This window comes from Micromonospora sp. NBC_00362 (assembly GCF_026342155.1).
In the GTDB taxonomy this organism is placed as follows: Bacteria; Actinomycetota; Actinomycetes; order Mycobacteriales; family Micromonosporaceae; genus Micromonospora; species Micromonospora hortensis.
Genome location: NZ_JAPENH010000001.1, coordinates 1,431,524 through 1,542,985, shown reverse-complemented (window position 1 = coordinate 1,542,985; position 111,462 = coordinate 1,431,524). Strand labels below are relative to the sequence as shown.

116 protein-coding genes (2 of these 116 only partly in view) are annotated in these 111,462 nt (G+C 70.2%); 64 read left to right on the top strand and 52 right to left on the bottom strand.

The window, feature by feature from the left end; genetic code table 11:
* The 4 genes from OG992_RS07075 to OG992_RS07060 form a co-directional block, all read right to left on the bottom strand.
* On the bottom strand, nt 1–755 hold the beginning of the coding sequence (locus OG992_RS07075; protein ID WP_266302732.1) for an ABC transporter permease subunit. Its footprint begins 1,012 nt before the window's first position; only the first 755 of its 1,767 coding nucleotides appear in the window; it begins with the start codon at nt 753–755; its stop codon lies off the left edge, out of view.
* Nucleotides 752–2,029 carry an extracellular solute-binding protein gene (locus tag OG992_RS07070; RefSeq protein WP_266302731.1) on the bottom strand — a complete coding sequence of 426 codons (1,278 nt, stop codon included), beginning with the start codon at nt 2,027–2,029 and terminating at the stop codon, nt 752–754. Before OG992_RS07070 ends, OG992_RS07075 begins: the two co-directional genes overlap by 4 nt.
* Nucleotides 2,026–2,658: an ATP-binding cassette domain-containing protein gene (locus tag OG992_RS07065; protein ID WP_266302730.1), complete on the bottom strand. Its 633-nt coding sequence runs from the start codon at nt 2,656–2,658 to the stop codon at nt 2,026–2,028. Before OG992_RS07065 ends, OG992_RS07070 begins: the two co-directional genes overlap by 4 nt.
* 92 nt (nt 2,659–2,750) lie before the next feature.
* Entirely contained in the window at nt 2,751–3,728 is a 978-nt protein-coding gene (locus OG992_RS07060; RefSeq protein ID WP_238682758.1) for a YafY family protein, read from the bottom strand.
* A gap of 44 nt (nt 3,729–3,772) precedes the next feature.
* Between OG992_RS07060 and OG992_RS07055 the strand changes: the two genes are divergently transcribed.
* Both OG992_RS07055 and OG992_RS07050 read left to right on the top strand, forming a co-directional pair.
* Entirely contained in the window at nt 3,773–4,252 is a 480-nt protein-coding gene (locus OG992_RS07055) for a hypothetical protein (RefSeq protein WP_238682759.1), read from the top strand.
* Nucleotides 4,252–4,707 (top strand): hypothetical protein, encoded by a 456-nt coding sequence (locus OG992_RS07050; RefSeq protein WP_266302729.1) that lies wholly within the window; start codon nt 4,252–4,254, stop codon nt 4,705–4,707. Before OG992_RS07055 ends, OG992_RS07050 begins: the two co-directional genes overlap by 1 nt.
* A 138-nt stretch (nt 4,708–4,845) precedes the next feature.
* Here OG992_RS07050 and OG992_RS07045 read toward each other — a convergent pair whose 3' ends face one another.
* Together OG992_RS07045 and OG992_RS07040 are read right to left on the bottom strand one after the other, a co-directional pair.
* Nucleotides 4,846–6,027: a low temperature requirement protein A gene (locus OG992_RS07045; RefSeq protein ID WP_238682761.1), complete on the bottom strand. Its 1,182-nt coding sequence runs from the start codon at nt 6,025–6,027 to the stop codon at nt 4,846–4,848.
* 27 nt (nt 6,028–6,054) lie between these two features.
* Nucleotides 6,055–6,474 carry a hypothetical protein gene (locus OG992_RS07040; RefSeq protein ID WP_238682762.1) on the bottom strand — a complete coding sequence of 140 codons (420 nt, stop codon included), beginning with the start codon at nt 6,472–6,474 and terminating at the stop codon, nt 6,055–6,057.
* Nucleotides 6,475–6,659: 185 nt separating this feature from the next.
* Here OG992_RS07040 and OG992_RS07035 point away from each other — a divergent pair, with 185 nt between their 5' ends.
* The 4 genes from OG992_RS07035 to OG992_RS07020 all read left to right on the top strand — a co-directional run bounded on the left by OG992_RS07035 (nt 6,660) and on the right by OG992_RS07020 (nt 10,278).
* Complete coding sequence (locus OG992_RS07035) at nt 6,660–7,748, top strand: S-(hydroxymethyl)mycothiol dehydrogenase (protein WP_238682763.1); 1,089 nt, start codon at nt 6,660–6,662, stop codon at nt 7,746–7,748.
* Entirely contained in the window at nt 7,745–8,374 is a 630-nt protein-coding gene (locus OG992_RS07030) for an MBL fold metallo-hydrolase (RefSeq protein ID WP_266302728.1), read from the top strand. Before OG992_RS07035 ends, OG992_RS07030 begins: the two co-directional genes overlap by 4 nt.
* A gap of 118 nt (nt 8,375–8,492) precedes the next feature.
* Complete coding sequence (locus tag OG992_RS07025; RefSeq protein ID WP_266302727.1) at nt 8,493–8,963, top strand: VOC family protein; 471 nt, start codon at nt 8,493–8,495, stop codon at nt 8,961–8,963.
* Nucleotides 8,964–9,564: 601 nt separating this feature from the next.
* Nucleotides 9,565–10,278, top strand: coding sequence for a hypothetical protein (locus tag OG992_RS07020; protein ID WP_238682766.1), 714 nt, complete (start codon nt 9,565–9,567; stop codon nt 10,276–10,278).
* Nucleotides 10,279–10,344: 66 nt separating this feature from the next.
* On the opposite strand, the gene OG992_RS07015 is transcribed toward OG992_RS07020, so the two are convergent.
* Nucleotides 10,345–11,715 (bottom strand): S9 family peptidase, encoded by a 1,371-nt coding sequence (locus OG992_RS07015; protein ID WP_238682767.1) that lies wholly within the window; start codon nt 11,713–11,715, stop codon nt 10,345–10,347.
* Nucleotides 11,716–11,904: 189 nt separating this feature from the next.
* Between OG992_RS07015 and OG992_RS07010 the strand changes: the two genes are divergently transcribed.
* The 5 genes from OG992_RS07010 (at nt 11,905) to OG992_RS06990 (ending at nt 16,701) form a co-directional block, all read left to right on the top strand.
* On the top strand, nt 11,905–12,219 hold the full coding sequence (locus tag OG992_RS07010; RefSeq protein WP_238682768.1) for a MazG-like family protein: 315 nt from the start codon (nt 11,905–11,907) through the stop codon (nt 12,217–12,219).
* Between the two features lie 644 nt (nt 12,220–12,863).
* Nucleotides 12,864–13,448 carry a hypothetical protein gene (locus OG992_RS07005; protein ID WP_266302726.1) on the top strand — a complete coding sequence of 195 codons (585 nt, stop codon included), beginning with the start codon at nt 12,864–12,866 and terminating at the stop codon, nt 13,446–13,448.
* Between the two features lie 444 nt (nt 13,449–13,892).
* The gene (locus tag OG992_RS07000) at nt 13,893–14,900 is read left to right on the top strand and encodes a hypothetical protein (RefSeq protein WP_266302725.1); all 1,008 of its coding nucleotides are present in this window, start codon (nt 13,893–13,895) and stop codon (nt 14,898–14,900) included.
* Nucleotides 14,901–15,005: 105 nt separating this feature from the next.
* Nucleotides 15,006–15,980: a pirin family protein gene (locus OG992_RS06995; protein ID WP_238682771.1), complete on the top strand. Its 975-nt coding sequence runs from the start codon at nt 15,006–15,008 to the stop codon at nt 15,978–15,980.
* A gap of 52 nt (nt 15,981–16,032) precedes the next feature.
* Nucleotides 16,033–16,701: a hypothetical protein gene (locus tag OG992_RS06990; protein WP_238682772.1), complete on the top strand. Its 669-nt coding sequence runs from the start codon at nt 16,033–16,035 to the stop codon at nt 16,699–16,701.
* A gap of 270 nt (nt 16,702–16,971) precedes the next feature.
* On the opposite strand, the gene OG992_RS06985 is transcribed toward OG992_RS06990, so the two are convergent.
* Both OG992_RS06985 and OG992_RS06980 read right to left on the bottom strand, forming a co-directional pair.
* The gene (locus OG992_RS06985) at nt 16,972–17,637 is read right to left on the bottom strand and encodes a DUF1345 domain-containing protein (protein WP_238682773.1); all 666 of its coding nucleotides are present in this window, start codon (nt 17,635–17,637) and stop codon (nt 16,972–16,974) included.
* Between the two features lie 42 nt (nt 17,638–17,679).
* Nucleotides 17,680–17,952: a DUF2795 domain-containing protein gene (locus OG992_RS06980; protein WP_030332551.1), complete on the bottom strand. Its 273-nt coding sequence runs from the start codon at nt 17,950–17,952 to the stop codon at nt 17,680–17,682.
* A gap of 155 nt (nt 17,953–18,107) precedes the next feature.
* On the opposite strand from OG992_RS06980, the gene OG992_RS06975 reads away from it, so the two are divergent.
* From OG992_RS06975 to OG992_RS06950, 6 genes are all read left to right on the top strand, one after another.
* On the top strand, nt 18,108–18,518 hold the full coding sequence (locus OG992_RS06975) for a DUF2267 domain-containing protein (protein WP_238682774.1): 411 nt from the start codon (nt 18,108–18,110) through the stop codon (nt 18,516–18,518).
* A gap of 217 nt (nt 18,519–18,735) precedes the next feature.
* Nucleotides 18,736–19,761, top strand: a complete 1,026-nt coding sequence (locus OG992_RS06970) for a TerC/Alx family metal homeostasis membrane protein (protein ID WP_238682775.1) — start codon at nt 18,736–18,738, stop codon at nt 19,759–19,761.
* Between the two features lie 75 nt (nt 19,762–19,836).
* Nucleotides 19,837–20,436, top strand: coding sequence for a sulfite oxidase-like oxidoreductase (locus tag OG992_RS06965; protein ID WP_091408112.1), 600 nt, complete (start codon nt 19,837–19,839; stop codon nt 20,434–20,436).
* Nucleotides 20,429–21,208 (top strand): ferredoxin reductase, encoded by a 780-nt coding sequence (locus OG992_RS06960; protein WP_266302724.1) that lies wholly within the window; start codon nt 20,429–20,431, stop codon nt 21,206–21,208. The genes OG992_RS06965 and OG992_RS06960 overlap by 8 nt, the downstream gene beginning before the upstream one ends.
* A 36-nt stretch (nt 21,209–21,244) precedes the next feature.
* Nucleotides 21,245–21,538 carry a DUF6510 family protein gene (locus OG992_RS06955; RefSeq protein WP_210785135.1) on the top strand — a complete coding sequence of 98 codons (294 nt, stop codon included), beginning with the start codon at nt 21,245–21,247 and terminating at the stop codon, nt 21,536–21,538.
* 34 nt (nt 21,539–21,572) lie between these two features.
* The gene (locus tag OG992_RS06950) at nt 21,573–22,019 is read left to right on the top strand and encodes a hypothetical protein (protein ID WP_266302723.1); all 447 of its coding nucleotides are present in this window, start codon (nt 21,573–21,575) and stop codon (nt 22,017–22,019) included.
* Here OG992_RS06950 and OG992_RS06945 read toward each other — a convergent pair.
* The 3 genes from OG992_RS06945 to OG992_RS06935 form a co-directional block, all read right to left on the bottom strand.
* Nucleotides 21,998–22,642: a hypothetical protein gene (locus tag OG992_RS06945; protein ID WP_266302722.1), complete on the bottom strand. Its 645-nt coding sequence runs from the start codon at nt 22,640–22,642 to the stop codon at nt 21,998–22,000. The genes OG992_RS06950 and OG992_RS06945 overlap by 22 nt on opposite strands.
* 23 nt (nt 22,643–22,665) lie before the next feature.
* Complete coding sequence (locus OG992_RS06940; protein WP_266302721.1) at nt 22,666–23,073, bottom strand: pyridoxamine 5'-phosphate oxidase family protein; 408 nt, start codon at nt 23,071–23,073, stop codon at nt 22,666–22,668.
* A 77-nt stretch (nt 23,074–23,150) separates the two neighbouring features.
* Nucleotides 23,151–23,495: a helix-turn-helix domain-containing protein gene (locus OG992_RS06935; RefSeq protein ID WP_266302720.1), complete on the bottom strand. Its 345-nt coding sequence runs from the start codon at nt 23,493–23,495 to the stop codon at nt 23,151–23,153.
* A 71-nt stretch (nt 23,496–23,566) separates the two neighbouring features.
* Here OG992_RS06935 and OG992_RS06930 point away from each other — a divergent pair, with 71 nt between their 5' ends.
* The 8 genes from OG992_RS06930 (at nt 23,567) to OG992_RS06895 (ending at nt 32,757) form a co-directional block, all read left to right on the top strand.
* Nucleotides 23,567–24,331, top strand: a complete 765-nt coding sequence (locus OG992_RS06930) for a group II truncated hemoglobin (RefSeq protein WP_266302719.1) — start codon at nt 23,567–23,569, stop codon at nt 24,329–24,331.
* A gap of 95 nt (nt 24,332–24,426) precedes the next feature.
* Nucleotides 24,427–25,149: a VOC family protein gene (locus OG992_RS06925; RefSeq protein WP_266302718.1), complete on the top strand. Its 723-nt coding sequence runs from the start codon at nt 24,427–24,429 to the stop codon at nt 25,147–25,149.
* A gap of 69 nt (nt 25,150–25,218) precedes the next feature.
* Nucleotides 25,219–25,746: a GNAT family N-acetyltransferase gene (locus OG992_RS06920; RefSeq protein WP_266302717.1), complete on the top strand. Its 528-nt coding sequence runs from the start codon at nt 25,219–25,221 to the stop codon at nt 25,744–25,746.
* A gap of 155 nt (nt 25,747–25,901) precedes the next feature.
* Nucleotides 25,902–26,849 (top strand): alpha/beta fold hydrolase, encoded by a 948-nt coding sequence (locus OG992_RS06915; RefSeq protein ID WP_266302716.1) that lies wholly within the window; start codon nt 25,902–25,904, stop codon nt 26,847–26,849.
* 335 nt (nt 26,850–27,184) lie between these two features.
* Nucleotides 27,185–28,459: a sensor histidine kinase gene (locus OG992_RS06910; protein ID WP_266302715.1), complete on the top strand. Its 1,275-nt coding sequence runs from the start codon at nt 27,185–27,187 to the stop codon at nt 28,457–28,459.
* Complete coding sequence (locus OG992_RS06905) at nt 28,447–29,091, top strand: response regulator transcription factor (protein WP_238682786.1); 645 nt, start codon at nt 28,447–28,449, stop codon at nt 29,089–29,091. The genes OG992_RS06910 and OG992_RS06905 overlap by 13 nt, the downstream gene beginning before the upstream one ends.
* A 156-nt stretch (nt 29,092–29,247) precedes the next feature.
* On the top strand, nt 29,248–31,401 hold the full coding sequence (locus OG992_RS06900; protein WP_266302714.1) for a glycogen debranching N-terminal domain-containing protein: 2,154 nt from the start codon (nt 29,248–29,250) through the stop codon (nt 31,399–31,401).
* A gap of 54 nt (nt 31,402–31,455) precedes the next feature.
* The gene (locus OG992_RS06895; protein WP_266302713.1) at nt 31,456–32,757 is read left to right on the top strand and encodes an NAD(P)/FAD-dependent oxidoreductase; all 1,302 of its coding nucleotides are present in this window, start codon (nt 31,456–31,458) and stop codon (nt 32,755–32,757) included.
* Between the two features lie 77 nt (nt 32,758–32,834).
* On the opposite strand, the gene OG992_RS06890 is transcribed toward OG992_RS06895, so the two are convergent.
* The 3 genes from OG992_RS06890 to OG992_RS06880 form a co-directional block, all read right to left on the bottom strand.
* Nucleotides 32,835–33,920, bottom strand: a complete 1,086-nt coding sequence (locus tag OG992_RS06890) for an AI-2E family transporter (RefSeq protein ID WP_238682788.1) — start codon at nt 33,918–33,920, stop codon at nt 32,835–32,837.
* Nucleotides 33,921–33,978: 58 nt separating this feature from the next.
* The gene (locus OG992_RS06885) at nt 33,979–34,773 is read right to left on the bottom strand and encodes a spermidine synthase (RefSeq protein ID WP_266302712.1); all 795 of its coding nucleotides are present in this window, start codon (nt 34,771–34,773) and stop codon (nt 33,979–33,981) included.
* Between the two features lie 103 nt (nt 34,774–34,876).
* Complete coding sequence (locus OG992_RS06880; RefSeq protein WP_266302711.1) at nt 34,877–35,854, bottom strand: DUF2267 domain-containing protein; 978 nt, start codon at nt 35,852–35,854, stop codon at nt 34,877–34,879.
* A gap of 200 nt (nt 35,855–36,054) precedes the next feature.
* Here OG992_RS06880 and OG992_RS06875 point away from each other — a divergent pair, with 200 nt between their 5' ends.
* Nucleotides 36,055–36,369, top strand: a complete 315-nt coding sequence (locus tag OG992_RS06875) for a hypothetical protein (RefSeq protein WP_238682791.1) — start codon at nt 36,055–36,057, stop codon at nt 36,367–36,369.
* A 78-nt stretch (nt 36,370–36,447) separates the two neighbouring features.
* Here OG992_RS06875 and OG992_RS06870 read toward each other — a convergent pair whose 3' ends face one another.
* Nucleotides 36,448–36,786 carry an STAS domain-containing protein gene (locus OG992_RS06870; RefSeq protein ID WP_266302710.1) on the bottom strand — a complete coding sequence of 113 codons (339 nt, stop codon included), beginning with the start codon at nt 36,784–36,786 and terminating at the stop codon, nt 36,448–36,450.
* Nucleotides 36,787–36,995: 209 nt separating this feature from the next.
* Here OG992_RS06870 and OG992_RS06865 point away from each other — a divergent pair, with 209 nt between their 5' ends.
* From OG992_RS06865 to OG992_RS06845, 5 genes are all read left to right on the top strand, one after another.
* Entirely contained in the window at nt 36,996–38,747 is a 1,752-nt protein-coding gene (locus OG992_RS06865) for a PP2C family protein-serine/threonine phosphatase (protein ID WP_266302709.1), read from the top strand.
* A gap of 3 nt (nt 38,748–38,750) precedes the next feature.
* Nucleotides 38,751–39,788, top strand: coding sequence for a B12-binding domain-containing protein (locus OG992_RS06860; protein WP_266302708.1), 1,038 nt, complete (start codon nt 38,751–38,753; stop codon nt 39,786–39,788).
* A gap of 117 nt (nt 39,789–39,905) precedes the next feature.
* Complete coding sequence (locus tag OG992_RS06855) at nt 39,906–40,253, top strand: STAS domain-containing protein (RefSeq protein WP_238682795.1); 348 nt, start codon at nt 39,906–39,908, stop codon at nt 40,251–40,253.
* A gap of 84 nt (nt 40,254–40,337) precedes the next feature.
* Nucleotides 40,338–40,784: a response regulator gene (locus tag OG992_RS06850; protein WP_210785148.1), complete on the top strand. Its 447-nt coding sequence runs from the start codon at nt 40,338–40,340 to the stop codon at nt 40,782–40,784.
* 114 nt (nt 40,785–40,898) lie between these two features.
* Nucleotides 40,899–41,420 carry an ATPase gene (locus OG992_RS06845; RefSeq protein WP_266302707.1) on the top strand — a complete coding sequence of 174 codons (522 nt, stop codon included), beginning with the start codon at nt 40,899–40,901 and terminating at the stop codon, nt 41,418–41,420.
* Between the two features lie 24 nt (nt 41,421–41,444).
* Here the strand turns inward: OG992_RS06845 and OG992_RS06840 are convergent, their stop codons facing one another.
* The 3 genes from OG992_RS06840 to OG992_RS06830 form a co-directional block, all read right to left on the bottom strand.
* A complete protein-coding gene (locus OG992_RS06840; RefSeq protein ID WP_266302706.1) occupies nt 41,445–42,293 on the bottom strand; it encodes a hypothetical protein in 849 nt (282 codons plus the stop codon).
* 350 nt (nt 42,294–42,643) lie between these two features.
* The gene (locus OG992_RS06835) at nt 42,644–43,069 is read right to left on the bottom strand and encodes an OsmC family protein (protein WP_196922768.1); all 426 of its coding nucleotides are present in this window, start codon (nt 43,067–43,069) and stop codon (nt 42,644–42,646) included.
* A 70-nt stretch (nt 43,070–43,139) separates the two neighbouring features.
* Entirely contained in the window at nt 43,140–44,087 is a 948-nt protein-coding gene (locus OG992_RS06830; RefSeq protein WP_266305168.1) for a serine/threonine-protein kinase, read from the bottom strand.
* A 199-nt stretch (nt 44,088–44,286) separates the two neighbouring features.
* Between OG992_RS06830 and OG992_RS06825 the strand changes: the two genes are divergently transcribed.
* The 3 genes from OG992_RS06825 to OG992_RS06815 all read left to right on the top strand — a co-directional run bounded on the left by OG992_RS06825 (nt 44,287) and on the right by OG992_RS06815 (nt 46,860).
* Nucleotides 44,287–44,517, top strand: coding sequence for a hypothetical protein (locus OG992_RS06825; protein WP_238682799.1), 231 nt, complete (start codon nt 44,287–44,289; stop codon nt 44,515–44,517).
* 113 nt (nt 44,518–44,630) lie between these two features.
* Nucleotides 44,631–45,377 carry a response regulator transcription factor gene (locus OG992_RS06820; RefSeq protein ID WP_238682800.1) on the top strand — a complete coding sequence of 249 codons (747 nt, stop codon included), beginning with the start codon at nt 44,631–44,633 and terminating at the stop codon, nt 45,375–45,377.
* Nucleotides 45,355–46,860 (top strand): cell wall metabolism sensor histidine kinase WalK, encoded by a 1,506-nt coding sequence (locus OG992_RS06815; protein ID WP_266302705.1) that lies wholly within the window; start codon nt 45,355–45,357, stop codon nt 46,858–46,860. Before OG992_RS06820 ends, OG992_RS06815 begins: the two co-directional genes overlap by 23 nt.
* A gap of 25 nt (nt 46,861–46,885) precedes the next feature.
* Here OG992_RS06815 and OG992_RS06810 read toward each other — a convergent pair whose 3' ends face one another.
* Complete coding sequence (locus OG992_RS06810; protein ID WP_266305167.1) at nt 46,886–47,734, bottom strand: arginase family protein; 849 nt, start codon at nt 47,732–47,734, stop codon at nt 46,886–46,888.
* A gap of 202 nt (nt 47,735–47,936) precedes the next feature.
* Here OG992_RS06810 and OG992_RS06805 point away from each other — a divergent pair, with 202 nt between their 5' ends.
* The 4 genes from OG992_RS06805 (at nt 47,937) to OG992_RS06790 (ending at nt 53,051) form a co-directional block, all read left to right on the top strand.
* Nucleotides 47,937–48,086: a hypothetical protein gene (locus tag OG992_RS06805; protein WP_165947858.1), complete on the top strand. Its 150-nt coding sequence runs from the start codon at nt 47,937–47,939 to the stop codon at nt 48,084–48,086.
* 17 nt (nt 48,087–48,103) lie between these two features.
* Nucleotides 48,104–49,534, top strand: coding sequence for a bifunctional 2-polyprenyl-6-hydroxyphenol methylase/3-demethylubiquinol 3-O-methyltransferase UbiG (locus tag OG992_RS06800; protein WP_266302704.1), 1,431 nt, complete (start codon nt 48,104–48,106; stop codon nt 49,532–49,534).
* Nucleotides 49,527–51,581, top strand: coding sequence for a sulfatase-like hydrolase/transferase (locus OG992_RS06795; RefSeq protein WP_266302703.1), 2,055 nt, complete (start codon nt 49,527–49,529; stop codon nt 51,579–51,581). The genes OG992_RS06800 and OG992_RS06795 overlap by 8 nt, the downstream gene beginning before the upstream one ends.
* Before the next feature lie 186 nt (nt 51,582–51,767).
* Nucleotides 51,768–53,051: a citrate synthase gene (locus OG992_RS06790; RefSeq protein ID WP_112698363.1), complete on the top strand. Its 1,284-nt coding sequence runs from the start codon at nt 51,768–51,770 to the stop codon at nt 53,049–53,051.
* 273 nt (nt 53,052–53,324) lie between these two features.
* Here the strand turns inward: OG992_RS06790 and OG992_RS06785 are convergent, their stop codons facing one another.
* Nucleotides 53,325–53,969, bottom strand: a complete 645-nt coding sequence (locus OG992_RS06785) for a maleylpyruvate isomerase N-terminal domain-containing protein (RefSeq protein WP_238682804.1) — start codon at nt 53,967–53,969, stop codon at nt 53,325–53,327.
* A 620-nt stretch (nt 53,970–54,589) separates the two neighbouring features.
* Nucleotides 54,590–55,861 (bottom strand): glycosyltransferase family 4 protein, encoded by a 1,272-nt coding sequence (locus OG992_RS06780; RefSeq protein ID WP_266305166.1) that lies wholly within the window; start codon nt 55,859–55,861, stop codon nt 54,590–54,592.
* A 481-nt stretch (nt 55,862–56,342) separates the two neighbouring features.
* Between OG992_RS06780 and glgX the strand changes: the two genes are divergently transcribed.
* The 3 genes from glgX to treZ are packed head-to-tail and all read left to right on the top strand — an operon-like array spanning nt 56,343 to nt 62,489.
* A complete protein-coding gene (gene glgX / locus OG992_RS06775; protein WP_238685955.1) occupies nt 56,343–58,460 on the top strand; it encodes a glycogen debranching protein GlgX in 2,118 nt (705 codons plus the stop codon).
* A gap of 1 nt (nt 58,461) precedes the next feature.
* The gene (treY, locus tag OG992_RS06770; protein WP_266302702.1) at nt 58,462–60,765 is read left to right on the top strand and encodes a malto-oligosyltrehalose synthase; all 2,304 of its coding nucleotides are present in this window, start codon (nt 58,462–58,464) and stop codon (nt 60,763–60,765) included.
* Nucleotides 60,765–62,489: a malto-oligosyltrehalose trehalohydrolase gene (gene treZ / locus OG992_RS06765; protein ID WP_266302701.1), complete on the top strand. Its 1,725-nt coding sequence runs from the start codon at nt 60,765–60,767 to the stop codon at nt 62,487–62,489. The genes treY and treZ overlap by 1 nt, the downstream gene beginning before the upstream one ends.
* Nucleotides 62,490–62,690: 201 nt before the next feature.
* Here the strand turns inward: treZ and OG992_RS06760 are convergent, their stop codons facing one another.
* From OG992_RS06760 to OG992_RS06750, 3 genes are all read right to left on the bottom strand, one after another.
* Nucleotides 62,691–65,732, bottom strand: coding sequence for a COR domain-containing protein (locus OG992_RS06760; RefSeq protein ID WP_266302700.1), 3,042 nt, complete (start codon nt 65,730–65,732; stop codon nt 62,691–62,693).
* A 521-nt stretch (nt 65,733–66,253) separates the two neighbouring features.
* A complete protein-coding gene (locus OG992_RS06755) occupies nt 66,254–66,763 on the bottom strand; it encodes an NUDIX hydrolase (RefSeq protein ID WP_266302699.1) in 510 nt (169 codons plus the stop codon).
* Between the two features lie 39 nt (nt 66,764–66,802).
* Entirely contained in the window at nt 66,803–68,149 is a 1,347-nt protein-coding gene (locus tag OG992_RS06750) for a hypothetical protein (protein ID WP_266302698.1), read from the bottom strand.
* A 383-nt stretch (nt 68,150–68,532) separates the two neighbouring features.
* Here OG992_RS06750 and OG992_RS06745 point away from each other — a divergent pair, with 383 nt between their 5' ends.
* Complete coding sequence (locus OG992_RS06745) at nt 68,533–69,777, top strand: helix-turn-helix domain-containing protein (RefSeq protein ID WP_266302697.1); 1,245 nt, start codon at nt 68,533–68,535, stop codon at nt 69,775–69,777.
* Nucleotides 69,778–69,792: 15 nt separating this feature from the next.
* Here the strand turns inward: OG992_RS06745 and OG992_RS06740 are convergent, their stop codons facing one another.
* From OG992_RS06740 to OG992_RS06725, 4 genes are all read right to left on the bottom strand, one after another.
* Nucleotides 69,793–70,422 carry a VOC family protein gene (locus OG992_RS06740; protein WP_266302696.1) on the bottom strand — a complete coding sequence of 210 codons (630 nt, stop codon included), beginning with the start codon at nt 70,420–70,422 and terminating at the stop codon, nt 69,793–69,795.
* 148 nt (nt 70,423–70,570) lie between these two features.
* Nucleotides 70,571–71,809, bottom strand: a complete 1,239-nt coding sequence (locus OG992_RS06735) for a DUF6357 family protein (protein WP_266302695.1) — start codon at nt 71,807–71,809, stop codon at nt 70,571–70,573.
* Between the two features lie 4 nt (nt 71,810–71,813).
* Complete coding sequence (locus OG992_RS06730; RefSeq protein WP_266302694.1) at nt 71,814–72,185, bottom strand: hypothetical protein; 372 nt, start codon at nt 72,183–72,185, stop codon at nt 71,814–71,816.
* 451 nt (nt 72,186–72,636) lie between these two features.
* The gene (locus OG992_RS06725; protein WP_266302693.1) at nt 72,637–73,143 is read right to left on the bottom strand and encodes a GNAT family N-acetyltransferase; all 507 of its coding nucleotides are present in this window, start codon (nt 73,141–73,143) and stop codon (nt 72,637–72,639) included.
* 199 nt (nt 73,144–73,342) lie between these two features.
* Here OG992_RS06725 and OG992_RS06720 point away from each other — a divergent pair, with 199 nt between their 5' ends.
* The gene (locus tag OG992_RS06720; RefSeq protein ID WP_266302692.1) at nt 73,343–73,684 is read left to right on the top strand and encodes a GlsB/YeaQ/YmgE family stress response membrane protein; all 342 of its coding nucleotides are present in this window, start codon (nt 73,343–73,345) and stop codon (nt 73,682–73,684) included.
* A 57-nt stretch (nt 73,685–73,741) separates the two neighbouring features.
* On the opposite strand, the gene OG992_RS06715 is transcribed toward OG992_RS06720, so the two are convergent.
* Nucleotides 73,742–74,248: a hypothetical protein gene (locus OG992_RS06715; protein WP_266302691.1), complete on the bottom strand. Its 507-nt coding sequence runs from the start codon at nt 74,246–74,248 to the stop codon at nt 73,742–73,744.
* 408 nt (nt 74,249–74,656) lie between these two features.
* Here OG992_RS06715 and OG992_RS06710 point away from each other — a divergent pair, with 408 nt between their 5' ends.
* A complete protein-coding gene (locus OG992_RS06710) occupies nt 74,657–75,424 on the top strand; it encodes a S1 family peptidase (protein WP_238685942.1) in 768 nt (255 codons plus the stop codon).
* A 169-nt stretch (nt 75,425–75,593) separates the two neighbouring features.
* On the opposite strand, the gene OG992_RS06705 is transcribed toward OG992_RS06710, so the two are convergent.
* The 4 genes from OG992_RS06705 to OG992_RS06690 are packed head-to-tail and all read right to left on the bottom strand — an operon-like array spanning nt 75,594 to nt 77,002.
* Complete coding sequence (locus OG992_RS06705) at nt 75,594–76,016, bottom strand: DUF2089 domain-containing protein (protein ID WP_238685941.1); 423 nt, start codon at nt 76,014–76,016, stop codon at nt 75,594–75,596.
* 12 nt (nt 76,017–76,028) lie between these two features.
* On the bottom strand, nt 76,029–76,286 hold the full coding sequence (locus tag OG992_RS06700; protein WP_266302690.1) for a hypothetical protein: 258 nt from the start codon (nt 76,284–76,286) through the stop codon (nt 76,029–76,031).
* Complete coding sequence (locus OG992_RS06695) at nt 76,286–76,663, bottom strand: DUF2089 domain-containing protein (protein ID WP_238685939.1); 378 nt, start codon at nt 76,661–76,663, stop codon at nt 76,286–76,288. Before OG992_RS06695 ends, OG992_RS06700 begins: the two co-directional genes overlap by 1 nt.
* 15 nt (nt 76,664–76,678) lie before the next feature.
* Nucleotides 76,679–77,002, bottom strand: coding sequence for a hypothetical protein (locus OG992_RS06690; protein WP_266302689.1), 324 nt, complete (start codon nt 77,000–77,002; stop codon nt 76,679–76,681).
* Nucleotides 77,003–77,092: 90 nt separating this feature from the next.
* Here OG992_RS06690 and OG992_RS06685 point away from each other — a divergent pair, with 90 nt between their 5' ends.
* The gene (locus OG992_RS06685; protein WP_266302688.1) at nt 77,093–77,425 is read left to right on the top strand and encodes a hypothetical protein; all 333 of its coding nucleotides are present in this window, start codon (nt 77,093–77,095) and stop codon (nt 77,423–77,425) included.
* A gap of 12 nt (nt 77,426–77,437) precedes the next feature.
* Here the strand turns inward: OG992_RS06685 and OG992_RS06680 are convergent, their stop codons facing one another.
* A complete protein-coding gene (locus OG992_RS06680; RefSeq protein ID WP_266302687.1) occupies nt 77,438–78,214 on the bottom strand; it encodes an alpha/beta hydrolase in 777 nt (258 codons plus the stop codon).
* A gap of 142 nt (nt 78,215–78,356) precedes the next feature.
* Here OG992_RS06680 and OG992_RS06675 point away from each other — a divergent pair, with 142 nt between their 5' ends.
* The 3 genes from OG992_RS06675 to OG992_RS06665 all read left to right on the top strand — a co-directional run bounded on the left by OG992_RS06675 (nt 78,357) and on the right by OG992_RS06665 (nt 80,659).
* Nucleotides 78,357–78,629, top strand: a complete 273-nt coding sequence (locus OG992_RS06675) for a hypothetical protein (RefSeq protein ID WP_266302686.1) — start codon at nt 78,357–78,359, stop codon at nt 78,627–78,629.
* Between the two features lie 184 nt (nt 78,630–78,813).
* A complete protein-coding gene (locus OG992_RS06670) occupies nt 78,814–79,398 on the top strand; it encodes a winged helix-turn-helix domain-containing protein (RefSeq protein WP_238685936.1) in 585 nt (194 codons plus the stop codon).
* Nucleotide 79,399: 1 nt separating this feature from the next.
* On the top strand, nt 79,400–80,659 hold the full coding sequence (locus tag OG992_RS06665; protein WP_266302685.1) for an MFS transporter: 1,260 nt from the start codon (nt 79,400–79,402) through the stop codon (nt 80,657–80,659).
* A gap of 143 nt (nt 80,660–80,802) precedes the next feature.
* On the opposite strand, the gene OG992_RS06660 is transcribed toward OG992_RS06665, so the two are convergent.
* Nucleotides 80,803–81,468: a TetR/AcrR family transcriptional regulator gene (locus OG992_RS06660; RefSeq protein ID WP_266302684.1), complete on the bottom strand. Its 666-nt coding sequence runs from the start codon at nt 81,466–81,468 to the stop codon at nt 80,803–80,805.
* 101 nt (nt 81,469–81,569) lie between these two features.
* On the opposite strand from OG992_RS06660, the gene OG992_RS06655 reads away from it, so the two are divergent.
* Nucleotides 81,570–82,484 carry an SDR family NAD(P)-dependent oxidoreductase gene (locus OG992_RS06655; RefSeq protein WP_266302683.1) on the top strand — a complete coding sequence of 305 codons (915 nt, stop codon included), beginning with the start codon at nt 81,570–81,572 and terminating at the stop codon, nt 82,482–82,484.
* A gap of 99 nt (nt 82,485–82,583) precedes the next feature.
* On the opposite strand, the gene OG992_RS06650 is transcribed toward OG992_RS06655, so the two are convergent.
* A complete protein-coding gene (locus OG992_RS06650) occupies nt 82,584–82,973 on the bottom strand; it encodes a hypothetical protein (RefSeq protein ID WP_266302682.1) in 390 nt (129 codons plus the stop codon).
* Nucleotides 82,974–83,180: 207 nt separating this feature from the next.
* Between OG992_RS06650 and OG992_RS06645 the strand changes: the two genes are divergently transcribed.
* Nucleotides 83,181–84,185, top strand: coding sequence for a hypothetical protein (locus OG992_RS06645; protein WP_266302681.1), 1,005 nt, complete (start codon nt 83,181–83,183; stop codon nt 84,183–84,185).
* 78 nt (nt 84,186–84,263) lie between these two features.
* Here OG992_RS06645 and OG992_RS06640 read toward each other — a convergent pair whose 3' ends face one another.
* From OG992_RS06640 to OG992_RS06630, 3 genes are all read right to left on the bottom strand, one after another.
* On the bottom strand, nt 84,264–84,797 hold the full coding sequence (locus OG992_RS06640; protein WP_238685930.1) for an RICIN domain-containing protein: 534 nt from the start codon (nt 84,795–84,797) through the stop codon (nt 84,264–84,266).
* 140 nt (nt 84,798–84,937) lie between these two features.
* Nucleotides 84,938–85,474 carry an RICIN domain-containing protein gene (locus OG992_RS06635; protein WP_238685929.1) on the bottom strand — a complete coding sequence of 179 codons (537 nt, stop codon included), beginning with the start codon at nt 85,472–85,474 and terminating at the stop codon, nt 84,938–84,940.
* 124 nt (nt 85,475–85,598) lie between these two features.
* Nucleotides 85,599–86,531: an NmrA family NAD(P)-binding protein gene (locus OG992_RS06630; protein ID WP_266302680.1), complete on the bottom strand. Its 933-nt coding sequence runs from the start codon at nt 86,529–86,531 to the stop codon at nt 85,599–85,601.
* Between the two features lie 103 nt (nt 86,532–86,634).
* Here OG992_RS06630 and OG992_RS06625 point away from each other — a divergent pair, with 103 nt between their 5' ends.
* A complete protein-coding gene (locus OG992_RS06625) occupies nt 86,635–87,204 on the top strand; it encodes a TetR/AcrR family transcriptional regulator (protein ID WP_266302679.1) in 570 nt (189 codons plus the stop codon).
* Between the two features lie 108 nt (nt 87,205–87,312).
* Here OG992_RS06625 and OG992_RS06620 read toward each other — a convergent pair whose 3' ends face one another.
* Nucleotides 87,313–88,032, bottom strand: coding sequence for a DsbA family protein (locus tag OG992_RS06620; protein ID WP_266302678.1), 720 nt, complete (start codon nt 88,030–88,032; stop codon nt 87,313–87,315).
* A 115-nt stretch (nt 88,033–88,147) separates the two neighbouring features.
* Between OG992_RS06620 and OG992_RS06615 the strand changes: the two genes are divergently transcribed.
* Entirely contained in the window at nt 88,148–88,579 is a 432-nt protein-coding gene (locus OG992_RS06615) for a helix-turn-helix domain-containing protein (protein WP_238685927.1), read from the top strand.
* 5 nt (nt 88,580–88,584) lie between these two features.
* Here OG992_RS06615 and bla read toward each other — a convergent pair whose 3' ends face one another.
* The 3 genes from bla to OG992_RS06600 all read right to left on the bottom strand — a co-directional run bounded on the left by bla (nt 88,585) and on the right by OG992_RS06600 (nt 93,036).
* Nucleotides 88,585–89,505: a class A beta-lactamase gene (gene bla / locus OG992_RS06610; RefSeq protein WP_266302677.1), complete on the bottom strand. Its 921-nt coding sequence runs from the start codon at nt 89,503–89,505 to the stop codon at nt 88,585–88,587.
* Between the two features lie 27 nt (nt 89,506–89,532).
* Nucleotides 89,533–92,163, bottom strand: coding sequence for a rifamycin-inactivating phosphotransferase (gene rph, locus OG992_RS06605; protein ID WP_266302676.1), 2,631 nt, complete (start codon nt 92,161–92,163; stop codon nt 89,533–89,535).
* Nucleotides 92,164–92,334: 171 nt separating this feature from the next.
* Nucleotides 92,335–93,036: a DUF4396 domain-containing protein gene (locus OG992_RS06600; RefSeq protein WP_266302675.1), complete on the bottom strand. Its 702-nt coding sequence runs from the start codon at nt 93,034–93,036 to the stop codon at nt 92,335–92,337.
* A gap of 156 nt (nt 93,037–93,192) precedes the next feature.
* On the opposite strand from OG992_RS06600, the gene OG992_RS06595 reads away from it, so the two are divergent.
* From OG992_RS06595 to OG992_RS06580, 4 genes are read left to right on the top strand one after another with little or no spacing between them, the layout of a single operon-like run.
* Nucleotides 93,193–93,663, top strand: coding sequence for a hypothetical protein (locus tag OG992_RS06595; RefSeq protein ID WP_238685923.1), 471 nt, complete (start codon nt 93,193–93,195; stop codon nt 93,661–93,663).
* Nucleotides 93,664–93,675: 12 nt separating this feature from the next.
* The gene (locus tag OG992_RS06590) at nt 93,676–94,431 is read left to right on the top strand and encodes an MBL fold metallo-hydrolase (protein ID WP_266302674.1); all 756 of its coding nucleotides are present in this window, start codon (nt 93,676–93,678) and stop codon (nt 94,429–94,431) included.
* Between the two features lie 55 nt (nt 94,432–94,486).
* Complete coding sequence (locus OG992_RS06585) at nt 94,487–95,092, top strand: TMEM175 family protein (protein ID WP_266302673.1); 606 nt, start codon at nt 94,487–94,489, stop codon at nt 95,090–95,092.
* Nucleotides 95,093–95,106: 14 nt separating this feature from the next.
* Nucleotides 95,107–95,550, top strand: coding sequence for a DUF5990 family protein (locus OG992_RS06580; protein WP_266302672.1), 444 nt, complete (start codon nt 95,107–95,109; stop codon nt 95,548–95,550).
* A 13-nt stretch (nt 95,551–95,563) separates the two neighbouring features.
* Here the strand turns inward: OG992_RS06580 and OG992_RS06575 are convergent, their stop codons facing one another.
* Both OG992_RS06575 and OG992_RS06570 read right to left on the bottom strand, forming a co-directional pair.
* Nucleotides 95,564–96,655, bottom strand: a complete 1,092-nt coding sequence (locus OG992_RS06575; RefSeq protein WP_266302671.1) for a winged helix DNA-binding domain-containing protein — start codon at nt 96,653–96,655, stop codon at nt 95,564–95,566.
* Nucleotides 96,656–96,664: 9 nt separating this feature from the next.
* The gene (locus tag OG992_RS06570) at nt 96,665–97,771 is read right to left on the bottom strand and encodes a DUF418 domain-containing protein (RefSeq protein ID WP_266302670.1); all 1,107 of its coding nucleotides are present in this window, start codon (nt 97,769–97,771) and stop codon (nt 96,665–96,667) included.
* A gap of 267 nt (nt 97,772–98,038) precedes the next feature.
* Between OG992_RS06570 and OG992_RS06565 the strand changes: the two genes are divergently transcribed.
* The 4 genes from OG992_RS06565 to OG992_RS06550 all read left to right on the top strand — a co-directional run bounded on the left by OG992_RS06565 (nt 98,039) and on the right by OG992_RS06550 (nt 100,968).
* Entirely contained in the window at nt 98,039–98,617 is a 579-nt protein-coding gene (locus tag OG992_RS06565; protein ID WP_266302669.1) for a hypothetical protein, read from the top strand.
* Nucleotides 98,618–98,714: 97 nt separating this feature from the next.
* Nucleotides 98,715–99,362 (top strand): HEAT repeat domain-containing protein, encoded by a 648-nt coding sequence (locus tag OG992_RS06560; RefSeq protein WP_266305165.1) that lies wholly within the window; start codon nt 98,715–98,717, stop codon nt 99,360–99,362.
* Nucleotides 99,363–99,368: 6 nt separating this feature from the next.
* The gene (locus tag OG992_RS06555) at nt 99,369–100,379 is read left to right on the top strand and encodes a HEAT repeat domain-containing protein (RefSeq protein ID WP_266302668.1); all 1,011 of its coding nucleotides are present in this window, start codon (nt 99,369–99,371) and stop codon (nt 100,377–100,379) included.
* Nucleotides 100,380–100,461: 82 nt separating this feature from the next.
* Entirely contained in the window at nt 100,462–100,968 is a 507-nt protein-coding gene (locus tag OG992_RS06550) for a hypothetical protein (RefSeq protein WP_266302667.1), read from the top strand.
* A gap of 87 nt (nt 100,969–101,055) precedes the next feature.
* On the opposite strand, the gene OG992_RS06545 is transcribed toward OG992_RS06550, so the two are convergent.
* On the bottom strand, nt 101,056–102,570 hold the full coding sequence (locus OG992_RS06545) for a DUF1996 domain-containing protein (RefSeq protein ID WP_266302666.1): 1,515 nt from the start codon (nt 102,568–102,570) through the stop codon (nt 101,056–101,058).
* A gap of 248 nt (nt 102,571–102,818) precedes the next feature.
* On the bottom strand, nt 102,819–103,829 hold the full coding sequence (locus OG992_RS06540; protein WP_238685913.1) for a saccharopine dehydrogenase NADP-binding domain-containing protein: 1,011 nt from the start codon (nt 103,827–103,829) through the stop codon (nt 102,819–102,821).
* A gap of 93 nt (nt 103,830–103,922) precedes the next feature.
* Here OG992_RS06540 and OG992_RS06535 point away from each other — a divergent pair, with 93 nt between their 5' ends.
* Nucleotides 103,923–104,861, top strand: a complete 939-nt coding sequence (locus tag OG992_RS06535) for a helix-turn-helix domain-containing protein (protein ID WP_238685912.1) — start codon at nt 103,923–103,925, stop codon at nt 104,859–104,861.
* A 77-nt stretch (nt 104,862–104,938) separates the two neighbouring features.
* Here the strand turns inward: OG992_RS06535 and OG992_RS06530 are convergent, their stop codons facing one another.
* Nucleotides 104,939–105,685 (bottom strand): SDR family NAD(P)-dependent oxidoreductase, encoded by a 747-nt coding sequence (locus OG992_RS06530; RefSeq protein WP_238685911.1) that lies wholly within the window; start codon nt 105,683–105,685, stop codon nt 104,939–104,941.
* Nucleotides 105,686–105,817: 132 nt separating this feature from the next.
* Between OG992_RS06530 and OG992_RS06525 the strand changes: the two genes are divergently transcribed.
* Nucleotides 105,818–106,471: a TetR/AcrR family transcriptional regulator gene (locus OG992_RS06525; RefSeq protein ID WP_238685910.1), complete on the top strand. Its 654-nt coding sequence runs from the start codon at nt 105,818–105,820 to the stop codon at nt 106,469–106,471.
* Between the two features lie 158 nt (nt 106,472–106,629).
* On the opposite strand, the gene OG992_RS06520 is transcribed toward OG992_RS06525, so the two are convergent.
* The 3 genes from OG992_RS06520 to OG992_RS06510 form a co-directional block, all read right to left on the bottom strand.
* Nucleotides 106,630–108,681, bottom strand: a complete 2,052-nt coding sequence (locus OG992_RS06520; protein WP_266302665.1) for a glycogen debranching N-terminal domain-containing protein — start codon at nt 108,679–108,681, stop codon at nt 106,630–106,632.
* Between the two features lie 3 nt (nt 108,682–108,684).
* Entirely contained in the window at nt 108,685–109,047 is a 363-nt protein-coding gene (locus tag OG992_RS06515) for an SCP2 sterol-binding domain-containing protein (RefSeq protein WP_238685908.1), read from the bottom strand.
* A 141-nt stretch (nt 109,048–109,188) separates the two neighbouring features.
* Entirely contained in the window at nt 109,189–110,199 is a 1,011-nt protein-coding gene (locus OG992_RS06510; protein ID WP_266302664.1) for a carboxypeptidase-like regulatory domain-containing protein, read from the bottom strand.
* A gap of 244 nt (nt 110,200–110,443) precedes the next feature.
* Here OG992_RS06510 and OG992_RS06505 point away from each other — a divergent pair, with 244 nt between their 5' ends.
* Both OG992_RS06505 and OG992_RS06500 read left to right on the top strand, forming a co-directional pair.
* Nucleotides 110,444–111,394: an SRPBCC family protein gene (locus OG992_RS06505; protein ID WP_266302663.1), complete on the top strand. Its 951-nt coding sequence runs from the start codon at nt 110,444–110,446 to the stop codon at nt 111,392–111,394.
* A 29-nt stretch (nt 111,395–111,423) separates the two neighbouring features.
* A protein-coding gene (locus tag OG992_RS06500) for a zinc-dependent alcohol dehydrogenase (RefSeq protein ID WP_238685904.1) crosses the window boundary here: on the top strand, nt 111,424–111,462 show its start. The gene runs 1,134 nt beyond the window's last position; only the first 39 of its 1,173 coding nucleotides appear in the window; it begins with the start codon at nt 111,424–111,426; the stop codon falls past the right edge of the window.

The window sequence follows — 111,462 nt, the reverse complement described above, 5'->3', positions numbered from 1 at the left end:
ACCAGGATGAGGTCGAACGTGCGGCTGGTGCCGACCGCCACCAACGCGAAGACCACTGCGGTCGTGCGCAGCAGCAGTGGCCGCCACTGGGCGTCCCACAGCACGTGGCGGCGCGTGCCGCCGTAGGCGCGGACCGCGTCGGCGAGGCTCGGCGGCACCGCGTCGAGCGCGGAGCGGAAGACCAGTACCGCCAACCCGACCCAGGCCCAGACGAACGCCGACATCAACGCGACGGTGACCATTCCCGGCCCGAGCAACTGCGGGGCGTCCTCCACCGAGCGGCCGGTCAGTCGGGTCGCGACCAGTGTGGCCAGTCCCCGACTCGGGTCCGGGTCGTACATCAGCCGGAAGGTGACCCCGGTGACGACCAGCGGCAACGCCACCGGCACCAGGAGGATCAACCGGACCAGGCCGCCCTCCTGGGAGCGGCGGGACGCGGCGGCGAGCAGATAGCCCAGCGCCGTCACCACCGCCGGCACCAGCAGGGCCCAGAGGACCGTCCGGCCGACCACCGCGCCGGTGCCCGGGGCGGCGAGCGCGGTCCGGAAGTGCGCGGCGCCGACCCAGCGACCGTCGGTGGTGACGCTGGCGTGCATGGTCCGCAGCACCGGCCACAGCACCAGCCCGCCGAGCAGCACCGCGGCCGGCAGCAGCAGGGCCGACGTGGCCCCCGCCGCCGGATAGGCCCGACCCCGCCGGGCTGGACCGACGTCGTCGAGGACCGCCAGCTCGCCGAGGACCCGCACCTGGCTCATCGGCCGCCCCCCGCGGTGCGGGCCGCCGCGGCGAGCAGGCCGGTGGCCCGGCGGATCGCCTCGCTGGCGCGGACCCCGTCGGTGACGTCGGCGAAGAAGCCCTGCATGATTCGCCAGATGCCGACCCCGTCCGAGCCGGTGAACGCGCCGGGCAGCTGGTCGGAGAGGTCGAAACGCAGGGTGCCGGGCGCCCGCATCTCCTCGGCGAGACCCTGGCCGACGCGGTCCCGGTAGCTGTCGATCGCGACGGTGGTGTTGGGTGAGAGGTAACCGCCGGCGCGCAGCCACGGCTGGAACGAGTCGGCCCGGGTGAGCCACTCGACCAGCTCGACCCCACCCCGGGCGTCGGCGAACGCCACCGCCGCGTCCCCGCCGACGATCAGCGGGCCGCCGCCCGGCTGGGCGCCCGGGAACCGGAACGTGACAGGTGCCTCCGGGCCGCGCTGGAACGGGTCGGCGACATCGGCGGTGAAGTCGGCGCCGACGAGCATCACCGCCCGCTTCGTGTGCACCACCTGGATCACCGACTCCTCGTACTGGGTGAGCAGGGCACGACGGCCACCGCCGACGAACGCCCCGTTGATGCTCCACAGCCCGGCGAGCCGGTCCAGCGCCTCGCGCACCGGTCTGCCCTGCCAGTCGGCGTCCGGCCGGGCCAGGGCGTTGTAACTCTCGGGTGCCATGTCGGCCAGCACGTTCTCGAACCAGTCGGTGAGCACCCAGCCGTCCGCGGCGCCGATGGCCAGGGGCGCCGGCCCGCCGTCGCGCCGGGCGAGCGCACCGAGCTCCCGGGTCCGCCGGACCAGCGCGTCCCAGTTGGCCGGCTGCGCGGGCAGCATCGAGGGCAGGTGCCAGACCAGCGACTTGTGCGCCGCCTTGACCCAGACGCCGTAGCGCTGACCCTCGGCCGTCAGTAGCTCGCCCAACCCGGCGGGTACGGCGTACTCGGTGGACGCGCGTAGCGGGCTCAGCCAGCCGCGCTGGGCGTACTCGGTGACCAGGCCGGGGCGCGGCAGGATCGCCACGTCCGGGCTGGTGCCGGCCAGGTGTCGGGCGCGCAGGAACGCGTCGATGTCGTTGCCGGCGCTGATCACCTGCACCGGGGCGGGGTAGGCGGCGACGACCTCGCGGAACCGGTCCAGCTCGCTGGTGCTCCAGACCACAGCGACCTGCACGGACCGGGTTCCGTCGGAACAGCCGGCGGTCAGCGCGGTGGCGCCCGCGGCGGTGGCGCGCAGCAGCGTACGACGACTCACGCCGGTGGACGGCCTCATCGGGCCGCCTCGCTCGGCTCGGTGACCAGCTCGTGCCGCACCGGTATCTCGGCCAGGGTGGCCGGGTCGGCGGTGCAGACCAGCACCGCCACCCCCGGGGCGTCCGGTGGTGACAGTCGGGGCATCAGGTCACCGAGGCGGCTGTCACCCGCGGAACCGGCCGGCAGGTCGACCACCAGCACCTCGGGCAGGCAGGCCGCCGCTCGGGCGAGCGCCACCCGGAACCGCTGCGCGGCGGAGATCTGGTGCGGCAGCAGGGCGAGGGAGAGCCCCAACTCGAGCCGGTCGACGACGGTGGCCGTCCAGTCGTTGGCCACCTCGTGCACCCGTTCGCGTTTGCGCTGGCCGTACTCGATGTTGCGCCGCACGGTGAGCTGCGGCAGCAGCGCGCCACCGGCGGGCACGTAGCCGATCTGCCGGCGGGGCGGCGGCAGGCCGGTGACGTCCCGGTCGCCGACGAGGACGCGACCGGTCACCGGCGGGGCCAGCCCGGCCAGCACCCGGGCGACCGCCGTGCCGAACCGGGGCGGCGCCACCAGGGCGGCGAGCGTGCCGGCGGGAACGTCGAGGGTCACCGGCCCGGTGCCGGGGACGGCGACCAGTGCGCGTAGCCGTAACGTGGCCCTCACCTCCGGTGACCATTGATGACCGTCCCAGGGTGGCACACCGTGACGACAATCGACGCCCACGACGCTTCCACTGTGGAGACGATCGGAGCTGTTCAGGCGGGGGAGTAGAGCGCCGCGAGCCCGGCCGCCGTGGCGGCAAGCCGTTCGCGCAGCGCCACCGGGGCCAGCACCTCGACGTCGGCACCGAGGCGCAGCAGCTCACCGTGGGCGTGGGTGAGCGACTCGATCGGCAGTACCGCTGTCACCCAACCCCGCGCGTCCGGTGGTCCGGCGCTGGTGTCCATCGCTGTCACCACCGGATCGCTGCCGACCTCGCGTAACCGCTCCCGCCCGGCGGGGGACAGCCGGACGTGGGCCTCGTCGCGGTGCAGCCGGGCCCGGAACTGCACCACGTGCGCCCGCCACCAGGACGGCAGGTCGAAGTCGGCCGGTCGGTCGAACTCCTGCGCCAGTGGGGTCAACGCGAGGATCTGGTTGACTCGGTAGGTCGCCGGGGCGCCCCGGCCGGGCTGGTCGGCCACCACGTACCAACGGCCGCCCTTGAGCACCAGGCCGTACGGCTCCAGGACCCGGGTCACCTCGCCGTTCCAGCCGCGGTAGCGCACCTCGACGCGGTGCTGCCGCCAGACCGCCTCGGCCGTGCGGGCCAGCTCAGGGGAGGCGTCGCCATCGGCGTACCACCCGGGAGTGTCCAGGTGGAAGCGTTGTTGCAGTCGGGTCGCCCGGTCGCGCAGCGGCGCGGGGAGCGCGGCGTGCAGCTTGAGTTGCAGCGCCGCCACCACGTCGCCGTAGCCCAACTCGTCGGCGGGGCCGGGCAGCCCGGCGAGGAACAGCCGGTCGGCCTCCTCGGCGGTCAGCCCGGTCAGCCGGGTCCGCCAGCCGTCGACCAGTTGGTAGCCGCCGGCGTGTCCGGCCTCGCCGTAGAGCGGGATGCCGGCGGCGTGCAGCGACTCGACGTCCCGGTAGATGGTGCGGGCGGAGACGGCCAACCGCTCGGCGAGCTGCGCGGCGGTCAACCGCCCGTGCGACTGGAGCAGCAGCAGGACGGAGAGAAGTCGAGAAGCCCGCACTTCACTGACACTAGTTGTCAGGGGACCCGTCCTACCGTCCCGGCATGGCATTTCGCGACAAGGAACTACGAACGCCCGGACCGGTGCTGATCGGCGGCCGGCAACTCAAGCGCTACCACATAGACCAGCCGGAGCGACCTATCGAACCCGAGGTGGAGAAGGCCGCGTACGACCTGCTGCCCGACCTGCTGGCCGACGTCGTCGACGACGGCACCCCGGCCGCCGGGTGGGTGGTGCTGCACCGGGGCGCGGACACCGGCGCCTATCTGCTGGCGTACACCTGGGTGTGGGACAACGCGGTGGAGGTCCGTGTCGCCGCGGCCGGGCAGCCGGCGCTGGACTGCCCCGACGACGACCCGGCACACTTCGTCCACCTACGCCGCCCGGCAGTGGGCTGTGTCTGGGAGTTGGCGGTTCTGGAACACGAGCGGGCCGCCTGGGTCCGGCACATGCTGCTGCCGGAGAGTCCGAATGTGACCGATTATCTGCGTGACACGCGAGCGGAAGGGCCGGTGGGCCGCTGATGGGCGACTTCGATTTCTTCATGGGCACCTGGAACGTCGTCAACCGGCGGCTGCGCAAGCGGCTGGTCGGCTCGGACGAGTGGGAGGAGTTCCCCGGGGTGTCGGTGGCGCACGGCTTCTTCGCCGGTGGCGGTCACTTCGACGAGATCACGTTCCCGACCAAGGGCTCCGCTGGTGCCACTGTCCGGATCTTCGACCCGGCTCGCGAGGAGTGGTCGATCTACTGGATGAGCAGCGTCGACGGGATCCTGGGACTGCCACCGATGGTGGGTCGCTTCGTAGACGGGGTGGGCCACTTCTACGCCGACGACCAACACGAGGGGCGGCCGGTCCGGTGCCGGTTCATCTGGTCCGGCATCAGCGCGACCACCGCCCGCTGGGAGCAGGCGTTCTCGGTCGACGGCGAGCAGACCTGGGAGACCAACTGGATCATGACGTTCACCCGAGCGTCCTAGGGCTCCCGCGACGACTTTCCGCCGTTCGGGTGCGGTGTTAGGGTCCGATCACCGCCCCGGATGGAGGAACGCGATGGCCTCCGACCACGTCGACGTGCTGATCATCGGCGCCGCTTCCGCCACCGGGTGTGACCGCAGTCAGGCCGGGTCGACCACCGCCGCGCTCGTGCCGACGTCGCCGCGGCGCAACACCACTGTCAGCGCTACCAGAGCGACCAGCAGTGCCGCGAGTACGTACGCCGGTGCCGGGCCGAGCGGCGCGAGCAGTGCCAGCAGCGCGACGACCGGGAAGGCGACGACCACCGCGCCGTGCTGCTGTCGGCGTACGTGCAGCAACCAGACCGTGAGCAGGAAGACGGCGATCGGGACGCCCACCGCGTACCCGACGGTCCTCTCCGAGATGTGCGCGAGGTGTCGCTCGTAGTCGACCGACACGCTCAGGCCGGCGCCGACCGCGGCGATTGCCGCGAAGATCAGGTAGTGGCCATAACCCCAGATCAGGGAGTACGGCTGCCGGTCGGGAGCCTCGTTCGGCCGGTCGAAGTACAGCCACCAGAGCGCGAACACGATGACCGCGCCGGCCGCCGCGAGCGACCAGAGGTCGTGTTCCCCGGCGTCGAGCCCGTCCTGGATCGCCAACGAGACGGCCCCCACCGCCTCACCGAGCACGATCAGGGTGAACAGCCCGTACCGTTCGGTGATGTGCGCCGGGTGCCACGGGGTCATCCCGGGCCGTTCGGCCACCGCCGGCACCAGCAGGTCGGCCAGAGCGAGCAGCACGAACGACGCGATGCCCCACTCGCCGGGCAGCAGCAACCGCAACAGCCAGCCGAGTTGCACCACCGTCACGCCGATCGCGTAGCGGGTCGCCGCCGCCCGGTGCGCCGGGTCGCCGATCGCCGCTCGGCTCCAGTGCACGACGGCGGCCAGCCGCATCACCACGTACCCGTAGGTGATCACGGTGAAATCGCCGTCGGTGAACGCACTGGTCACCCCGGCAGCAATGATCAACGCCCCGGCGATCTGCACCAGCGTGGTGATTCGGTAGAGGTCGTCGTCGGTGTCGTAGGCCGAGGCGAACCAGGTGAAGTTCATCCACGACCACCAGATCGCGAAGAACACCATCAGGTACCTGCTCAGGGCGTGGCCGAGGTGTCCCTCGGAGACGTCGTGGTGCAGGTTGCCGGCGGCCTGCGCCACGGCCACCACGAAGCACAGGTCGAAGAAGAGTTCCAGCGGCGTGGCGGTGCGGTGCGGCTCGTCGCGACGATGTGGGCGCATCGGCCGGTAGAACGGCCGTACCGGCCGAGGTCGGGTCACCGCAGCTCCCTCAGACCGCCCGCCGGGTCAGCGGCGCCGACGGCCGTGGGTCAGCCCCTCCAGCATCAGGGTCAGCCCCGCGCCGACCAGCCAGACGTCCTTGGCCAGCCCCGCGCCCTGCTGGGTCGGGCGGATGCTGCCGGGTTCGCGCATCCCCGGCGTCTTCAGGTACAGCTGCACCAGGCCCGCGCCGAACGCGGTCAGGCCGAGCCCGACCAGGGGCGCCGGGACGAACGGCGCGATCAGCGCGGCCCCCAGGGCGATCTCCGAGTACGACAGCAGCTTGGCGAATCGCGCCGGCTCCAGTTGACCGAGCTGGGGCATGGCGGCGACCGCCATGCCGTGCAAGCCCTCCGCGGCGGTGCCCTCCAGAGTGCGCTTGCCCAGACCCGAGTTGAGGAAGTACGCGCCGATGCTGACCCGTAGCGGCAGGTGCGCGAGTTTCATTGTCACTCCCGTTGGCCGTGGTCGAATGCGGCCCGCGTACCCCGCACCGCCCGCGATAACCCGCCGGGCCGGCTGGGCTGGCCGTGGTGGTCGCGGTAGGTTCGCCGGGGGCCCACCGCCGAGCCCGTGGCATACCCGCCCACCCCGGCGCCCGGCCCCGCCGCAGACCACCAGCAGGAGGCGAAGTGAGCCAGGAAGTCCGGGGAGTCATCTCCCGCAGCAAGGGCGCGCCGGTCGAGGTCACCACCATCGTGGTGCCCGATCCCGGGCCCGGTGAGGCGATCGTCCGGATTCAGTCGTGCGGGGTCTGCCACACCGACCTGCACTACCGCGAGGGTGGCATCAACGACGACTACCCCTTCCTGCTCGGTCACGAGGCGGCGGGCATCGTGGAGCAGGTCGGCGAGGGCGTCACCGACGTCGCCCCGGGCGATTTCGTGGTGCTCAACTGGCGGGCGGTCTGCGGGGTGTGCCGCGCCTGCCGTCGGGGGCGGCCCTGGTACTGCTTCAACACCCACAACGCCACCCAGCGGATGACCCTCACCGATGGCACCGAACTGGCCCCGGCGCTGGGCATCGGGGCGTTCGCCGAGAAGACCCTGGTGCACGCCGGGCAGTGCACAAAGGTCGACCCGGCGGCCCGACCCGCCGCCGTGGGTCTGCTGGGCTGCGGGGTGATGGCCGGGCTGGGTGCGGCGATGAACACCGGAAACGTCACCCGGGGCGACTCGGTCGCGGTGATCGGCTGCGGCGGCGTCGGGGACGCGGCGGTCGCCGGCGCGGTCCTCGCCGGCGCCACCACGATCGTCGCTGTGGACACCGACAGCCGCAAGCTCGACTGGGCCCGCACATTCGGCGCCACGCACACGGTGAACGCGTCCGAGACCGACCCGGTCGAGGCGATCCGTGCCGCCACCGGTGGCTTCGGCGCCGACGTGGTGATCGACGCGGTGGGCCGACCGGAGACCTGGAAGCAGGCCTTCTACGCCCGCGACCTGGCCGGCACTGTGGTGTTGGTCGGCGTACCGACCCCGCAGATGCAGATCGAGCTGCCGCTGCTGGACGTCTTCGGACGTGGCGGCGCCCTCAAGTCCAGTTGGTACGGCGACTGCCTGCCCAGCCGGGACTTCCCGATGCTCACCGAGCTGTACCTGCAGGGCCGGCTCGACCTTGACGCGTTCGTCACCGAGGAGATCGCGCTCGACCAGGTCGAGAACGCCTTCGACCGGATGCACCACGGCGACGTGCTCCGCTCGGTGGTGGTGTTCCCGTGACCGCCCGCGTCGACCACGCGGTCACCTCTGGCACGTTCTCCCTGGACGGGCAGACCTTCGACGTGGACAACAACGTCTGGGTGATCGGTGACGACCGCGAGTGCGTCGTCCTGGACGCGCCCCACGACGTGGCGGCGATCCTCGCCCTGGTGGGCGACCGGCAGGTCCGGGCGATCCTGGCCACCCACGCCCACGACGATCACGTCCGGGTGGCGCCCGAGCTGGCCGAGGCCACCGGCGCGCCGGTGCTGCTGCACGCCGCCGACCGGGTCCTTTGGGACATGGTCCACCCGCACCTGCCACCCAACGGTGAGCTGCACGACGGGCAGAGCATCGAGGTGGGCGGCACCACGCTGCGGGTGCTGCACACCCCCGGGCACAGCCCCGGGGCGTGCAGCTTCCACGCGCCGGAGCTGGGCGCCGTGTTCACCGGCGACACGCTCTTCGCCGGTGGGCCCGGCGCGACGGGCCGCTCGTACAGCGACTTCGACACCATCGTCCGGTCGATCCGTACCTGCTTGCTGACCCTTCCCGCGGACACGATCGTGCACACCGGCCACGGCGACGACACGTCGATCGGCGCGGAGGCGCCGCACCTGCAGGAGTGGCTGGACCGCGGCCACTGACGCCCGCGGCGGCCCGCCCCACACCCGGTGGGGAGTCGCTCGCCCTTCAAGGCGAGGATCCACAACGCCCACCGGAGACCCGGTGGGCGTTTGTGGACACCGCACTAGGATCCCGCTCATGGCCGCCGACTCGCCCGCCCCCGCCGTCCGTCAGCTGCGCCTCGTGGTGGAGGCCGCCGACCACGAGGCCGCCGTCGAGTTCTTCCGCGACGCGTTGGGCCTGCCGGAGGAGGCGGCGTTCAGCGGCGAGGGGGATGCGCGGGTGGTGATCCTGGACGCCGGCCGCGCCACTCTGGAAATCGCGAACTCCGCACAGAAACGCCTGGTCGACGAGGTCGAGGTGGGTCGGCAGGTCGCGCCGCGGATCCGGGTGGCCTTCGAGGTGGACGACACGGAGGCGACGACCGCCCGACTGGTGGCCGCTGGGGCGAGCGAGATCGCGCCGCCGACGCGTACGCCGTGGCAGTCGCTCAACTCCCGCCTCGCTGCCCCCGCCGACCTCCAGATCACCATCTTCCAGGAACTGCTCACGCCGGACGAGGGTGTCGGAACGCGGGGTGCGTCGTCCCACGGTGACGGCGACAGCTGAGTCGGGCAGCTTCCGGGGGTCACTTTCACCCCGGCGCCATCGGCTGGCGGTCGGGTGCGCGGTCGTCGAGATCCTCCAACGCCGCCTGCCTCGCCACGCTCTCGGCCGCCAGGGCGAGCCGGACTGGCAACCTTCACCCACCGTGCTGGCCTAGGCGCCTACTCAGGGTAGCGACGAACCGCCAGCCGCCTGCCTCCCCATCACCCTGTTTGGCCCTTTGCTCTGCTTACCTATATGCACCACGGCCCCCGAGCTGCGACTGGGCCCTTTGCGCCAGCCACGGAGGTCTCTCACCGGCGGTCACGAAACGTAGCCGGTGCATATAGGTAAGCAGAGCAAAGGTTGGCGTTCCGACGCTTGCCCCCGGTTCCGCAAACACCATCCGTCACGGGTGTCCGGCTTGATGTCTCGCAAGCCCCACCTGCCCGAATCCGCTCCGTGACCGGGACCGCACCAGGCCAACCCTCGGGCATTTCCGGAATGCCCGACACGTGAACCCGGTTGTGTCCCCCGTACCGCCGGAGCCCAAACCCATTTCCGCGGTCATCTCCCGAGGAGTGTTCACCCCGGAGCACTCCGCACGATCGAAAGGGCAACCATCGTGAAGGTCGACTTCACTCGATGGCTCCCCGCCATCGCTAAGGATTCGTACCGCAAGACCGCGCTGAGCGTGGCGGGTGTGGCAGCCCTCGGCGGTCTGGCTCTCGCGCCGACCGCGGTCGCCGCACCGGTCACCTCCGGACCGCACCAGGGCGCCGTCGCCGCCATCGACCGCGCCACCGGAAAGGCCGCCACCTCGGCCCGCCAGGACGACCAGCCCGTCGAGTCGGGCCTGACCACCGGCTCCGCCACCGGCAAGCCGCCGGCCGGCAAGCCGAGCCGAGCCCAGCTGATCCCGCACGGCATCGAGGGCGCGCAGTCGCGCGTACCGCTCGACGACGCCCAGTTGGCCAACGCCCGGGCCATCGTCGACGCCGCCAAGAAGACCGGCGTCGGTGACCGGGGCGCGGTGATCGGCATCGCCACCTCGCTGCAGGAGTCGAAGCTGTACAACCTCGGGCACCTCGGCGCGTACAACGACCACGACTCGCAGGGCCTGTTCCAGCAGCGTCCGTCGTCCGGTTGGGGCACGCCCGACCAGATCACCGACCCGGAGTACGCCGCCACGGCGTTCTTCACCGCACTCAAGAACGTCGGCGGCTGGCAGGACCTGCCGCTGACCGCCGCCGCGCAGACCGTGCAGGTCTCCGCCTTCCCGTACGCGTACGCGCAGTGGGAGGAGCAGGCGGCGGACATCGTCCAGCAGCTCTGGTGACAACCGCACACGAGGCCGGCCGGCTCCCTTCGACGGGAGCCGGCCGGTTCTTCGTGTCCGCGTACCTCAGCAGGCCGGGTAGAGGCGGCGGGTGCCGACCCCGGCCGCGTACGCGTCCCGGTCGCTGAACCGGCAGCCGTAGTCGGCTCGGGCCACCACCGCCGGGTCGGTCACGGTATCGCCGGCCGGGCGCTTGCCGGTGCGTACCCAGGACACCAGGTCGTCCCAGGCGGCGCCGGCCTCCGCCGGGGTGAACTCGCAGTGCTGCGTGGCCCGGATGGCCCGCTGAACCACCAGCTTGCCGCGACCGTTGCGCGCCACGTCGGTGGCGTACGCCTGCTCCATGCTGAACGGAACGAACAGGTCGCCGAGACCGTGCAGGCTGAGCACCGGCGCGGTGGGCCGACCGGCGATCCGCGGCACCTCGGTCAGCGTCGGCAGGAGCCGCTGCACGACGTTCTCCGGGGCGACCCGCTGCACTGTCGCGTTGACGTTCACCGGGCTGTTCGGGGCGTAGCGGGTGAGCAGGTTGGTGGACAGCTGACCGGGTCGCTGGGCGGGGGAGTTGCCGCTCCCGGTGGGCACGCTGATCGAGAAGAGGAAGTCCTTCCAGACCGCGAACGCGGCCTCGGCGCCCGGACGCGGCCCGCCGGAACGGTTCACCGTGATCGCCCGCAGCTGCTTGCCCCGCTCCGTTGTGGTGTCCGGCCCGGTGGGGGTCAGCCCGGCCAGGCCGAGCGCCACCTGGATGCGGGGCACCGCGTTGGTCAGATAGTCAGCCGGCGTGGGATGGGCCGGCACCCCGGCGAGCGCCTGCGCGACCAGGTTGTAGTCCAGGTAGAAGTCGAGCAACGTCTGATCACCGAGCACACCGCACATCGGCATCGCGCCGTCGTAGAAGCCGGGGTACTGCTCCAGCGAACGACCGATGACGTACCCACCCATCGACACCCCGGCGACGTAGGTGTGCTGCGGTCGGCGGACAGTCCGCCCGAAGTGGTCGGCGAGATCCTTCGTCCCCAGCACCCCGGAGCGGATGTCGAAGCCGTTGCGGTCGTACGAGGACGACGCCCAGGCGTACCCCTGCTCCAGAAGGCGCTGGCGCAGCCCGAAGGCCGGCGGTTCCGGCGAGAGCACGGTGCCCTGGCCGCGGTAGCCGTGCGCCCACAACACCAGGTCGCCGTTCCACCGGGCGGGGACCTCGATGATGTACCCGGCGTGGCGGTGCACGCCCTGGCGTACCACCGTCGGCTTGCCACCCACGACCAGCGGCGCCAACGGCGGATTCTCGATGGTGTAGCCGGGCAGCGGCTCGCCGCCCCTCGCGTCGCGACCGGTGGCGCTGGCCGGCGCGACACCGGCCAACCCGACCGCGAGGGTCAGCGTCGCGGCGGCGGCCAGCAGGCGGCGGAGGGTACGAACGGGTGTGGACAGCATCGATGCTCCCCATCGGACGGTCGTCGCCCGGGGGCGACCAGCGGGACGGTTGCCTACCGGCCGGTAGCGTCCTGAACCTAGAACTGCCGTCGACCAGTGTCAATGGCTTCGCTGATCCGCCAGTCAACAGGCTGGTCCAGTCATACCCGGTCGTTCGGGCCGGTGGGCCGATCGGGTTGACTGGTCGTCGTGGACGAGTCGATCTGGGAGGCGGCCCGAGCGTCGCGCGGCTGGCTGGACGCGGCGAACGGCACCGGGCAGACCGAACTGACCTGCCGCATCCTCAAGCTCACCGAGGAAGCGGGGGAGGCTTCGGCTGCCTGGATCGGCCTGCTTGGGCAGAATCCGCGCAAGGGTGTCACCCACACCCGCGAGGACGTCGCGGCGGAGTTGGCCGACGTCGCCTTCACCGCGTTGGTGGCCATCGAAAGCCTCGGCCTGGACGCGCAGACGACTCTGGACGCCTGCGCCGCAAAAGTGCGCTCCCGCCTGACGGGCCAATAACCGCCCCTGGCGTCCGGCTGTTGCCGTCCCCTTCCCGGCGGTCGCCTGCCGGGCCTCTCTGAGAACTTTGCCGGCATTGGGTGGTATGCCCCGGTCGCTTTCATTCGTGATCGACTCGGGCTTCAGGAAGTCGGGGTGTCCGGGAATCCGGGATGCCCCGACTTCCGTGAAGGCGAGTGGATCACCCGGTGCGGGCCGGTTGGACGCCGTGGCCGGCTGCCGTGTGGGTCGGTTTGGCCGTCGGCGGGTGTTTGTGGGGTGTGGCCGGGCGCACTCGGGGGCCGGAATCATGGCCGGGCCGGGGTCGTTACATACCCTGACGATCGCAGCACCACCGACCGCCCGACCCCTGAAGGCTGGTCGCGCAGGTTGGAATGCCAGCCTCCACCCGGTCGTTACAGTCCCCACGAACGACCGCAGGCACCGCCACGATGAGGGTGCCGGCAGGTGGGCCAACCCCGGAATGACCCCGGCCCCCCGGTCGTTACACAGGGACCCGGCGCCACGAGCCCCCGCTCGGCAGGTCGCCGACCTCGACGCCCTCCAGACTTTTTCCTTGTTAGTGCAGCGCCGGACGAGGTGCTCACACCCGGCCGCCGTCCCCCTTGGCGGTTGGGTGTCCTACCCCCGAAGGAGCTACCCCCATGAACACGATCATGCGTAAGAGCGTTCTGTCCGTTGCTGGTCTCGCGTTCGCCGGTGGTGTCTTCGCCGGCCCCATCGCCCACGTGGCAAACCCGGTCGACGCCAAGCCCGTCGCAGTTGCGGTGCAGGCCGACAAGCCCGACACCAGCAAGCTGATCCCGCACGGGACCCAGGGCGACCAGTCCCGGATCAGCCTGAATGACGAGCAGACCGCGAACGTGAAGGCGATCATCGCCGCCACGAAGAAGGCTGGTCTGCCGGAGCGGGCCGCGGTCATCTCGATCGCGACGAGCCTGCAGGAGTCGAAGCTGGAGAACCTGGGTCACCTGGGTGACATGAACGACCACGACTCGCTGGGCCTGTTCCAGCAGCGGCCGAGCTCGGGTTGGGGTACGCCGGAGCAGATCACCGACCCTGAGTACTCCACGACCGCGTTCCTCAAGGGTTTGAAGCAGGTCGACGGGTGGCAGGACATGGCCTTGACCGACGCCGCGCAGACGGTGCAGGTGTCGGCGTACCCGGACGCCTACGCCCAGTGGGAGCAGCAGGCCGCTGACCTGGTTGGTCAGTACTGGAACAGCTGACCCGCGTCACAGCACCACCGCAGAAGCACTGCGCCTCAGCACCACCGCACGACACCGACTGTTGGCCGGCACCCGCAACCCGGGGTGCCGGCCAGCGGCCTGTCTGCTCTAGCCGTTCGCCGTACACCAGTCGCCGCCAACGTTCACCGACCGCCGACCGCGTCGCCGACCGCCGACCGCCGACCGCCGACCGCCGACCGCTGGGCCACGGGGCCGTTGGTCGTTGGTCATCGGGCTGGGGACGCCGCCTTGCACACTCCGGGAGCAGATGACGTCGTCTGAATTGGCGGGTGTCCGTAGATCTTGGACAGTTTCCGTTCGCGCGGAACGGAAAATGTCCAAGATCTACGGTGGCGACGTAGCGGAGTGACGTGATCGGCGCCGAGTGATCCGATCGGCCGGCGGGTACGTACCCCTGGGCGGGGACCGGCGGAGGGAAGAGGCATGGCCGCAGTGGGGTACGGCGCGGATCGCGAACCGGAGTCAGAGCCGGAACCGTCCGGTAAGGCCACACCGCGGCGGTGGTCCACCGGCGCTCGCCTGTTGGTGGCGGCTGCCGCCGTCGTGTTGCTCCTGGGTGCGGCAGCGGTGGCCGTGATCGTCGCCGATCCCGACCACCTTGGCATGACCTACTCCGGGCAATCCGACGGCACTCGCCCCGACGGCACTCGCCCCGACGGCACTCGCCCCGACAGCACCGACCCCGGTGACGGCGCCCGCCCAGGTGGCGTCGTCGACCCGGACGCGGCTGAGGGTCGCCGCGGTGGTGCGGGTGCTGCTGCCGAGCGACCGTTGACAGCGCCGCTGGCGGGTTGGCAGAAGGGCACCTTCGTGCTCGCGGATGGGCTGTCCTCGTTCGAGCTGCGGGTGGCCGAGTTGGGCGATGACCTGTACCGGATCAGTACCCCGGCCGGCTCGGGTGTGGCGGGCCGACCGTCGGTGCGGGGGGAGACCGTGCGGCTCGACCTCGTGGAGTCCGGGACGCGCGGGCCACGGGCCGTGCGGGTGTTGCTCAACGAGCGGGTCGCCTGGCGCCTCCACCTCGTTGGCGGGGTGAGCAGTCAGGTGTTGGACCTGACCGGGGCTCGGCTGCTGGGGGTGGAACTCGCCGGAGGTTCCAGCCGTACCGAGATTCTCCTGCCACCGATCACCGCCGCCGGCACCGGCACCGGCAACCCCACCGGCCCGCGCTCAGACCTGCCCTCCAGCATCCTGACCGTACGACTCACCGGTGGCACCAGCCAGCTCGACGTCCGGGTCCCGGGGGCGACTCCGGTACGGGTGCGGGCGGGAGCCGGTGCCGGCTCGGTGGTGGTACGCGGCGACCGCTGGGATGGGGTGGCTGCGGGCTCGGTGCTGGGTACGCCGGGGTGGGACCGGTCGGCGGAGCGCCTGTACCTGGACCTGGTCGCCGGCGCCAACAGCGTGCTGGTCTCCTCCAGCAACCGGTAAACCCACGCCGGGCCAACCGGCCGTGAGAACCACGCGCTGGTGAACCCCGCCCGTCCCGCTTGAAAGCACAGCGGTCGCGAATGGGCGTGCGCGTACAGTCGGGCGGTGGAGCGTACTGAATCAATGCTGGCGCAGACCCGACCGCCTGGCGTGGCCGACGTCGATCCCGGGAGTGTGTTGTTGCCCGGCCACGACGTGCCGTTGGGTCGGTACACCACGGTGCGGCGGCTGCTTCCGCAGCGTGCCCGCCGGATGGTTGGCGCGTGGTGTTTCGTGGATCATTTCGGCCCGGACGATGTGGCGCAGCGGCCCGGCATGGAGGTGCCGCCGCACCCGCACACCGGGTTGCAGACGGTGACCTGGCTGCTCGACGGCGAGATTCTGCACCGGGACAGCCTCGGCAACGTGCAGCCGATCGTGCCCGGTCAACTGAACGTGATGACCTCCGGGAACGGCATCGCCCATTCGGAGCGCTCGCCGGCCACCCATCCGCCGGTGATGCACGGCGTGCAGCTCTGGGTGGCGCTGCCGGACCCGGCGCGGGCCGGAGCGGCCGACTTCGCGCACCACGCCGACCTGCCTCGCTGGCGGGACGGCGATCTGGACGTCACAGTGCTGGTCGGCGAGTTCGCCGGGGAGCGGTCACCGGCGGTGGTGCACACCCCGCTGGTGGGGGTGCAGTTGGAGCTGCGCGGCGAGGCGCCGGCGACGATGGCGTTGCGGCCCGATTTCGAGTACGCCGTGTTGGCGATGTCCGGGTCCGCGGAGGCGGCCGGGGTCGGGTTCGAGCCGGGGGCGCTGCTCTATCTGGGCTCGGGCCGCCGGGAGCTGACAGTGCGGGGCGGGGCCGGGGCCCGGCTGCTGTTGCTGGGCGGTACGCCGTTCGAGGAGCCGTTGGTGATGTGGTGGAACTTCGTGGGTCGGTCGCACGAGGAGATCGCCGCCGCCCGGGAGGACTGGATGGCCGGCGACGGGCGCTTCGGTGTGGTCGCCGACGATTCGGCGCCGCCGCTGCCGGCACCCGCCCTGCCCACGACCCGCCTCAAGGCCCGCGACCGCACCGGCGGCCTGCACGGCTGACGGGCACGTGCGGCCGGTGTGTGGCTGGCCGCCGACGCGGGTAGTCGCCGGCATGGCGACCAGTCTGATCAATCCGGTGGAGGACCGTAAACGTCTGGCGCGCCGGCTCGCCGGTAGCGGGCGTGGCTTCGCCGAGCAGTACGGGTTCCGGGTGACAAACAACCCGGCGAGCCTGTTCCAGGTGTTGTACCTGTCGGTGCTGCTGGCCCGTCGTGGTGACTTCCGGCGGGCGTTGGACGGAGCGCGGGCGTTGCGCGACGAGGGGTGGGACAGCGCGGCCCGGCTGGCGCGTTCGCTGCACGAGGATCGGGTCCGGGTGCTGCGCGCCAGCGGCCAGCGCGGTGACGTGGACGCGCTGGCCGCGGTGCTGGGTGACCTGGCTCGGACGGTGATCGAGCGGTATCGGGGTGATCTGCGCCGGCTGCGGGCGGTGGCGCGCCACGACCCGGTCCGGGAGCGGGCGCTGCTGGCCGCGCTTCCGGGCGTGGACGATCAGGTCGTCGTCCTGTTTCTCCGCGAGGCGCAGGCGTTGTGGCGGGAGGTGGCCCCGGTTGCCGATCGGCGGGCGCTGGCCGCCGCGCGTCGGCTCGGGCTGGGCAGGTCGGCGGACGACCTGGCCGGCCTGGCCACTGGCGAGTCCGAGCAGTTGGCCTGGCTGGTGGGGGCGTTGGCCCGGGTCGACCTGGAGCATCGGTACGCGGAGGTGACCGGTCGGCCGTGACGTGCCCTGGCCCACACTTCCCCAAATTCTGACCAAACGGAGGATGTTCTGCCGTATGGTTGGACCCGGCAGTGCTGGCCGCTCGGTTCGAGCGGACCTCCACCGCCTGGTGACCGCGACCGGTTCGGATGCGGTTCACCGCCTGGGCAGGCTTGCGTGGCGCCCTAGGTCGCGGTTCGTGACCAGGGGCGCCCGCCTGTCCCGGCCCTTCGATCGGCTCCCCCCGTGTCGCGCTCCGGGGGACTGCGGGGCCTGCGGCGTCAATAGCCGTCACCGCGCCAGACCCGCCAGCAGGTTCACGGTCACGGCGATGATGAACGCGCCGAACAGGTACGACACCATCGAGTGGCGCAGCACCGTACGACGCATCTCGTTGCTGGTCAGGTTGGTGTCGGAGATCTGGAACGTCGTCCCGATGGTGAACGCGACGTACGCGAAGTCGGAGTAGCGCGGCGGTTCGGGCTGGTTGAAGTTCACCCCGCCGTCTGGGCCGGTGTAGTAGATCCGGGCGTACCGGGCGGCGAACACGGTGTGCACCACGAACCAGGAGAGCACCACGCTGAGCACGCCCACGCCGCTGTGCAGCTCACGGGCCATCCCGGGGGGCGCGCTCTGTGCGCTGGCCACGACCAACCCGACGGCCAGCAGGCTGGCCAGGCAGGCGACGAGCAGCAGGGCGTCCCGGATCGCCCGGTTCGGGTCCTCGTGGACGGCCAGTTGGGCGGTCCGCTCGGCGTCCATCGGCCAGATCTTGTGCCAGACCAGCACGAGCCAGCTCAGCGCGCCCACGTCCCAGCCGGCCAGCGCGGCGAGCGGCAGTGGCAACAGCAGCGCGAAGACGCAGCCGGCGATGACGCCGACCACCGCCACGACGGCGAGCTGCTTCGCAGCCGGGAAACGCACGTCCGCTGGCCGGTCGGGACCGGTCTGGGTCATTCGGGACGCTCCCGGGTCGGGGTGGTGGGCGCCACCGCCGGGTCAGATGCCGCGCAGGTGCTGTGAGACCCGGTTGTGCTTCTTGTCCCGGGCCTGCTCGGCCCGCTGGGCGGGGCCGACCTCGGGCGCCGCCTCGATCCCGGCCGACCGGGCCACCTCGGTCCCGTTGGCGTAGTCGACCGGCGGCAGGGCGCGCAGCGCCTTCAGCACGTCCGGTGGGGCACCCTCCCGTTCGGCCTCGCGGACCACGTCGTCCTTCTCGGCCGGGTAATCCAGGCTCGACAGGTACTGCAGGACGTCGGCGTAGCTCGCCATGGCGTGGGCTCCCTCGGGCATCGATGTGGTGACGACCGGCGGCGGTTACCCGCCCGCCGGCCGGTCACGCCCGCCCGGTGCAGGATTCCGGCGCCGTTTCTCCTGGGCCACCGCGGGTACCCGCAGGCGCCGACGCGAGTCCAAGGGAGTACGCGATGAACTACGACACCTTCATCGACCAGGTTTCCCAGCGCACCGCCACGTCGTCCGAGCGGGCGGTCGAGCTGACCCGGGCCGTGTTGGAGACATTCGCCGAGCGGTTGACCGGCGGCGAGGTCCTGGACCTGGCCGCCCAGTTGCCCCAACCGCTGCAACTGGTACTCAAACCGAGCCCGAGCACCGAGCAGGCGGACCGGTTCGGCGCGGCGGAGTTCGTCGCCCGGGTCGCGTTGCGCGCCGGTGTGCCGGAGCCCGCCGCGGAGGACGCCGGTCGAGCGGTCTTCACCACCCTGCGCGAGGCGATCACCGGCGGTGAGTTCGATGACGTGGTGACCCAACTGCCACGCGACTATCGGGGCCTGGTCGAGCAGGCGATGGCCCCGGGCGCGACGTTGCGCCGCGGCTGACAGCACTCGCACCGGGCACACACAGCGGTTTACCAGGGCAACCATCGATGTCCCGCTTGGCGCGGCGATTCCGCCTGGCCTAACCTTGTCGTGCGAGGGGAGTACTTCCCACGAACCATTCCGGTCAGTACGGCGCGCCCGGCGCGCCTCGGGTGGTTGCCCACCAGGTGGTGGGTGAAGGAGACCTCGAACATGACGGTGTTCGAGGAGACCCCACATGAGTCAAGTGTCGTATCTGTCTGCCGCCAGTGACCTGTCGTCGGTGGGCACGCCCACGCTGTGGGCGGTCACCATCATCGGGGTCCTCCTGCTGTTGGTGCTGGACTTCCTGGTCACCCGTCGCCCGCACGAGGTGTCCATGCGGGAGGCCATCGGCTGGTCGGCCTTCTACATAGCGCTGCCGCTGGCGTTCGGCGGCTGGATCTGGTGGCGATTCGGCTCCCAGCAGGGCGTTGAATACCTGACCGGTTACCTGGTGGAAAAGTCGCTCTCGGTCGACAACCTCTTCGTCTTCATGTTGCTGTTGGCGGCGTTCGCGGTGCCGGCGGTGCTCGCCCAGCGGGTGCTGCTCTACGGCATCGCCGGCGCGCTGGTGCTGCGGGCCGTCTTCATCGCCCTCGGCGCGGCGGCGTTGCAGACCCTCGACTTCGCCTTCCTGCTCTTCGCGATCATCCTCATCGCCACCGCGGTGAAGCTGCTGCGTGATGCCATGTCCGGGCATCAGCAGGAAGTCGACATCAACAAGATGCGGTCGGTGAAGCTGCTGCGCAAGGTCATGCCGGTGGTCGACGACTACCACGGCACCAAGATGACCGTCCGGCAGGGCGCGAAGCGGGCACTCACGCCGTTCGCCCTGGTGGTGGTCGCGGTGCTGGCCACCGACATCGTCTTCGCTGTCGACTCGGTGCCGGCGGTCTACGGCATCACCGAGGACCCGTACCTGGTGTTCGCCACCAACGCGTTCGCCCTGCTCGGCCTGCGGGCGCTCTACTTCGTCCTGCACGCGGCGCTGAGCCGGCTGGTGCACCTCAGCTACGGCCTGGCCGTCATCCTGGCGTTCATCGGCCTCAAGCTGGGTCTGCACTGGGCGCACGGCATCTGGGACAGCGTGCCGCAGATCCCCACCCTGGCCTCGCTTGGCGTGATCATCGGTGTGCTGGTGGTGGTCACGGTGACCAGCCTGCGCGCCACCCGCGGTGGCGACCTCCCCGAGGACCGCAAGGTCGTCGCGGAGCGGCACTGACCGCGCCGCGCCGGCTGACGACACGGTACGCGGGAAAGCTTCCGCCCCCACCGGCGCGGGTGGTACGACTGTGCAATGGGAATCGTGTCACCGGGCTTTCAGGGTCGGCCCCGAACGCAGGAGCCGGCCCTGCCACCCGGTCAGTATCTGACCGAGGACTTTCCGGTGCTCTCGGCCGGCCCGACGCCCCGGGTGTCACTGGACACCTGGGAGTTCGTCATCTCCGCCGAGAACGGCAGCGAACACCGCTGGTCGTGGCAGGAGCTGATGGCCCTGCCGCAGGAGACGCCGATGGTGGACATCCACTGCGTCACCCGCTGGTCCAAGCTGGGCACCAACTGGCAGGGCGTCTCACTGGACACGCTGCTCGCCGACGTCGACACGGGGGCGCACTTCGCGCTGGCGCACTCCTACGGCGGGTACACCACCAACCTGCCGCTCGACGACCTGCGGGGCGGTCAGGCGTGGGTGGTGCACACCTTCGACGGCGCCCCGCTGCCCGCCGAGCACGGCGGGCCGGCGCGACTGCTGGTGCCGCACCTGTACTTCTGGAAGTCCGCCAAGTGGGTGCGCGGCCTCCGGCTCAAGACGATGGACGAGCCGGGGTTCTGGGAGACCGCCGGGTACCACGACTACGGCGACCCGTGGCGCGAACAGCGGTACCAGGGTGACTGAGCGCGCAGCGGCGACGAGCACCCAGCGTCGGACGCCGAACCGTTGGCAGGTTGGCCGCCTGGTGGAGCGCCGGGTGGAGACATCCACCGCGCAGACCCTGGTGCTGGAGGTGCCGGACTGGCCGGGGCACCTGCCCGGGCAGCACGTCGACCTGCGGCTCACCGCCCCGGACGGCTACCAGGCGGCCCGGTCGTACTCGATCGCCGGGCCGGCCGTGGACGGGCCCGGAGGCCCGCGCATCGAGGTGACAGTGCAGCGGGTGCACGACGGCGAGGTGTCGCCGTACCTCATTGATGTCTTTGGCGGCGGCGACCCGGTGGAGGTCCGCGGACCGCTCGGTGGCTGGTTCATCTGGCGGCCCGAGGAGACCGCGCCGGTGCAACTCGTCGCGGGCGGCTCCGGCATCGTGCCGCTGATGGCGATGATCCGGGCCCGTCGGGCGGTGGGCAGCAAGGCGCCGTTCCGGCTGATCTACTCGGTGCGCACCCCCGGCGACGTGATCTACGCCGACGAGCTGCGCCGCCGGGTCCGCGACGACTTCGGGCTGGACGTCGCGTACGTCTACACCCGCGAGGCGCCCGAGGGCTGGCGCGGTGAGCCGCACCGGATCGGGCTGGCCGACGTCAACACGCACGGGTGGCCGCCGGACCTGGAACCACTCACCTACGTCTGCGGTCCGACAGCGTTCGTGGAGACCGTGGCCGACCTGCTGGTGGGCCTGGGTCACCCGTCGCGTCGCGTCAAGACCGAACGCTTCGGCCCCACCGGCTGACCACCCGCTCGCTCACGCAGTGCCGAGGAGAATTCGATGACCGAGATGTCGTACCTGGACGGCAACATGCTCGACGGCCCGATGCGTGAGCTGTTCACCGTCGACCTGAGCAGCGCGATGGGCCGCTGTGAGAACTGCGGGACGACCGGCTCCATGGCCAGCCTGCACGTCTACTCGAACGCTCCGGGCCTCGTCGCCCGCTGCCCCTCCTGCGAGGAGGTGATGGTGCGCCTGGTGCGCGGGCCGGACCGGGCCTGGCTGGACATGCGCGGCACCACCTACCTCCAGGTGCCGATGCCGATGGAACAGACGTTCCCCGGCCCGCTCTGACGGAACGCTTGCCCGGCTGAGGCAACATGGCCGGATGAGCACTGGTCGATGGCGTGGTGTGCCGCTCGCGGTCCGGTGCGTGGTGGCGGTGGCCGTGCTGGTCTTCGTCTACGGCACCGGGGTGCACGTGGTGCAGTTGCTCCTGCCCCAGTTCGGGCCGCAGCTCGCCCTGCCCGGGTGGCTGACGTTCTACTTCACGTCCCTGACCCTGGCCGATCCGTTGGCGGCGCTGCTGTTGGCCGCTCGCCGGATGCAGGGGCTCGTGCTGGGCTGCGTGGTGCTGGTGACGGACGCGGCCGCGAACGGGTACGCCAACTACGTGCTGGACCCGGCGGCCGGTGTCACCCCGGGCCGGACCGGGCAGGCCGCCATCACCGCCCTTGCCGTTGGTCTCGTCGCGCTCAGCCCGTGGCTGGCGCCATGGTTCGCCGGCTCTCGCAGTCGAGGCGGCACGCCAGTTCAGACACGGAGGAGGTCGTAGGCCCGGGCGAGGTCGTCGGCCCACGGTGCGTCGTAGTCACGTTCCCACGCGCGGTGCAGGCGGTCGCGGGTCGCTTCTCGGCGTAACCAGTCGCCCAGGGCGCTCGGCTTCTGACTCGTGAAGTTGAGTCTGCTGACCATCTCGGCCAGGTGCCGGTCCGCCGACGGGGTGACCGTGGCGTCCCAGACGTCGAGGAATCGTTCGACGGGCTCGCCGGCCGCGTGAGCCGCGTCGAGGAAGTCCGTCGGATCGGTGAACGACCCGAGCCGCGACGGGTGATCCGCCAACAACGACCGCCACACGGCGTCGAGGTACGCGTCGACGGCCTCCTGCTCGACCCGCGGCCAGGTGCGCCACTCCTGACGGGGTAGTTTGCCCAGGACGATGACCGGTTCCAGGTCGTCGGACCCGAGCAGGCGCTCAAGGAGTACGGGGAGTAGGGCCTTCACGTCCGCCCGGCCACCGACCGTGTTGCCGAGGCTGATGGTCAGTGAGAACAGGTCGTGCTCGTCGACCAGCACCGAACCCCGGCAGTGTGGGCAGCCGTCGAGCACCGCACGGCGCGGATACCGGGCGAACGCGTCCCGTACGCCCGCCAGGGCCGTCGTCAGCTCGTGCTCCACCGGCCGATTCTCGCATCGACGGCTCACTGGGCGGTGCCCGCGAACAGCCACCGTCGGACGGGGATCTCCAGCAGCGCCCGCTCGCCGTCCGGGCCGACCTGCCGGCCGACGTCCCAGCCGTCGTACTTGCGCGCGAACGCCTCGACGACGGTGCTGGGGAATCCACTTCGGTGCACGTGGGCGTCACCCTCCGCCACCACTGGGGCGTCGCCGCTCTCCAAGGCCACTGACACCCGTGGGTCGGCCACGACGTTGCGGACCTTGACGCTGCGACTCTCGCAACCGACCCAGAACGTCGCCGAGAGGTAGACGAACCAGACCGGCGTCAGGTGCGGGGACCCGTCGCGCCGCACCGTGCACAGCCAGACGTTCAGCTCCCGCGACAGTCGCTCGTCGACGTCGGCCGGGGGGATCGAGGGGGTTCGGCTCACCGGGCCAGTGGATCACAACGCCGTACGTCCCGACGACGATCTTTCCACTGCTGCCGGGCCGCGTGCGGCGCGTCGAATCAGGCAGCGGAGGGTTCGTCGATGGCGGTACCGGTACGTGCGGCCCGCGCGGCGCCCCAGTCGTACAGGGCCTGCAACACCGGGGCCAGGCTGAGGCCTTCCTCGGTGAGCCGGTACTCGACGTGGGGTGGTGTGGTCTCGTGGTCGTGCCGCAGGACGAGCCCGTCGGCCTCCAACTCGCGCAGACGCTGCGTCAGCATCTTCTCGCTGACCCCTGGCATCCGGCGGCGCAGCTCGCCATAGCGGTGGACGCCCTCCTTGAGATGGGCCAGGATCACCGGTCGCCATTTTCCGCCGACAACGTCGACGGCGAGCTCCACCGGGCAGTGGTATCGCTTGGGCATCGTGGCCTCCCTCGGCACGTACCAAAAGGTGCGTACTTGATCATCACCGATGCGGGTGTTCAGCTGTAGCCATGGTGATCGAGTACATCAGGTACCGCGTCCCGCAGGAACGGCTGGACGGTTTCGAGGCGGCGTACGAGCGGGCCGCCAGCGCGTTACGCGCCGCGCCGCAGTGTGTGGACTACGAGTTGAGCCGCTGCCTGGACGACCCCGCCTGCTACCTGCTGCGCATCACCTGGACGTCGGCGGACGAGCACCGGAAAGGGTTCCGGGGTGGCCCGGTGTTCGGGCAGTTCTTCGCCGCGATCAAGCCGTACGTCGAGGACATCCAGGAGATGCGGCACTACGCCCGAACGTCGGTTGCCGGCCCCGGTGGCGCCGCGCCGCCGAGCTTGTACGAGTGGGCCGGCGGCTCCGACGCGTTCATGAGGCTCTGCGAGGCCTTCTACCGCCTGGTCCGCTCCGACGACCTGCTCGCGCCGATGTTCGCGCAGATGCACCCCGACCACCCCCGGCATGTAGCGGTATGGCTTGCCGAGGTCTTCGGTGGACCGGCCACCTACACGATGGAGCACGGCGGCTACCGCCACATGCTCGGCCAGCACCTGGGCAGGGCGATCAGCGAGGCGCAGCGTCGGCGGTGGGTCAACCTGATGATGGACGCTGCCGACGAGGTTGGTCTACCCGGCGATCCGGAGTTTCGCGCCGCCTTCGCGAGCTACCTGGAGTGGGGCACCCGCTTGGCGGTGGGCAATTCTCAGCCGGACGCGGACCCGATCCGGCAGGCGCCGGTCCCGCGCTGGGGCTGGGGTGTCGCCCCGCCCTATCGAGGATGACCCGCCGAAACTCGGGTGCGGTCGACCTGGCACACCTCTAGGCTCCCGCTCCGACGGCTGTCATGGCGTCCGGTCGATGGGAGATGAGCGCAGCGATGACTGCACACCTGTTCGCGATCAGTTTCGACGCGAGCGAGCCTCTGCGGCTCGCGCAGTTCTGGGCCGGGCTCCTGGGGCGGAACATCGCCGACGATCCGCACGAGGGCGTCCTGCTCCTGCCCACCAACGACAACGAGTTCCACATCCGCTTCGCCGCGAACCAGCAGCCGAAGGTGGTCCAGAATCGGATGCACTTCGATCTGACCAGCAGTTCGCTGGAGGATCAGCGGCAGACGGTGGCCAGGGCACTGGAACTCGGCGCGCGGCACGCGGACATCGGCCAGGGCCCGGAGATCGATCATGTGGTGCTGGCCGACCCGGAGGGCAACGAGTTCGACGTCATCGCACCGGGTAACAGGTTCCTCGCCGGCTGCGGCTTCGTCGGTGCGCTGGCCAGCGACGGGTCACAGAAGGTTGGCTATTTCTGGAGCCGGGCGCTGGGGTGGCCGCTGGTCTGGGACCAGGACGAGGAGACCGCGATCCAGTCACCGCTCGGAGGCACGAAGATTTCCTGGGGCGGTCCGCCGTACATGCCGAACGGAGGCAGGGATCGGGTGCGTCTCGACCTCGCTCCGGCTGTCGGCGTCGATTGGCAGGCAGAGGTCGACCGTCTGCTCTCGCTCGGGGCGACCCGGGTCGACACCGACCAGGAGGGGGCAGGCCGAGTCGTGCTGGCCGACCCCGACGGCCAGGAGTTCAGCCTGCTGACGTCCCGCTAGCCCGCGCCGCTACGGGCACGCGGCGGCCGGTTGGACAACAGCGGCACCGGTCGGTCAGAGTGATCCGCCGTGAGATACCTGCGTACCGGTGGTCCTGCCGCGATCCGGCGACCCCGGCCCACCGACTCGGACGAGTTCGTCGCCGCCTCGCGGCGCAGTCGGGACCTGCACCACCCCTGGTTGGCCGCGCCGGCCAGCCCGGAGGAGTACGAGCTCTATCTGCGCCGGATCCGTCGCCGCGACAGCGCCGGCTACCTGATCTGCGACCGGGCCAGCGGCGAGATCGCCGGCTACGTGAACATCAGCGGGATCGTGCTCGGCGCGCTGCGTGGTGGCTACCTGGGGTACGCGGCGTTCCTGCCGTACAGCGGGACCGGGCACGCCTCGGCGGGCGTCTCCCTGGTGATCGACCACGCGTTCACCTCGGTCGGGTTGCACCGGCTGGAGGCGAACATCCAACCGGGCAACGAGCCGTCGCGGCGGGTGGCCCGCAAGTTGGGTTTCCGGTTGGAGGGTTTCTCCCCGGACTACCTGTTCATCGACGGCGCCTGGCGCGACCACGAGCGCTGGGCGATCACCGCACCAACCCCGGCCTGAGCACGCCAGTGCGGCGGGCGCTGGTGCGCTCGACCCGGACCGGGCACCTGCCTGACGGGTTCTGATGTGCCCCTGGCGAGGGTAGGGGTAACTCCCAACCCGACTGGGAGGTAGCAGGATCGAGCAAGATCCAGCAACCGTGGAAGCTCATTTCCATGACCACGCAGAAGATCTCCCGGTTCGATCGGGCCACCCTGGCCCTCGTCCTTCCCCTCGCAGTGATTGCGGCAGTCGCCGGATGTGATGGCTCGGCCGCGCCGAAGGCCGCGCCCACGGCCAGTTCGGTAGCCGCGGTTCCCTCGACCTCGACAAGCGCGGCCGGTCCGGCAAATGCGGCCCCCGCAGCGGGCTTGCATATGATCGCCAACAACGGGCATCAGCTTGCCTTCCACGTCACGCCCGGAAGTTCTCCCACCATCGTCCTGGACGCCGGCGGTGGCGAGGACTCCTCGTACTGGGATGCCCTGGTGCCGCAGCTGTCGCAGGCCACCGGATCGCAGATCATCACCTACGACCGGGCCGGTCTGGGCGCCAGCGAGGAGGTGAAGGGCCCATGGGATCCCAAGGCCGCCGCCTCCGACCTGCAGGCCGGTCTGCGTGAACTCGGCGTCACCCAGAACGTGGTCCTCGCGGGCCACTCGCAGGCAGGAGAGGTGGCCCACTACTTCGTCCTCGCGAACCCCGGCGTTGTCTCCGGGGCGGTGCTCATCGATGCCAACGTTCCGCAATTCTTCACCGACACCCAGACCCAACGCCTCGTCGCGCTGACCACGCCGCAGATCGAAGAGCTCAAGAAGGCGCCGTCGACGAAGGCGAACCGCCAGCTCATCGCCACGGCCGACAACTTCGGTCCCACGCACCAGGCGTACCACAAGGTCTCCTGGCCCGACGGCGTTCCCGTCATCTATATCGTGTCGGACAAGACACCCTTTGATGGATCTCCGCAGGACGCTCAGGCCTGGCGCGACGCGGCAGCGGCGTTCACCAAGGCGGGGCCCGACCGCACACTCGTCATCGCCGAGGGAAGCTCGCACGACGTTCCCCAGGACAAGCCAGCCCTGGTGCTCAAGGAAATCGAACAGATGACCGCCACCCTCAAGTAAGGGCCGACGGCTGACAGGACCGGCGAGCCTGGTTGACCGGGGCAGCGCCGTAGGCGAGCGCGACAAGCCACACGGTCCGGATCCCCGATGACGGCGAGGTGGTGGTCGAGATTCGGGGAGCGGGCCGGAACTGCTGACGCGATGGGTAGCGTGTGTGCGGGTGTCGATCGATCGAGCCGCCGATCGGCGATGCGAGCCTCCGTGGACCACGGACGGACACCACGGTCGCTGGATCCCACGCGACGTGGGGGACACCGACGTGGGGAAGCGCGGATCGCCGGCCACCATGAATCACCACCCCGGCTGTTCGGCACGATGCGCAATGAGGGAACGAGATGACCGATAACAGCGGAACCGCCCTGGCGCAGCGGATGAGCCTGCTGGGCTGGTCGCTGGTGCTGCTGCCGGGCGCGGCCGTCGGTGCCGTGCTGGCCACACTCTGGATCACCTCGATATCGATCGCCGCGCTTGGCGCCGGAATCCCACTGACCCTGCTCGCGACCGTACTGGTGCGCTGGTTCGCCGACCAGCATCGCCAGTGGGCCGCCGACCGGCTCGGCGAACCGGTGCCCGCCCGGCCCTATCAGCCGACGCCGGACGCCGGGTGGCCGGTGCGGCTCTGGACGATCCTGCGCGACCCGGCGACGTGGCGGGACTGGATCTGGTTGGTGGTCAACTCGATCACCATTTGGTTGAGTTGCGGACTGTCGCTGCTGTTCTTCGCCTTCGGAGTCGTATACCTGATCTATCCGCTGATCTATCAGCTGACGCCTTCTCAGGTGTTCCGCACTCCGATGGGGGAGGGCTTCCGGCTGCACAGCGTCGCGCAGTCGTTCGGGCTGGTACCGCTCGGTCCGGTTTTCCTTCTGCTCTGGTACGTCACTGCGGTGCGCCTCGCGAACCTCAACGCTCGGGTGATCCGCGCTCTGCTCGGCCCCACCGAACAGGCGCGCCTGCGGGCTCGCGTCCAACAGTTGGCGACCTCGCGAGCTGAGACCGTCGACACCCAGGCCGGTGAACTGCGCCGAATCGAACGCGACCTGCACGACGGCGCGCAGGCCCGGCTGGTGTCGCTGGGTATGAGCCTGGGCTTGGCCGAACAGTTACTGCCCACCGATCCGCAGGCCGTCCAGCAGTTGCTGGCCGAGGCCCGCGAGTCGACCTCCACCGCGCTCACCGAGCTGCGCGACCTGGTACGAGGCATCCATCCGCCGGTACTGGCCGACCGTGGCCTGGATGGCGCACTCAAGGCCTTGGCCCTGGTCAATCCGATCCCGACCACTGTGGTGACTCGCCTACCCGGACGGCTGCCGGCCCCGATCGAGTCAGCGGCCTACTTCGCCGTCGCCGAGGCCCTGTCGAACGCCATCAAGCACGCCCAGGCCCAGCAGATCCGGATCACCGTGGAGTTCGCACCCCACCGGGGCGGCGCTGCCGGGGAACTGACGATGCTGGTGTCCGACGACGGCCGTGGGGGTGCTTCGATGGATTCCGGCACGGGCCTGCGTGGCATCGTCCGTCGCCTGGCGGCCTTCGACGGCACGCTGACCGTTGACAGCCCGCCGGGCGGACCTACCGAGGTGAGGATGTCGCTGCCGTGCGTATCGTGATAGCCGAGGACCTCGCGCTGCTCCGCGAGGGCCTGATCAGGATCCTGCGGGCCAACTCATTCGAGGTCGTGGAAGCCGTTGACAACGGCCCCGCGCTGATCCGGTCGCTGACGACGCACCGCCCCGACGTCGCCATCGTCGACGTGCGGTTGCCGCCGACCTTCACCGACGAGGGGCTGCGGTGCGCGATCGAGGCCCGTCGCCAGATCCCAGGGCTGCCCATCATGGTGCTATCGCAGTATGTCGAGCAGATCTACGCCAGGGAGCTGATGTCAGATCGCGCGGGCGCGGTGGGCTACCTGTTGAAGGACCGGGTTACGGACGTCGACCAATTCGTCGCCAGTGTCCGGCAGGTCGCTACCGGCAGCACCGTTATGGACCCCGACGTGGTGAGTGCGCTACTCACCCACCGCTCCACCGACCCCAAGCTCCTGGAGCTGAGCCCACGCGAGCATGAGGTCCTCACCCTGATGGCGCAGGGCCGCTCGAACGCTGCGATCGCCGCCCGGATGTTCGTCACCGAGAAAACCGTCAGCAAACACAGCAACAACATCTTCACCAAGCTCGGTCTCAAGCCCTCCGAGGACGACAACCGCCGCATCCTGGCGGTACTCGCCTACCTGGAAGGCTGAGTCCTTGGCCTGGTTCCAAGATCCGACGTTGCCGGCACGCCCTGGCCCCGCCGGCGAGTTGCCGACACACGGGTTGCGATCTCGTTAGTTCGAGCACCGGACCTTTCACCCGGACCGGGTGATGACGCCCCGTACCCTGCTTCCTACGGTGGGTGCATGGCTGCCGTTCGCGCGACCCCTGCCAACCCCTTCCCCGGTCTGTCCGTCGCGGAGGCGGACAGCGCCGACCAGCGGGCCATCCCGCCCGAGTTGGGCCCCGACTCGCTAGCGGTGCTCAGCGGGCCCACGTTCCTGTACTCCAACGCGTGCGGGGACGTGCCGACGGGCAGCATCGGTGGGCTCGTCCACCTGGACACCCGCCTGATCAGCGGTTGGAGCCTGACCGTCAACGGCGGCGAGCTGCTGGTGCTGCGCGCCGAGACGATCGACCACTACTCGGCGCAGTACGTGCTCACCAACCCGGAGCTGCCCGGACTGCCGCCGAACACGCTGGGCCTGAGGCGCCTGCGCTACGTCGGCGACGGGTTTCACGAGCGCGTGGAACTGGTCTCCTTCCGGCTGGAGCCGGTCCGGGTGGAGCTGCGGCTGGCCGTCGCCGCCGACTTCGCCGACCTGTTCGAGGTCAAGTCGAGGGTCCGGGACCGCTCCGCCGAGATCAGCCGCGACCACGCCGCCGACGGGTCCGAGCTGTGCTTCTCCTATCAACGTGGTGACTTCTCCGCGCAGACCCGGGTGTGTTGCGCGACCCCGGCCGACCGCATCGAGGGCGACGACCTGGTGTGGGACCTGGAGCTGGGCCCTCGCGAGGAGTGGAAGGTCGACCTGCACGTGCCGTTGCCACCCGGGATGGGGGTGGTGGAGCCGGTCCGGGGCGACATCGCCGACGTCATCCACGGCCGAGCCGACGACCCGCTGCGCCGATGGCTGGAGGACCGGGCGGTGCTGCGCAGTGACAACGCGGCGTTGGAGCACACCGTGCGGCAGTCCCGCAACGACCTGGCGGCGTTGCGGCTCGACCTGGAGGTCAAGGGCCAGCGGATTCTCCTCCCCGGCGCCGGACTGCCCTGGTTCCTCGCCGTCTTCGGACGGGACACCCTGATCACCGCGTACCAGACGCTGGTCGCCGGGCCCGCGCTGGCGAAGGGCACCCTGCTCGCCCTGGCCCGGCTCCAGGGTGAGACGTGCGACGACTTCACCGACGAGGAGCCCGGCAAGATCCTGCACGAGGTGCGCAGCGGCGAGCTGACCCGCAGCGGCGAGAAACCGTTCGGGCCGTACTACGGCAGCGCCGACGCCACCCAGCTCTGGTTGGTCCTGCTCTCCGAGTACTGGCGCTGGACGGGCGACGACGACACCGTCCGGCACCTGCGGGACAACGCGGTGGCCGCGTTGCGCTGGATCGACGAGTACGGCGACCGGGACGGCGACGGCTACGTCGAGTACGCGACCCGTTCGCCCGAGGGGCTGGGCAACCAGTGCTGGCGGGACTCTCCGGACGGCGTCGTCTTCGCCGACGGTCGAATTCCGGTGCTCCCGCTGGCCACCTGCGACCTGCAGGGCTACACCTACGACGCCAAGATGCGACTGGCCGAGTTGTTCGACGGTCCGTTGGACAATCCCACCTTGGCGCGCCGGCTGCGCGACGAGGCCAACACCCTGCACGAGCGGTTCAACCAGGACTTCTGGATCGAGGACCGGGGCGGCTACTACGCGGTCGCCCTGGACGGCGACAAGAACCGTGTCGACTCCAAGACCTCCAACATGGGTCACCTGCTGTGGAGCGGAATCGTGCCACCGGAGCGGGCCGACGCGGTGGTGCGTCAACTCATGTCGCCGGAGATGTTCTCCGGTTGGGGCATTCGCACGCTGTCGCGGGAGGAGCGGCTCTACAACGCCCTCGGGTACCACCTGGGCACGGTCTGGCCGCACGACAACTCCATCGCCGCGCTCGGCCTGGCCCGGTACGGCTACCGGGCCGAATCGAACCGGATCAGCCTGGCGATGATTGAGGCGGCCGAACAGTTCGGTCACCGGCTGCCGGAGGCGCTCAGCGGGTTCGATCGGGAGCGACTACTCTTCGCCGTGCCCTATCCGACCGCGTGCAGCCCGCAGGCGTGGGCGGCCGGCACACCGCTGGCCCTGATCCGCGCCATGCTCGGCGTCAACCCGGTCAACGGCCGGCTGGTCCTCGATCCGGACGTCCCGGAGGAACTGGGCCGGATCACCGCCGAGCGGGTCCGGGCGTTCGGCCAACAGTGGGAGTTGGAGGCGATCGGTCGCAGCGGCCACGTCCGGCTTCAGCCCAGCTGAGCACGGCTGGCGCGTAGGACGTTTGTCGCGGGCTTCGACGGGAAACGGCGCGCAATGACGAAACCTCGTGTGGTGATCGTGGGGGCCGGGTTCGCCGGTTACCACGCGGCGAAGACGTTGAGCCGGATCGCCCGGGATCGGGCCGAGATCGTGGTGCTGAACTCCACCGACTACTTCCTGTACCTGCCGCTGCTGCCCGAGGTGGCGGCCGGGGTGGTCGAGCCCAAACGGATCGCCGTGCCGCTGACCGGGACGCTCAAGGGCGTACGGGTGGTGGTCGGCGAGGCCGACCACGTCGACCTGCAGAACCGCTGGGTCGGCTTCACCCAGGCCGAGGGGGAGAAGAACCGGCTGGCGTACGACCGGTTGGTGCTCGCCGTGGGCAGCGTCAACAAGCTGCTGCCCATCCCAGGGGTGACCGAGTACGCGCATGGCTTCCGCGGCCTGCCCGAGGCCGTCTACCTGCATGATCACATCGTCCGGCAGATCGAGCTGGCCGAGCAGGCCGAGGACCCGGCCGAGCAGAAGGCCCGGTCCACGTTCGTTGTGGTCGGGGCGGGCTACACCGGCACCGAGGTCGCGGCGCACGGGCAACTGTTCACCGACGCGTTGCACGCCCAGCGGCCCCGGCTCACCGTCCGACCCCGCTGGATGCTGCTCGACGTGGCGTCCCGGGTGCTGCCGGAGTTGGACAAGCGGATGTCGGACACCTCGCACAAGGTGCTCAACCGGCGTGGGGTGGACGTGCGGATGGGTACCTCGGTGGCCGAGGCGACGTGCGACGGGGTGAAGCTCACCGACGGCGAGTACGTGCCGACCTGCACCCTGGTGTGGTGTGTGGGGGTGCGCCCCGACCCGTTCGTCAACGAGCTGGGCCTGCGGACCGACCGGGGTCGACTGGTCACCGACGAGTTCCTCAACGTTCCCGGCTATCCAGAGGTCTTTGCCTGCGGTGACGCCGCCGCGGTGCCCGACCTCGTCAATCCGGGCAAGGTCTGCGGGATGACCGCCCAGCACGCGCAGCGGCAGGGCAAGCGCGCGGCGTACAACATCGCCGCGTCGTACGGTTTCGGCCGCCGCAAGCCGTACAAGCACCACGACCTGGGCTGGGTCGTCGACCTGGGCGGCAAGGACGCGGCGGCGAACCCGTTGCAGATCAACCTCGCTGGGCTGCCGGCCAAGGCGGTCACCCGGGCGTACCACCTGATGGCGATGCCGGGTAACCGCACGCGGGTCAGCGCCGACTGGGCGTTGGACGCCGCGTTGACCCGGTCGGCGGTCCAGTTGGGGCTGGTGCCGGCCAACGCGGTGCCGCTGGAGAGCACCACACCCGAGGTCGCGACCCGGTCCCGCTGAGCGGGCACCGGCCAGGTCGTCGGGAGCAGGGCGGCCCGCCCGGCCAGGTCGTCGCAAGAGCAGGCCAGCCGCGACGGTCAGTCGGTGGAGCCGGCCGGCCGCGCGGCCCGCGCGGCCGGTGGGGCGGGCCGCAGCCGGCGCGGGCCGTACTCGCGCAGCAGGGTCTGGATGATGCCGGCGGCGGGGATGGCCAGCAGCGCGCCGAGCAGACCGGCCAGCTCCGCCGCGAGCAGCACACTGACCAGCACCGTCAACGGGTTCAGCCGGACCGCGCGGGAGAGGATGAGCGGCTGGAGCAGGTGATTTTCCACCTGTTGGTAGACCACGAAGAAGACCAGCACCACCACCCCGGCGGTGGGGGAGTGCAGGAAACCGGCACCGGCCGCGATCACCGCGCCGAGGGTCGCCCCGACCAGCGGTATCAGGTCGGCCACCGCCACCAGCAGGGCGATCACCGCCGCGAAGGGCACCCCGGTGAGGGTCAGCACCACGAAGGTCAACGCCCCGCAGATCACGCTGATCAGCAGGTTCCCGGTGAGATAGCCGGTGACGGTACGCGACACCTCCCGGCCCACCCGGCGCAGCCGCTCGCCCTGGCCGTCCCCGGCCGCCGCGAGTAGGCCGCGGGTGATCCGCGGCGACTCCAACACCATGAGGTACGCGAGCACGATGACAGTGACCAGCCCGGCGACCGACTCGACGACGCCGCGCAGCACACCGACAGCTGGTTGGCGCAGCCGGCTGCCGAGGTCGCGCAGTTGCTCGGAGTGCTCGCTGACGTAGCGACGTGCCCCGGTGCGCTCCAACGCCTGCCCCACCGGGCCCCGTCCGGCGCGGGCCTCCCGCAGCAGTTCGGGTGCCCGGTCGGCGAAGCGGCCCAACTCTCCGAACAACGGCACCAGGATGAGCGCCGCCAGGATCGCCAGCAGCACGAACGCGGCGAGGAACACCAGCAGGGTGGCCAGCGCCCGACGCCGGACGAAGCGACGTTGCAGCCGGTCGACGAGGGGTTTGAGCGCGACGGCGAAGAACGCGGCCACCACCGCCCAGACCAGCACCCGCCGGGTCGCGTACACGAACCCCAGCGCGAGCGCGGTGGCCAGCACCAGACCGATCACGATCAGAGTGCGGCGGCCGGTCGCCCGATCGTCGACGTCGCTCATCCGACCGGCCTTCCCCGCGCCCGCCGTCGGAAACCCGGCATTGCGGGCACAACGGTGATCAGTGGCGGGATTTGTCGTCCGCGTCGGTGACCGGGCGGGCACCGGCGACGAACGTGTCGAGCGCGGCGGCGTGCAGCAGCCCGCCGGGCACCGGGTCGCGCAGGGCGGCCACCGCCAGCCGGGCCACCGGAAGCCCACCGGGGCGGGAGGTCGCGGCCAGCACCAGGTTGCCGTACCTGCGGCCGCGCAACATCCGCCGGTCGCCGACCACGCACACGTCGGCGAAGACCGCCCGCAAGGTCGCCACCTGCACCCGGGTACCGACCAGCGGCGGCAGGTCGGTGACGTTGACCAGGTACGACCCGTCGGGCCGCAGGACGCGGGCCACCTCGGCGGCGAACTCGACAGTGCGCACGTGCCGGGGCATCCGGGCCGCGCGGTAGATGTCGGCGATCACCAGGTCGTACCGGCCGTCCGGGGCGCCGGTCAGAGCGTCGCGGGCATCGGCGACCTCCACCCGCACCTCCGGCGGCAGCGGCGGCAACTCCCGGGCCACCAGCTCGACCACCGCCGCGTCCCGCTCGACGACCCGTTGCGGGGAGCCGGGCCGGGTGGCGGCCAGCCAGCGGGGCAGCGTCAACGCGCCACCACCCAGGTGCAGGACGTTCAGCGGGGCGCCGGCCGGGGCCGCCACCTCCACCGCCGAGGCGATCCGCCGGACGTACTCGAAGTGCAGGTGCCGGGGATCCTCGACATCCACGTACGACTGCTCGACGCCGGCGGACAGCAGTGTCCGCCCGGTCCGGCGGACCGGGTCGGCGACCAGCTCCAGCCGGTCGGCGGCGCGATTCATGTCCGGCACGCTAGCCGAGCCCACTGTGCACCCGGCACGGCGGACGGGCCGGCGGAGCGGGGTCGCCCCCGGCCCGCCGGCCCGCCGATGTCGTGCTGGCCGGTCAGCCGCCGGCCATCCCGGCTCCCACCTCGTCGATCGCGTCGTCGATCTGGCGGGCGAGGTCCACGTCGAGCGCGGTGACCCCGTTGGCCTGGCTGGTCCGGACTGTCAACACGGCGGCGGTGTCGCCCGGACGCCCGATGCTCGGGCCGCGGCCGTTGTCCTGGCGCAGCCGGTCAAGGCGGGCGAGCACACGGTCCAGGTTGTCGGGCGGCAGCGCTACCACCCGGTAGAGGCCCTGGCTGTCGCCGGCCCAGTAGGGCAGGTCGTCCAGCGCCGCGCTGATCTCGTTGGCGTCCAGCGTGGGTGTGGTGGTGGAGGCGCCCACCAGGCCGCCGCCGGCCTCCGGCGGGTTCAGCAGGTCGCGCAACCCGTCGGGTACGTGCAACGACTCGACCAGGTCGCCGTCCTGCTCGGCGAGCGCGGCGATCGTCGCCTCGGCCTGGTACCGGGCCTGCTCCGGGGTGTTGCCGCTGATCCGGCCCACCTCGGCCAGGAACCCGGGCAGGTCCTGGTGCCGTTCGATGCCGTCGACCGGCAGCACGTCGTGCAGCGACGCCGGCACCGCGGCGAGCAGCCGCTGCCGCTCGGCGGCCTCCAGGGCGAACGCGAGGACCAGAACGGTCGCCTCGGTGCCCACCTTGGCGGTCTTGAAGTCGACCCCGGCGCGACGACGGACCTCGTCGACCAGGTCGTGGTAACCCATGCTGGTCACACCGGCCGCACCGCTCGGCGGGGACGGCTGCGGTCGCGGGTTGTCGGCGCTACCGACCGGCGGCGGTGCCGGCCCCCCGCGCGTGGTGTCCGACTTGCGCGCTCCAGCCGCCGGCGGGCCGGCCCGCTTACCCGCATCGAGGCTCGTGAGCTGCTTTGACGCGCTCAGGCTGGCGCCGATCTCACTGGGCTGGCGATTCTGTTCCCGGGCCTGCCGGGCCAGTGCCCGACGCCTCTGGTTGTCGCCCTCCATCTGCTTGCGCATGCTGGCATCCCTTCCGCTGGGGATCGTGGCTGCGCGAGTCGCCTTCCCGCCGTCCCGGAGAAGGAAACGGAGCCCGCCGGCCGGGTCGGAGCGGCCCGCGCCACGCTTCATCCGGCGGGGGTGAGGGGTGCTCACCCACCTGGGCCGCACGATCGGGTCAGGACCGGAGTTCTTCCGAGGTACGCGGAAGGAAGGTCGTCATGAAGGAAGTTGTCGAGATTGTCCCCGCCCGACCCGGCTGGTACGCCCGCTGGCAGCTCACACCCGAGATCACCAGGTGTTACCCGGTGAGCCTGTGGGCGCTGCTGGAGGAGGCCGACGGAACGGGCCGCGAGGTGATCGGGATGGACTGCATCGGTCAGTGGCCCGGCGCGGACGACAACGAGGCGGGTGGGCAGTTCGTCCGCTACCTGTACCAGACGCCCGATTCGGGAGAGCCCGAGGACGTGGACCCGACCCCGATCGGCGAGCTGCGTGAGGACGGCCCCCGGCTCCAGCCGATGACGGCACCCTAGACATTCCTCCGGCCCCCGACCCCAGGTCCCAGGGTCGGGGGCCACCCCGTCTCGCTTCCCCGGGGGTGGCCCTACGGGTCAGCCGACGGCGCGCACGTCGTCGTCGGCGTACGCCTCGGCCAGCAACTCACTCAGGCCCGTGCGGTCCAGCATCCGCTGAAGCTGAGGGCTGACCCCGGTCAGGCGGATCGCCCCGGCGGCGCGGTGCACCACCAGCAGCGCGCTGAGCCCGGAGGAGTCGCAGAGGGTCACCCCGGTCAGGTCGACGAGAACCGGGGCGTCGTCGTCGCCGCGCAGCTCGGCCGCTGCGGCGATCAGCTCGGGCGCGCTGTCGTAGTCGAGCTCGCCGGTCAGCCGGAGTCGGACGTTCCCGGCGGCGAGCCGGGTTGTCTCGATGGTCAACAGCTGGTCGGGCATCCCACCATTCTCCTTGTCCAGCGACAAAACGCAAAGCAGGGCGGCGACACGCTCCCGTGTGCCTCGTCGACGCCCTCGCGGTGGCGGTGCCCGCCACCTGCCGTGAGATGCCGCTTTCCGGGTTCGGGCGTAGGGTGGCTGGAGAGTTTTGACAGTGGACGCCGGTTCCGGCACGGGTTCGGTGAACGACAAGGAGTGAGGCTCAGCTGGTGACTGCTTCCGACGTCAGGGACTGGGACCCAGGCGACGGACGGCTCTCCACGCCGAGCACGACACGACCCTCGGCGTGGTCCGCCGACGTTCGCCGCCCCACCGCGGCCCTGCCGCCGCTGGCCCCCGACAGTGGGCAGGCCACGCCCGACTGGTTAGAGGTCGTCGAGCACTTCCGCGAGGGCCTGGTGGTCTGCGACGCCGATGGCGTCGTGCGGCACGTCAGCCCGGTGGCTGAGCGGTTGCTGCCCGAGGTGACGCCCGGCGAGGTGCTCGGCGCGGCCGGTGTGCCCGGGTTGAGCGAAGGCGTCCCCGGGAGCTTCACCCATCGCGGGCGCCGGCTCACCGCGCGCCCGGTGCCGCTCTCCGGTGACCGCTGCTGCTGGTACGTCGAGGACGTCACCGACAGCGTCAGCCGCGCCGACGCGCTGCTCGCCGAACGAGCCCGCTCGGCGTTCCTGGCCGTGGTCGGCGACAAGCTGGGCAACCCACTGCACCCCGACCGGGCGGCCGCCGCGGTCGTCCGACTCGCGGTGCCGACCCTGGCCGAGGTGGCGGTGCTGGTGCTCGCCCCGCGGGCCGGGCGCGCCCGCTGGTGGCGGGCCTCCCGCACCGACGACGAGGTGCCGACGGTGGACAGCGGCGTGCTGGCCGGCGGCGATCTACCGACCGCCATCGCCGACGGGTTGACCGGTGCCGAGCCGCACGCGGTGGACTGGCTGGTCGAGCAGGCGGTCGACGCCGGTTGGCTGCCGGGGCTCGCCGCGACGGACAGCGCCGCCCGGGTCGTCCCGCTGCCGGGGCGCGAGGCGCCGGTCGGGGTGCTGCTGGTGGCCCGTCGCGCCACCCGCTGGTACGACGAGGACGACGTGGAGCTGGTTCGCGCCTTCGCGGCCCGCGCCGGCGCCGCGTTGACCACCGCGCTGCTCTATCGCGACCAGGCCGAGGTGGCCGACACCCTCCAGGCCAGCCTGCTGCCGGTCGAGCCGGTCGAGGCCGCCGGCGTGCAGTGGGGCACCGCGTACCGGCCCGCGCAGGCGGGGCTGCGCATCGGCGGCGACTTCTACGGCTCGCACCGGCTCACCGACGGTGGTTCGGTGTTCTTCCTCGGCGACGTGTCGGGCAAGGGAGTCGAAGCCGCCGTCTTCACCGGCCAACTGCGCCAGTGCCTCCAGGCGCTTCACCGCTTGGAGTCGAACCCGGCGCGGTTGCTGCGGCTGCTCAACGACGCGTTGCTGGAGACGACCCAGGCGCACGGCCAGGGCCGCTTCGCCACGATCGTGCTCGGCGTGGCCCGCCCGGAGCGCGACGGCGGCCTCACCCTCACCATGGCCGGCGGCGGGCACCTGCCACCACTGGTGCTGCGCGCCTCCGGTGAGGTGGAGACGGTGCCGCTGCGCGGCATGCTGATCGGAGTGGTGCCCGACCCCCGCGTCGGGGAGGTGACAGTGCGGCTGGCACCGGGCGAGACCTGCCTGCTCTACAGCGACGGTGTGACCGAGGCCCGGGGCGGCCGGCGCGGCGACGAGCAGTTCGGCGCCGAGCGGCTGGTCAACGCGCTGACCGGCTGCCATCGGATGCCCGCGCCGGCCCTGGCCGAACGGGTCGAGCAAATCACCTGCGACTGGTTGGGGCAGGGCGACCACGACGACATCGCCGTGCTGGCGTTGCGGGCGGCCGGCCCGAGCGGGCGCAACGTGCGGCACCTGCACTCGGTGCCCGCCGGCATCGACCAGACCGAAAGGGACTGACGCGTGACCGCCGCCACGGCCATCACCAACTTCGGCGAGGCGTACTCCGGGTACCTGGGCCACCTCGCCGACGCCGACGAGTACGCCGCTACCGACCTGGCGATCGGCCTGCTCGACGCGGGCGTACCGGCGGAGCGGGTGCTGCTCGACCTGGTCGCGCCCGCCCAGGCCGAGGTGGGCGAGCGGTGGGCGCGCAACGAGTGGAGCGTCGCCCAGGAGCACGCCGCCACCCACATCAGCGAGCAGGTGGTGGCGGCTGTCTCCGCGCACGTCAAACCGCGGCCGACCGGCGGGCGGATCGTGGTCGCCTGCATGGACGGCGAATGGCACGCGCTGCCACCACGGCTGGTGGCCGAGGTGCTGCGGTTACGCGGGTGGCAGGTGACGTTCCTGGGCGCCAGCGTCCCCGCAGCGCACCTCGTGTCGTACCTGCACCGCTACGACGCGCACGCGGTCGCGCTGGCGTGCGCGCTACCGATGCGCCTGCCGTACGCCCATCGGATGATCGAGGCCTGCCGCCGCTCGGACGTGCCGGTGGTGGTCGGCGGGCGTGGGTTCGGCACCGACGGCCGGTGGGCGCGCCGGCTCGGGGTGGCCTGGGCGCCGGACGCGCCCTCGGCGGCCGAGTTGATCGCCGACGAGCGGGCGCTGCGCGGGGCGCCGCCGGCGCGGCTGGCCCACCTGGCCGACGACGAGTACGCCGGCCTGGTTCGCCGTCGCGGTGAGCTGATCGACAGCGCGTTGGCGGAGCTGCGGGAGCGGGTGCCGGCGGCGCGCGCGTACACCGCCGCGCAGCTCGACGCGACAGTGAGCGACCTGGGCCACATAGTGGATTTCCTGGCCGCGGCGGTCTACGTCGACGACCCCTCGTTGTTCACCGAGTTCGTGGAGTGGCTGTCGGGGATCCTGGGCAGTCGTGGGGTGCCTGCCGGGGCTGTCGTCCTGCCGCTGGAGCACTACGCGGCCGCGTTGCGGGACTTCCCCCGGGCGGCGAGGGCGCTGGCGCTGGGGCGCGCGGCGCTGCCCGGTGCCGCCCGCTGACCGACCCCGCCGGTGGCATCCGGATCCATCACCGCGCTCGGCGGCCAACGAGTCAGCTCTGCGTATACTTGCCGGACTGCAAACGTCCCACCCCAGGGTGGAGCGAGGGGGAGAACGGTGACGTTCAGCGTCAACTACGTCGAGCGCGACGGTGGTGGCGCCTGCCTTCGGCTCAAGGGCGAGCTGGACCTGAGCACCGCCCCCGAGTTGACTGCCGCGATCGACCGGCTCACCGCGGCGGGCGAGACCCGGGTGCTGCTCGACCTGACCGACCTCACGTTCTGCGACTCCACCGGAATGGCAGTGTTCGTCAGGGGCGACAACCAGGCGGCGGCCGACGGGGGGTGGCTCCGGCTCACCGGCGCCAACGGGCGGGTCGAACGGGTGCTGCGCGTGACCGGCCTCGCCGACGTGTTGCGCTACGAACCGGAGTCGGTCGACCCCGCGTCCCGCAGCGCTTCCTGATGGGCTAGATTTCCCCGCCAGCATTTCCCCGCCAACGCGGTGACCGTCAGGGTCCCGTCCCCGCCGACTCCGAGGCAGGTAGTGATGGGCGTAGACAGCCCGCAGCCGGTACGCATCCTGGTGGTCGACGACGACCCGGGTGATGTGCTGATGATCGAGGAGGCGCTGGCGGACTCCGACGTCGAGAAGATCATCGACGTGGTGAGTGACGGCGAGGAGGCGATGGAGTTTCTCCGCGCCGAGGGCCGGCACGAGCAGGCCCGCCGACCGGACGTGATCCTGCTGGATCTGAACATGCCGCGGATGGACGGTCGGCAGGTGCTCGGCGCGGTCAAGCAGGACGAGGACCTGCGGACCATTCCGATCGTCGTGCTGACCACCTCCAACGCCGACACCGACATCGTCGGCAGTTACACGTTGCAGGCCAACGCCTACGTCACCAAGCCGATCGACCTGGACGACTTCAACGACGTGGTCCGCCGCATCGACGAGTTCTTCGGCCGGGTCGTCGTGCTGCCCAAGCGCATCTGAGGCCCGCGCCACCTGCGCGCATGCTGAACATTTTTCCCGAACCCCCTCGGCGCGAGCGGTCGCGGCCGAGGATCCAGGTGGGGAAGTAACAGCAGCTGCCTGGGGGGCGACAGTATGAGGTTCTCCGTCGTTGAGACCGGTTATGACCAGCGGCAGGTGGATTACTGCCTGGACGAGTTGGCGATCCGGTTGTCCCGGCTCGCGGCGCGCGCCGAGGGCGCGGCCGGTGCGTCCCGGGAGTGGGACGAGATCCGCCAGGAGGCAGCCTGGCTCAGCGGGCTGCTGCATCGACTCGACCTGGGCGACACCTCCGCCCCCCGGCACGCCGGTGGCGTGGTGCGGCGCGAGGCCGCCGAGATCCTGGCCCAGGCCCGCGCCGAGCTCGACGAGGCCCGCGAGGAGGCACGGCGGGTGCGGGAGCGGGCGTACGCGGAGGCCGTGCAGGCCCGACGTGACGTCGAGGCGGCGCTGGACGCTCGCCGACGGCGCGAGGTGCGGGTGGACGAGATCCTCAGCCAGGTGACCGCCGACCAGGTGCCCGCCGACACCCCCACCGCAGCCGCCGGGGTGACGGAGAGCCGGGTCGGGGTCGGTGGCCCGGACGCGGGCGCGGAGCCACCGCCGGGCCGTCGCTGAGACGCGCGGGCGCGGGTGCCCGGCTCAGGCGGTGAGCGCCGCCGCGACAGTGGTCGCCCGGTCCTCGTGCTGGGCGTACGCGTCGGGGTACGCGGAGATCTGCACGGACTGGGCGGCGGCGGTGACGCTCATGTCCTGCCAGCCGGGGATCTCGTTGAGCGCCGAGTAGAAGGCCCGCGCGGCGTACGACGGGCGCATCAACTGGGCCACGGTGCCCCAGCCGCTGCTGGGCCGCTGCTGGAACAGCCCGACCGAGTCGTGGTCGGAGCCGCTGCCCTGGTTCGGGTACTCCGCCGACTCCGGGAGGACGGCGCTGGCCAGGTTGTAGAGGTTGCTCTCCTGCATGGCGGTGGACAGTGCCACCACCAGGGCGCGGCGCGGCATCTTCATCTCCAGGCCGACGTCCACGATGATCTTCGCGTTGTCCATCTGTGCCTGGTCGAGGCCGGCGACCGGCCGGGGGCGGCGGGGCTTGACCGGCTTCTTGGGCGCCTTGCGGACGGCGGTGGGAGTGGGCGTGGGCTTCGCCGTCGGGCTGGGCAGGATCCGGGCGGGGGCGGCGTCGCGGTCCAGCGACCGGGAGGCGCGCTCGTCGGCGATGGCGGCGCGGTCGGCCACCGCCTCGGCGAGCGGCTCGACAGTACGGGGGGTGTCGTGGTTGCCGCGCGCGGTGGCGACCGCGACGAGGCTGAGGCAGCAGGTGACACCGGTGGCCAGCGCCACCCGCACCGGGGTCGAGCCCAGCAGGGCACGCCGCGATGGTTCGGAAGCGCGGTGACGGCCGATCGTCCGTTCGGTTGATGCGGCGTCGTCCGAGGGGGTGGTCGGGGGCGCGTCGGTCAGCTTCTGGGCGGAGGGGTCGTCGGGATGCACCTGACGAGGCTAAAGAGCTGAATGCCCGATGCCACCAGCCCGTACGGTGGCATGCGCCACAATTTGCCCTGATCATGCTGACTCTACCGGGCATAACGGCCGCGAAGCTGATCAACCTCGCGGATCACGCCAGACGGTTATTCCCGATTTGCCCGGCGAACACGGTCGCGTCGCCACTCCGCCCGCTGCACCCACCGCCACCGCCAGAACTACCCGATCAACCGAGGCGCCCCTCCACCACTCGGCCCCAGCCCCACCTCGGCGATCTTGCACTTACTGCGGCGATATAGGGGGGCATTCCCCTCACATCGGCAACCGAAAGTGCAAGATCGGCGCGGTGGGGCGTGGCGTCAGTGTCGGCCGTTCTCGGCCGGGGTGACGGTCAGACGGTGTCGGCTGGTGTCGCTGCTGGAGAACGGCCAGAGCCGGTCGGCGTACTCGACCAGGTCGGCCAGTTGGTCTCGGCTCAGCCCGGCTGAGGAGATCTCCGCGTGGACGTCGGCCCGGTATCGGCCGTCGTTGTCCCGCCCGAGCTTCGCCTCCGCCCGGACCTGCACGGTGTGCGCCTCGTCGGTGATCTCCCCGGCCACCTCCACTGCCGCGTGATGCAGGCAGGAGGCGAAGGCCGCGGCCAGCAACTGTTCCGGGGTCAGCCCGGTGCAGTGCGGCGCCAGCGGTGAGGCCAGCGCGGTGGAGAGCCCGCCATCGTCGGTGCGTACGTGACCGCCCTCGGCGGTCGCTGTGGCCTCACGCAGCCAGGAACTCTGATCCGGCATCGCGTTTCTCCCGTCGCTCACCAGGCCGGCTACCCCTTCGCCGCCCGGCGAAACGCCGCGGGGCGTCCGGTCAGCGCCCGGCGGGCAGGTTCGGCTCGTCCACCAGCGCCACGGCCTCGGTGGCTTCGGCGGCGGCCCGTTCGGTCCACGGCGACGTGGGGACCGGCCGGCGGGTCGTCGGGATCGTCATCGGCACGTACACCCGGGCGTCCACGGCCTCGGCCAGCAGCAGCGCGGCGACCAGGCTGGTCGGACGGTGCCGGGGGTCGTCGGCGAGGCAGGAGTGGCACAGTTCGGCGACCTCTGGCGGGAGCCCGGCGATGTCGGGCAGCGGCTCCGGTGGCCGACGGCGGCGTACGTCGAGCAGTTCCTTCGAGGTCGTCGCGCGGTACGGCAGGCGGGCGGTGAGGCTGTAGTAGAGCAGCACGCCGAGGGCGTACATGTCGGCCGCGGGGGTGGCGGGCGCCTCGTCCAGCTGCTCGGGCGCCAGGTACGCCGGGGTGCCCAGCACCATCCCGGTCGGCAACGGGTCCGGAGAGCCGGCGGCGATGGCGATGCCGAAGTCGAGCACCTTCACCCCGGCTGGGGTGAGCATGACGTTGGCCGGCTTGACGTCGCGGTGCACGATGCCCTCGGCGTGCGCGGCTGCCAGCGCGGCGGCGACCTCCGCGCAGACCCGCACCGCGATCTGCCACTCCAGCGGCCCGGCGCGCAGGTGCACGGCGAGCGTCTCACCCTCGGCCAGCTCCATGACGATGTAGGGCACCGGCCGGCCGGGCCACGTCGAGGAGGTGCCGAAGTCGTGGACGCTGGCCACGTTGGGGTGCTCCAGGCGGGCAGCCGACCGGGCCTCCGCCCGGATACGGTCCACCGGGCCGTCCCGGTTGTCGTGGCCGGGCGAGATGAGCTTCACCGCGACCGGCCGGTCCAGCACCTGGTCGTAGGCCCGCCACACCTCGGACATCCCACCCACACCGATGCGCTGTTCGAGCCGGTACCGCCCGTCCAGCATCCGCATCGACCGCTCCTCGCCCTCGCCCCGCCGACGGCGGGTGCTCAGGTGCCGGTACCCGAGCGCCGAGCTGGGCAAACCGTAGCCCGATTCGGGGTGGACGGCCCCGCGCACCTCGCTGCGCCACGGCGGTAGGTGCGGTAGCTTGCGAGCCAGAGCCGGTGTCACCGATTGTGCCGGCACGGTCACCGGAGGGGACGCCACGATGGGCGAGGTCACCGTACGCTTCGTCGGTGGGCCCGCGGACGGCCTGGTCCGGCTGCTGCCGGCCGGGTCGGACGGCGCCCCGCCCCACCGTTGGATCATGCGTCATCCGGACGGCACGGGCCCGGTGCAGCCCGGTCCCGATCACCTCTACGAGCGCGACCGGCCCGACGAGGCCGGCGGCTGGAGCATGCGGTTCGTGCGCACCGACGCGTACGGGGTGTCCGAGTGACCACGAGGCGGGGCTGACCGGTGGGGTCGCCGGCGTCGCGTCGGCCCGGCCGCACAGCTCGCGCACAGCCTCCGCAGGGGCGCGGCACAGGCGCGGCGGCCACCATGGGGCCCATGGTCATGAACGGGCAGGTCGCGCCGAGCCGGATCGAGCTGCGTCGCCCCGACGGTGAACCCGTCCGGGTGCTGGTGGTCGACGACGAACCAACGCTCACCGACCTGCTGTCGATGGCCCTTCGCTACGAGGGTTGGCAGGTCCGCACCGCCGGCAACGGAATGGCGGCGTTGGGTACCGCCCGACAGTTCCAGCCGGACGCCGTGGTGCTCGACGTGATGCTGCCGGACCTGGACGGCTTCCAGGTGCTGCGCCGGCTGCGCGAGCACGCCCCCACCGTGCCGGTGCTCTTCCTGACCGCCCGCGACGCGGTCGAGGAGCGCATCGCCGGGTTGACCGTCGGCGGCGACGACTACGTCACCAAACCGTTCAGCCTGGAGGAGGTGATCGCCCGGCTGCGTGCGCTGCTGCGCCGCTCCGGGCTGGCGATCGCCGCCCGGGAGGAGGCGGTGCTGACCGTCGGTGACCTCAGCCTCGACGAGGACAGCCATGAGGTCCGCCGGGCCGGCCAGCTCGTCACCCTCACCGCGACCGAGTTCGAGCTGCTGCGTTACCTGATGCGCAACCCGCGCCGGGTGCTCAGCAAGGCGCAGATCCTCGACCGGGTGTGGAACTACGACTTCGGTGGCCAGGCCAACGTGGTGGAGCTGTACATCTCGTACCTGCGCAAGAAGATCGACGCCGGCCGCGCGCCGATGATCCACACGCTGCGTGGCGCGGGCTATGTCCTCAAACCCGCCGAGTAGGCGCCGCCCGCTGCGCGCCGCCCGCGGGTGGCTGGCCGGGCGCTCCCTGCGTACCCGACTGGTGTTCGCCCTGCTCGCGCTACTGGCGTTGGTCAGCGTCGCCATCGGTGGCCTGACCACTGTGGCGCTGCGGCACTTCCTGATCGACCGGCTCGACGCGCAGTTGGCCCCCGCCACGGCCATGCGGGGCGACCGGCCGGGACGGCCGGCGTTTCCCGGCAACGGACCGGGCATCCCAGCCGGGCTACCGTCCGGCGCGGTGGTCGCCGAGATCACCGACGGCCGGGTGACCAGCGCCCGGACCCTCACCAAGAGCGTCTCCAGCGCCGATCCGTTCCCCGACGAGCAGTCCGTCCCGGTGGGGGAGGTCGCCGTGCTGGCGGACCTGCCGGTCGACACCAGACCACGCACCGTCGACCTCGGCGACCGTGGCGACTACCGGGCCGTGGCCCGGCAGTACTGGGATGGCCGGGTACGCGTCGTCGCGGTCCCCCTCTCCGGCGTCCAGGAGACCGTCTGGGCGCTGGTCGCCGCCCAGGCCGGGGTGGCCGCGGTCGGGTTGCTGCTCGCCGGTGTGGCGGGCGCGCTGATCGTGCGGGCGACCCTGCGACCGCTCAACCGGGTGGCCGCCACCGCCACCCGCGTCACCGAGCTGCCCCTGGACCGGGGGGAGGTGGCGCTCGCCGTCCGGGTCCCGGTCGCCGACACCGACCCGCGCACGGAGGTCGGTCAGGTCGGCGCGGCGCTGAACCGGATGCTGGGCCACGTCGCCGACGCGCTCTCCGCCCGGCAGGCCAGCGAGACCCGGGTACGCCAGTTCGTCGCCGACGCCAGCCACGAACTGCGGACGCCTCTCGCGGCGATCCGCGGCTACGCCGAGGTGGCCCGGCGTGGCCGTGACGAGGTCCCCGCCGACGTGGCACACGCGCTGCGTCGGGTGGAGTCGGAGAGCACCCGGATGACCAGCCTCGTCGACGACCTGCTGCTGCTAGCCCGCCTCGACACCGGTCGGCCGCTCGCTGTCGAACCGGTGGACCTGACCGCCCTGGTGGTGGACGCGGTCAGTGACGCGCACGTCGCCGGTCCCGAGCACCGCTGGCAGCTCGCACTGCCCGAGGTGGCGATCCGGGTGCCCGGCGACGCCGCCCGACTGCACCAGGTGGTGGCGAACCTGCTCACCAACGCCCGGGTGCACACCCCGCCCGGCAGCACTGTCACCACCACGCTGGCCGTCGACGCCGCCAGTGCCGTGCTCACTGTCGCCGACGACGGGCCGGGGGTGCCGGTGGAGCTGCAACCGGAGATGTTCGAGCGGTTCGCCCGGGGCGACAGCTCCCGGTCTCGTGCGCACGGCAGCACCGGCCTCGGCCTCGCGATCGTCGCGGCGGTGGTGGAGGCCCACCACGGCACTGTCGGGGTGGACAGCCGTCCAGGTCGAACACTGTTCACCGTCCGGCTGCCGAATGCCACAGCCGACGCATAGTCGGCGCACGGCACACCGGCGCCGGTCAGCTGACCAGCATCTCGGTGAGGACCTCGACGACGCGTCGGGCGTGCCGCCCGTCGGGGTCCTCGTCGGTGTTCAGGTCGGTCACGCTCATCCCGAGCAGCCGGTCGGCGCGGGCCAACGGCGTGACCAGCGCGATCAGGTCCGCCCAGCGCGGGCCGTCCGGTTCGGGGTAGGTCACCGCGGGCAGGTCGCGCGGGTCCACCACGTCCAGGTCGAGGTGTAGCCAGGCGGGTCCGTCCCCGTCGGCGGCCAGGCTCGCGCCGACCGTCGCCGCGCCCCGGCGCCGCACCTCGGCGGCGTTGACCTGGTGGATCGCCGGGTCGATGCGGGCCGCCTCGACCCGGCTGCTCTCGTCGGTGGCCGGGCGGTGCCCGAGCAGGTGGACGCGGCCGGGCTCGATCAGCGCGCCGCCGGGGCCGACGGCGGCGGCGGGGCCGTTCCCGGTGACCACCGAGAGGTCCATGTCGGCGGCCTCACCGGTCGGTGAGGTAGTGCCGTCGAGGAAGTCCGGGTGGGCGTCGACGAACCACAGGTCGGTCGCCGGGGGTAGGGCCCGGCAGATGCCGGGCAGGATCGCGCAGTCGCCGCCGAGCACCAGTGGTCGGTGGCCGTCCGCGATCAGCGCGCCGACCCGCGCGGCGATGGCGCCGCCGGCCCGGACCAGGCCCGCCGCGCCGATAACCCCGCTGGCCGGGTCGCGGTGGGGGTCGCGCAGTCGTGCCTCGTCGATCCGACCGTCGTCGTCGGCGGCCAGGGCCTCGCGCAGGCCGGCGCGGCGCAGCGCGGCAGGGGCCCGCTCCTCGCCGCGCCCGGCCCCGGAGGAGTCCAGCGGCGCGTCCACGATCATCCAGCGCACGTCCGCAGCGTACCGGCGGAATCGGCCGGTCCCGGCCACATTCTGTGGCGAGGCTGGGAGTACGCCGATGTGCCCGCGACACCGACGACGACCGGCGTACGGTGAGGGACAAGTCCGGCTTTCTGGGTCAAAAGCCTCATCGGTGTACGCCCTGGGACGCCGGTGTCGAGGCGGCGAGGGCAAGGAGCGATCGGTGGAACATCTGGCCTACCTGGACGCGGGGTCCGGCAGCCTGATCGTGCAGGCGGTCGTCGGTGGGGTGGCTGGCGCCGCGGTCGCCGCGAAACTTTACTGGCGACGGCTGGTCGACCGGTTCCGCCGGCAACCCACCGACCAGCGCTGAGCGGGCCAGCCCCGACGATGGCGATCTCACCCACCGAGGTACGGCCCGAGCCGGCCTCCTTCCGCGACCCCGCCAACCGGGTCTTCCACGTCGGCGACGAGGTGCTGCGCGGGCTGGACCCCCAGGCCGCCGCGCACTGGCGGGCACTGACCGGCAGCACGTTCTTCCCGGCGCTCGTCGCCGCGCGCAAGGTCTGCGCCACCGAGGACGCCCCGCCCACCCTGGTGCCGGCCGCTAGCGGAACACCGTGGGCGGCAGTGCTTCGCCACGAGCGCATCCCGTTCGTCTCCCACCCGTACGAGTGGTCGTTCAGCATGCTGCGCGACGCCGCCCTGCTGCACCTGGAGATCCTGACAGCCGCGCTCGGCGAGGGTTTCACCACGAAGGACGGCTCGGCGTACAACCTCCAGTGGCGCGGCGCGCAACCGGTCTTCATCGACATCGGCTCCTTCGAGCCGGTCCGCGACGGCGAACCGTGGGCCGGCTACCGGCAGTTCTGCCAGACAGTGCTCTATCCGCTGATGCTCACCGCCCACCTGGGCGTCGACTTCCAACCGTGGCTGCGCGCCCGGGTCGACGGCATCGAGGCCGACGAGCTACGGCCACTCTTCAACGGCGCCCGCCGGCTGCGCCCCGGCGTGCTGACCCATCTGCACCTGCACGGGGCCATGCAGCACCGCAACGCCGCCGCCAGCACCACCGAGGTACGCGACCAACTGCGGGCCGCCGGCTTCTCCCGGGAGCTGTTGCTCGCCACCGTACGCGGCATCGAGAAACTGGTCCGCAAGCTGGACCGCCGCCCGCCCGGGAGTCACTGGTCGGACTACCAACGCACCTGCGGCTACTCGGCCCGCGACCGGGTGGCGAAGGAGCAGTTCGTGGCCGTCGCGGTCGCCGCCGGCACCCGCCCCCACCTGGTGCTCGACCTCGGCGCCAACGACGGCCGGTACTCCCGGCTGGCGGCCGGGCACGCCGACTACGTGGTCGCTGTCGAGCAGGACCCGACCGTCGTCGACGAGCTGTACCGACAGCTGCGCTCCGAGGGCCAGCGCCGCATCCTGCCGCTGGTGCTGGACCTGGCCGACCCCTCGCCGGGTGGCGGCTGGCGGGGCGTCGAGCGGGCCGGCTTCGCCGAGCGGGCGTCCGCCGACGTGGTGCTCGCCCTGGCCGTGGTGCACCACCTGGCGATCGGGCGCAACGTGCCGCTCTCGGAGGTCGTCGACTGGCTGGCCGGGCTGACCGCGCCGGGGGGCGCGGTGGTGGTGGAGTTCGTCCACCCGGAGGACCCGATGGCGACCCGGCTGCTGGCCAACAAGCCCGCCGGTCTCTTCCCGGACTACCGACGCGACACCTTCGAGACGTTGCTCGCCGCCCGGGGACGGATCACCGACCGGCTGGAACTGCCCTCGGGCACCCGCACGCTCTACCGGGCGGTGATGGGTGGTTGAACCGGCCTCCGTCGCCCCGCCGGCCCCGGAGCACCGCCCGCCGCCGGCCCCCGGACGGTGGGACCGGGGTTGGCGAGGTGAACTGGGCCGGCTGCTGGAGATCGTCGCGCTGGTCGGTCTCGTGGTCACCCAGCCACTGCTGGACGTGCTCGGCCGCAGCCCCGACTTCTTCCTCTTCCACCGCGCCGACCCGGCCCAGATCCTGCTGCTGCTCGCCCTGGTGACGGTGCTCCCGACAGTCGCGGTGGCGCTGCTCGGCGCCCTCAGTCGACTGGCCGGCCGGACCGCCCGCGCCCTCACCCACACCGCGCTGGTCGGGCTGCTGGTCGCCGCCCTCGCCGTGCAGGTGGGCCGACACGTGACGCCACTTCGGGGCGTACCGCTGCTGCTGGTGGCAGTGCTGGCCGGAGTCGCCGGCGCTGCCACGCACCGGCGGTGGCGGGCGCCGGGCCGGGTGCTGCGACTGGCCGCCGCCGGTCCGGTGGCCTTCGTGGCGCTCTTCCTGTTCGCCTCACCCACCTCGGCAGTGGTCCTGCCGCGCGGCGACGGCGGCACTGCCGGCACCGCGCAGGGCTCGGCCGTGCACCCGCCGGTGGTCATGCTGATCCTCGACGAACTGCCGCTGGTCAGCCTGCTCGGCACGGACGGGAAGATCGACGCCGGGCGGTACCCGCACTTCGCCGAGCTGGCCGCCGGCTCCACCTGGTACCGCAACTCCACCGGCGTCAGCGGGTGGACGCCCAACGCGTTGCCGGCGATGCTCACTGGCCGCTACCCGGCCAAGCCGGTCGCCCCGCACTACTCGCAGTACCCGGACAACATCTTCACCGCCTTCGGCGGCCTGTACGACGTCCGCGCCGAGGAGAGCATCACCCGGCTCTGCCCGCCCAGTCGCTGCGAGCAGCCGGTCACCCCTGAGCAGGGGCTCGGCGTGCTGGTCCGGGAGACCGGCAAGCTGCTCGGCCGGGTCGCCGGGCCGACGGAGAGCGCCGTCGACCCGGAGGACTCCTACCGCGAGCAGACCCGCGCCGAAGCCGGTCTGGACGCCGCCGAACCGGTGCCGGCCGACCCGACGTTCCGCTGGGACAGCCTGGACGACAACCAACCGGCCCGGTTCACCAGCTTCCTCGCCGGGCTGAAGCCGACGAACCGGCCCACCCTGCACTTCCTGCACCTGCTGATGCCGCACTCCCCGTGGGCGTACCTGCCGTCCGGGGCGCGCTACGACGCCCCTGAGGACCTGCCCAACGACGGCGCCGGGTGGGTCGACCTGGCCCGGCAGCGGCACCTCGCCCAGCTCGGCTACACCGACCGGCTGATCGGCGAGACGCTGCGGACGCTGCGCGCCAACGGCCTCTACGACCAGGCCCTCGTCGTGGTGACCGCCGACCACGGGGTCAGCTTCCGCCCCGGCGCGCAGGGCCGGGGCATGGACGCCATCAAGGCCGCAGCCGGCGAGGTCGCCTGGGTGCCGACGTTCGTCAAGGAACCCCGGCAACAGACCGGCCGGGTGGACGACCGCAACTGGGAACACGTCGACCTGCTGCCGACAGTGGCCGACGAGGCCGGCGTCCGGCTGCCCTGGCGGGTCGACGGGCGCTCCGCCCGGCAGACCCCCCGCACCGACGGTACGAAGCACTTCTACGACCGCCCCGGCGAACCGGTCACCTTCCCCGGTGGCGTGCCCGCGCCGCCACCCCTGCCGACACCCCACCCCCTGGTCGGCACCGAGGTACGCGCCGGCCCCACCGCCGGCAGCGCACGGGTCGCCGACCTGGCCGCGTTCACCGCCACGGACCCGGACACCGGCACCCTCCCGGCGCTCGTCTGGGGCGACGTCCCGGACCGGATCCCGGACGGCACACTGCTCGCCGTCGCCGTCAACGGCCGCATCGGGGCCGTCGTCCCGGTGGTGCCCGCCGACCCCGGCGGACGCCGGTTCGCCGCGCTGCTCGCCGACGACAAGCTCTTCCACGCCGGCACCAACCAGCTCGACGTCTTCCAGGTCGCGACAGACGGTACGCTGCGACGCCTCGCCCTGTCGTGACCTGGCTTCGGGGGTCGGTCCGGTCCGGTCCCGACTGTCGGGATGCCGGGTTTCCCGGCCGCCCGGTCGGGAATCGGGTGACGCATACCTCACCGCCGAACCACGGCGGACGTTGTCCCCCGAGCCGCAATTACGGTAGAAGCGAAGGCAATTCAACGTAGATCTGCCGGCGAAGCGAGGAACCACATGACGGAAGTCAAGCTCGATCACCCCGGTGGGCAGCTGTCGATGCCGGTGCATCCTGCGGTCGAGGGCCCCGCCGGTATCGGGGTGAGCAAGCTGCTGAAGGAAACCGGGATGACCACGTACGACCCCGGTTTCGTCAACACCGCCGCTGCCTCATCCGCGATCACCTACATCGACGGCGACGCGGGCATCCTGCGTTACCGGGGGTACCCGATCGAGCAGCTGGCCGAGAAGTCCTCCTTCCTGGAGGTCTCCTACCTGCTCATCTACGGTGAGCTGCCGACCGAGCAGCAGCTGACCGAGTTCACCGAGTGGATTCGGCGGCACTCGCTGCTGCACGAGGAGATGCGCCGCTTCTTCGACGGCTTCCCCCGGGACGCCCACCCGATGGCGGTGCTCTCGTCCGCGGTGAGCGCCCTGTCCACCTTCTACCAGGACAGCCTGGACCCGTTCGACTCCGAGCACGTGGAGATCTCCACGGTCCGGCTGATGGCGAAGGTTCCCACCATCGCCTCGTACGCGTACAAGAAGTCCATCGGTCAGCCGCTGCTGTACCCGGACAACTCGCTGGGGTACGTGGACAACCTGCTGCGGATGACGTTCGGCGTGCCGGCGGAGCCGTACGAGGTCGACCCGGTGATGTCGAAGGTGCTGGACATGCTCTTCGTCCTGCACGCCGACCACGAGCAGAACTGCTCCACGTCGACCGTCCGCCTGGTCGGTTCCAGCAACGCCAACCTGTTCGCCTCGGTCTCGGCCGGCGTGAACGCGCTGTTCGGCCCCCTGCACGGTGGCGCGAACCAGGCGGTGCTGGAGATGCTCCAGCAGATCCACGCCGGCGACGGCGACGTCCGGTCCTTCGTCCGCAAGGTCAAGGACAAGCAGGACGGCGTCAAGCTGATGGGCTTCGGCCACCGGGTCTACAAGAACTACGACCCGCGGGCGGCGATCGTCAAGAAGGCCGCGCAGGACGTGCTGGGCCGGATGGCCAAGCCCGACCCGCTGCTGGACATCGCCATGGAGTTGGAGGAGATCGCCCTCGCCGACGACTTCTTCGTCTCCCGTCGGCTCTACCCGAACGTGGACTTCTACACCGGCCTGATCTACAAGGCCATGGGTTTCCCGACCAAGATGTTCACGGTGCTCTTCGCGCTCGGCCGGCTCCCCGGCTGGATCGCCCAGTGGCGCGAGATGATCAACGACCCGGAGACCAAGATCGGCCGTCCGCGGCAGGTCTACGTCGGCTCCGCCGAGCGGGACTACGTCCCCTTCGGCGAGCGCTGACCCGCTCCTCGCTACACCAGCAGGCCGTCGACCCCTCCGGGTCGGCGGCCTGCCGCCTTTCCGCGCTCCGCGCTGCCCCGCCCCGGCATGATCGACTCGGGTTCCTTGAGGCACGGTGTCCGTGCTCCGCGCCGCCCCGCGTCGGTATGATCGACTCGGGTTCCTTGAAGGCGCGGTGTCCGTGGCGCCGGAACACCGCGCCCTTCAGGAAGCCGAGTCGATCACCCGCGGGGGCGGTCCCGGGCGGCGGATGATCACCGACGGGGCGGCCGGTCAGAAGGCGGAGATGTCCTGGGCCCGCTCGCTGCGGCTGAGCGCGCTGATCAGTGCGGACTGGCCACGGCGGCGCACGGCCAGTCGGACCAGCAGGTCGCGTACCGGGTCGAAGACGTCCGCCGGGAACTCCGGCGTAGGGACGCCGATGCTCACCGCGAGGTCGTCGGAGTGGACCACGATCTCGAGCTGACGGGTGAGCAGGAAGTCGCCGCGCCGCAGCGCCCAGCCTTGCCACGGGATCGGCACGACCTCACGGGCGGCACCCCGGGAGAGCAGGTCGCCGACCTCCGCCAAGGCCCGGGCGGAACGGGCGTGCAGGTCGGCCGGCCCGCGTGCGGCGTCGGCCTCGTCGGAGCCGGAGGCGACCGTGTTCTTGTCCGGAGACCCCTCGGAGACCCAGGCGGCCCGCTCGTAATGGTTGTCGGCCGCCTCCAACACCGGCAGGTCGGTCGGCGTCGGCAGTAGCTCCGCCGCCCGGACCGCCTGACGTCCCAGGTGGCACGCGAGGCCACCCACGGACAGGTGGGGCAGCGCACTCGGGTCTGACCACCGCTCGGTCACCTCGGGGCGTCGGATCAGGTCCAGTGCGATCGAGGCGGCGACCGGAAAGCTGGCATCCAGGGCGTCGACAGGGCGAGACATCCGCACATTCTGACAGCCCCGATCGACATCCACCGAGCTGTACGGCCCCGGTCAGGCGGTCAGGCGGTCAGGCGGCCCGACGGCCCGACGGCCCGACGGCCCGGCGGTCCGACGGCCCGACACTGAGCGGTGCGGCCGGCGTCCAGCGGCGAGCTACCCGGCCGGCGCCCGCGCGCACCGCGCCCGGCACCGCAGCCCAACAGCCCAGCGCTGAGCGGTGCGCTGCGCTCCTCAGCGCATGATCGACTCGGCTTTCAGGAAGTCGGGGAGTCCCCAGCACCAGGACAACCCGATTTCAAGAAAGCCGAGTCGATCAACCGCAAGTCGGGGGGTCCCCAGCACCGGGACGCCCCGACTTCAAGAAGACCGAGTCGATCAACCCGGCCCGAACCCGGCCGGCCCGAACCCGGCCGGCCCGAACCCGGCCCGGCCCGAACCCGGCCCGGCCCGAACCCGGCCCGGCCCGGCCCGGCCCGAACCCGGCCCGGCCCGGCCCGAACCCGGCCCGGCCTGAGCCCGGCCCGAGTCCGAGCCCGGCCTGAGCCCGGCCCGAGTCCGAGTCCGGCCTGAGCCCGGCCTGAGCCTGAGCCCGAGCCGGAGTCGGGCCTGGAGGACGAAGGTCAGCGCAGGCCGGCGGCGGCGAGCAGGTTGCCCTCGGGCAGCGCCGGGAGGGCCCGGCCCTGCGACATCCGCTGCTCGGCGCGTTCGGCGGTGAACGCGGCGTCGTGGTGGATGGCGGCGGCGTAGCTGGCGGCGGTGCGTTGGGCGATCGCTGCCCAGCCGTACTGGTCGTGGACCATCCGGCGGGCGCGGCGGGCCATGACGCGGGAACGGTCGGCATCCGACAGCAGCGCGTCCACGGCGTCGGTGAGGCTGTCCGGGTCGTGCGGGCGGAAGGTCATCCCGGTGACGCCCGGCTCGACGATCTCGCCGAGGCCTCCGGTGGCGGCGACGGCCAGGGGAGCGCCGGCCGCGGCGCCTTCCAGGGCCACCATGCCGAACGGCTCGTAGATGCTCGGCACGACGAAGCAGTCGGACGCGGCCATCAGGGCCGGCAGGTCGGTGCCGCCCAGGAAGCCCGGCATGGTGACCATGCCGCCGAGGCCGCGGCGGTGCACCTCGGCCTCCAACTCGGCGCGGTACGGGCCGTCACCGGCGATCACCGCACGCAGCCCGGGGTGCCGCTCGCGCAGCCGGGGGAGTGCCTCGATCAGGTGTTGGACGCCCTTCTCGTACACCAGGCGGCCGGCGAAGGTGACCAGCGGGCCGTCCGCGGCGAAGCGGGCGCGGGCGGCGGCCACGGCACGGGCGGGCACCCGCCAGCGGTGCGGCTCCACGCCGTTGGCGACGACGTCGACCCGTCCGGCCGGTACGCCGAACAGCGCGTTCACCTCGTCGCGCATGTACCCGGAGCAGACGATCACCCGGTTGGACTCGCTGCTGAGCCACTGCTCGACGCCGTGGATGGTGCGGTTCATCTCCTCCGGCAACCAGCCCTGGTGCCGACCGGCCTCGGTGGCGTGGATCGTGCTGACCAGCGGGATGTCCAGGTGGTCGCGCAACGTCATGGCGGTGTGCGCGACGAGCCAGTCGTGGGCGTGGATGACGTCGTACGAGCCGGCCTGGGTGGCGCGCAGGGCGGTGCGGGTGAGGGTGTGGTTGAAGGCCATCGTCCAGGCCAGCAGCGAGCCGGTGGCGAGCGGGAAGGCCACCGGGTCCTCGGGGGCCCGCAGGATGCGTACGCCGTCGGCGTACTCCTCCAGGGGCGCGCCCTCGGAGTGGCGGGTGACGACGGTGACCTCGTGGCCGGCGGCGGCGAGGGCGACGGAGAGCGCGTGCACGTGTCGACCGAGACCGCCGACGAGCACCGGCGGGTACTCCCAGGACAGCATGAGGATGCGGCGGGTCTGCGGGGGCACCCCGGGGCCGGACTGCGCCGGCACTGGCGTGCCGGGCTGCGCGGTGGGACCGGACTGCGCGGGGGGCCGGGAAGTCAGGGTGGGCCGGTGGGCCCGGTCCTTGGTGGCAGCGAGCTGCTCGTCGACCCGCAGTGTCACATCAATCTCCGTCCATGCATGGTGAAGCGCGCCGGCGTCAGTGGCGGCGGAGCGAGAGGTGTAAGGGGTGGCCGAGGGCCTGGCGGGACGCACGCGGACGCTTGCCCCCGAACAAGGAAAGTCCATCGGACCCGAGAACGCACCTCGAAAAGGGTCATCGTGACGGAGGACACCCGAGTGGTGTAGCGCGCATCAGACGGGCGGTTTTCGCCCGTCGCCTGAAAGGATGGATTGGCGCGTCCGGGCCGGGGGCACTACCTGCGTGCGCGCGGGCGATCTCGGCCGGTGCGCACATAACCATGGTCTAAGGAGCGACATGCAGGTCTGGCCGGGCGAGCGGTACCCCCTGGGCGCCACCTACGACGGGATGGGCACCAACTTCGCCATCTTCTCCGAGGTGGCCGAGCGGATCGAGTTGTGCCTCTTCGACGAGTGGGACACCGGCGCGGAACGCCGCGTCGAGCTGCGCGAGGTGGACGCCTACGTGTGGCACGCGTACCTGCCGGGCATCGAACCGGGCCAGCGCTACGGCTACCGGGTGTACGGCCCGTACGACCAGGCGAACGGGCTGCGCTGCAACCCGCACAAGCTGCTGATCGACCCGTACGCCAAGGCCATCGACGGTGACGTGGAGTGGGACCCGGCGGTCTACGACTACGACCTGAACGAGCCGGAGCGGATGTCGGAGACCGACTCGGCGCCGTTCATGCCGAAGTCGGTGGTGGTCAACCCGTACTTCGACTGGGGCAACGACAAGCCGCCGCGCACCCCTTACCACCACTCGGTGATCTACGAGGCGCACGTGCGTGGGCTGACCATGCGCCACCCGGACATCCCGGAGGAGCTGCGCGGCACGTACGCGGGCATCGCCTCCCCGCCGATGATCGACTACCTGACCCGGCTCGGGGTGACGGCGATCGAGCTGATGCCGGTGCACCAGTTCATCCACGACAACCGGCTCGTCGACCTGGGGCTGCGCAACTACTGGGGTTACAACACCATCGGCTTCTTCGCCCCGCACCACGGCTACTCCGCGCTGGGCCGGACCGGCCAGCAGGTGCAGGAGTTCCGGGGCATGGTCAAGGCGCTGCACGCGGCCGGCATCGAGGTCATCCTCGACGTGGTCTACAACCACACCGCCGAGGGCAACCACCTCGGCCCGACGCTGAGCTTCAAGGGCGTCGACGCCCCGAGCTACTACCGGCTCAGCGAGGAGGACCGCCGCTACTTCGTCGACTACACCGGCACCGGCAACAGCCTCAACGTTCGCAGCCCGCACTCGCTGCAACTGATCATGGATTCGCTGCGCTACTGGGTGACCGAGATGCACGTCGACGGCTTCCGCTTCGACCTGGCGGCCACCCTGGCCCGCGAGTTCTACGAGGTGGACCGGCTCTCCACCTTCTTCGAGGTGGTGCAGCAGGACCCGGTGGTCAGCCAGGTCAAGCTCATCGCCGAACCGTGGGACGTCGGCCCCGGCGGCTACCAGGTGGGCAACTTCCCGCCGCTGTGGACGGAGTGGAACGGCAAGTACCGCGACACCGTAAGGGACTTCTGGCGCGGCGAGCCGGCCACCCTCGCCGAGTTCGCGTCCCGGATCTCCGGCTCCGCCGACCTCTACCAGGACGACGGCCGCCGACCGTTCCACAGCATCAACTTCGTCACCGTGCACGACGGGTTCACCCTCAACGACCTGGTGTCCTACAACGACAAGCACAACGAGGCCAACGGCGAGGAAAACCGCGACGGCGAGAGCCACAACCGGTCCTGGAACTGCGGGGTGGAGGGCGACACCGACGACGAGGCGGTCCTCGCGTTGCGGGCCAAGCAGCGGCGCAACTTCCTGGCCACCCTGATGCTGTCGCAGGGCGTGCCGATGATCGGCCACGGTGACGAACTGGGCCGCACCCAGCACGGCAACAACAACGTCTACTGCCAGGACAGCGAGCTGGCCTGGGTCGACTGGGACAACGCCGACGAGCAACTCCTGGAGTTCGTGCAGACGCTCACCGCGTTCCGCAAGCGTCACCAGGTGTTCCGCCGTCGCCGGTTCTTCACCGGCCTGCCGGTGAACGGGCGCGGCATCGACGAGCCGCTGCCCGACCTGGCCTGGTACACCCCGGACGGGCGGGAGATGACCGGCGAGGACTGGGGCAACGACTTCGGCCGCTCGGTGGCGCTCTTCGTCAACGGCGAAGGCATCCGCGAACGCGGCCAGTACGGCCAGAAGCACCACGACGCGTCGTTCCTGCTCTGCTTCAACGCCCACGACGCGCCCCTGGACTTCACCATGCCCGGCAGCGAGTACGGCCAGAAGTGGGAACGGGTGATCAGCACCGCCGAACCCGAGCCGGACGACGCCACGGTGATCAGCGCGGGCGGCACCATCCGGGTGCCGGACCGCTCCCTCGTCGTGCTGGAGAGGACGATCTGACATGACGGCCACCCCTCCCACTGCCACCTACCGGATCCAGGTCCGCCCCGGCTTCGACCTGGACGCCACCGCCGCGATCGTCGACTACCTGGACGACCTCGGCGTCAGCCACCTCTACAGCGCCCCGCTGCTGACCGCCGCCCCCGGCTCCCAGCACGGCTACGACGTGGTCGACCACCGGGCCGTCAACCCGGAACTGGGCGGGGAGGCCGCCCGGCAGCGGCTGCTGGCCGCCCTGCGCGACAAGCAGCTCGGCCTGGTCGTCGACATCGTGCCCAACCACGCCGGGGTCGCCGTACCGGCCGCCAACCCGGCCTGGTGGGACGTGCTGCGCCGGGGGCGCGACTCGGCGTACGCCGACTGGTTCGACATCGACTGGGACCGGGGCCGGCTGCTACTGCCGGTGCTGGGCGACGACTCGGCTGCCCTCGACGACCTGAAGGTGGTCGACGGGGAGCTGCGCTACCACGAGCACCGCTTCCCGGTCGCCGACGGCACCGGCGACGGCAGCGCCCGCGAGGTGCACGACCGGCAGCACTACGAGCTGGTCTCCTGGCGGCGCGGTGACGCCGAGCTGACGTACCGCCGGTTCTTCGCCATCGCGGGCCTGGCGGGTCTGCGCGTGGAGGACCCGGCGGTCTTCGCCGCCACCCATGAGCTGATCCTGCGCTGGGCCGCCGCCGGGGAGGTCGACGGCATCCGCGTCGACCACCCGGACGGCCTGCGCGACCCGGCCGGCTACCTGGCCCGGTTGCGGGCCGCCGCGCCGGACGCCTGGCTCGTGGTGGAGAAGATCCTGGAGTACGGCGAGGAGCTGCCGGACTGGCCGGTGGACGGCACCACCGGCTACGACGCCCTGGCCGCTGTCGGCGGGCTCTTCGTCGACACCGACGCCGAGGGTGACTTCACCGCGCTGGACAACCGCCTCACCGGGCAGCACACCTCCTGGGAGGACCTGACCCACACCACCAAGCTGGCCGCCGCCACCCAACTGCTCGCCGCCGAGCTGACCCGGCTGGCCGCCCTCGCCCCCGAGGTGCCCACCGAGCAGGCCCGCGTGGCGTTCGCCGAGCTGGCCGCAGCGTTCGCCGTCTACCGGGGCTACCCGCCGCACGGCGCCCGGCACCTCGCCGCCGCCCGCTCCGAGGCCGGCCGCCGCCGCCCCGACCTGGCCGGCGCCCTGGACGCTGTCACCCGCCGACTGCGCAACCCCGACGACGAGCTGGCCCAACGCTTCCCGCAGCTCACCGGCGCGGTGATGGCCAAGGGCGTGGAGGACACCGCGTTCTACCGCTGGACCCGGTTCGTGGCGCTCAACGAGGTCGGCGACGACCCCTCCCACTTCGGGGTGCCGCCAGCGGAGTTCCACCGCTTCGCCAACGCCCAACAGGTCCGCTGGCCCGCCAGCATGACCACCCTCTCCACCCACGACACCAAACGCGGCGAGGACGTCCGCGCCCGCCTCGCCGTGCTCAGCGAACTGCCGGGCCGCTGGGCCGAGCAGGTCAAGACCTGGATGGAGTACGCGCCACTGCCCGACCCGGCGTTCGCCCACCTGCTCTGGCAGACCGCCGTCGGCGCGTGGCCGATCGAGCGGGAACGGCTGCACGCGTACGTCGAGAAGGCCGCCCGGGAGGCCGGGGCCTCGACCAGTTGGGCGGACCCCGACCCGGCCTTCGAACAGGCAGTGCACGCAGTGGTCGACCAGATGTACGACGACCCGAGCCTGCACGACGAGCTGACCGAACTCGCCGCCGCGATCGCCCCGGCCGGCTGGTGCAACTCGCTCGGGCAGAAGCTGATCCAACTCACCATGCCCGGTGTGCCGGACACCTACCAGGGCACCGAGCTGTGGGACAACTCCCTCGTCGACCCGGACAACCGCCGCCCGGTCGACTTCGACGTACGCCGAGAGCTGCTGGCACGCATCGACGGCGGCTGGCGTCCCCCGGTCGACACCGACGGAGCGGCGAAGCTGCTCGTCGTGTCGCGGACCCTGCGGCTGCGGCGGGCGCATCCCGAGCTGTTCACCACCTACCGGCCGGTGCCCGCGCACGGGCCGGTGGGCCGACACGTGGTGGCCTTCGACCGGGGCGGCGCGATCGCCGTGGCGACCCGGCTGCCGCTGGGCCTGGCACGCGCCGGTGGGTGGTGTGACACAGCTCTGTCACTTCCCGTTCACGAGATGAAGGACCTGTTCACCGGCCGGGTCTACAGTGGCGGGGAGACCCCTCTGGACGACCTTCTGGCCGACTATCCCGTGGCTCTGCTGACTCCTTCCACCACTTCCGTGGAGGCTGCGTGATGACCGAATTCAGCGTGTGGGCGCCGGACGCCGAGCGGGTGCGGCTGCGCCTCGCCGGCGACACCGACCACGAGATGCGCGCCGCCGCCGACGGCTGGTGGCGGGTCGAGGTGCCCGACGCCGGCCTCGACTACTCCTTTCTGCTGAACGACGACGAAACCCCACTGCCCGACCCCCGGTCACCGTGGCAGCCTGCGGGAGTGCACGGGCCGAGCCGCCGCTACGACCACGCCGACTTCGCGTGGTCCGACAGCGCGTGGACCGGCCGGCAACTGCCCGGGAGCATCCTCTACGAGCTGCACATCGGCACCTTCACCCCGGAAGGCACCTTCGACGCGGCCATCGACCGCCTCGACCACCTCGTGTCCCTGGGCGTCGACCTGATCGAACTGCTCCCGATCAACGCCTTCAACGGCGAACACAACTGGGGGTACGACGGCGTCTGCTGGTACGCCCCACACGAGCCCTACGGCGGCCCCGACGGCCTGAAACGGTTCGTCGACGCCGCCCACGCTCGCGGTCTGGGGGTGATCCTCGACGTTGTCTACAACCATTTCGGGCCCTCCGGGGCCTACGCGCCGCAGTTCGGGCCCTACCTCGCCGAGCAGAGCAACAGTTGGGGCCGCTCGATCAACCTGGACGGCCCGCACTCCGACGAGGTACGCCGCTACATCATCGACAGCGTGCTCATGTGGCTGCGCGACTACCACGTCGACGGCCTACGTCTGGACGCCGTCCACGCCCTGCACGACTCGCGGGCCGTTCCCATCCTGGAAGAGCTGGCCGTTTCCGTCGAGTCGCTGTCGACGCACCTGGGTCGGCCGCTGTCGCTCATCGCCGAGTCCGACCTCAATGACCCGCGGGTCATCACCCCGCGCGAGGCGGGTGGGTTCGGGCTGCACGCCCAGTGGAACGACGACGCGCACCACGCCCTGCACACGTTGCTGACGGGGGAGCGGCAGGGGTACTACGGGGACTTCGGCTCCCTGGAGACGCTGTCGGACGTGTTGACCGGTGGGTTCTTCCATGCCGGCACCTGGTCCAGCTTCCGCAACCGGCACCACGGGCGGCCTGTTGATCCTCGGGTGCCGGGGCACCGGTTCGTGGCCTACCTACAGAACCACGACCAGATCGGGAACCGGGCTACCGGGGATCGGATCTCGGCTTCTCTGTCGCCTTCACTGCTGCGCGTTGGGGCCACGTTGCTGTTGACGGCGCCGTTCACTCCCATGCTGTTCATGGGGGAGGAGTGGGCCGCTTCAACGCCTTGGCAGTTCTTCACCTCGCATCCGGAGCCGGAGCTGGCCTCCGCGGTGCGGACCGGGCGGCGGCGGGAGTTCGCCGCGCACGGGTGGCCTGAAGGGGACGTGCCCGATCCGCAGGACCCGGAGACGTTCGTGCGGTCGCGGTTGGACTGGGCCGAGCTGGACAAGCCTGAGCATGCTTCGATGTTGGCGTTCTACCAGCGGTTGATCGGGTTGCGTCGGTCTCTTCCTGATCTGTCGGATCCTCGGTTGAACGCTGTCTCTGTGCAGCACGGAGACCAGTTCTTGGTGATGCGGCGGGGGGACACGCTTGTCGTGGCGAACCTGGCTGGGCGGGGGCAGGGGGTGTCGCTGCCCGGGGTTGCGCGGCGGGTTTTGCTGGCTACGGGGGAGGGGGTCACGGTCATGCGGGACCGGATCCAGTTGCCGGCGGAGACTGCGGCGATCGTGGCGCTCTAATGCGAGTGCGGGCAGCGCGCCGGGGGCATGTCCAAAGTTGGTCGAGGTTCGGATGTCGTGCGGCTCTGGATCCCACCGCTAGAGCGCAGAGCAGTGATCATGGAAAGTCTTCCCATGATCCAAGGTGGTTATCCTGGTCAGCGGCAGGGGCATGCGGAGATTCGGCCTGTCGTTCAAGGGCCAACGATTCGCGCGTAACCGCTATGTATTCTCTGGTACGGCGGGACGAAGAGGAACGGCCGCCAAATGATGATCTGGTTGGCGGTTCGACTTCTGCTCTTCGGAAGCTCGCTGCCGCGGAGTCGGTCTTGCTGCAACTCGCCCCGTGCGCTCGCTGCTGTTAGTTTCCAAATCCTGTAACCGCGTCGGTGAATTGGGCAATTCCGGCAATCCGGGATCATATTCGTGATAATGGCGGGGGCAGACCCAGAGCAGTTCTCCTGACGGTGCTTGAACCCTGCGCAGGTCTCCGAACGACCGGTTCTCGTCATATTTGAAGAGCAAGGATCGTAGCCCTCGGAGGGCTTGTCCTTCAGGCTTTGTGAGTTCGTTCTTCGGCAACTCCCCCAAACGTTCCTGCCGCTCTACCTCGGCCGGTAGCTTCTCGGCAAGCACCTTCATTAATTCGATTCGCTTCGACAGGTCGTCTACCGCTTGCCGTGGAAGCGCAATCCCCGATACCGCACCAACAATCGGGACGGCCAAGCGCAGGGTTTTGAGTACGAAGTTCGCGTAAGGGGCGATCCTTACCAGCCACTCTCTCTCCTGCTTAAGCTCGTATGTAGCGGGTTGCCAAGGGTGCCACTCCCCTGGGTGCTCGCACCATAGGGTCAGGTAGACTAATTGAAAAGTTAGGCGACGCTCACGAAGCATGGCCGCTGGTACAAGTGGCCCTGTATTCCGAGGAGGCAACGCCAGGGTAAACATGCGTGGACAATCAGATACCTCAGCTGAGACCACCTTCAAGACTCTTCTTAGAGAGTCCGCGCTCTGTGCCGCGAACACCTCCACTCGCTGCACACTGCCCTCCATCCTCCCTACGCTCGCGTGAATTGCATCCAGTTCCTCATGCAGGGCCTCTAGATGAGATCGAATTTCTACTTGGCTGGTGTTAAAGCCGGTAAGCAGTACAGAGATGTCGTGGTCGTGATCGCACTCCAAGCAATCGCGCGTAATGCTGCCTCCTTCCCGGCGCCTGAGCAAGCCGTTAAGTGGAAATTCTCCCGTGCAACCGGGTGTCGGGCAGGGTACAAGGAACTGATAATGGAGTCCGGGCCACCGTCCTCGAAGCATATGCTCCAAGCTATCCCGCAGAACGTTGAAGAACAGGTCCGGCGACGGTGCACGAACCTGCATGATAAGTCGCCGGTCCTGCTGTAGCTCGATTAGAGCCTCAGATGCATAAGCTGACGTCGGGTGTCGCAAGAAGACGCCATTTCGCCAATGTTTACCCGTCGACGAATTGTGATGTCTAACGGTAAGCCAAGCCACGATACCTGGTGCCGATTCTTGCAACTTGCAAACCAGTGTCACTACTCGAACGTTAGCCGATACTGGCGTTCGGAAAACCCATGGCAAGACCGGTCGTGAATGAGGGACAAGCTGGGCGATCAAGCTCTTCTTCTCGCGCTCCTCAAGCCGGTAAGAAATGTCGAACTTTTCCATAAGGCGCAAGAAGTACGGATGATGTCTTGACGGGTAGACCTCGCCCTCGGTTCGGTCTTGCCAGATCGTTCGGAGGCGAGCGTGGTCGAGGACGCCGTTAGCTTCTCTGGTCGGGACGTCTTCTAGAACGTAGGCAATTGCTTTCGTCAACCACTCTGGGTTCAGGACAACAATATCGCGCAGTCCTTCATCGTCGCCGTAGTAGATAATGTGCCCCAAGTCGTGCAACAGCTCTGCAAGAGTAATGGTCTCCTCTTCATCAAGATGCTGTGATTTGCATGCTTCAACAAAATCAGCCCACGATATCTGGGGCTCACTTTGGTAACGGGCAAGTACATCATCGCGGGCAGCGATCCAACGAGGACTTAGCATCCTTCCCATCTGCGGTAGGTTTGCAGCCTCTTTTGCAATCTCAGACCGAAGCGCTGATATGCCGTATCCACTCTGGTTGTCAACCGGAAACTGTCCAGACAGCATGTTGGGGAATGACTGCTTAAGCTGCTCGAAGTCAATCTCGGGATTGCGTTCATCGCAGTGGGTAGGCACCAGGATGGCACGCGCATCGTGGCCGACGCGCAGCCTTACGCGGCTGAGCCAGCCCTCAACCTCACTTTGCTCCTGCCCCTTACGTGCGTTCCATACAAGAATGTATAGAGCCCGTCGACTAAAGAAGAATTGATGGGTGATTCTGTAGACTTCCTGCCCTCCGAAGTCCCAGGCGCGGACCGTCATTTCAGAATCGAGGTCAGGATGGTTGAATAGGAGGGGGTGTATCTCAAGGCCATGGGTTGTGTTGCGGTTCTTTACGAATTTCTCATCCTTCAGAGCGGCAAGGAGTGAGGTCTTGCCAACGGCACCCTCCCCTACGATCAGTACCTTCGCCTCGTAATGCGGCACCGCGTCTTCGAGGCTTCGAAGATAAGCATCAAGAGCATCTATTCCTCGCGAGACTAGGTCTGGCAATGGGTCCGCCAGAGGATTCCTTGCAATCGAAAAGGAAATTGATCGGCTGAGCAGTTGGGCTACTTCTCTCGGTAATTCAGTTATCAAATTTCCGTCTAGCTCAAGCTTGTCTAACTTTGTAAGGTGGCCAATTTCTGGCGGCAACTCCTTCAGTCTGTTGTTGCTGAGGTAAAGCCGGCGCAAATTTGTAAGGTGACCAATCTCTGGGGGGAGAAATGCTAACTTGTTGTTTCGAAGATCGAGTTGCTCAAGATTCCGTAGCCGAAACAACTCGCTGGGGAGCACTTCAATCTTGTTGCCGTCGAGATCAAGCTCGCGAAGCTCTGAAAGCTGCCCGATTTCGGGCGGCAGTTCGGTGATGTGATTATCGTCTAGGTAAAGCTCTTCGAGTTTTCGAAGCTCGCCAATCTCTTTGGGTAGAGATGAGAGTACGTTGTTCCGTACGTCTAGTTCAGTCAGATTGATTAGATGCCCTAGCCCAGGTGGAAGGCTTTTCAAGCGATTGTGGATAAGATAAAGTCTCTCGAGATCGCCTAGCTCGCTGATCGCTGCCGGAAGGCTTTGCAGGCCCCACCCGGAGAAGCGTACATATCCGTCACGGCGGGCGCGCTCCACGTCGGCTGAGGTGAACTTGTGGTTCGCGCTATCCGAGGTATCGATTTTCGGCTCCTCAGGTCCTGCAGCACTTAGACATGCGTCATCCCCTCGGTAGCGGCAGCGCCGCTAGGAAGGGCAAGCCCGACCGTAGCGAGCATCTTGGCTCAGGTCGACCTAGGTTTCCAGTCGAGAAACGTCGGATTGCTGACAGATTTCATCGCAGCCGCGCTGGGCAGAGTGCGATCGGTGGTTCCCGCATCTGGTTTTGCACGGATGAAGTCCGACCAGGAGTGTCGCCCCTAGAACACCTACGACACCGGCTCATGATCGAGCTGCGTCTTAGCTTGTGCCTGTCGTAGTCGGCTAACCTGCAGACAGGACGGACCTTTGGACGCGCAGATGCGGGATGTGCTCGATGTAGGCCGTGCGATCGTGCGTGTCGAGGTCCGTCAGGTGTCACAACAGCGGGCACCAAGCGGCTGACGGTCGAGAAAGTCGACGAAGTTGCCGCGCTATGTTGGCTCCTGCGGCTCTCTCACCTAATCCCGGGAGGCCGATCCGAAGCCCTGACGGGGGTCCGAGCCGCCGGCTAAGTAGATCGGGGTGCGGCTTCTCCGTGCCTGGATCGCTGAGAGGACTCGGGGAGCAACCTTGGCCGGTAGACGCAGCTTGGCAGCCTCCGCTGAGAAGAAGGCGACGTCTTCTAGTTCATTCCGGGGCAAGTTGATTCCGTCCAGTCCGACGATGTTGCCGCAGTCAAACGTGTAGCTGATGAGCGTGCGGGGTCGCTGTCCAGTTGGCGGTGCCCAATCCACTACAAGCAGGTCGCCCACCGCCAGGGCAAAGCCCAACTCCTCTCGGATCTCGCGGGCACAGGCATCATGTGGGAATTCACCTTCGTCCACGTAGCCGCCGGGAAAAGCCCAGTGGTCGCGGTACGTGGGCTTGACGAGCAGCACGTTGCCCGCCGGGTCGGTGATGAAGGCTGCGGCGGCGGCGTAGAAGGAAGCCAGGTTGGCATACCAGGTGGCGGGTTCCGTCCAGGTCACATCTGTGACGCTAGCCGACTGTCTGGGCGTGCTCCCGCTCTAGATCGCTGCCGGCATGGCCGCGAGGGTATGCAGGACATCTTTGACTTGGGGCGATGCCTGCTGCGGGCTGAGGGCAGTAGTGAGTTCGCGGACGCGTTGTTGAACACGTGCCGACTGGATGCCCGCACTATGCTGCGCTAGCTTCCGGCCCCAGTCGCAGGCGGCATCGGTGTTTCCAGCGCGCGCATGGGTCACCGCGATGAGGGCAGTGTGCAGGGCACGAGTCCGCGTGTTCTCGCTGCCCAGGGCGAGCGCTTCGGGAACATGTCGAAGCGCCTGTGTGTAGAGATGCAGGTCGCCGAGGCACCTTAGCGCCGTCCCGGCCAGGTGGGCAGGGCTGAAGTAGCCGACCCAGCGCGGACCGAGGTCTGTGCCCGCTTGGTCGAGAGCACGCTCAGCCCTGGCGAGGGCGAGCTGGCAGGCACGTCGCTCGCCTGACTGTCCGTACGCGGTAGCGGCGGTGGCATGCAGCCGAGCGAGTACTGTGGCAGGTGCACGGCGGGCTCCGTCAATGGCTGCTTCGACGAGCCGGGCCGCCTCCCGGGCGTGGCCCAAGAACACAGCCTGCGTGGCGAGATTCGCAAGCAGGTGGGCGCCGTAAAGGTGGTCATTAGCTGCCTTCGCGAGCCGCAGGCCGAGGGTCACATGATGTTGCGCGGTGGCATGATCGCCCGCGTCATACGACATGAAGGCGAGTTGGCCGGAGAGTGTCGCCCCTGCACGCATGAGGTCGCGCCCCACGGTATCGCTATAGGCGCCGCGCAACATTGGCGCGACCTGACGCACGAGAAGGTCGGCCATGACCGAACGGGTGCGCGGAGAGCCGCTGCCGTGTCGTCGATCAAAATCGATGAAGTGGTCCGCCAGCGCGTACAGCGATTGAACGTCGGTCGAGGTGACCTGTTGCCGGCCGCTGCGGCTGACCGTCTCGTCTGGCAGGTCATACCGCCAGCCGAGCGCCGCCTCAAGGGCTCTGCCGCTGTTGAACACCCCGCTGGCATGTTGGTTGAGGTGCTTGGCCAGCCTCGTCCAGATCTGCTCAGCGGTATCGATCGCCCCATCGACGGACGCAGGGTAGACACTCATTCCGGTGCTGTCCGCCGCGCCGAAGCCCAGCTCTGTGAACGCGACGGAGCGACCGAGCTTGCGGGCCAGTGTTTCTGCCATGGCCGTCTGGACGTGCTCGCCAGGTCTGCGACCTCGCAACCACCAGTAAACGCTGGCGGCGTCGTACCGCCAGATGCCCTGGCCGCGACCGGTGTGATTGAGCTGGCGAGCAAAGGCGCCGTGGGCGTTACCGTAGCCGGCGGCGATTAACAGTTCCTCGAACGGTGCGTTGGTCACCGGTCGCGCCATGGTTCCGCCTCCAGACATCAGCCAACTACTACTAGTGATTGAGCCTATGGGTTGGCTCGGTCCTCTGAAGACCCTGCACAACGCCGCGCAACCCGCGCGTGAGCAGCGCAATCGGACGCATCGCTTGCCACCTGGTCTGCAGCAGGGCAGCCGGCTTCGCTGGTCAAGGGAGTTCGTGGGTGGCGGCGAGGATATTTCGCCGTCCTAGCTGACGGAGGTGGGCGTGCAAGGCGACGAGCCGGTGAGCAAGGGTGGGCAGTCGGAGGCTGCTGAGCGCGAGGCTGCCAAGCAACGCCTCTTAACGCAGGTCGACGCGGAGCGCGTACCCGTGGAGGACACGACCCGCGCGGTCCCGGACCGGCGGTGGCGGCGTGACCAACGATGACGTGCCGATCGGCCGGCGGGTGGCGCGGTGGCGGGTGCGGCGGTCGATGACGCAGCAGATGCTTGCCGATCGGCTGCGGAGGTCGAAGAGTTGGGTGGACAAGGTGGAGCGGGGTGTGCGCGCCCTGGACCGGTACTCGGTGATCCAGGAGCTGGCCCATGTCCTGCGGGTCGATCCGGAGGTGCTGCTCGGCCAGCAGCGGCCAATGCCTGCCGGCCCCCTGGACGGGGTGGACGACATCCGGGCCGCGCTCGCCCGCTACGACACCCCGCGAGCCCCACGGGAGACGGACGAGCTGAGAAGGCAGGTCGGGTACGCCTGGTTGAGCTACCAGCACGCGCACTACGGGCAGTTGGTGCGGGTCCTGCCGAGTCTGCTCGACACCGTTCAGGGCGCCCAGACACCGGAGCTGCTGGTGCAGGCGTACCGAATCACCTCATCGCTGCTGGTGAAGCTCGGTGAGGCCGACCTCGGCTGGTTGGCCGCCGACCGGGCGATGTCCACCGCGGGCGACGACCGGATCCTGGCGGCGACGGCGGCCATCTCGGTGGCCCAGGCGCTGCGTGCTTCGGGCCGCGACAGCCTCGCCTTGGCCGCGACGTTCGCCGCCGCGAACCGCATCACCCCCACCCCAACACACCCTCGTGATCATGAGGTTGACGGGCCTTTAGAAGATCTATTCGACCGTCAACCTCATGATCACCGGGGCGGGGGCAGGGGCGAGCCGCAGCGGTCGGCGGGGGAGTGGGCCGTGGGTGGGGCGCTGCTGCTCCAGGCCGCCCTGGCCGCCGTCGGTTGCGGCGACACCCGCCGTGCCGACGAGCTGATCGACCGGGCTGCGGGGGTCGCCGCCGGGCTCAGGGGGTACGACGATGTGCACCGGACCAGCTTCGGGCCGATCGCCGTCGACGTGGCGCGGGTGGTCGTGGCGGCGCAACGGGGTGATGCCATCGAGGCGTTACAAAGGCACGGGACGGTGATTCGGCGGGAGGCGTGGCGGCGGTTGCCGGCCGAGTATCGGGGCGCGTACCTAGTGGACGTCGCGCGGGCGTACCTGCAGATGGGTGACCTGCGCGGGGCCGCACGGGCCTTGGTGGACGCGGACAGCGTCGCGCCGGCCGAGGTTCGGTGTCGGCCATTGGCGCGTACCGTGATCGCCGATGTTGCCCGCGCGCAGCCGGCGCCGGCCGGCGTGGCGCGACTCGCCACGCTGGTCGGGCTCACGAGCTGAAAGGTCGCCGTCCTGCTATGCGCGGCCGACCCAGGTGGCGACGCACGCCTCGTTGCCCTCGGCGTCGGCCAGGACCCACCACCTGGGTGCGTGCGCGTCGGAGACCAGGGTGCCGCCGGCGGCCAGGGCGGCGGCGATGCGTGCCTCTGCCTGATCGTGCGGGACGGCTATGTCGAGGTGCATGCGGTTGCGCTGTGGGCGCGCCTCGTCCATCGGTTGCAGACCGAAGCCCGGGCCGCGGCGCGACGGGTCGAACAGGTAGTCGTCGCCAATCTGCCGATAGCCGAGCAGCGCCTGCCAGAACGGCAGCACGTCCGCGCCGACGAGTGCGTCAAGGGTGACGTTGATGAGTTGTACGGCGGTCGGGTCGGCGGGGAGGCCCAGCTCCTTGGCGGCGGCCGAGATGCGCCGGGCCAACGGAATGTCGCGCCGATTCAGGCTCACCGTGACGCCGCTGCCGCGCAGGTCGACGATGAGGTATTGCTGCTGGGCCTCGTCGGTTAGCCGGCCAATCTCATCGACGAACGCGATGCCCTTGGACAGCGAGCCGGTCGGGAAGTGGGCCGAGACCAGGTGGTAGAGGCAGCGCCAGTCCTCGACACCGTCGGCCGCGTGGAACTGCGCGGCCGTGATCTGCCCGGTCATGCCAGCGAACCTAACATCGGCGGCGCGACGGCCTCCTAATCGGCGGTTGCCGGCTGAGTATCGGGGCGCGTACTTGATGGATGTCGCTAACGTTGGTCGGCCTCACCCGCTGACGGCCGCTGGCCTCGGCACCGGCCTCCCTCTGGGACTACCGGGCGTCGCGCCGACGACGCGCGCGCTCGAACTCGGCGACGTCCGACATCCAGGGACCGTGTTGTTCGAGTGCGACGCAGCCGCCGCGGACGAAGGCGCTCACCAGCTTCCGGTACCCGCCGATCCCGTCGACCAGGCTGTACTCGACCTGGTACTCCGGGTCCGACCCGGCCTCCCCGGGTCGCACCGTCGTGATCCGGGCGATGGAGTCGGCGTAGAAGTGGAGTTGAATCCCCTCGCCCATCTCCTCGTCCTCGATGGTGAACACTTCGTTGTTCCCGGCAGAGCGATCGGCGACGAACTCCCAGAAGTCGGCGGAGGCGGTGCGAGGACCGCCCCGTACCCACTTCTTCTCGCCGCCCTTGTCATCGGTGAACGACAGGGCCGTCTTACCGTGGTCGTCGGCGGCCTCGTCGTCGTCTTCCACGGGTGTGCTCTTGGAGCGGTCCGCGGCCTCCGAGCACATCAGAAAGCTCACCGTCCGCACCGCGTCATCGACGAGTTCGGGGTACGCGCGGCGCACGGCCTCGTCGACAGTCGCCGCCATCCGATCCCAGTCGCGCTTGTCAGTGGCCCGCTTTCCCCGCCGCGGATCGAGGCCGATTTGCATCCCGGCGCACGCCTGCTCCGCAGTCGCGATAACCCGCATGACCTGGGGCAGCAGCGCGGGGTCGACGGCATCGGGGCTGCGCCGTGGAACCGTCGCACCATGCAGATACTGGCCCGTGTACCGCAGAATCTCAGTGTCGAGTGGCCCGAGTGCTACTCCGCGCTCGGCGCGACGGCGGTTTGCGTGATACTCCTGGGCACGTTTCGTGTTCGACACCTCCGTCGCCGTGCGCATCGCCTCGCAGACCTGACCGCGCTCCAGTAGCTCGATGTCAGCGCCATGGGCGACGAGACGACTCCTGTCCCACCGGATGCGCCGAAAGAGCGCGTCGACGTCCGAGGGCGGGGAGAGCAGGACCTGGTCAAGGAGCGCGACGGCGGCGTTCTCGTCGAGCTGGCCCCGGGTTCCGGCGGCGTCGCACAGCGGAAGGACCGCACTCCACAGCAGCAGGTGTCGAGCCAGGTCCTCCCGGATCACCGCGAGGTGAGCTTCCCCGATCGGGAACGTGAACGTGCGAGGGTCATGGTTGGCGTCGGCCCCGGCGGCGAGCGTCAGCTTCAGCTCGCCGCCCTCGCGGACCACCTTCGGGATCCAGCCGCTGCGCGTGAAAACGATGTCTGTCATCTGTTCACGACCACCGTGCACATTCGACAGCGAGGCGTGGGTCGGTGCGCACCCAGACTTCGCCCCCGGCGGCCTCGGCCGGGGCGTCGACCCGTTCGAGACCGAGGAATGCGATCAACTGGAGCAGCTCGGCTCGTTCGGCGCGGTCATCGTCGACGTCATGCGAGTCGAAGAAGACGTAGTACGTGTCGCTCGGGTCGACGATGCCCGAATCCGCCCAGATCCGGCCGACTTTTTCGATCGCCGCTGCTTCCGTCGTGAACGAGGCAGCGCGGGCGGCACCGCGGGTCTCCGGTGACGCTTCGAGGTCGGAGAGGTCAGGGAACCACTGGCCGAAGTAGTCGAGGCCGGCGTATCCGTTCTCGAAGAACAGCATCGCGCTCGGAAGGTAGCGGTTGCCCCTGTCGACCTGGAGGTGTTCCGACCGAGGTTGGTCGGCATCCTCGATTCGGGAGATCACACCCCGACGAGGCCTGAGCACCAAACTCTGCTTCGCCGCTTCGTCAGTGATGGTGTAGGTGTCGGACTCTCGCCCCCGGAAGAACGCAGAGAACGCTACGTACGCCTCTTGGGGGTCGCCCACCGAGACGTGTTGATCGTTGCCATCACCGGCAGCGAAGACGAACAGCTTCGGTCCGGGACTGTAGGGGCGGGCCATGTGCGTCCTTCGTTCACGTGTGAAAGTTCCGCCAGCGTAGTGGACCGATCTGACACGCCCGCGGCCTGATCATCGGCCTGCTGCGCGCGGTGGCCCCCCGCGAGCAGACCAGCCGTTCGCAAGCCCTCAGCCAGACCGCGATGAGGCTGGGCACCGTAGCTGCCCACAACTACTCGGCTTCGACCTCGGTGCGGTAGACAGTCATGCCGCGTCGCTGATAGTTGCGGAGAGCATTCGGATGGTCCAACGAGCAGGTGTGCAGCCACACCCTGCGTACGGCCGGAGACTCCAGGGCCACCATGTCCCAGGCTTGCCGGATGGTCAGCGTCAGCGCATGGCCGCCGAGACCCTTCCCGACATACTCCGGCATCAGCCCGAAGGCGGTGATCTCCACCTCTCCGTCCGGGTGGGGTTCCACATTCGCCACCCCCACGATCTCGTCCTTCAGGGTGATGAACCGGTACTGGCGCAGCGGACGAGACCGCATCAGCTCCTGCCACTCCTCGTTCGTGCGAGACGCGCAACGCCACCCGTGGGGCGCCCCTACCTGACCATTGATGGCGTGCACGAGCGGCAGGCCAACGTCGACGCGCCGTAGGGAAAGTTCCGGCACGACCTTTCCCGGTCGCAGGTCCGTGGCGTTGTTCATCTCCAGGTACGTGACGACCTTTGCCATGCCGGCAGGCTACCCATCGTGCCGAGTGGGCCCAACACGAGCACTTCGGACGACGCGGATCCCCTCCGAGCGACTCCCATCGACGTTCCCGATGGCGTCGCTTCGACACCATCCCGCGCCCGGTCGCCGCCAGGGCGGGGTTTCCGGGAACGTGAGATTCGGGCATGTACCTGGGCACTGCTGGAGGGGAGAGACAGCAATGCTGGTAACTGGTTATCTCGGCGCGGTGCTCATCGGTGCCCTCGTCGGCCTGCTCGGCCGGCTCATCCTGCCGGGGAGGCAGCGGATCGGCTTCTTCGCCACGTTCGTCATCGGCGTCGGCTCGGCCGTGCTGGGCACAGTGGTCGCCAGAGCGCTTGGAATCGACGACGGAGCGGGCGTCAAGGTGTGGGTGCTGCGCTGGGACTGGGTAGTGCTCGCGATCCAGGTCGGCGTCGCGATCGTCGCCGTGGCGCTGGCGAACATGCTCACCTTCACCCGGCTCGCCGGCGGCGACGTCAAGCCCGGTGGGCGGGCTCGTCGCAGCAAGGCCAAGGGCTGACGAGCCGGTCGGCGGGTGAGCCGTCTTCGGTAGCCGCAGTGACGTCGCGAGCGGAGGTCAGGAACGGTCGGCGACCGGTGGCAGGTGACGGGCGAGTGCGGTACGCAGGACGCCCGTCGCCGGCCGAAGCAGTCCGACGTTGATCCTGTAAACAGGCTGACCGGCGCGAATCCCAGGACGAAGCGTCGTAGCGGATGGCGCGACCGCTTCTGGGCGCAGGATGACCTCAAGAACGGCGAACGGGCCAGGACGGCGGACCGTCGCCGACCGGATCACCTGCCACGGGAGGACGGCCGTTCGCCCCTTCTCTGCGAGCGCCAGTGCCGGACCGGTGACGTCGACCGAGGACCAGTTCCTGCGATGCAGCACAAGCGTGAGCGCGCTGAAGACGACGGCGTAGAGGACGCCCGAAACGGCGATGCTCGTGTAGTCGGCCGCCGACCGGCCCGCGATGAGTGCCAGCACGGCTTGGACGACAACCCAGGCCAGCAAGCCCATCAGCAGCATGAACACGAAGGTGAGGCGGGCGGACGTACGGAACGTCGTCTGGTCGTTCTCGTTCATGAGGTTCCTTCCGTCGACAGTGCCGTCGACAGTAGGGCAGGCGGCAGGCCAAAGGGTTCAAGCGGTGCCGCAGCGTCGCGACCCGCTCCGACAAGACCGCAACGTCGTTCCAGGCCACGGTCACCATCGCCGCGCTACTCCAATGGTGGTGAACCTTTGAATACACGGCTCAGCACGAAGAGCGGACCGAGGATGCCGGAAGGGCAGGCTTCAGAGCGATTCTGACTGTCGGGTCAGCAACGTGAACATGAGCTTGACTCGATGTTCCCGCCCGGTGATGCTGGTGTCCGTCCTAAACATCGGCTTATGCGGACTGCGCCGTCATAAGCCGAGCTTTGCCGATTCCTCACGTTCGGAGTACCGGTGCGACTTTTTAGAGCGTCTATCGCGGCGCTGACAATCATCTGTGTGGGGGTGCTGCTGGGAGCGGCGCCGGTGCAGGCGGCCGGTTATCTCTATCGGCCTGGTGATCCGATGTACCCTAATGCCCCGGGCACCACGCCGGGGTCTTGCACCGGCGGCTACGCGGTCCGTGGGTCGAGTGGGATGTTTCTGGTCTCCGCAGGGCACTGCTGGGGTTACGGCCGGACCGGGGACATCGTGTACGGCAGCGATCGCCGATACGGCACGGTGATCCGCAACGACCGAGTCGGTGACATATACACAACGAACTCCTTTGATGGAGCACTGATTCGCATGGACGCCGGGGACGACGCCACACAAATCGTTGTGGACCCGGTGAGCGGACGCAGCCCAGGCAGGGTCGTGGGCTACTTCAACAACAGTGCCCTCAGTCCCGGCATGTTGGTCGGGAAGATGGGTCGGAGGACGGGCTGGACGGAAGGAAGAATCACCGAGTGGAGAACCGTTAACTACCCTGACGGTGTGCGTGACTACCTGCTGTGCACCACTGCGACGGTGGATGGCGGGGATAGCGGAGGGCCGGTGTGGCAGTCCGACGGGGCTGGCCACGTGTGGGCGGTGGGAATTGTCATCGCGAAGTCCGATGGGAAGATGTGCTTCAACCCCATCCAGAACGTCCTCGCGCGGTTCGGCGCGACGCTGCCCGTCCATCCGTACACCAGAGGTGCGGGGCAGCAGCCCGCTCAGGTGACCGAGCGCTCCGGCGCGCCAATCCCGGTCAACCCTGATCCTGTTCCCGGGGCGCTGGTCTAGCTGGCACGGTTCGTCCGACGACGCCAGCAGCCAGGCGCCGACGAACGTCCACCGCGCCGATGGCGCCACGTCGCGCAATAGCCGACGTCGTGCCGGAGGACCGCGACGACCAGCGGAGGGACCACCCGTCCGAGTGGTTCCCTCCGCTGCCCGTCCCATCAGGCGGCGCCTACTCGCAGAAGACCCGCACTGTGGCATCGGGTGAATCCACCTCCACTGTGACCTCGTCGAGGTGCTCCACGAGCGCCTCCAACTGCTCGGGCTTGAGCTGCGTCAGGTCGATCGGCACCCCCGAGTCGCTGAGTGAGGCGTTGGCCTTGACCAGGGCCTGCGGCGGGATCAGCGCCGCCAGCCGTACACCGGCGCGCAGCAGTTGCAGTGGCACCCGTACGTTGACCCGCGACGGCTCGCCGTTGTCGGTGGCGTCCACCATCACCCGCAGGTACTTCACCTTGCCCTTCGGTCGGGCGTCGTGACTCGCCGTCGCCGGTGCCTGGTCCCGTTCGAGTGCGGCGATGAGCTGCTCCGCCTCCTCGGCGGTGATCTTGCCGGCGGCCAGCATGTCGAGGATGTCCTTGCGTTGTTCGGTCATTTGAACCTCTCCTTATCGGATGGCCACGAACACGGCCGTGTGGCCCTGCTCGATGTCGAAGCGGGCGCCGGGTAGCGCGGAGATGACACGCCAAGCGGCGTTGAGGGCCCGCACCACACCGATGCGGAACACGACGCAGGCCACGATCGCCGCCAACACGACCAGGACCACGACCGGGAAGAGCACGAGCGCCACGGGGAGCACCGGAACCCAGACCCGGACGGGCCGGCGGTCCGGGCGGTTGACCTTGACGGTCACCAACTGCGGCATCACGTCCGGCCGTCCAGCTCGGCCAACGCCTCCTGTGCGGTGATCTCACCGCGGCGCAACCGGTCGATGATGTCGGCTCGCGAGGGCGCCGGGTCGGTCTCGACGAAGTCGAGCATCTGTGTGATCCGGTTGAGTCGTGACTTGATCGTCGGGTAGCTCACCCCGAAGATGCGTTCCATCTCCTTGATCGAACCGTGGCAGCGCACGAACGCCGTGACGAAGACCTGGTCATCGACGTTGAGCTGAGCCAGTTGCGGTGGCTCGAACTCGCCCTCGATCGCGACGCCGTTGCTCGCCAGGCGCACCCGCTCGACGACGAACGGCTGGCCCCGCGTCAGGCTGGTCAGGTCCTGCCAGTCCATGGCCTGTTCTGTCATACCTAAAGTTGTATCTCAAGAATCTTCAACTTCCAAGAAGTTGACCTTAAGTTTCTTAAGGTCGTTCTTGCGGGGCGGTCTCAAGAAGCCTGAGTCGACCTCGCCGCCTGCCGGGAATGCGCAACCGCAGCGGAACCCGACGAGGTCCCGCCAGTAGGTGTCGGTGTAGACGCAGGTGGCGCCGTACGGGCAGCCGCCGACAGCCTGGGACGAGACGCCGCTGATGCCGGCGCACGGGTTGTCGGCCGCAGTCGCGTTGGCCGGGCTGGCCGGTTGCGCCGCGACGCTGACGACGGGTTGGTCGGCCGGGCCCGCGGTGGCGGCCGACGGCACTGCCAACGTGGCGATGGAGGGCCGCGAAGGCCGCATTTCGGCCGGGGTCGTGATTGCGACTCGGCTGCCTACGCGGGCCGCCACTAAGATGCCGGGATGGGTAGGTTCTTGGCGCTCTTCAACGGCGCGGCTGACGAGGCCGACAAGGCCGAACTCACCGAACAGCAGCAGACCGAGTTCATGAACGCGTGGGCGTCGTGGGCGCAGGCCAACGAGAAGGCCATCGTCGACCCCGGCGCTCCCTTGAACGCGAAGAAGCGGGTCACGGCACGAGGTGTCGAGGACTTCACCGACGCCCTGATCGCCTACACCATCGTGGAAGCGGGCTCACACGACGAGGCCGTCCAGATCTTCGCCGGGCACCCGCACCTGGGGCTGTTCGCCGGGAACTCGATAGCCGTCCTGGAGTGCCCGCCGCCGCCCAGCTGAGACGCGCGCCGTTCAGGTCGTTGCTGTCCGGCAGAGGAGGAAGCGCGCCGTGGCGTCGATGACGTCGTCGAAGTGCCCGCCGGTGCCGGGGTAGTGGAATCCGTGCTCGGCGTGCTCGTACTCAAGGAGCGTGCACTCGTTGCCGGCGCGGACCATCGCGTCCCGGAACTGCCGCACCGAGCCGATCGGCTCGATCTCGTCGCGGGTGCCGTGGTGGATCTGCGTCGGTGGATTGCCCGGTCGCACGAACTCGATCAGCGAGTACTCGATCAGTCTGTCAGCGGCGATACCGACCTCCTGTGCGAGGCGGCGCTGCGCGTTCGGCTCGAAGGAGCCCAGATCCAGTCCCGCAGGGTTGAGGGCCACCAGGGCCGTGATGCCGAACTCCGGTGCCGTGCTGGACGGGGTCATCGCCGCGAGCATCGCGAGATGAGCGCCGGCTGAGCTGCCACCCGAGGCCAGGTGCGGCGCGTCGAGCCCGCGCGACGCTGCCAACCGGCCGAACCGCTCGACCGCGCGCCGTACGTCAGCGAGGCAGTCGTCGATGCCGGCCGCGCCCCGACCGAGCAGCCGGTAGCCGGCCGACACCGCGAGGATTCCCCGCGACGCCAGTGCTCGGCAGTGCGGGGCGAGCCCGTCGGGCGATCCCTCGCGGAGGGCGCCGCCATGGAACAGGACGATGCCAGCACGTGGCGGTGTGCCCTCGACCGGCTCGAAGACCAGCAGGGGCAGTTCGCTGCCGTCGGCGGCCCGGTAGAAGGTCGAGGATTCCCCACCAGCCCTCACCATGACGGCATCCGATCATTGGCGGTGTACGTCTGCAAGCTGATGGGGACGCGCCGTCATGCCGTGAGTGCGAGTCGCAGGCGGTAGGGCCGTGGCGGACGTCGTTCACCAAGGGGCCTTGCTGGAGAGGACTAGGGTGCCGGGCATGACGGGGGTCGATGACGACGGGCGCCGGCTCGACGGCGGCCGTGGCTTGGCTCGGGTTTTGCCGACCCGCCGCTGGGCGCAGGTGGTGAGCGGCTTGACCGTCGCCGTGGTGGCCGCGATCGTGTTCACCGCCCTGTTCTGGGGGCTGCACGACTGGCTCATCGATCGGGGCCGGTTGGGCCTGCCGATCCTGCTGGCGGCGCGGGTCGCCTGCTTCGCGACGATCGGCTGGGGTTGTTGGCGGGCCTATCAGGGTTTCCGTCGACCCTGACCGTCCGGGCAGCCTTCCGCCCAACGACCAGGCTCGAGCTGTGCAAGCCCGCGGTGGCTCGCGCCGGCGCCTTCCGGATGGCCGCACGTCGGCCGCCGTTGTGCTCAGCCGATGCGAAAGACTTCTTGCGAGAACAGGCTCCACGGACGTATAATCGAAGGGAGTCTTTCGTTAAGGGGTGCTGATGGAGCAGAACGAGCCAGAACGCCGGGTGCGCGTCCAGGACGCCACGAAGCTGCGCGCACTCGCGCACCCGTTGCGCCTACGGCTGCTGCGCTATCTGCTGGCCGCCGGCCCGAGGACCGCCGCGCAGTGCGCCGAGGCCCTTGACGACACCGGATCGAACTGCAGCTACCACCTGCATCAACTAGCCCGGCACGGCCTCATCGAGCGGGTCCCCGCCGAGGGGGCCAACCGGCGTGACCGACCGTGGCGCGCCGCCGCCACCGGGCTCGAATTCCGCCCGGACCCCGACGATGCCGAGGGGCAGCAGATCAACGACGCGCTGACCGCCCTGGAGCTCGACGAGGTGTTCCGATCGTTGCAGCGCTACCAGAATCAGCAGCACAAACTGACCGACGAGTGGCGGGAGAGCGCCACCTTCCACAGCTACACGCTCTCGCTCACTCCGGAGGAGCTGCGGCATCTCGCCCTGACCCTGGACGCCGTCATCCGGCCGTACCTTCGCCCGTTGCGCACCGCGCCCCCGAGCGATGCCCGGCCCGTCACTCTCAACCTTCAGGCGTACCCCACGGCGGAGTTCATCTGAGATGGTGACCCTGCTGCGACACCGCGGATTCGTCCTGATCTGGGCTGCCGGGCTCTTCTCCAGCGTGGCGAGCTGGCTGTTGCTCACCGGGCTGCCGATCTACGTGTTCGGGGTGACCGGCTCGGCGCTCACCACCTCCGCAGTCTTCCTCGTCGAGCTGCTGTGCGGCATCACGCTGGGATCGTTCGCCGGTGCTCTGGCCGATCGTCTCGACCGGTTCCGGCTCATGAGCTGCGTCGCCGCGTTGCAGGCCGCTGTGATGCTCCCGCTGCTCGGTCAACCCGACCATCGCCTATGGGTCATCTCCCTGGTTGCCGGGGCCCAGGCGGTGCTGACGCAGACGTTCGACTCCGCCCGCAACGCCGCGCTGCCCCGCCTCGTCGAGCCCGCGCACCTGGTACGCGCCAACAGCGTGATAGCGCTCAACACCAGCGTGGGACGGCTCATCGGAGGTTCGCTGGGCGGGTTCGCCATCACCCGCGACGGCACCCGCTACCTGGCCGTCGGCGCTGCCGTTGCCTTCGTGATCACGGCGGCCCTGATCGCCGCCGGGCGCCGGGCCGCCCACCAGGCAACTGCACAGCAGACGACCCCGGACCGTACGTCGTCGTTCTTCACCGCCTGGCGACACGGCCTCACGGCGGTGCTGCGCAACCGCGCCGTCCGGATGACGATCGTGAGTGTGGCGCTGGGCGGCATCGCGCAGGGCCTGTTCGTGGTGCTCTTCGTGGTGTTCGTCAGCCGCGCGCTGCACGCCGACGGCACTCTCACCGGTGTGCTGCGCGGCGTCCAGGCGATCGGCGGCGTGGCGGGTGGGCTCATCGTCGGCCTGCTGGGCGCCCGGCTCAGTCCTCGACTGCTGATGAGCCTCGGGGCGACCACCTTCGCACTGATCAGCCTGGTCATCTGGAACGGACCGACGCTCACCCGTCAACCCGAGTGGTACGTCGGGTTGTTCATCCTGGTCGGTGCGCCTGGCATCGCGTACGCCAGCGGAGCTTTCGCGCAGATCCAACAGAGCGTGCCCGACACCGAGCTGGGCCGCGCTTTCGGCGTCTACTTCGCCATCTTCAACGCCTCGCAGGGGCTGGGCATGGCAGCGGCCGGCCTGCTCGGCGACGTGCTCAGCGTCGTACTCGTGCTCAACGTGCAGGCCCTGCTGTACCTGGCCTCGGGGGCGGTCGCCTACTTTGGCCTGCGCGCCGTGCGGCAGCAGCAGCGCCCCGCCGTACGGCAGCGCGCCACCGTCGACGTCGGGTAAGCCACGCTCGTCTCACCGACGACGACGGCCCAGCCGTGCGCCTGAAGGGTTGTACGCCACGTCCTCGCCCCCGGCAACGACCAGCCCTCGCTGTGCAGCAGCGGGTGCGGGAGTGATTCGAGCAGCGACGGGAGGCGTCCGACTCAGGAGCGCGGCAGTATGCCCACGAGCGATGTGATGATGGCGACCCGTAGGGCTGTCCGTAGGTCGACATGGTGGACCGCGAGCGCTGGCTCGGACTCGTAGACGGCGAGCAGGCTCGGCGGCGGCGAGGTGTAGGCGGAGAGCGCGCCACCCATGATCAAGGCGTTCAGGCAGAACAGCTCGGCGTTGTCGCCGAGCTCGGGCAGGTGCCGCCGGACGAGGCCGGCCATCACCGCGAGGTTGCCCAGGGCGGCCCGCTTGTGCCGGCGGACCGCCTCGACCGAGACGTTGTGCTCGAGCACCCCGCCCTGCGCGCCGAACAGATCGCAGAGCACCGTCTGGGTGGCGAGCGACCGGCTGAGCACGTCGGCCGTCTGCTCCGCCCGTTCCATGGGGGACCGGCGCAGGTCGACATCGTGGGCCAGCTCCTGGTCCAGCTCGGCCAGCCAGGTCGTCGTCCGGTCGTCCAGCAGGTCGAGCAGGATCGCCTCGCGGGACTCGAAATAGCGCAGCACCGCCGTCTTGGCCAGGCCGACCCGCCGGCTCAGCTCGTTCAGGGTCACCTCGGCCACCGGCATCTCGTCGAGCATCGCCGAGGTCGTCTCCAGGATGGCCCGGCGCCGGACCTCACGCTGCTCCTCGCTGCGCGCCCGCTGGAACGTCATGACACCAACCCTAGCTTAGGTACCGGCGGTCCCTTGACAGCGTACCGGCAGTACCTTACCCTTTCGGGTGTAAGTTACCGGCGGTACATAAGGAGCCCGAGATGAAGTGGACCGAGCAGCAGATCCCGCGCCAGGACGGCCGGGTGGCAGTGGTGACCGGCGCCAACACCGGGCTGGGCTTCGAGACCGCCCGGCTGCTCGCCGAGCGCGGGGCGTCGGTCGTGCTGGCCGTACGCGACATGGAGAGGGGCAAGCTGGCCGCCGCCCGCATCAACGGCGACGTCTCCGTACGGGAACTGGACCTGACCTCGCTGGAATCGGTACGCGCCGCTGCGGCCGGCCTGCGCGCCACGTACCCGCGGATCGACCTGCTGATCAACAACGCCGGCGTGATGTACACCCCGAGGCAGACCACCCGCGACGGCTTCGAGATGCAGTTCGGCACCAACCACCTGGGCCACTTCGCGCTCACCGGCCTGGTGCTCGACCTGCTGCTGCCGGTGCCCGGTTCTCGGGTGGTCACCGTCAGCAGCGTCGGTCACCGCATCCGCGCCGCCATCCACTTCGACGACCTGCAGTGGCAACGGTCCTACGGCCGGGTCGCCGCCTACGGCCAGTCGAAGCTCGCCAACCTGATGTTCACCTACGAGTTGCAGCGCCGGCTCGCCGCGCACGGCACCACCGTCGCCGTAGCCGCACACCCCGGCATCTCCAACACCGAACTGACCCGCAACTCCCCGGCCGTCGTCCGCCGACCGCTCACCTGGCTCGCCCCGCTGGTCACCCAGCCCGCGGCGACGGGCGCGCTGCCCACCCTGCGGGCCGCCACCGACCCGTCCGTCCTCGGCGGGCAGTACTACGGCCCCGACGGCCCGGGTGAGGCGCGCGGCTACCCGAGGCTGGTCACGTCCAGCCCCGACTCCTACGACGTGAGCGTGCAGCAACGCCTCTGGGTCGTCTCGGAAGACCTCACCGGCGTGCGGTTCCCGGTGGGCAGGGCCGCCGTCGCGGCGTGACCGCGCCAGGGGGCACGTGGTCCGGGCGCGGGCAGGGGTTGGCGACCGTGGTCGATCACAGACGGTGGCCCGGCGGGAGGCGCGGTGGCGGTCAGGTGGTCAGGGGGCTGTCGTCCCTGCCCTGCGCCGGGCCAGTGCGTCGCGGATGGTGAAGACGACGAGTGAGAGCGGCACGAAGACCCAGAGCTGGAGCACTGTGTAGCGGCGCAGTTCCCCGTTGGTGTCGACGCCGGCCAGTTCGGCGTCGAGGGCGCCGGGTCGCATCAGCATGAGCGCGTACATGGACAGCGGGGCGTAGTTGAGACCTGCGCCGGTCAGCCACAGGCCGAACGCTCGGCCGCTGAGGTCGTTCGAGGTCGACAGCAGCCAGGCGCCCCACGTCACCATGACAACAACGCCGACGAGGAATTCGGCCAGGATGATCCGCCGTCGGCGGGTGGTTCCTCGGCTGCCGTACATGTCGACGGCCGCCAAACGACGAACGTTCACGCACCGATGGTGCCACCGGCGGGCAACCCGTCGCAGAGCGATCGAGCACTCCTGCGCATTGATTGTTTCGCGGGAGGCGTGCCCGGCTCGGTGCTCGTGATCCGGGACGGAAGTCCGACGTTGTGTGTCTGCCCGCTCACGGATGGCTCAATCTGAAACCCGGCTCGCCGTCGGGCGGTCGGTACACAAGGGACTGTGGAGGCTCGGATGTTGGTCATCGCGGAGGAGCGGCACACCTACCCACCGGACGGTCAGATCCCCAACCTGGAGACCGATGAGAAGGCGTGCGGCGACATCCTGGCCAGGATCGAGCCGCTGTTGCCCACCGAGCTGCGGGGGGAGGTGGTCGGCGCGTTGGTGAGCTGGTCGGAGAGCACCCTGCTGGACGGTCAGAAATTCGGCACGTGGGCCGAGGCCATCACCGCCGCGACCAGCTACGCGCGGCGGGAGGCCCTGCGGGCCACCGATACCGGTCAACGGCATCGTGGCCAGGTCGTCGACGGTGACGAACTGGCGAAGCTCAACGCGGCGGTGGCGAGCACGGGGCGGACCGGCGACCCGCAGATCGTGTTGCGCGACGAGAGCCGACGGTGGGCCAACTGCGGCATAGCCGCGTTCCAGATCCGCAAGCAGTTGAATGACAAGGGCGGCGAGCCCGCCCGACTGTCGGGCGAGACCTATCGGGCTGGGCAGGGCGTCGAGCTCCGGGAGGCACTACTCGCGCGGCCTGCCAGCGCGGAGACCGTCCTGTTGCTCGACTGCCAGTTCCCGCAGGTGCACAACTTCGTCATCGAGGTGCACCGCGACAAATCCCGCTACCTCGCCCAGGGTTACCAGGGTGCCTACTTCGCCCACTGGTGGCTCGGGCTCAAGGGCGGCAGGTACTCCGGAACGCCCACCGCCGAGATCCTCGCCCTGCGTGAGCGATACGGGATGGGCCGCCCGATCAGCGAGCAGGACTACGAGAGCCTGCTCGACGGCCTAGTGGCGGCCATCTCGTCCGACTGGCAGGAGACCGCGAACCAGTGGAAGCTCCTGCCGTTCAACCCGGACCGGCAGGAGGTCGACTCGATCCGCCAACGGTCCGCATCGCCGACATTCCTCGTGGAGGTGTTCGAGCTGCGCAAGCCGGCGGCGGCTCGCGCCAAGCTCGGCGGTGACAGCGCCGCGTCCCTCAGTGAACTGGCGACCCGAGGGCTGACAACCGACTGACGCAGTGTCCGTGGTGGGCACGACGCCCTGCGCGGGGGACCCGGAGGGGGGTCCCGCCGCGCGGCTCAACGGCGTTGCTTAGTCCAGGCCCCAGGTGAAGGCCTGGTTGTTCGAGGTCGTGTAGCAGGTGAACTGCATCATGTCGGCCCCGTTCTGCGTCGAGTTGCCCTCCACCGCCATGCACTTGCCGGTGCCGCGGTTCTTCAGCTGGTAGTAGTCAGCGAACCCGGAGGTGAAGAGCTTGATCGGCAGCCACTGGTCGTTGAGACGGGCGTCGCCGCACCCCTGCGTGACGATCTTTTCCCGCTCGGTCTTCGACGCGTTGCGGACGGCCATACACTTTCCGCCGTTGCGATAGGAGATGTGGTAGTAGCCCGAGCTGGTAGTGGTGAAGTTCCAGTTGCGGAGCAGTCCTCTGTCGCAGAGATGCTGATCGACCACGGTCCCGCTCGCCGATGCGTACGCCTCGGGGTGGATGCAGTAGTCGTTCGTGAAGGGCTGGATCACCCACGGGCCGGTGGTGGCTGCCGCCGCCGGGCTGCCGGTGCCGACCAGCGTCGCCGCGATCATGGCGAGCGTCGCCACCAGGCCGGTCATCGTTCTGCGCTTCATGAGGGGCCTTTCCCTTGTCCAAAATGGAGAGTCGGGTAAGGCTAACGATCATGCTCGATGTGCGCCACTTGTCGGCGATCTGCGCCACCGGCCGGGAACGGGACCCCGGGAGGTCCCGCTTCCCGGCCGCGGGGCGTTGCTTACGACGGGGAGAACCAGGTGAAGGCCTGGTTGTTCGAGGTCGTGTAGCAGGTGAACTGCATCATGTCGGCGCCGCTCTGCACCGAGTTGCCCTCGACCGCCATGCACTTGCCGGTGTCGCGGTTCTTCAGCTGGTAGTAGTCGGAACCACCGGAGCCGAAGAGCTTGATCGGCAGCCACTGGTCGTTGAGGCGGGCGTCGCCGCACACCTGCGTGGCGATCTTCGCCCGCTCGGTGGTCACCGCGCCGCGGACGGCCATGCACCTTCCGCCGTTGCGGTAGGAGATGTGGTAGTAGCCCGAACTGGTCGTGGTGAAGATCCAGTTGCGGTTCAGTCCGCCCTCGCAGAGGCGCTGCTCGACGACGACGTTGAGCGCCGACGAGTAGCCCGCCGGGTGGAGGCAGTAGAGGTTCGTGAAGGGCTGGACAATCCACGGGCCGGAGGAGGCCGCCGCCGCCGGACTGCCGGTGCCGATCAGCGTCGCCGCGATCATGGCGAACATCGCCACCAGGCTGGTCATCATTCTGCGCTTCATGAATGGCCTTCCGTTGTCCAATGTGGAGGGACCGGTAAGGCTAGCGATCATGCTCGATGCACGCTACCCGAGCAGACCCACGAGCGGCGAGATGCGCCCTCCGCGGGAGTGCGGCGTCGCCTCGTCAGCGACCCGACGGCTCAGGCAGGTTTTCGCGCGCCCACTCCGCGAACGTCGTGACGGGGATGCCGAGGGCCCGCGCGTACTCCGGGCGAGCGGGTTGGCCGAGGACGTTCATTTGCTCGTGGGAGATGCCGGCCCACTCCGGCATCCCTGCGGCGACCGCCTCCTCCTCGGTCATGTCGGGCGCGGTCAGCTCGGCGCCCAGGGCGTCGGAGAGCGTCTTGGCGATCTCCGTCATCGTCAGGTGGTCGCTCGCCAGCTCCAGTTCGACTCCGTGGAACCGATCGGGTTCGGCGATGGCCGCGGCGGCCGCGCGGCCGATGTCGTCGACCGCGACGAGGGAGAGTGAGGTCTGTGGCTTGAGGACCGTCGCCAGGCCGCCGGCGACGCCCCGGGGGAGCAGGTACGCCACCGAGGGGAGGAGGTTGTCCATGAAGAAGCCCGGCTTGATGAGCGTCCAGTGCGCGAAGCCCGCGTCGCGTACCCGATCCTGGATTGCGGCCTTTGTGGTGTAGTAGGGCTCCATTGTCGCCCAGCGACCCTCGGCCCAGCCGGGCGCCTCGGTGTGCTGGCCAGCGCCACTGACGGACGTGTGCACGAACTGTGGGACCTTCGCGGCCAGCGCGCTTTCGATCAGGTTGACGCCCTGGGTCAGCTCGCCGTCGAAGTTGATGCCGTTGCCAGTCATCGCGGGCATCTGCACCGAGAAGACGGCCCGTGCTCCGTGCGCGGCCCGGACCAGCGAGTCGCGATCGTCGAGGTCTCCGGTGACCAGTTCCGCCCCGAGGGCCGCGACCACCCGTGCGCGGTCGGTCGCGGGATCACGGACCAGAGCCCGGACGGGTACGCCGGCCGCGAGCAGGGCCCGAGCGGTGGCACCACCCTGCCTTCCCGTGGCGCCGGTGACCAGGACGGGTGCGGAATTGGTGGCCATGCGGAGTCTCCTGTCGCGGGGCGGAGCATAAACGGCGGGGCCCGCCGTTTATGCTCCGTTAAGATACGGCGGACCCCGCCACTTAGCAACCGTGAGGTGACGCATGTCCAGCCAGCGAGCGGACGCCCGGCGCAACTACGCGCGCCTGCTGGCCGTGGCCGAGCAGGAGATCGCCTCGCATGGTGCCGACGCGTCCCTGGAGCAGATCGCCCGCATCGCCGGAGTCGGCTCGGCCACGGTGCGCCGACACTTCCCGAGCCGCCACGCGCTGCTGGACGCCGTCTTCCGCGGCGTGATCGAGAACCTCGGCGCTCGCGCCCGCGAGCTGTCCGGCGCCGCCGACGCGCGGGCCGCGCTGCTGGACTGGCTCGCCGCCGTCAACGGGAACGTCGCCACCATCAGAGGGCTGGCCATCGCGCTGACCCGCGACTGCACGGCCAGCCCCACCGAGGCGCACGAGCACTGCGCCACCGCGCAGCTCACCGAGGCGGGCGAACCGCTCGTACGCCGGGCCGCGACGGCCGGCGCGGTGGCACCAGAGGTGACCATCACCGATCTGCTCGCGCTGATCGCCGGCATCGCCCTGGCCACCGAGCACCACTCCGATCCCGCGGCTGCCGCGACCCGACTGCTCGACCTGGCGGTAGTGGGAATCAGCCCACGCCGAGGGTGACGTTCTCCAACGGGGGCGGATCGGTGGCCGTCGGAGTGCGGCGTCGCCCAAGGTCGTCGTGTCGATGGGGCCACCACACGGAGTCGCCGATGGTGACGGGGCGCGAGCTCAGGTGGTGCGGTCGGGCACCGCACACCCGTCCGGGGCACACATGCCCTCGGCCGCACCGACCACCGGCAGCGGCTGTGGCGTCGGGTGGCTCTCGGTCCACGCCTTGTCGATGACCGCGAGCAGGTCATCGAGGCCGATTGCTCCGGGGACGGCGAAGCGGCCGTCGAAGACGAGAAACGGCACGCCGCGTGCGCCGAGGCGCTGTGCCTCGCGCTGGTCGGCCGCCACGCGGGTCCGGTAGCGGCGGCTTCGCAGGGCGTCGGCGGTCCCGGCGCTGTCCAGACCCACCTCGGCGGCGAAGTCGAGGACCTCCTCGACGGTCCACAGCTTGCGGGCCTGCCCGAAGTGCACGCGGAACATCGCCGTCCAGATCTCGGCGCCGCGCCCCTGGTCGGTCGCGTAGGCGAGTAGTTCGTGGGCGAAATCTGTCGGCCCGAGCGTGCGGTCCACCGCGTGGTAGGGCGTCAAACCCTCCGCCTCGGCCGCCCGCTCGATGGGCCGCAGGACCCGGTCGACTGTCGTCGCGGGCGCCCCCGCCATCGTGATCAACTCTCGTTGACTGACACCCGCTCGGGGCAGGTCGGGATGTAGCTGGAACGACCGGTGGATCACCTGGACCTGATCGCCGTACGGGAGCCGGTCCAGGGTTTGGTGGAGCCGGTGGTCCATCAGCCCGCAGTACGGGCAGACGATGTCCGACCAGAACTCGATCTTCACGTTTCTCCTCCTCGATTCTCACTTCTTGTTCGTAGGGCCATGATGCGTCAGAATCGGAGAGCCACAAAAGGTACATTCATGTGCGTAGCGCGGGCTGCGCGGAGGGGTGGCGAGGATGAGCGCAGGAGATCTCCGGCGCAGGCGCACCAACGTCCGGGGGAACGTCCGGGCCGCCCCGGGACCCTGCGCGCACTGGAACGACGAGGACGCCGACTTCATCAGGGAGGTCCTGGACCTCGTCGGCGACAAATGGAGCGTGCTGATCATCGGCACGCTGGCCGACGGCCCTGTCCGCTACTCGGACCTGGGTGACGCGATCCCCGGCATCTCCCAACGCATGCTCACGCTCACCCTGAAACACCTCCAGCGGACCGGCCTCGTCAGCCGGACGTCGTACCCCGAGGTGCCACCCCGCGTCGAGTACGCCCTCACCGACCTGGGCAGGTCACTGCTCTCCACCGTCCTGGCCCTGGCGGCCTGGTCCGCCGACCACCACGCCGAGATCCGTCGCCACCAGACGGCGTACGACAACCGCGCCGCGACCTGACCGACTCATGCTCCCAGTTGGGCGACGACCGCCCGGGTGGCCTGGGCGATGAGGGCGTCGTCGGGGGTGGCGTCCTTCGTGTCGCGGCTGGACAGCACGGCGAGCACGATCGGGGCCCGGTCGGGCGGCCAGATCACCGCGATGTCGTTGCGGGTGCCGTACCCGCCGGTCCCGGTCTTGTCCCCGACCACCCAGCCGGCCGGCACCCCGGCGCGGACCAACGCCGCGCCGGTGGTGTTGCCCCGCAGCCAACCGCGCAGCACGTCGCGGTCCGCCGGTTCCAGGGCAACCCCCACTGTGTACGCCCGGAGGTCGCCAGCCAGGGCCCGCGCGGTGCTGGTGTCCCGCCTGTCGCCCGGTGTTCCCTCGTTCAGCGCGGTCTCGTAGCGGGCGACGTCGGTGACCGTGTCGCCGAGCGCGCGTAGCTTCGCCTCGAACCCCGCCGGCCCGCCGAGGTGGCGCAGCAGCAGGTTGCTGGCCGTGTTGTCGCTGTAGCGCACGGCGGCGTCGGCGAGGGCACGCAGGCTCATGCCCTCGCCGACGTGCTTCTCCGTAATGGGGGAGTGCGCCACCAGGTCCCGCGCCGAGTACCGCACCACGCGATCCAGTTGGGCGTCGGTGGTGCCGTCGAGCACCTCGGCGGCAGCGAGGGCCTTCCACGTCGAGGCGTACGCGAACCGCTCGTCGGCGCGGTATTCCACAGTGCGGCCGGTGCCCGTGTCGACGGCGGAGACTCCCAGCCGAGCCCCGAACTGCTCCTCCAGCCGCCGGAACTCCTGATCGGCGGCCGGCGGCGAGGCGAGGGTCGCCTCCGGGCTCGACGTCGTCCGCGCCTCTGTGTCGTCGCCGCCGCCGCACCCCGCCAACGACACCAGCGTCGACGCCGTCGCCACCACGATCGCCAGCCGTCGGACCGAAACCGCCATCGTCGTTCCTCCTGAGGGTGCCGCCGGTCAGGGCAGGATCTCGACGTACCCGTCGCTGCCGTGCACGCGGATCCGCTGCCCGTCGCGAATCAGCCGGGTGGCGTCGAGCACGCTGACGACAGCCGGCAAGCCATACTCCCTCGCGATCACCGCGCCGTGCGTCATCAACCCGCCGACCTCCGTCACCAGCCCGGCGATACCGACGAACAGAGGCGTCCAGCTCGGGTCCGTGTGGGCAGTGACGAGGATGTCACCCGCTTCGAGGTCGGCCTGCGCCATGTCCAGGATGACGCGGGCGCGTCCTTCGACAGTCCCGGCGGACACCGGCACACCGGCCAGGGCGCCGGCCGGCACGTCGTCGCGTCGGTACGTCCCGGTGATCGCCTCGCCGTCGGAGGTCAGCACCCTCGGCGGGGTGAGCGTCTGGTACGACCGGAACGCGTCCCGGCGCTGCCGGATCAGCTCGTCGTCCACCCGGTGCGAGCGGACGACCTCGTGGAACTCCTGGAACGTGAGGTAGAAGACGTCTTCGGCCTCGGTGAGCACGCCGGCCCGCACCAGCCGCTCGGCCTCGGCCAACAGGGCCTGCTTGTAGACGAAGTAGCGGCTGATGATGTCGTACTTCGGGTACTCCCGGTAGCCGATGAAGGCCCGTACCCGGTCGATCATCCGCGCGGTCTCGTCGGCCTTCTGCTGCCCGTCCGGCAGCGGCCGCAGGCGCGTCAACACCTCCTGCGCCTGCTGCCGCGCCTGCTGTCGGCCCTGCTCGAAGCGGCGCCGGGCCGCGCCCGGCTCGAAGAGCTTGACGTTGTCCAGCAGCACGGGCACCAGCGTGCCGGGGCGTTCGCTCCACCGCGGCCTGGTGATGTCGATCTCGCCGACGCAGCGCATGCCGTACCGATCGAGATACGCCTCGATGGCGGCGCGCGCCTCGGCCCCGCCCACGACCTTCGGCAGCTCGTCGAGGAAGTCGTCGTGCGCGACGCCGTCCTGTGCGACGTCTTGGAGCAACGTCACCACCTCCGGATAGGGACGGACCACGTCGGCGACGTCGAGCAACGCCAGCCCCATCTCCGACGTGACGTTGCCGGGCGCGGAGAGGGTGAGAGTGTCCGCGGCGTTCTTCTCGCCCAGCCACTCGTGCAGCCGGTCGTTGAGCCACCAGGTGGCCTCCATGCCGGCCATGATCGCCTGCATGTTCAGCGGATCACCGAGGACCCGCTTGTGCTCCTGGAAGGCCTCCAGCAGGAAGTCGAACAGCGCCGTACCGGTCACCGTCGCGATGTCGCGCCGCAGCGCGGCGATGGACGCCTCGCTGCGCTCGATCAGCTCGGTGACGACGGCCGGGTCGGTCTCGGTCGCGGTGGACGCGCCGCCGGTCGTCGGCCTGCCGGGAGCGCCGCCGTCCGGGAGCGTCGGAACGAAGTCCCCACGGTCGATCAGGGTCTCCAGCGCGTCCCTCATCAGCGGATCGTCGCGCCCCGCCATCGTGAGGAAACCGGCGCGGCTGGCGGGTGAGGCCAACAGTCGGGTGGCGTCGACGAACAACCTCCCGCCGGCCGCCAGCATCGGGGCCATGGCGGTCAACTGCCACATGGACAGCCCCAGCGGCCGCATCGCGTCGGTCATCATCTGCTGGTGACCGACCGAGAGGTAGACGTGGTTCTCCTGGTCATCGGCCGCCGGGATGGGGAACAGCGTGGTGATCGGCCGGCTCTGCACGATCTGGAAGTCGTCGCCGACCAGGCACCACTCGATGTCCTGCGGGCGGCCGAAGTGCGCCTCGATCCGTCGACCGAGCCGCACGAGTCGCACCACCTGAGCCCGCGTCAGCGCCGGCTGCTCCTGCCGCCGCCTGTCGATCTCCACTTCCCGCGTGCCGCCGCCGGGCAGCGCGGCGACGGCACGCTGCTTCGCGGCGACAGTGCCGGCGACGACCTCGCCGTCGCGCACCGTGAAGACGTCCGGGTTCACCAGGCCGGACACCAGGGCCTCGCCGAGGCCGAAGCTGGCGTCCACCGTCGCGACCTTCCGGTTGCCCGTCACCGGGTCCGCCGTGAACAGGATGCCGGAGGCATCCGGAAAAACCATCTGCTGTACGACGACAGCCATCTGGACGGTGCGGTGGTCGATGCCGTTGCGCAGGCGGTAGATGACGGCCCGCTCGGTGAACAGTGACGCCCAGCACCGGCTGATGTGCCGCAGGATCGCCTCCGGCCCCACCACGTTCAGGTAGGTGTCCTGCTGGCCGGCGAAGGACGCGGTGGGCGTGTCCTCCGCCGTCGCGCTGGACCGCACGGCGTAGGCGGCCTGTTCGCCGAACCGGGCGAGCGCGCCGGTGATCGCGGCGGCCAGGTCGCCCGGGATCGGGGTCTCCTCGACGCCGCGGCGGATCTGCGCGCTGAGCGTGCGAATCGCCTCCCGGTCGTCCGGGCTCAGGCGCGACAGCTGATCGAGCCGATCGTCGATCGCCGGGGTCCGCGCCATGATCCGCCGGAAGGCGGTCGTCGTCACGCAGAACCCCGCCGGCACTCGGATGTCGTCGATCCGCGACAGCGCGCCCAGGTGCGCGGCCTTGCCGCCGACGACCGACACCTGGGTCTCGTTGACCTCTCGAAGATCCAACAGTGGTGCCCGGTCGGCGTGATCCCCGTCCATCGACAACACACCCACGTCGCGCCCCCGTTACCTCGTTTGTGCTGGTCCGGCCGCCGATTCTGCGCCACGACCGGGGTCTTGCCGCAAGCCCCCGGGTGCGGTATACGTTAGAAGTGGCAGGGAGAGTGATCTCCTTGCCTTTGGTTATTCTCCGGGGCTGCCGGGCCCCGCTCAGTCGTCGGGGAGCCGGCGCGGCTCGAATCTCAGCCCTCGACCGATTTGCCAGGAGGCGGTCGGCCAGGCCGCGACGAAGCCGGCTATCAGCCCGAGCTGACCGGCGAACCAGAACGTGGGGCTGTCGGGTCGCAGGGGCGGTTCCGGCAAGACCACGCGATGCGCGAGGGTCAGCCATACGAACAGCGCCACCTCGAACGCGGTGATGGTCAGCAGTTCGATCCTGCCGACGTTCGACAGTGCGTGCCTGACCTTCGTCAGGCTGCGACCCGGCCCGGCGAAGTACCGGAAGAGCACGGCGATCGTCACCGCCATCAGGTAGTCCCCGGCGTAGTCGAGCCACAGAGGGTCCTCGGCCGGGTCGAATCTCACGGCGTACAGGGCGACCTCGGCGACGATGAACCCGAGAGCGCAGTGCGCGCCGCAGCGGGACACATGGGTGACGACGATGGCCCGGCGGGGCCGTCGCGGTTGCCCCTCCTGCCGCCGCCGCGAGAACGCCTCGGGCCTGCCCCAGTTCCAGTAGAGGCGGACGGCGGCCGGGCCGATGTAGAGGACGGTCACCAGCCAGACGATCTCCATGACCCGGACCGGCTGACGGTTTCCGCGGAGATAGGTGTCGGCCAGCACGACAGCGACGCTGACGACGCCGACCGCGAGCGAAGCCCACGAGAGCGCTACGAGCCAGGTTGGCTGCATCCCCGCCCCTTCCGCCAGCCGGGCGAGTCTTTCACGGCGTACTCGAACGGATCGGCGGATCGGACGTTCCCGCGTGCCGGCGCGGACTGTTTCACCCTCCCCGGCCCCACCCGGACGGTGGAGGGAACCAGCCGGCCGCTGCCGTACGGTGCGAGGGTGACGAGTGCCCCTCGCGAAGCGGAAGCGCGTGTCGGCCCGATCGGCGCGCTGCTCAGCCGAATCGTCTTCCTGGCCATCTGCCTACCCGGACCGGTCCTGCTCGTCGCCGCCGTGACACTGAACCCACCACGATCGTCCAGGGACTTCTGGGGTCTGCTGGTGGGTGGCGTCCTGGCGACAGCCATCGGTGTCGGGTTCGGCGTCTTCGGTTGGCGCGTGGTCGCCCGATCCCGTCGCGACACGCGTCGGCTGGCCGCGGCTGGCGTCGCCGCGACGGCAGAGGTTCTCCAGGTGGCGAACCACCTGGACGGCGAGAACCCCGGGCTGGAGCTCCGCCTGCGGATCAGCGGGCCGGGGTTCACCCCGTTCGAGGCGGACACGATCCGCGCGGACGATCCGGCGCTCGTGCCGGGCGCGGTGCTGGCCGCCGTGGTGGACCCCACCGACCGCCTCTTCGCGATCATCTGAGTCGCTTCCGACGTGGACGGCGACGTCGTCCGGATCTCGGAACCGCACGTCAACGAACTACTGTCGGCGAACTTCTGGTGGTTGCGGGGCGACGATCGGGACATCGTGATCGACGCCGGGCTTGGCGTCGTCGCCCTGCGGGAGGCGATTCCGGGCCTGTTCGAGCGCGATCCGATGATCGTGCTCACCCACGCGCACCTGGATCACGTCGGTGGGGCGGCGGAGTTCGGGGACCGGGCCGCCCACCCCGCCGAGGCGGGGATCTTGGCGGCGGGCGTACCGGCGAGCCTGTACGGCGCGGAACTCTTCGACAAACTCGGGATCGACGCCGCCGGAGAAGACATCCCGGAGCTCATGATCGACGTCCTGCCCGATCCCGCCTACGACCCGGCCGCCTACCGCGTCGCACCGATGACCCTGCACCGCCTGCTCGACGACGGCGACCGGGTCGACCTGGGCGGGCGGGTGCTGACAGTGCTGCACCTTCCCGGCCACACGCCGGGGAGCATCGCCCTGATGGAGGAGCACACCGGGACCCTGTACTCGGGCGACATCATCTACGAGGGCGCCCTGATCGACGATCTGCCGAACTCCGACGTGGCCGCGTACCGGCGAAGCATGCAGGTCCTCGTCGACCTCGACGTGTCCCTCGTCCATCCCGGCCACGGGGGCAGCTTCGACCGGACGCGCCTTCGCCAGTTGGCCGAGACCTACCTGCGCAGGACGGCCGTCGGCAGTACCGATAAGGAAAGCCGACATATAGCATAATTCCGGGGTGCCTCCCACAAGGGAAACCTCACGGCTTACCCGTAGCCCGGGCCGGTTGCTGGCCTTCAGCGACGGTGTCTTCGCGATCGCCGTGACGCTTCTCGTGCTGGAGATCCAACCGCCTCACGACTTCGGGCGCCTGGTCCAGGGGCTCGGTGCGCTGTGGCCGTCGTACCTGGCGTACACGTTGAGCTTCCTGCTCATCGGGCAGGTGTGGGTGAATCACCATGTCATGTTCGACCGCGTCCGGCACGTCGACCGAGGGGTCCTGTTCCTCAACACCTTGCTCCTGATGGTCATCGCGTTCCTGCCGTTCTCCACGTCACTGCTCGCCGAGGCGTTGCGCGCGGAGCAGGGGCTGCGCGCGTCGGTCGTCGTCTACGGCGGCACACTGTGGACGGCGGCGGCCCTCTTCAACATCGTGTGGGCGCACCTCCGCCGGGCCAAACTGCTGGACCCCGGCCTCGGGCCGCTCGGTGCGCGGGCCATCGGCCGCCGCTTCGCGCTCGCCCTGGTCTGGATCGGCTCCGGCATCCTCGTCGGCGCGTTCGTGCCGATCGCCGGTGTGGCCATCATCGCCGCGTTCCTGCCCGCCTACTACCTGCCCATCCGCGGCGAGTACGGCCAGGACGACACCGCCGCCGAGCAACCGGCCGACTAACTAGAGTCGGTGCCATGCGGATCAGGATCGACGGCAGCGATCTCCCAGGTCAGCGTCCCGGTGCGGAGGCCGACGCGCTGCGGCGGGGCAACGTGCACGTCGGGGTGCAGCGCAAGGCCGAGGTCGTCGATCAGGTGCCGGCCGACGCGGCCAACGCCACCTGGTCCTTCGAGGTGTCCAGCCGCGAGGTCGACGGTGCGCTCGACGTCGGTGGCCCCTGGGTGCACGGCCGCCCAGGGGCGCGGTTTCTCTATCTGAGCTGGGGCGCGGTGACCCACGACGGCTTCGCGATGTTCCGACGAGCGAAGTTGATGTTCACCGACGTACCGACCGAGCTGCTGCGCGCCGCCCACGAGGACACCGGGACGCTGGTCGGCCGGGTCGGGTTGACCGATGCCGCCGGTGAGCCGATCTGCGCTCGGGTGCACCCGCCCGCCATCGCCTGGGCGGTGGAGTGAGTGTCGCCGGAGACTAGCTGCCGAAGTCGACGCCATTGAGGGAGACGGAGCGGTACGCGGCGAGGTGCTCGGCCTGCGCGGTGATGGCCTTACGCGTGGCGTCCGACAACCGCTGCCACGGCTGGACGGCGACAGTCAACGCCCTGCCGGACTTGCGGGGCCGCCAGGTGCCCACCAGCTCGCCGTCGACCAGGACGGCGCCGGGGCGACCCAACACCGGCCACAGCTCCTTTGCATGGGCGGCGTCCGGCACCAGCGTGGCCCGGTCCTTGGCCTGGAGGAACAGGTCGAACGGGCCGAGCAGTCGGGTGACAGCGCCGTCGGCGGACTCCAGCGACTCCTCGTCGGCGGCCAGCAGTGAGCGCACCTCGCGGTCGACAGTCACCTCGATCACGTCGTCGGGCCAGCGCGCCTTCACGTCCTTCACCGGGGCGTCGAGGTAGTCGGCGACCTGTTTCGGGGTTGCCGGACCGAGCAGGCGAAGATACGCGCGGATGAGGTCGAAGCGGTCACCCGCGGCGGCTGCTTTCCTGAACCCGGTGATGCGCCGCAGGACCGGGGGTGAGGTGTCGAGTTGCAACTCCAGTCCGGCCCGCAGGGCGGCGAGCCGGAACGGCATCTCGTAGAGGTGCGTGGCGTCGCACGGGCGGCAATACCGCAGGTAGGGCTCGGGCAGCATGGTGGCCAGGCGGCCGGAGACGTCCCCCTTGACCGTCGGCGTGCTGACGATGGCCCGCATCCGGTCGGCGATCTCGTCCAGGGCCGTGAGGGTGTCGATGCCGGCGGCCTTCAACGGTTTCGCGGCGTCGTAGATGCGCTTGCCCGCGTCGGCCGAGGAGTGGGGTTCGACGGCGGCCGCCACCGTCGCGACGTCGGCCCGGCGGTAGAGGTGGGGAGCGCCCCGCACCGTCCACAGCAGGACCAGATCGGCGTCGGACACCGCGGTCACGTCGACTCCGCGTACCGCCAGCGCCCACCGCCCGCCGTCCGGACCGGTGTTCTGCACCCCGAGGTCCAGCACGGCGGTGTCGGCGAGCGTGCCCTCGTCCCGGTCGAGCTGCTGGGCCCGGACCCGGAAGTTCATCACCTGGTGCCGATCGACCATGTCAGCACCCTAGTGGGGGCGGCGCGCCCGGTGGGACCAGGCGCGCAGCGCCCATTCGACGGGGCCGTAGCGGAACCGTCGCAACCACCACGAGCTGACCACCAGCTGCACCGCGACGATCACCAGTGCGATCAGCAGTGTCTGTGCCGGCGAGGTGCGGCCGACCAGGCCCCACCCGACGCCGGTGAAGACGAGCACGCACACGAGCGACTGGGCCAGGTAGTTCGTCAGGGCCATCCGCCCAGCGGGCGCGAACACGTCCGCGAGGCGCGGCCACCGCGTGAACAGGCGCAGCAGAGTCGCGGCGTAGGCGGCGGCCAGGAACGGGGCGGTGACGATGCTGACCATCAGTCCGGTCAGGTTCGCCGTGGAACCACCGACCGCGAACACGACGGCGCCGGCCAGACCGATCGGGTAACCCACCCGTTCGCACCGGCGTAGCAGGTCCTGGTGGGCGGGCACGGTGGCGAGCAGCCGGTGCTTGCCGGCGGCGAGGCCGACGAGGAACGCCGCGAACGCCAGCGGCCCCTGCACGACGAGACCGCCGATCATCGCCGGCATCGACCGCAGGTGCTCCACGACGACATCGCCGAGGCCGCCACCCAGAGCCAGCGTGGAGCGCGCACCGGCGCTGAGCGCGGCGGCCTCGTCCGGAACCAGCGTGGCGCCGAGGACCGCCGCGACCCCGACCACCACGGCGATGCCGCCGATGATGGACGCCGCCGCGATCAGCGCGGTGCGGGGCTCGACCCGCCGGACCGCGAGCAGCACGAGACCGAGCAGCGCGTACGTGGCGAGGATGTCGCCGTGGAACAGCAGCACCGCGTGCAGCACGCCGAGGACGAACAACCCGGAGAGTCGGCGCAGGAACGCCGGGCGGAACGCCACTCCGCGCCGAGCCGCCGACTCGAGTTGCAGAGTGAAGCTGTAGCCGAACAGAAAGGCGAACAGCAGGTACGCCTTCATCGCGAAGAACAGCTCCACCGCGCCGGCGATCAGCAGGTCGACGGCGCCGCGCGCCGGATCGTCGACCAGGTGGAAGTCGTAGCCGGAGCTGAAGAACGCGATGTTGACCAGCAGGATGAGCAGCAGCGCGCTTCCGCGCAGTGCGTCCACGACGGTGATGCGGGCGAGGGAGTCCCCGGGCGAGGGCTGTGGGTGGCCGTCTTCCGGTCGGTCTAACCGTGTCACATTCATGGTGTCCAGCCTCCGGAGCGCAGCCCGCTGCCGTGAAGTATTTCCGTCACACGAACTGTCGTGACGAAAAGACACCATCCCTACGGCGGGGGAGGCGATGTCCCTCCGCGCGGCGATCCGCTCGTCGCGCCGTTCGGCGACGGTGATCTCAGGGTGCCAACGCCCGCCGCTGATGGAGACGACGCCGTGACTCGAACACCACTCACGAACGCCATGCCCGCCCCGCCGCCGCCCTGGGCCCGGCGAGCCGGACACGTGGCGTGGATCGCCCCCGTACTGGGGTTCATCCCGCTGCACGTGCCCTGGATTCTCGGCATCCCGCTGTTCGCCAATCCCGACCCGTTCCGCGAGTGGTACCACGGTCGCGGGCCCGGGGTGGGGGACCACCCCGTCGACGGGTTCCTGGGGCTGCCGGCCGGCGCGTTCTACCTGGGCCTCCTGTGCGTCCTCGCCGGGCTCGGCGGCGCGCTGGCGCTGGGGCTCATTCAGGACTGGGGCATGGTCTTCCCCCGGTGGGTGCCGTGGCTGCGCGGACGTCGGGTGCCACAGTGGGTGCCGCTGACGCCGACGGTGCTGGGATCCGCCCTGATGATCGGCTACTCCGCGACCCTGCCGTGGCAGTTCGCCGCGGACCTGCGGGAGTCCAGTGCGGAGGACATCTTCACCCCGACCGGCGTTCTGATCGGTCTCCCGCTTCTGCTGGCCTGGACGGTCGCGTTGCCGCTGGCCGGGTGGTCCTACTACCGCCGTACCCGTCCGGCGTGAGTAACAGCCAGCGAGGACGGGGTTGACCTTGACACAGTGACAAGGTCTTCACTGGCGGCGGAAAGGGGTGATTCCGATGACCACGCCGAAACAGGACATGAACGCGATGAGGGTTCTCCGAGGGCTGGAGAGCAGCGACTCGTCGGTGCGGCTGCGCGCGGCACTGACGATCGGTACGACCCCTGACCCGCAGCTGATCGACACGCTCATCGAGCGATGCGCGGTCGAGCCCGAGTTCTCCGTACGCGAGATGCTCAGCTGGGCACTCCTGCGCTACCCACCGGCACTGACCGTTGCGAAGCTCACCGATGAACTCCACTCGGAGCGCGCGCAGGCCCGAAGTCAGGCATTGCACACGCTGTCCAAGATCGGGGACCGGCGAGCCTGGCCGGCGATCACCCGAGCGCTGCTGACCGACGCCGACGGTGAGGTGGCGCGCAGCGCCTGGCGCGCGGCGGTCGCGCTCGTACCCTCCGGTGGGGAGCCCGAGTTGGCCACGGTGTTGTCGACGCAGCTCGGGCGGGGCGGGCGTGAGATGCAGTTGAGCCTCAGCCGGGCGCTGATCGCGCTCGGCGAGGTGATCATGCCGATCCTGCGCGCCGCGATGGCGGATCTCGACCCGCGCGTACGCGCCCACGCGGTGGCCACACAACGTCTGACGCAGGACCCGGATGCCGGGTTCGAGTTCGCGATCGAGGCGGCGAAGCGTGTGCTCGCCCTCGGTCCGACGCACGAGAAGGGATGACGCCAGGTGTTGATCGGTGAGGTGGCGCGACGGTCCGGGGTCAGCGCCCGCATGCTGAGGCATTACGACGCGCTCGGGTTGATCCGGCCCACTGGTCGCACCGGTTCCGGCTATCGCGAGTACACCAGCGAGGACATCCGGCTGATCTTCCACGTCGAGAGCCTGCGGTCGTTGGGCCTGTCGCTACGTGACGTCCGCCGCGCGCTCGACGATCCCGGCTTCACCCCCGCCGAACTCGTCAACGACCTCATCCGGCGAACGCGACTGCGCATCGCGGATGAGACGGAGCTGCTCACCCGACTCCGTCGGATCGGTGCCGCAGACCCCTCCGACTGGGAGGACGTCCTTCAGGCCGTCACACTCCTGCGAGCACTGGGGTCGGAAAGCGCGGGTACCCGCCAACGCGCCGCCCTGTCCTCGGTCGGTGAGGGGCCGGTGCCGGTGGAGGCACTTGTCGAGGCGGTGCTGAGTGAGTCGGACCCGAACGTCGCCGGAGCTCTGCGCTGGGCGCTGGCGCAGTCCGGCGACGGCGGGTTGGCGTTGCTGGCCGAGGGTCTCGGCTCCCCGGAAGCCGAGGTACGCAGGCGTGCCGTTCAGTCCGTCGCCGAGATCCCGCACGCCGCGGCGACCGACGTGCTGCGGGACGCCCTCACGCACCCCGACGTCGTGGTCGGCGGGTACGCGGCTCTGACGCTCGGGGCGCGCGGAGTGGCGGACGCGCTACCAACGTTGATCGACATGGTTGTCGAGGAGACCAAGGGCGTCGACGCCGCCGACGCGTTGAGCCTGCTGGCGGCCGATCCCGGGCTGGCAGACCAGATTGCGACCCGGCTCGTTGCCTGCCTCGGACGGAGCGGTGTCGCACCATCCGCACGACGGCGGCTGACCGAGGCGTTGGCGGACATCCCGGGGCGCACGGCCGTACGCGCCCTCAGGGACCTGTCGCGCGACGAGGACCGCGCCGTCGCACTGACGGCGACCTCCGTCCTCGCGCTCCGTGCGGCGGCTTCGCCCTGACCGAACACTGTGGAGCCGTCGACCGCGGGCGAGGCGTCGAGCGGATTGATCATCCTTTGGACTTCGACTATCGTCCGCGTCCGTGAAATCTTCCCGTCTTGCCTCTGCCCTGTTGATCGTTGCCGTTACGACAGCCCTCGCCGCCTGCGGCGACGGTGACAAGGCGACGACCGCCGGACCCACCACGTCCGCTCCCACCTCCGCAGCCCCGTCCGCGGTGGCCACCTCAGCTGCCGCCACGCCGACCTCGTCTTCCGCGGCGGGCGCGGCGACCGACAAGCAGCTCTGCGAGGCGGTGAAGAAGGCCAGCGACGAAATGAGGACCGAGATGGTGAAGGTCGCCACGACTGGCGACGCGTCGGCGGCGGACTTCAAGAAGATCCTGACCGGTCTGGAGCAGAAGGTGACCACTGTCGCCTCGACCGGCGAGGGCAAGTTGGCCGACGCCCTGCGGACGTTCGCCGCCGAGGCGGCCAAGGCTGCGGCCGCGGCGGACCCGGCGACCGCTGCCGACAACCCGGCCTTCGAGAAGGTTGGCAAGGAGATCAGCGCCGCGTGCAAGGTCAACGGGGTCAGCATGGTTCTCTGACCGTCGCGGCCCGATCAGCTCGGGTGTGATGACCGACGGCCCCCACGCCTGAGCGTGGGGGCCGTCAGTCGACAGCGGAGGCGGTGGTCAGCCGCCGGCGAAGGTCGTGTCGACGCCACACTTGGCGTTCTGGTTGAGGCAGGACTTGACCAGGTCGCCGAGACGCTCCGGCTCCCAGGCGTTCATGAAGTCGCCGTGCATCGATGACGGCTTGCCGGAGGAGAGGCTGAGGCCGTCACCGCCCAGCGACTCGTAGTTGACCATGAAGGAGAGGTCCGGCACGGCCACCGGGTACTTGCCGGTGCAGACGCCGTTCACCGGGTCGCCCATGTGCGACTTGTGATCGGGTGAGTCGATGTTCTTGCCGTCCCAGCAGTCCTTGAACACGAGCTGGAAGATGAGGTTGCCGCCGGGGGCGCACCTCGGCCAGTTGCCGTCGGCGCTGCGGCCGATCTCGGCGCTGCCCGCGCACCAGAACTGGTTGCTGCCGGCGTTCTTCGGAGTGTCGACCTGCCGCTTGGCGTCGCCTTCGACCACCACCAGGCCCGGCGGGAAGGGCTTGACCGTCGACGGGTCCTTGACCCGCGAGCCGTAGTAGATGCGCATGCTCTTGATCGGCACGGCCTTGCCGTCCTTGCGCAGCTCCGGGGTCCAGTAGGCGCTCTTGTCTCCCGGGGCGTTGCAGGTGTTCGCCGCGGCGAAAAGCTTGTCCGTCGTGCTGAAGGCGTCGATCTTCGGGCCGAAGAAGGTGTGCATGTGCGAGGCGCCCGTGAGGCCCGGCAGGACGATCGGGTCGTCCGGGGCGGAGTTCGCGACGCCGCAGTCGGTGTGGAACTCCGGCACCCGGGTGGTGCCCGGCGGCACCGCCTTCGGCTTGATGGCGTCGAAAGCGGCCAGTTCCTTGCTCCACTTGGCCTGGTCGACGGGCACCCAGCCGCCGGCCGGAGCGCTCGGCGGGACGGACGTCGACGTCGACGGGGACGCGGTGGCCGTGGAACTCGGCGTGGCCGAAGGGGCGGCCGACGTGCTCGGCGTGGCCGACGCGCTCGGCGACGTGCCCGTCGCGGGGCCGAACGTGAACCAGTTCACGTTCACGAAATCCGACGTCGAGGTGCTCGTCATGACCGCGAAGACGGTCTGCGCGCCGGCCGGCACAGCGGACGCCTTCGCGGTGACGGTCGTCCACTTCTGCCAGCCGCCGGTCTGGACGATCGGGAAGCTTGCCAGCAGTGGGCCGTTCTGCGCGCCGAGGCGCAACTCGACAGTGCCGCCGGCGGCGTTGTGCGAGGCGACCCGGGCCGTCAGGTCGACGCCAGTTACCGACACGCCGTCGAAGCGCAGCCAGTCGCCGCCGGCGAGCCAGCCAACGTTCCGGCCGCCGTCGGCGTCGCCGGTGCCCTCGGTCTGCGCCCCCGACTGTGCCGCGAAGGCCTCTGCCTGCACCCGGCCGGGCACGACGATCTCTTCGGCCTGGGCGCCGGCGATGTAGATGCCGCTGCCGGCCAGCGCGGCGACGACAGCGGAGGCGAGCGTGATACGAGTGAGGCGACGGCGCTTTCGTGCCCGATCCGGCGGTGCGACGTGCGCGGGGGGAGTCCGCATTACCAGTGGTTTCCTTCGAGTCGACGATAAAGCTCTGTTGGAAGGAGTATGTGCACGTCAGGGGCCTTCATCAACTCGCAGGGAAAGAATTAAGGAGGCCGGTCGACACGTGCCCTGGCAGCCAGCGTGACGGCTCCGGATGACAATTTTTCGGTCGTACAGCCTTAAGTTTCCGTTAAGTCCCGTCGCCCCGTTCTGGTTCGATGATTACGATTTTCGCGTAACGAATTGCTGTCGAATTCGCGACCTCAGTAGCTGACCGGTTCGACGCGGATGGTCGGCGACAGCGCGCGTAGGAAGTCGGCCGCGTCGAACATCTCACCGGCGGAGGCGACGCCGCTGGTCCTCGTCCGACCATCGAGGACGCGCCCGACCGCTTCCACGGCCAGGGGCGCGCTGACGGCGTAGATGTCGCGACCACTGGCCACGACGCGGCGGCGCGCGTCGCCGCGACGCACGATGACGTCGACAGTGAACGTCTGCGCTGACCGGCCCCGCCCGTCGACCGCGACCGGCGCCGCCGCGGCGGTCAGGTCGGTGGCGGCGTCGACGGTCATGTAGGTGCGGACCTCGGGGATGGCCAGGTGACGGGGGATGGTGACGACGTCGGCCATGGTGAACTCCCCGAGAACGGTGCGCCGGCCCAGCGGCGCGGGAAAGTCCCAGTCCAGCCTCGGCAGCTCCCCGCCGGACCGGTACTCCAACCGGCCACCGGTGTAGCGGACCCGGTGGCCTGCGCGACGCTCGCGGGAGACGACACCCGCAGCGACCGTTCCGGCCGTCGGGTGCCAGCTGTTCAGTCCGTACGCGACGTGCGCCTCGTCGGCCGACGTCCAGTCGCCCATCGCCGTCGTCGCGAGCAGGTCACCGAGCCCGCCGAAGAAGGCCATCGCGGGGACCACCGCGACACCGGCCACCCGGGCGCGCTCGGTGAAATGGGTGAACGTGTCGAGGTTGGCCTCGATCTCGGCCGCCACGTCCACGTAAGGGATCCCGGCGCGCAGCGCGGCCTCAATCACACCGGCCGCGGTCGACGCGAACGGGCCGGCGCAGTTGATGACCGCGTCCACGCCGCTCAGCGCCGCGTCGAGCGAGGCCGGATCGTCGGCCGACGCCACCCGGTAGCCGAGCCCGAACGCCGCCAGCCGGCGCGGGTCACGGCCCACCGGCAGGGCTTCGAACCCGCGCTCGCTCAGCTCCGCCATCACGAACCGTCCAGTGTGCCCGTACGCTCCGAACACCGCCACGCTGTGGCCCATCGCTGCCTCCTCGAAGATCGACTGGACCCAGCCTCCCGCAGCGGCCGGCGACCGACCAGTGTCGGAAACGCCAACTCCCGTACAGTTTCGGACATGGCCCTTGTCGCGATCGCCGCCACCGACGGGATGCTGCACTTCGAGCTGGCCCTGGCCTGCGAGGTCTTCGCCCACGATCCCTCCGGCCTGGCCGACCCCTGGTACGACGTGGCGATCTGCGGTCCCGGCCCGGTCCGGATCGGCCGTTTCCTGCTGGCGCCCGACGACGGGTTGGACCGGCTCGCTCGCGCCGACACGGTGATCGTCCCGTCGGTCGAGGACGTCGACGCTGATGTACCCCCCGACCTGCTCGACGCGGTCCGCGCGGCCCACCGGGCGGGCGCCCGGATGGTCTCGCTGTGCACCGGCGCGTTCGTGCTGGCCGCCGCCGGGGTGCTCGACGGGTTGCGGGCCACCACGCACTGGGCGCACACCGAGGCGCTGGCCGCCCGCTTTCCCCGGGTACGGGTCGACCCGGACGTGCTCTACGTCGACAACGGCAGCGTGCTCGCCTCCGCCGGGAAGGCCGCCGCGATCGACCTGTGCCTGCACCTGATCCGCCGCGACCACGGCTCGACCGTCGCCAACGCCGTCGCCCGCCGCCTGGTCGTGCCTCCGCACCGCGCCGGTGGTCAGGCCCAGTACGTCACCACCCCGGTGCCCGCCCGTGACGACCACCCGCTGGCCACCCTGTTTCCCTGGGCGCTGGCCCGCCTGGACCGGCCGCTGACCGTCGAGGACCTGGCCCGGCAGGCGAACATGAGCGCACGCAACCTGGCCCGCCACTTCCGTTCGGTCACCGGCACCACACCACTGCTGTGGCTGTCGACGCAACGGGTCCGCCACGCCCAGGAGCTGCTGGAACGGACCGACGACAGCATCGACGCCGTCGCCGAGGCGGCCGGCATGGGCACCGCCGCGACGCTGCGTCGACACTTCCACCGCACCGTCGGCGTGCCCCCGGACGCGTACCGGCGCACCTTCCGCAGCGCCTGAGCGCACAGCCTCCCCGGCCGTCCACAGGACTGGACGGCCGGGGGAGGCCACCGGCAGGCCGACGGAGGCTGAATCGCTCAGACGGCGGTGCGGCCACCGTCGGCGTCCAGAATCACGCCGGTGACGAACCGTGCCTCGTCGCTGACGAGGAACGCGATGACGGCCGCGATGTCCTCGGGATCGGCGATGAAACCCAGCGGGGCCTGGGCCGCGAGCTGTTCCAGACCCTCGCCCAGGGCTTCGGATCCCGGAGTGCGGGTCGGGCCGGGACGCACGGAGTTCACGCGCACTCCCTGCGGGCCGAACTCGGCTGCCCAGCTCTTGGTCAGCAGGTCCAGGGCGGCTTTGCTCGCGCCGTAGACCGACAGTCCCGGAAGGGCGACTTCGGCGGCGAGGGTGGAGACGTTGACGATCGCTCCACCGCCTCGTGCCGCCATCGCGGGCGCAAGGTTCGCGACCAGATAGAACGGCGCCTTCAGGTTCGTGCCCAGCACCGCGTCGAAGGTCGACTCTTCGGTGCCCGCGGTCGGTCCGCCGGCTCCGATCGCCGCGTTGTTGACGAGGATGTCGAGGGTTCCGCCTGCGGACTCGGCGGCCTGGGTGGCCTTGGCCGCGAGTTCTCCAGCGGATTGCGCGTCGCGGAGATCGGCGGCGACAAAGTCGGCGTTGCCTCCCTCAGCGTGGATCTGCTCCACCACTGTCAGTCCTCGTTCGGCATTGCGCCCGGAGACGATGACACGGACACCAGCGCGAGCGAGCGTGAGTGCGGTGGCGCGGCCGATTCCACTCGTCGAGCCGGTGACGAGAGCGGTAGTGGTTTTCATGGGAACTCCTTGCCGGGCGGTCTCAAATGGGCTTGATGGGGAGACGATGCGGATACGTACAACGTACGTAAGCGTGACTCGCGTACGCTGTACGTGTCAAGTGACGTCGGGCACGTCGTCGGAGGAGCCAGCATGAGAGCCCGTTTCACACTCACCGACATCCAGCAGCACGCGCTGGTGATCGTCGACCGGGATGGCCTGGCCGGACTCACCATGCGATCCCTCGCGGCGTCCCTGAAGACCGGCGCCATGACCCTCTACAACTACGTCGACAGCCGCGAAGCCCTCGAGGAACTCGTGGTCGACGCCGTCTCGTCCCGCGTCCAGATCCCGGAGCCAACCGACGATTGGCTGGCCGACACGCGAGCCGTGGCCACCGCCATGTGGAGGACCTTCCGCGCACACCCGGCGGTCATCCCGCTCATCCTCACCCGTCGCACGTCCTCGCGAGCCAGCCTCGCTCCAGCCGAGGCGCTCGCGGCAGCCCTCGCTCGCGGAGGTCTGGACGGCCTCGACCTGTTCGTCGCGTTCCGCGCCGTCTCGGCGTTTGTCACTGGCATCGCGCAGAACGAGCTAGCCGGCGCGCTCAGCCACGAGCAGGATCCCGCCTCCGCCGCCCGTCGCATCGAAGCGCTGGCGCAAGGTGCTCTACCGACGCTCGCTGAACTAGCCCCGGTCGGGGCTGAGTTCACCGGCCAGGAATTCGAGCGTGGACTCACGCTCGTCCTCAACGGCATCACGCACACTCCCCGCCCGTTCAGCCCTCACGATCAGGCAGGTCGTTGACGCCGATCTCCTGGTGGGCGGACGTCGTGGTGGGACGCCGGGGCGTCGACGACGCACCTGCGCGCCGAGTGGGAGGCCGACGAGCTGTGGGTGACCTGGCTCGACTGGCTCCGGGAGACGCGTAACCGCTGCGGCTTCACCGTCAGTTGAGCGTCTCCCTAGCGCTGGTCGGGGCGCTGGCGGGCGAACGCGTCGCGCTTGCCCCAACGGCCGGGGATGTCCAGGAGCGCGATCCGTCCGAAGGTGGCGGGTAGCGCCGGGTCCACGGCCAGGTGGTCTTCGTGCGGGTTGATACCGAGCATGGTGCGGATCAGCAGCATGGTGGCGCCGCTGGACCACGCCTGCGGACTGCCGGCGGTCGGGTACCGGATCGGGAACCGGGTGGTGTCGCGGTCGAACCCGCCGAACGCCTCGGGTAACCGACCCTCGAAGTAGGTGGCGGCGGAGAGGATGCCCTCGGCGATGCGGGCCGCCTCGTTGCCGAACCCGTAACGGCGCAGACCCCAGGCGATGAAGGAATTGTCGAACGGCCAGACCGTGCCGTTGTGGTAGCCGAGCGGGTTGTAGCGACGCTGCCCCTCGGCGAACGTCCGCACCCCCCAACCGGAGAAGAGCGCCGGCCCCATCAGGTGCTCGACCACCCGTTCAGCCCGCTCCGGAGGCACGATGCCGCTCCACAACAGATGCCCGATGTTGGACGACAGGCTGTCCACGGGAGTGCCGTCGTGGTCGAGGGCGAGGGCGTAGAAGCCGCGGTCCTCAAGCCAGAAGTCCCGGTTGAACCGGTCGTACAGGGCCGCTGCCTCGCTCTCCAACCGCTCGGCGTAGGCAGTGTCGCCCCAGAAGGTACGGGCCAGTCGTGCCCCCCGGATCTTCGCGTCGTAGGCGTACCCCTGGGTTTCGCAGGTGGCCCTCGGGAAGCCCGGCAGCCGGCCGTCGGCGTAGGAGATGCTGTCCCAGGAGTCCTTCCAGCACTGGTTGTCCAGGCCGGTGGCGCGGTTGCGTCGCTGGTACCAGACGTAGCCGGTGGAGGTCAGGTCCGCGTACCTGTCGATCCAGGCCAGGGCCGCGCGGACCTCCTGCTCCAACTCCATCACCAGCGCGGTGTCGCCGCTCCACCGCTCGTACTCGTCGAGCAGCACCACGAACAACGGTGATGCGTCCACGGTGCCGTAGTAGGGGGAGTGCGGCTGCTCCTCGAACGCGGCCGACTCCCCGTAGCGCAACTCGTGCAGGATCCGGCCCGGGTCCTCCTCCAGCACGTCGTCGGTCCGGACGCCCTGCAACGACGCGAGGATCCGCAGTGTCGGTGGGGTCAGCGACGGGGTGACGGGCAGGGTCTGCAAGCAGGTCAGAATGCTGTCGCGGCCGAACAGGGTCATGAACCAGGGCAACCCGGCCGCGGGTACGCTCGCGCCGCTGAGCGAGAGCGGGGCGAAGCGCAGCGCCGCCAGGTCCACCAGGCTGCGGTGGTAGACCTGCTGGAGGCCGACGCTCTCGGTGTCCAGGGTCGGGGCCGCCGCGACCCAGGCACGCACGCTCGCAGGCAGAGTGGAGTCGTCCGGCCGTTGGGCGCGCAGGGCGGCGCGCAGGTCGACGCCGTCCGGACGCAACGCCAGCATGACGGCCTGCAACCGGGTCGACCACTGCTGCTCGGGGCGTAGCCGGACCGCGAACCGGAGGCCGCCCGAGTCGAACTCCGCGGGCTCGCTCGCCGACACGACGACCTCACGTCGGTAGGTGCCGCGCCGGTAGCCCAGGCGCAACTCGTTCGGGCCGACGTGCGTGTAGTGCTCGCCGGACTTGTCGCCGACGTCGAACTTGATCTCGAAGATGTCGGCGAAGTCGGCGGCCACCTCCAGACGTACGTCGAGCGTCATGTCCCGCTCGCCGTAATTGAAGATCGTCAGCGACTCGGTGAGGTCCGGGCCGATGCGCCTGCGCCGAATGGCCGACACGTCGGCCTCCACGTAGTCCACCGCCGCGCCCGGAACCGCGAAGAACGTGACCTCGAAGTACTGGCTGTCGTCCACCGACAGCGCGGTCATGCACTCGCCGTTGACGGTGAGCCGCCAGCGGGACAGGAAGCGCGTGTCAGCGGCGAAGAGGCCGACCGGGGTGCTCGGGGACGACTGCACGTCGCCGCTGGCGTCGGACACCATGAAGGTGTTCCCGTCGATGCACGCCACCGTGCCCGCGATGTCCCTCATCGGTCACGTCCCACCGTCGGGATCCTCGCGCTGAAGCCGCCCGGGCTCTCGCGGAAACAGTCGCCCGATGCGCAACGCCAGAGCGAGATCACCGTCGACCATGATCTCGCCACGGGTGATCGCCGCCAGCCCGTTGACCTCGCCCCGCGCCATCGCCTCCGCGAGCTGCGCGGACACCTGGATCACAGTGGTGGCGGGGCCACCGCTTCGGGTCACCCGCATCCGGCCATGATCGATGTCGAGCAGCCACTGCTCCAGGTTGCCGTCGTCGCGGATGTCGAATCGCACGCTGCCGCAGACCTTGCTGAACCGTGGATCCTGGCCAGCGACCGTCAACCGCTCGAAGAAGGCGCTGGTCTCCGACATCCCCACCTCCTCCGGGCGCTGGTAAGAGCGGATGCCGGCTACCCGCTGCCGCGCACTCCTAACGCCGGGTGGTGCCCCCTTGTTCACTTGCGAGCGAGAAGCGGGCCCGGGAGAAGGTTCCGGTGACCGGCCAGAATCCGGTCAGTCGAGGTTGAAGTCCACCACGACCGGCGCCCGGCGGACCCGCACGGCAGTCGCGGCGTCGAAGCCGGCGGCGTCGCGGTGCCAGACCGACGGGGCGTACGCGCAGTCGCAGCGCAGCTTCACCCGCTGCCCCGGGAGCAGGCGCAGGGCGTAACCGTCACCCACGTCCGCCACGCCGGCCAGGTCCCCGGTGGCCGCGTCGAACGCGATCACCTGGCCGTAGGTGAGCAGCTCGTCGACCCGTACCGCCCCGGTGAGCGGTGTCCCGGCGGGCAGCGCCTGATTCAGCGTCGCCGTCTGCTGGGCGCGGACCCGCACCGGCCGCGCCTGCTGTCGAGCGCCCACCCCACCGGACCACACAGTGGCCAGCCCGGCGGCGACGAACTGCACCGGCCAGTGGTACGGGCCGAGGCCGGTGATCGTGTAACGGCCGTCCTCGTCGGTGGTCGGGCCGTGGTCGTCGTACTTCGGGTGTGGCACGTAGGGCACCACCATGACCAGCGCACGGGGGATCGGCGCGCCCGTCGCCGCGTTGGTCACCACTCCGACGACGGTGCCCGGCGGGTCGAGCCGGATGGTCGGCGCGCTGGTCACCACGCCGGGCCGCACCTGAATCACCTGTGCCCGCTCGCGTTCACCGGTGCCGCCGTGCCGGCCGACCCACTGCATGCCGTACGCCGCCCTGTCGTAGGGGCTCACCAGCAGCCGGTACCTCCCCGGGGCGACGTCCCCGGTCACCAGCACGCCCTGCTCGTCGGCGCAACCCCCGTACCGTCCGAGTTGGTCCTCACCGATGCCGACCGCCGACAACGCCGCGGCGTCCACCGGGACGAGCGCGGCGCAGGCCCGGGGGACCGGCGCGCCGGTGGCCGCGTCGCGCACCACGGTGCGGACGCCGCCGGGCGCGGTCGACCCGGGGGTACGCGCGGCGGCCGGTGCGGCGGCCTCCCCGACGAGCAGTGCGACGGCGACGGTGGCGGTGAGATAGCGCAGGAGAGCCCGGCTCATGGGGGTGTCCTTCCGGCGGCACGGCGGGTTGGGCCGACGGTAACGGTGTTCATGTGATCCAAATCGGTCAATGTCGCGATGCCGACCGTCACGGCACCGCGTTCCCGCCCACACCGGCCGCAACGGATGTTCTGCCCCGAACCCGGCGCATCTGGCACCGGTACGACATAGCGTCACGGGGGCGGGGACCACGGCCGCCCCCGTCGACGAACCGGGCGGCGACGCCCACCGGAAGGGACCGGACATGAGTCGTGTCGACACTGTGCTCCTGCCGGAGCTGGACGGGCCGGTGCCGGCGACGCTGCCGAGCGCGCTCGGCCTGCTGAGCCTGGCCCTGGGAGTGGGCGCGCTGGTCGCGCCCGGACCCATCGCCCGGATGGCGGGGGTGGACGACTCCCCGGCCGCGCGCTCCGTGCTTCCGGCCATCGGCCTGCGCGAGCTGGGCAGCGCCGCCGGCCTGCTCAGCGGCCGTCGCCCGGCCGGCTGGGTTTGGAGCCGGGTGGCCGGCGACGGCATGGACCTCACACTGCTCGGGCGGGCCCTCGCTGACCGCGGCGGTGAACGGCGCAGCCGGGTCGCGCTGACCACCCTCGCCATCGCCGGCATCACCGCCGTCGACGTGCTCGCCGCCGTACGCGTCGGGCGCGCTCGACGGGCCCGCGCCCGGGTGATCAGGATGCAGATCGCGGTGACGGTGAACAGGTCGCCCGCCGAGGCGTACCGGTTCTGGCGGGACATGGAGAACCTGCCCCGGTTCATGGCGCACCTGGAGTCCGTCCGCGCCGACGACCTGCGCCGCTCGCACTGGATCGCCCGTGGTCCGGCCGGACGCCGCGTCGAGTGGGACGCCGAAATCATCGACGACCAGCCGAACAAGTCGATCACCTGGCGATCGCTGCCGGGGACCCGGGTGCCCAACGCCGGCCGGGTCCGGTTCGTGCCCGCACCCGGCGACCGGGGGACCGAGGTGCGGGTGGAGCTGCGCTACGCGCCGCCGGCCGGCGCTTTCGGCCGAGCGGTGGCGAAGCTCTTCGGCGAGGAACCCGAGCAGCAGGTCCGCGACGACCTGCGCCGGTTCAAGCAGGTGCTGGAAACCGGCGAGGTCGTTCGCTCCGAGGGCAGCCCCAACGGCATCTCCGTACGCCAACAGGCCATGCAGCGACCCGCCCAGCCGCTGCCGGCGTCCCGTCGCTGACCGTCCGAGCTCTCCGAAAGGGACCGAGAATGAAGGCCACCGCCTGGATGGGCGCCGACAGCGTCAAG

Coding starts and splice junctions, on each gene's coding strand:
- OG992_RS07070 (WP_266302731.1), bottom strand. CDS start 2,029: ATGAGGCCGTCCACCGGCGTGAGTCGTCGTACGCTGCTGCGCGCCACC.
- OG992_RS07055 (WP_238682759.1), top strand. CDS start 3,773: ATGGCATTTCGCGACAAGGAACTACGAACGCCCGGACCGGTGCTGATC.
- OG992_RS07050 (WP_266302729.1), top strand. CDS start 4,252: ATGGGCGACTTCGATTTCTTCATGGGCACCTGGAACGTCGTCAACCGG.
- OG992_RS07040 (WP_238682762.1), bottom strand. CDS start 6,474: ATGAAACTCGCGCACCTGCCGCTACGGGTCAGCATCGGCGCGTACTTC.
- OG992_RS07025 (WP_266302727.1), top strand. CDS start 8,493: ATGGCCGCCGACTCGCCCGCCCCCGCCGTCCGTCAGCTGCGCCTCGTG.
- OG992_RS07015 (WP_238682767.1), bottom strand. CDS start 11,715: ATGCTGTCCACACCCGTTCGTACCCTCCGCCGCCTGCTGGCCGCCGCC.
- OG992_RS07005 (WP_266302726.1), top strand. CDS start 12,864: ATGAACACGATCATGCGTAAGAGCGTTCTGTCCGTTGCTGGTCTCGCG.
- OG992_RS07000 (WP_266302725.1), top strand. CDS start 13,893: ATGGCCGCAGTGGGGTACGGCGCGGATCGCGAACCGGAGTCAGAGCCG.
- OG992_RS06990 (WP_238682772.1), top strand. CDS start 16,033: ATGGCGACCAGTCTGATCAATCCGGTGGAGGACCGTAAACGTCTGGCG.
- OG992_RS06985 (WP_238682773.1), bottom strand. CDS start 17,637: ATGACCCAGACCGGTCCCGACCGGCCAGCGGACGTGCGTTTCCCGGCT.
- OG992_RS06980 (WP_030332551.1), bottom strand. CDS start 17,952: ATGGCGAGCTACGCCGACGTCCTGCAGTACCTGTCGAGCCTGGATTAC.
- OG992_RS06975 (WP_238682774.1), top strand. CDS start 18,108: ATGAACTACGACACCTTCATCGACCAGGTTTCCCAGCGCACCGCCACG.
- OG992_RS06970 (WP_238682775.1), top strand. CDS start 18,736: ATGAGTCAAGTGTCGTATCTGTCTGCCGCCAGTGACCTGTCGTCGGTG.
- OG992_RS06965 (WP_091408112.1), top strand. CDS start 19,837: ATGGGAATCGTGTCACCGGGCTTTCAGGGTCGGCCCCGAACGCAGGAG.
- OG992_RS06955 (WP_210785135.1), top strand. CDS start 21,245: ATGACCGAGATGTCGTACCTGGACGGCAACATGCTCGACGGCCCGATG.
- OG992_RS06950 (WP_266302723.1), top strand. CDS start 21,573: ATGAGCACTGGTCGATGGCGTGGTGTGCCGCTCGCGGTCCGGTGCGTG.
- OG992_RS06935 (WP_266302720.1), bottom strand. CDS start 23,495: ATGCCCAAGCGATACCACTGCCCGGTGGAGCTCGCCGTCGACGTTGTC.
- OG992_RS06930 (WP_266302719.1), top strand. CDS start 23,567: ATGGTGATCGAGTACATCAGGTACCGCGTCCCGCAGGAACGGCTGGAC.
- OG992_RS06925 (WP_266302718.1), top strand. CDS start 24,427: ATGACTGCACACCTGTTCGCGATCAGTTTCGACGCGAGCGAGCCTCTG.
- OG992_RS06915 (WP_266302716.1), top strand. CDS start 25,902: ATGACCACGCAGAAGATCTCCCGGTTCGATCGGGCCACCCTGGCCCTC.
- OG992_RS06910 (WP_266302715.1), top strand. CDS start 27,185: ATGACCGATAACAGCGGAACCGCCCTGGCGCAGCGGATGAGCCTGCTG.
- OG992_RS06900 (WP_266302714.1), top strand. CDS start 29,248: ATGGCTGCCGTTCGCGCGACCCCTGCCAACCCCTTCCCCGGTCTGTCC.
- OG992_RS06895 (WP_266302713.1), top strand. CDS start 31,456: ATGACGAAACCTCGTGTGGTGATCGTGGGGGCCGGGTTCGCCGGTTAC.
- OG992_RS06890 (WP_238682788.1), bottom strand. CDS start 33,920: ATGAGCGACGTCGACGATCGGGCGACCGGCCGCCGCACTCTGATCGTG.
- OG992_RS06885 (WP_266302712.1), bottom strand. CDS start 34,773: ATGAATCGCGCCGCCGACCGGCTGGAGCTGGTCGCCGACCCGGTCCGC.
- OG992_RS06880 (WP_266302711.1), bottom strand. CDS start 35,854: ATGCGCAAGCAGATGGAGGGCGACAACCAGAGGCGTCGGGCACTGGCC.
- OG992_RS06875 (WP_238682791.1), top strand. CDS start 36,055: ATGAAGGAAGTTGTCGAGATTGTCCCCGCCCGACCCGGCTGGTACGCC.
- OG992_RS06870 (WP_266302710.1), bottom strand. CDS start 36,786: ATGCCCGACCAGCTGTTGACCATCGAGACAACCCGGCTCGCCGCCGGG.
- OG992_RS06850 (WP_210785148.1), top strand. CDS start 40,338: ATGGGCGTAGACAGCCCGCAGCCGGTACGCATCCTGGTGGTCGACGAC.
- OG992_RS06845 (WP_266302707.1), top strand. CDS start 40,899: ATGAGGTTCTCCGTCGTTGAGACCGGTTATGACCAGCGGCAGGTGGAT.
- OG992_RS06835 (WP_196922768.1), bottom strand. CDS start 43,069: ATGCCGGATCAGAGTTCCTGGCTGCGTGAGGCCACAGCGACCGCCGAG.
- OG992_RS06830 (WP_266305168.1), bottom strand. CDS start 44,087: ATGCGGATGCTGGACGGGCGGTACCGGCTCGAACAGCGCATCGGTGTG.
- OG992_RS06825 (WP_238682799.1), top strand. CDS start 44,287: ATGGGCGAGGTCACCGTACGCTTCGTCGGTGGGCCCGCGGACGGCCTG.
- OG992_RS06820 (WP_238682800.1), top strand. CDS start 44,631: ATGGTCATGAACGGGCAGGTCGCGCCGAGCCGGATCGAGCTGCGTCGC.
- OG992_RS06815 (WP_266302705.1), top strand. CDS start 45,355: ATGTCCTCAAACCCGCCGAGTAGGCGCCGCCCGCTGCGCGCCGCCCGC.
- OG992_RS06810 (WP_266305167.1), bottom strand. CDS start 47,734: ATGATCGTGGACGCGCCGCTGGACTCCTCCGGGGCCGGGCGCGGCGAG.
- OG992_RS06800 (WP_266302704.1), top strand. CDS start 48,104: ATGGCGATCTCACCCACCGAGGTACGGCCCGAGCCGGCCTCCTTCCGC.
- OG992_RS06790 (WP_112698363.1), top strand. CDS start 51,768: ATGACGGAAGTCAAGCTCGATCACCCCGGTGGGCAGCTGTCGATGCCG.
- OG992_RS06785 (WP_238682804.1), bottom strand. CDS start 53,969: ATGTCTCGCCCTGTCGACGCCCTGGATGCCAGCTTTCCGGTCGCCGCC.
- OG992_RS06780 (WP_266305166.1), bottom strand. CDS start 55,861: ATGCTGTCCTGGGAGTACCCGCCGGTGCTCGTCGGCGGTCTCGGTCGA.
- glgX (WP_238685955.1), top strand. CDS start 56,343: ATGCAGGTCTGGCCGGGCGAGCGGTACCCCCTGGGCGCCACCTACGAC.
- treY (WP_266302702.1), top strand. CDS start 58,462: ATGACGGCCACCCCTCCCACTGCCACCTACCGGATCCAGGTCCGCCCC.
- treZ (WP_266302701.1), top strand. CDS start 60,765: ATGACCGAATTCAGCGTGTGGGCGCCGGACGCCGAGCGGGTGCGGCTG.
- OG992_RS06740 (WP_266302696.1), bottom strand. CDS start 70,422: ATGACCGGGCAGATCACGGCCGCGCAGTTCCACGCGGCCGACGGTGTC.
- OG992_RS06735 (WP_266302695.1), bottom strand. CDS start 71,809: ATGACAGACATCGTTTTCACGCGCAGCGGCTGGATCCCGAAGGTGGTC.
- OG992_RS06730 (WP_266302694.1), bottom strand. CDS start 72,185: ATGCTGTTCTTCGAGAACGGATACGCCGGCCTCGACTACTTCGGCCAG.
- OG992_RS06725 (WP_266302693.1), bottom strand. CDS start 73,143: ATGGCAAAGGTCGTCACGTACCTGGAGATGAACAACGCCACGGACCTG.
- OG992_RS06720 (WP_266302692.1), top strand. CDS start 73,343: ATGCTGGTAACTGGTTATCTCGGCGCGGTGCTCATCGGTGCCCTCGTC.
- OG992_RS06715 (WP_266302691.1), bottom strand. CDS start 74,248: ATGAACGAGAACGACCAGACGACGTTCCGTACGTCCGCCCGCCTCACC.
- OG992_RS06705 (WP_238685941.1), bottom strand. CDS start 76,016: ATGACCGAACAACGCAAGGACATCCTCGACATGCTGGCCGCCGGCAAG.
- OG992_RS06700 (WP_266302690.1), bottom strand. CDS start 76,286: ATGCCGCAGTTGGTGACCGTCAAGGTCAACCGCCCGGACCGCCGGCCC.
- OG992_RS06695 (WP_238685939.1), bottom strand. CDS start 76,663: ATGACAGAACAGGCCATGGACTGGCAGGACCTGACCAGCCTGACGCGG.
- OG992_RS06685 (WP_266302688.1), top strand. CDS start 77,093: ATGGGTAGGTTCTTGGCGCTCTTCAACGGCGCGGCTGACGAGGCCGAC.
- OG992_RS06680 (WP_266302687.1), bottom strand. CDS start 78,214: ATGGTGAGGGCTGGTGGGGAATCCTCGACCTTCTACCGGGCCGCCGAC.
- OG992_RS06675 (WP_266302686.1), top strand. CDS start 78,357: ATGACGGGGGTCGATGACGACGGGCGCCGGCTCGACGGCGGCCGTGGC.
- OG992_RS06670 (WP_238685936.1), top strand. CDS start 78,814: ATGGAGCAGAACGAGCCAGAACGCCGGGTGCGCGTCCAGGACGCCACG.
- OG992_RS06665 (WP_266302685.1), top strand. CDS start 79,400: ATGGTGACCCTGCTGCGACACCGCGGATTCGTCCTGATCTGGGCTGCC.
- OG992_RS06660 (WP_266302684.1), bottom strand. CDS start 81,468: ATGACGTTCCAGCGGGCGCGCAGCGAGGAGCAGCGTGAGGTCCGGCGC.
- OG992_RS06655 (WP_266302683.1), top strand. CDS start 81,570: ATGAAGTGGACCGAGCAGCAGATCCCGCGCCAGGACGGCCGGGTGGCA.
- OG992_RS06645 (WP_266302681.1), top strand. CDS start 83,181: ATGTTGGTCATCGCGGAGGAGCGGCACACCTACCCACCGGACGGTCAG.
- OG992_RS06640 (WP_238685930.1), bottom strand. CDS start 84,797: ATGAAGCGCAGAACGATGACCGGCCTGGTGGCGACGCTCGCCATGATC.
- OG992_RS06635 (WP_238685929.1), bottom strand. CDS start 85,474: ATGAAGCGCAGAATGATGACCAGCCTGGTGGCGATGTTCGCCATGATC.
- OG992_RS06630 (WP_266302680.1), bottom strand. CDS start 86,531: ATGGCCACCAATTCCGCACCCGTCCTGGTCACCGGCGCCACGGGAAGG.
- OG992_RS06625 (WP_266302679.1), top strand. CDS start 86,635: ATGTCCAGCCAGCGAGCGGACGCCCGGCGCAACTACGCGCGCCTGCTG.
- OG992_RS06615 (WP_238685927.1), top strand. CDS start 88,148: ATGAGCGCAGGAGATCTCCGGCGCAGGCGCACCAACGTCCGGGGGAAC.
- bla (WP_266302677.1), bottom strand. CDS start 89,505: ATGGCGGTTTCGGTCCGACGGCTGGCGATCGTGGTGGCGACGGCGTCG.
- rph (WP_266302676.1), bottom strand. CDS start 92,163: ATGGACGGGGATCACGCCGACCGGGCACCACTGTTGGATCTTCGAGAG.
- OG992_RS06600 (WP_266302675.1), bottom strand. CDS start 93,036: ATGCAGCCAACCTGGCTCGTAGCGCTCTCGTGGGCTTCGCTCGCGGTC.
- OG992_RS06580 (WP_266302672.1), top strand. CDS start 95,107: ATGCGGATCAGGATCGACGGCAGCGATCTCCCAGGTCAGCGTCCCGGT.
- OG992_RS06575 (WP_266302671.1), bottom strand. CDS start 96,655: ATGGTCGATCGGCACCAGGTGATGAACTTCCGGGTCCGGGCCCAGCAG.
- OG992_RS06560 (WP_266305165.1), top strand. CDS start 98,715: ATGAACGCGATGAGGGTTCTCCGAGGGCTGGAGAGCAGCGACTCGTCG.
- OG992_RS06545 (WP_266302666.1), bottom strand. CDS start 102,570: ATGCGGACTCCCCCCGCGCACGTCGCACCGCCGGATCGGGCACGAAAG.
- OG992_RS06540 (WP_238685913.1), bottom strand. CDS start 103,829: ATGGGCCACAGCGTGGCGGTGTTCGGAGCGTACGGGCACACTGGACGG.
- OG992_RS06535 (WP_238685912.1), top strand. CDS start 103,923: ATGGCCCTTGTCGCGATCGCCGCCACCGACGGGATGCTGCACTTCGAG.
- OG992_RS06530 (WP_238685911.1), bottom strand. CDS start 105,685: ATGAAAACCACTACCGCTCTCGTCACCGGCTCGACGAGTGGAATCGGC.
- OG992_RS06525 (WP_238685910.1), top strand. CDS start 105,818: ATGAGAGCCCGTTTCACACTCACCGACATCCAGCAGCACGCGCTGGTG.
- OG992_RS06520 (WP_266302665.1), bottom strand. CDS start 108,681: ATGAGGGACATCGCGGGCACGGTGGCGTGCATCGACGGGAACACCTTC.
- OG992_RS06515 (WP_238685908.1), bottom strand. CDS start 109,047: ATGTCGGAGACCAGCGCCTTCTTCGAGCGGTTGACGGTCGCTGGCCAG.
- OG992_RS06510 (WP_266302664.1), bottom strand. CDS start 110,199: ATGAGCCGGGCTCTCCTGCGCTATCTCACCGCCACCGTCGCCGTCGCA.
- OG992_RS06505 (WP_266302663.1), top strand. CDS start 110,444: ATGAGTCGTGTCGACACTGTGCTCCTGCCGGAGCTGGACGGGCCGGTG.